The following is a 113,864-nucleotide window of genomic DNA, read 5'->3' as shown; positions in this document are numbered from 1 at the left end:
AGATCCAGCGCGGCAATGCCCGCGGCGCAAGCCACCGGATGTGCGGAGTAGGTATAGCCATGGGGGAATTCCACGGCGTACTCGGGGGTCGGCTGCGCCATGAACGTCTGGTAGATCTCGCTGCGCGCGATCACGGCCCCCATGGGAATCGCGCCATTGGTGAGCTGCTTGGCCACGCACATCAGGTCGGGGATCACATCGAAGGTTGTCGCTCCGAACAAGCTTCCGGTGCGCCCGAAGCCAGTGATCACTTCGTCGAAGATCAACAGAATGTTGTGTTGGTCGCAGATCTCGCGCAGCCGCTTGAGATAGCCCTTCGGCGGAGGCAATACCCCGGCCGAGCCGGCCATGGGTTCGACGATCACCGCGCCGATGTTGGAGGCGTCATGAAGCTCGATAAGCCGAAGCAGGTCATCCGCCAGCGCCACGCCACCCTCTTGCGGGAGGCCGCGAGAATAGGCATTGGCCGCCAGTAGCGTATGAGGCAGATGGTCGACATCCAGCAACTGGCCGAATAGCTTACGGTTGCCGTTCACACCGCCAAGGCTGGTACCGGCGATGTTCACCCCGTGATAGCCACGGGCACGGCCGATGAGCTTGGTCTTGGTGGCCTGGCCTTTAAGGCGCCAGTAAGCACGTACCATCTTCACGGCTGTATCGGCGCACTCGGAACCCGAGTTCGTATAGAACACATGGTTGAGATCGCCCGGGGTCAACTCGACGATTTTTTCGGCCAGCTGGAAAGACAGCGGATGGCCATATTGGAACGCTGGAGAATAGTCCAGCACTCCTAGCTGGCGTGCCACCGCTTCCTGGATTTCCTTGCGCGTATGGCCAGCGCCGCAGGTCCACAAACCGGACAGGCTGTCATACACCTGACGCCCACGGTCGTCGGTCAGGTAACGTCCCTGAGCCGCCACGATCAGCCGTGGGTCGCGCTGGAAGTTCCGGTTGGCCGTATAGGGCATCCAATGCGCGTCCAGTTTGAGCTGGCTCGCCAGTCCCACGGGTGCATTCTCCGGCATGTTCATCTGAGGCCTCTCTTGTATGACAGCGGGTTGCTGGATTGCCGCTAAGTTCGCATGGGGATAAAGTCGGTAAAACCTGGTTTTTCCTATCTTCAAGAAGAGCGCCGCTAAACAATGAGCCGCCGTGACCCTGTTGCCCAAGTCAGCGATTTCGATATCCGGTTGTTGCGCATCTTTCGCAGCGTCGTGGAATGCGGCGGCTTTTCCGCAGCCGAGAACGTCCTTGGCATAGGCCGCTCCGCGATCAGCCAGCAAATGAGTGATCTGGAACAGCGCCTAGGCCTGCGGCTGTGCCAACGAGGCCGGGCCGGCTTTTCCTTGACGGAAGAAGGTCGCCAGGTCTATCAATCCGCGCTGCAGTTGCTCGGAGCACTGGAAAACTTTCGTACGGAAGTCAACGGGCTGCACCAGCATCTGCGGGGCGAGTTGAATATCGGGCTGACGGACAATCTCGTCACCCTCCCCCATATGCGCATTACCCACGCCCTGGCTCAACTTAAGGAGCGCGGCCCGGAGGTACGGGTCAATATCCGGATGATCGCGCCCAGCCAGGTGGAACAGGGTGTGCTCGACGGGAGCCTGCATGTGGGTGTGGTGCCCCAAGCCAGCGCCCTGCCCGGGCTGGAATATCAGCCGCTATACAGTGAGCGCTCTTCACTGTACTGCGCGGTCGGCCATCCACTGTTCTATGTCGATGATGCTACCCTTGACGACCACAGGCTCAACGCCCAGGAAGCCATAGCACCAACCTTCCGCCTGCCGGGAGAGATCCAGGCCCACTATCAAGCGCTCAAGTGCAGCGCCAGCGCCTCGGACCGGGAAGGTATGGCTTTCCTCATACTCACGGGCCGATATATCGGCTACTTGCCTGATCATTATGCTCATACCTGGGTACAGGAAGGCCGTCTGCGTGCCCTCAAGGCGCGCCAACGCTTCTATGATCTGAGTCTATCGTGGGTCACCCGCAAGGGGCGACGTCCGCATCTGGTGCTCGAAAGCTTCCTCGAACAGTTGGCTGCGACTCGTTGAACGCTTACGGCCCTCTTCGAACCCGAGCCGACGAGTACACGCACCGAGCCAAAGTACATACAGGCTTGTTTGTTACTCATGTGTGCGCTATCAACGCAGCTCTGTGCCGCATCGATCATCTCGGAAAAGCCATGCCCTTGCCCGCCCCCATCCACTTCGCCCAGCCGAACGGCAAAGCTGCCGACCGCATTCGTCACAAAAATGAAAGGGCCACCCTTCGGATTGTCGAAGATGAATCAGCCAGCCGGATTTGCCGAGGCACAGATAAAGGTCGATCGACCCGCACCGATTTCGGCACAGCGGCGGACAATCTGGCTCGTATCATAAAGACTGGTTGCGGTATCGCCCCAGCCGTCACCGCGGAGGGCGCGCGGTGAGCCTTTCTACATTGGAAGCGCTTTGGGTGTTCAGCGAGGAAATCCGCAAAAGCCGGTTCCGCGCCATTGCGGGCCCCATTGATAGCCCGGATCAAGCCCAAGCCTTTCTGCGCGCCCATGCGGATCTCCAGGCGACCCACAACTGCTGGGCGTGGAAGCTGGGTCTGCAATATCGCAGCAGCGATGATGGCGAGCCCGGCGGTACGGCGGGGCGGCCCATCCTGGCCGCGATCGAAACCCAAGGGTACGACCGGGTCATGGTCATCGTTACGCGCTGGTATGGCGGCATCCAGCTAGGTACTGGCGGGCTGGCACGAGCATACGGAGGGTGCGCCAACAAGTGCCTGCAACAGGCACCCAAGCTTCCCCTCGTAGTGCGGACGCCGGCCCGATGTAACTGTGCGTTCAATGAACTGGCTCTGGTGCGCCTGCGCGTGGCCGAGGCCGGCGGAGAAATCATTGGCGAACGCTTCGATGCCAATGGCGTGGACCTGGAGCTGGCCTTGCCTCCATCCGGTTTCAGTCAACTCGCCGATCAGCTTGCACAATTGAGTCGTGGACGAATCACTCTACTGGCCGCTTGAATTGTGCACATTCGGTGTGTGCCCGCTTGTGGATAAGCTTTGGGCATGTGCCTGGGACCCAGCAACGGCAAGGGCTGCCCACCACTGATCGAATTTTAACCAGTCCTTGCCGGGACTCAGCCGCGGCGAATGGAGCCTGATGCGCCCCTGGGTTTCACACATTTTGTGTGAGCGGGCCTGTGGATAACCCGTGGGCGAAGCGTCCCAGCCCAACTGGCGCGCGGCTTGGAAGCGACTGATCATTTTCTGACCAGGCTCGATGGCATGTCTTTCCCGGTTCGGTAGACTGTCATTGGCATTCACAAAGGAGCCTCTCGATGACAACCACTAGACGAGCATTGGTGATCGGCGCTAACCGGGGGCTGGGGCTTGGACTGGTCCAACAGCTCAATCAAGAGGGTTGGCAAGTAGCAGCCACCACACGAGGCGAGCCCCCCGTAGCGCTGAAGCAGGCTGCCAGCACTCTTTACGCCCTTGAGATGAATGATCTGGGTAGCATCGAGGCCCTGGCTGGACAGTTGGCTGGCCAGCGATTCGACCTCGTGTTCGTGAATGCTGGCGTAATGGGCCCTACCCGGGATCTGGACGCGGCAACCGCCGAGGATATCAGCCAACTCTTTACTACCAACGTGCTCTCGCCGATTCGCCTCGCACAACGGCTGGTCAGCCTGGTGCAGAAAAACACGGGCGTGCTGGCATTCATGAGTTCGACACTGGGCACCGTGGCTTCGCCAGACGCTCCTGAGATTCCTCTCTACAAAGCAAGCAAAGCTGCGCTCAACTCCATGGTCAATACCTTCGCCTCGACACTGCCCCAGCCACGACCGACCATCCTATGCATGCACCCTGGCTGGGTGCGCACCGACATGGGCGGCCCGAATGCCGAAATCGATGTGGTCACGAGCGCACAGGGAATGGTACGCCAAGTGACTGAATTCGCAGGTCGCGGCGGCTTGCACTTCATCGACTACCGCGGCCGCCAGTTGCCCTGGTGAGGCTATAGCCCTAGCAGGGAAAGCATGATGAAGGTAGCGAACAGTACAAAGTGCGTCATGCCTTCGATGGCGTTGGTTTGCCCGTCGTTGAGATTGATCGCGCACACCAACAGCGTAATCACGGCCATGACCGTCTGCACGGGGGTCATGGCCATCTGCAGGGGCTGCCCCATGTAAATGGCCATCGCTTCCATTACCGGAACAGTCAGGATGACCGTCGACAGCGAAGCACCCAGGGCAATGTTCACCACAGACTGCATTCGGTTCGCCAAGGCGGCGCGCAAGGCCGTGAGGATCTCCGGCGAGGCGGAGATGGCCGCCACCAGGATGGCGGACAGCACCGGCGGGGCGCCGCTACCCTCCAGGCCAACATCCATGGCCTTGGACATGACTTCAGCCAGGGCTCCGATCACCACCACGCCCAATACCAGCACGCCTATGGACAGTGTCGTACTCACTGGTGCTTCGTGGGCCTCGCTAGGCTCGCTGCGACGCTTCTTCTCCGGGTAGCTGTAGCTGAAGAAATAGCTGTGCGGCCCGACCTGCATGCGCAGGAAAAGACTGTACAACACCAGCATCGCGCCTATGGTGAATGCCGAGTACAGAGCCCAGCGCCCTTCGGGAATGAACTCGGGAACCACCATCGATACGCCCATGGCGGTGAGAATCATCACGCTATAGGTGCGCGCCGAGTCGTCGTTGTAGCTCTGCTCGCCATGCTTGAGCCCCCCCATCAGCGCCGCCAGGCCAAGAATCCCATTGATGTCCAGCATTACCGCCGAGTAGATCGTGTCCCGGACCAGGGTTGGTGAGGGGGCGTTACTGATCATGATGGCAAGGATGACCACCTCCACCAGCACAGCGGACAAGGTGAGGATCATGGTGCCGTAGGGGTCACCGACCTTTTCCGCCAGCAGCTCGGCGTGATGGGCTACCCGCATCGAGGCCAGGATAATGGCCACTACCAACAAAACAGCGCAGATCAACGCCCTCGCCTGCCCGCCATGCACCATCAGCGGTTCCAGAGGGTAGGCCGCGACGGCCGCCACCAGCGCCAGTAGCAGGTACTTTTCTTCGACTATCCGCTTGATCATGCGCCTCTTTCTCACTGCGGGGGTGAGTAGTACTGACTCCGCCAACGCCCCGATGGTTTCGCCGCGACATTCGCGACCGTGCGCCCGCGGCAGGTCCGGGGTAAAATGCCCTACGCTGATTTGAGAGATTTCCCCATGTACGACTGGCTCAACGCCCTTCCCAAGGCCGAATTGCACCTGCATCTGGAAGGCTCCCTGGAGCCGGAGTTGCTGTTCGCCCTGGCCGAACGCAATCGCATCGCTCTTCCTTGGGCGGATGTCGACGCGCTGCGCGCCGCCTATGCCTTCAACAACCTTCAGGAGTTTCTGGACCTCTACTACCAGGGCGCCAATGTGCTGCGTACCGAGCAGGACTTCTACGACCTGACTTGGGCCTACCTGGAGCGCTGCAAGGCACAGAACGTTATCCATACCGAACCGTTCTTCGACCCGCAAACCCACACCGATCGCGGCATTGCCTTCGAAGTGGTCCTCAACGGCATCACCAGCGCGCTCAAGGATGGCCAGGCGAAGCTTGGGGTCAGCAGCGGGCTGATCCTGAGTTTCCTGCGCCATCTGAGCGAAGAAGCAGCCGAGCGGACCCTGGACCAGGCGCTGCCCTTCCGGGACGCCTTCGTGGCCGTGGGCCTGGACAGCTCCGAGATGGGACATCCGCCGAGCAAGTTCAAGCGGGTGTTCGACCGAGCCCGGAGCGAAGGTTTTCTCACCGTCGCCCACGCGGGCGAGGAAGGGCCGCCTGAATACATCTGGGAAGCGCTGGACCTGCTGAAGATCCAGCGTATCGACCATGGGGTTCGCGCCATCGAGGACGAGCGCCTCATGCAACGCATCATCGACGAGCAGATTCCGCTCACGGTCTGCCCTCTGTCCAATACCAAGCTTTGCGTCTTCGATGACATGGCCGAGCACAACATTCTCGACATGCTGGAGCGCGGAGTGAAAGTGACCGTCAACTCAGATGACCCTGCTTATTTTGGCGGTTATGTGACCGAGAACTTCCATGCCCTGCATACCCATCTGGGCATGACGGAGGATCAAGCCCGCCGCCTTGCCCAGAACAGCCTCGACGCCCGCCTGGTGAAGTAGGTTAAGGTACCCGGCCCGTTCACCGGGCCGGAGAGCCACCGGGGCAACGGCCTTCGTCGCTTTCTGACGACGCAGTGCCGAGCCGGCCGATCTCCCGCTGGCCACTACGGGTAAGTCGCAACGCGTTGCTGTCATCGAGCCGTTTCACCCAACCTTTCTGGAAGAACAGCTGCAGCAGGCTGGCCCCCAAAGCCCCACCCAGGTGGGGCTGGCCATCGCACCAGTCGCAGCAGCGAGTAACGGTCAGGCACCCGCGTTGCACGAAGGCCTGGACATAAATACCGCTGCGGGCAAGGCCCAGCACGCCACAAGGCGTAAGCATCGCGCCGGTGTCGAGTGCTTCCATCCAGCCTACGTCGATGAAACGACGGTACAGGTCGCTCGCCACTTCACCGCCAAGATGATCCTTGCATACCCTGGCCTTGCGCTGCGGCCCCTCGGGCAACGCCCAGCGGTGAATGGCGGACGCCTCGGCAATCTTGGCCGGGCCGGGTACGCAAGCCAGTGCCTCGACGGCCATGCCCACCTCCGGCGCTGCCAGGCGGAAGAACCGCTTTCGCCCTCTGGCCTCACGCTTGAGCAAGCCCGCCGCGGACAGCTTCGATAGATGCGCGCTGGCTGAAGAGGGAGTCAGCCCCGCCAGGCTGGCCAGTTCATCGGCGCCACGAGTGGCGCCGTCGATCAAGGCCCACAACATGGCACTTCGCTTGGGATCTGCCAGGAGCGTGGCGATTCGGCTGATACGAGGTACGTACTCCATGTTCATCTACTCCCTGTAAGTGGGCCGATGACGGCCGGGCATTAGCGGATCCACGTCATTATAAGCACGGCGGTAAGGGGAGAAATTGCCGAGGGAAGCCAGTGCCAGGCTTGCACGCCATGGTTGGCCCGAACAGCGGCACGCTGGAACCCGGAAGGAGAAGTGAGAGCGCTGGTCAGTTCCAGATGAAACGGGGACTAACGAGCGCCGGGGTGATATTGGTTAGGGAAACGCCTGACTACGTCTGGTAAAAAGCCTTACGTGCAAGGTCGGCCTTGACGGCATGACCGAGCTTAGCGCGCGCCGCCTAGGCGCTGGGTGAACAGCGCCGCCGCCACGCTCAACGCGGCGCAACCGGCAATGACCACGCTCATGGGCACTGCGGTGCCGTTGGCCAAGGCCCCTACCAGGCTGGAGGAAACCGCGGCGATCACGAACTGAAGAAAGCCCAGCATTGCCGAAGCGCTACCGGCGCGTGGGCCCTGCCCAGCCATGGCACAGGCCGAGGCGTTGGGAATGATCGCGCCGAGGCTCGCGATGCACACGAACAATGGCATCAACAGGGGCCACAACTGCGCAGGCTGCAGGGCAGTAACCGCCAGCAGCACAACCGCGGCGGCGAGGTAAACCCAGACCATCCGTCGCAATAGGTTTTGCGGGCCTACCCGGCTCAGCAGGCGCGCGTTGACCTGAGCCACCAGAATGAACCCCGCGGCGTTAGCGCCAAATACCCAGCCGAAATGCTCCGCCGGCACGCCGTAGAGCTTGATCACCACGAAAGGCGAACCGGCGATATAGGCGAACATCCCGGCCATCGCCACGCCGCCGGTCAATGCATGCCCCACGAAGCGACCCTCGCGCAGCAACCTACCGTACTGGGTCAGAGCCCCACTGAGCGGCAGGCGCGGCCGATCGGCAGGCAGGCTCTCTGGCAGGCCAAAGTAAACAGCCAGGCCGCAACAGGCGCTGAACAGCGTCAGCACCAGGAAAATGGATTGCCACCCGGTGGTATTTACCAGGAAACCACCCAATACCGGCGCGAGGATAGGCGCCAGCCCCATGACCAGCATCAGTTGGGAAAAGACCTTGGCCGCGCCTACGGTGTCGCAGCTGTCGGTTACGATCGCCCGTGAAAGCACCATGCCGGCGCACCCACCCAGGGCCTGGAGGAAGCGCAGCATCACCAGGGCCTCCAGTGAAGGCGCCAGGGCGCAACCCAATGAAGCCAGGGAGAACACCCCGACCCCCACCAGCAGCGGAAGCCGTCGGCCGAACCTGTCGGCAATGGGGCCATAGATAAGCTGACCGAAGGAAAGCCCCAGGAAATAGGCCGCCAAGGTGCTCTGGATGCGGTTTTCGTCCGTACCGAACTCTGCAGCCATGGCGGAAAAGCCCGGGAGATAGAAGTCGATGGCCAGCGGGCCAAAGGCGCTGAGCGCGCCAAGGATCAAGATGATTCTAAGGTTCATGAGAAAATCGATAGCAAGCTTGGCTTCGTAGTGTAGCGCGCCGCCGCCGGAATTTTCCGAAATCCCCTTCGTCATCAGCCCAGTGGCTTGGGTTCTCCCGCCGGCTGAGCACTGTAGCCGCTATCCTGGATTGCCCGTAACAGACGCTCAACCGGCAATGCGCTGTCTATGCCTACGCGCTGGCCGGGCAGATCGACTTCTACCCGGGCATCGGCATCCAGTTCGCGAATGGCTTGACCGACAGCGCCTACACAATGCTGGCAGGTCATGCCCTGAACACTGAAATATTGCATATGAAAATCTCCTGAGAAGAGCTGACCAAGCATTCACCTTGCCACAACGGCAAGGTCAAGTTTTTCGTTCACCTGCCGGGCTGGTAATTCCTCCACGCCTCCGCCAAGCTTGCAGCAAGTCGTCATTGCCCAGGAGAAGCCGCCATGCGCCGGCCGCTGTTACTCGCTCTCGCCCTGCTCGGTATCCTGCCCGTGGCGCCTGCATCGGCCGAAGGTCCTCAAGGGTACGGCGTACTGATCATTTCCCGGGAACGGCTGGAAGTGGGCACCCCTTGCGAGATCGGCCTCTACATGCAAGACCAGCTTGTAGGCCGGCTGTTCCCGGAACAGAGCGTGTCATACAACCTGCCGCCTGGCCCTTTGGTCGTCCGCCTGCAGATCCTTCCTGGGCAGGCCCCAGGCTGCAATCCGGGAATCGTCGGCGAGCAACGCTCCGCCACCCTTACGCTCCAGGCCGGCGACATCCTCAAGTACCGTATCGCCACAGGCCCACAGGGCTTGTACCTCAAGCCGGCTCCCCTGGACTACGCCCCTTGACCTTGCCATAGGGTCAAGCTTGAGGCTTCATGCTTCCCAAGGAGGCATGAACCATGGCAACACCGGCAACCTTTGAGCTTTCTGTCGATGGCATGACCTGCGCCAGCTGTGCCGGGCGTGTGGAGCGCGCCCTGGGCAAGGTCCCGGGGGTGGCGCAGGCAAGGGTGAACCTAGCCAGCGAGCGCGCTCAGGTCCAGGCGCGAGCGGGGCTATCGGCGACGCAGTTGATAGAGGCGGTGGAAAAGGCGGGCTATCAGGCCCGGCTGACCGGGGACCCGCTGGCGCAGTCACGCGCCGAACAGCGGGCCCGCCGTCGCGAACACGCCTGGCTCGGCCTGGCGTTCATTTTCGCAGCGCCCTTGGTATTCCCCATGCTGCTGTCACCTGTCGGCGTGCAATGGGCTTTGCCAGCCTGGGCGCAGTTCGCCCTGGCTACGCCTGTTCAATGCCTGGCGGGTGCTCGCTTCTATGTCGCGGCCTGGAAAGCCCTGCGGGCCCGCGCCGCCAACATGGACCTTCTGGTAGCGGTTGGCACCAGCGCGGCCTTTGGGCTGAGCCTGTTTCTCTGGCTACGGTCCGAGCCTGGCCACCCACCTCATCTGTATTTCGAGACGTCCGCGGTAGTGATCGCCCTTGTTTTGCTCGGCAAAGCCATGGAGGGGCGGGCCAAGCGCCAGGCTGCCGGTGCCATTCGTGCCTTGGAAGCGCTTCGGCCACTTACCGCGCAACGTCTGGAAAATGGAATCGCGCGTGAGGTGCCTGTTGCGTATTTGAAAGTCGGGGACCTTCTGCGAGTCCGTCCAGGCGAGCGAGTCGCCGCCGACGGCCGGATCCTGGAAGGCGAAAGTCATCTGGATGAGTCGCTGCTGACCGGCGAAGCGCTTCCAGTCGCCAAAGGCACCGGAGACAAAGTCAGCGGTGGCACGCTCAATGGCGAAACCGCTTTGGTCGTGGAAATCACCGCGACGGGTGCCCAGACGTTTTTGGAAGGCATCATTCGTCTGGTGGAGACAGCACAGGCCGCCAAGGCGCCGGTTCAGCATGCAGTCGATCGCATCAGCGAGCTCTTCGTCCCCTTCATCCTGCTGCTGGCGCTGGCGACCGGCCTGGGCTGGTATTGGCTGCAAGGCTCGCTGGAGCAGGCGCTGGTCACCGCTGTCAGCGTTCTGGTGATCGCCTGTCCCTGTGCCCTGGGCCTGGCCACCCCCGCCGCCATCCTGGCCGGGACAGGTGTCGCGGCTCGCCATGGAGTGCTGATCAAGGACATCCGAGGCATTGAGATCGCCCACCGGCTCGGCCATGTGATCTTCGACAAGACTGGCACCCTGACCCAGGGAACACCTGAGCTGGTTGAAATACTTCCACTGGGTGGCGAGCGGGCCCCGGTATTGGCCGATGCCGCTGCGCTGGGCGCAGGAAGCCAGCATCCACTGGCACAAGCCATTGGGCGCGCCTGCGCCAGAGAGGGGGTTGGTCTCCCTGCGGCGGTGGGGCTATCAGTGCTGCCAGGGCGCGGCATCGCCGGTGAGGTCGAAGGCCGGCGCCTGTTACTGGGCAGTAGTCGGCTGCTCCAGGAGCACGGCCTGGAAACCCGGGAGCTGAACGCCGTCGCCCAGGCCTGGGAAGCCCAGGGGCGGACATTTTCCTGGCTGGTCCAGCTCGCCCCTGTCCCCGGCGTGCTGGGCGCCCTGGCTTTCGCCGACCAGGTTCGACCCGAGGCGGCCGCCGCGGTCCGGTTACTGCAACAAAAAGGGATAACCTGCCATTTGCTTACCGGCGACAACGCTGGCAGCGCGGCGCAAGTCGCCAGCTCGGTAGGCATCACGGAAGTACAAGCGCGCCTGCTGCCAGGCGACAAGGCCCAGCGGGTCGCCGCGTTGTCTGCCCAGGCGCCGGTGGCGATGGTCGGCGACGGCATCAACGATGCGCCTGCCCTCGCCGCCGCCAGCATTGGCATTGCCATGGGCGGGGCCAGTGACGTCGCCGCCCAGGCTGGAACCATGGTCCTGGCGCGTGCCGACCTTAGGCTGGTGCCCGCCAGCCTCGCGCTGGCCAGCAGGATACGCCGCAAGATCCACCAGAACCTGTTCTGGGCCTTCGCTTATAACCTGGTGGGGCTGCCTCTGGCCGTTTCTGGAATGCTCAGCCCGATGTTCGCTGGCGCTGCCATGGCTGTGTCCAGCGTCTGCGTAGTCACCAACGCCTTGCTGCTGGCCCGCTGGACCCCTGATTTCGACCCTTTGGAGTAATCCATGCCCGCCTTCCCGATGAACATCGGCCAAGCCGCCGACCGTAGCGGGCTGACGCCCAAGATGATTCGGCATTATGAGCAAACGGGCCTGCTGCCTCCTGCTGTGCGAAGCAACAGCGGCTACCGGCTGTATGGGGAAGACGCCCTGGAAACGCTCGGTTTCATAAAGCGAGCCCGTGACCTGGGCTTCAGCCTGGATGAGGTCAGAGAACTACTGGCGCTCAGGCGTGACCCTGACCGGGCCAGCGCCGACGTTCAGGCTCTGGCCCGACAGCATGTACAGGCACTGGACGAGCGCATCGAGCGGTTGCTTGCTCTACGTGAAAGCCTGCAACGGCTTGTAGACCACTGCCAGGGCAACGCTGCGCCTGAGTGCGCCATTCTGGATGAACTGGCCTCGGCCAAGCCTTGAGCCGCAGGCCGCGGGCATGTTTAGGGCAATCAGCGCAGCCAGGGAGGGGTAGGCTCCTCGGGGGAATCGGAAGGATTATCCTGTTGTGCACGCAGGGCCTGGCGCCTGGCTTCTTCGCGCTTGGCGGCCTCGATTTCCCGCATGACCCCGCCCACGTCGGCGGCGACTTCGGCCTCCTTGTAGGTACCCGTAAGCGCCGTCTCGGCCGTGAGCTTCCCAGCCTTGTACAGTTCCCACATTTCCTTGGCGTAGCGGGTGCCCTTGAGTTCCGGCGCGAAGCGGCCGAAATACTGGGCCATGTTGTTCACATCGCGCTCAAGCATGCTGAACGCATGGTTATTGGCGGCCGCGTCCACCGCCTGCGGCAGATCGATGATCACCGGCCCGTCCGGCCCCAGGAGCACGTTGAATTCCGAGAGGTCTCCATGTACCAGCCCCGCGCATAGCATCAGCACGATCTGCCGGATGACGAAGGCATGGTATTCGCGCGCCTGTGCGGCATCGAGCTCTACGTCGTTCAAGCGCGGAGCGGCGCCGCCCTGGCCATCGTCGACCATTTCCATGAGCAATACGCCGTCGACGAAATCAAAGGGTTGAGGTACCCGTACACCGGCGCTGGCCAAGCGGAACAGGGCACTGACCTCCGCGTTCTGCCAGGCCTCCTCGGCTTCCTTGCGCCCGTAGCGGGTGCCCTTGGCCATTGCCCGCGCCTGCCGGCTGTTGCGGGTCTTGCGGCCTTCCTGGTATTCCGCCGCCTGGCGGAAGCTACGCTTGTTCGCTTCCTTGTAAACCTTGGCGCAGCGCAATTGGGTGCCGCACCGCACCACGTACACCGCCGCTTCCTTGCCGCTCATCAGCGGGCGAAGCACTTCGTCGACCAGACCATCTTCGATCAGGGGTTCTAGGCGTTTTGGCGTCTTCATCGGTTGCTCAAGGGTCCTTATTAACCGAACAGCAGAGGATTGGGCGAACGTGGAGTTCCCGCGCCGGATGCTCGCCCAGCAGCGTGACGAATGCAAACGCCTGGCCGGATTTAATCCTAAAACGGGGCTTAGCGTGCCTGAAACACCTCTCCAGGCGTGCTCGCGAACAGTCGCTTGAATGCGGCAATGAAGGCAGAGGTTGAATCATAGCCGCTGGCCAGGGCCGCCTGGGTAACGCTGCTTCCTTCCTGCAACGCGCTGAGCGAAGCCAGCAAGCGAACGCGCTGGCGCCATTTGCGGAAGGTCATTCCGGTCTCCCGGGTGAAGAGCCGCGCCAGGGTCTTTTCCGACACGTTCAGTGACCGGGCCCATTGCGTCAAGCCCTGGGCAAGATCCGGCTGAGCGATCAACGCCTCGCATAGCGTCAACAGCCCCGAATGGCGAGGCAAGGGTACGCAAAACGCCACTTCCGACAGCCCGAGCAGTTGATCCAGCAGCACTGCGGTAAGTCGAGCTTCGGCGCTATCGCCCAGCGGGTACTCCGGCTCGAAGGCAGAAAACGCCAGGATCAGTTCACGTGTCAGCGCAGTGACCTCCAGCACGCGACATAACGCGGCCGAAGGCCCGGCTACGCTTGGGTCCACATACAGGCTGCGCATCTGTGCCTGGGTGCTGGTATGGACCCAGTGCTCCACGCCAGCGGGAATCCATACGCCCCATTGAGGCGGGGCGAAATAACTGCCCTGATCGGTATGCACGGAAAGCACGCCACTGATGGCGTAGGAAAACTGCACCCAAGGGTGGCTATGCCGGGGCGTCCAGGAGCCGACGCCCAACTGTTCGGCGCGGGCGTAGACCGGACGAGGCAACGCCTTCAGGGCTGGGATGGAACGGGCCGGCGGTCGCTGTCCGTTTGGCGTCATCAGCTGCCTTTTTGTCGCAAGACGGTTAGAAGCGCACAGGTTAACGTGGATGCCTCGAAGTCGTCATCGCCTGTGGTCTTATGCCTGTGCTCAAACATGTCAGAAAACTTGTTACCGATTGGTTCCTGGGCGGGATGGTCCTGGCCACTATCCTGGCTTGGCAGTTTCCTCGCTATGGCGCCAGTGGTGGCCCGCTGCACCTGGACAGCGTCATCAATATCGGTGTGTTCCTGGTGTTCTTTCTGCATGGCGCCAACCTGTCCGGTGAACAGATTGGCCGAGGGCTACGCAACTGGCGTCTGCACCTGATGGTACAAGGCACTACCTTCGTTCTTTTCCCACTGCTCTGGCTGATAGCGCGCTACCTGGGCGCCGGTGCCCTGCCCCCCATGCTGATGCTGGGGTTCCTTTACCTCTGCGCTCTGCCGTCGACCATTTCCTCCTCCGTCGCCCTTACCGGGAGCGCCACAGGCAACGTACCAGGGGCTATTCTCAATGCCAGCCTGTCCAGCGTGCTCGGCATCTTCATCACCCCCTGGCTGGTGAGCCTGGAAGTAGGTACCGGCCAAGACGGCATCGACCTGGGCCCTACCCTGCTCAACCTGAGCTTGATGCTTCTCGCCCCGCTGGTGCTCGGGCAAGTAGCCCGCCGTTGGGTCGGTTCCTTCTTCGCTCGACACAAGCGCTACACCAACATCCTGGACAAGAGCGTCATCCTGTTGCTGGTCTATGCCGCGTTCTGTAACTCCATGCAATCCGGTCTCTGGGAACAGCAAAGTGGCAACGTGCTGCTCGCTGCGTTTCTGGGCAGCGCCTTGCTCCTGGCAGTGGTCCTGTTGCTCACCACCCGGATTACGCGCTGGGCAGGCTTCGACCATGGTGACGAAGTGGCCGGCGTATTCTGCGCGAGCAAGAAATCCCTGGCGGCCGGGGCGCCCATGGCCACGCTGATTTTCGGCCAGCATCCCGCCCTTGGCCTGATCCTGCTCCCGATCATGATCTACCACCCCCTACAATTGGTGGTGTGCTCGGTCATGGCCGAGCATTACAACCAGCGCGCCGCCGCCCGCATGGCACAAGCCCCAGTCGCCGCGCCTACGCCCTGAGCACGCGACCAACGGCACCGGCAGCCAGGCAACGTTGTACGTCCAAGGCTCTTTGGGGCGTAATGATCCGCCGCCTGTGCACAAACGTTCTAGCGCCGAGGGCCTGGCCATGGATTACTGTCTCCAGCCGCCGAATGTCATGCCCATCATGAATAACTGGATACACCTGCTGCGAGACCCTCATACCGGCATCGAAACCCTGCATGCGCATTTTCAGGGGCATGCCCATGCCTATGACCCGCATTGGCATGACACCTATCTGATCGGCTTCACCGAGCAGGGTGTGCAGCGCTTCAATAGCCGCCGCGCCCGTCATGACAGCACTCCGGGCAAGGTATTCATGCTCGAGCCTGGAGACATCCACGACGGCGACGCCCCCAGCCCGGACGGTTTTACCTACCGCATGCTTTACCTGCAGCCCGACTGGCTGGAACAGGCCCTGGCGGGTCTTTACCGCGACGGCCCAGGCAGGCCCTTGCCTGGAATAGGCACAGTGCTCAACGATGATCCCGAACTGGCCAGGGCGACGGTGCTGGCGTTCAATGCCCTGCACCAGCACGAAGTGCAGCTGGTGCGCGACATGGCCCTCGATGGGCTGCTGGCCCGCTTGAGCCATCATTTGCGTTGGCACCGCCCGCAGGAAACCAACCCCTGCGCCCCGTTGATCGCTCGCCGTGCCCGGGACTTTTTGGTAGCGCATCTGCACCAGGATGTAGGCCTGGAAAGCCTGGCACAGGCCTGCGGCACGGACCGCTTCCGCTTGACCCGTGCATTCAAGGCAGCCTACGGCCTGGCGCCCCACGCCTGGCTGATTCAGTTGCGGCTCAGCCGTGCCCGCCAATTGCTGGCCTTGGGCATCCCGCCTCTGGACGTTGCCCATGACTTGGGCTTCGCCGACCAGAGCCACTTGGGGCGATGGTTTCGCCGGGCCTACGGCATCAGCCCGGGTGCCTATCGCCAACAGGCGAATGGTGACTTACGGCAGCCTTGCACAAGCCTTCAAGACCCTCCCGGGCAGGCCTGAACACAATTGGCGCCCAGCCTTCAGCCAAGGGTCAGCCCATGCTTGCATTCGTTCTGTTCGCCTTCGTTGCCTCCATCACCCCCGGCCCCACCAACCTTATCGTGCTCAGTACCAGTGCTCAGCGAGGGTGGCGCCCATGCGTGCCCATTATCTTCGGCGCCGGTGCCGGCGCGGCCCTGCTGGTATGGGCAGTCGGCACCGGCGCCGGCAGCGCCTTGCTGCTGCTTCCTCGGCTGCGCCCGGCCCTGACCGTGCTGGGCCTGGGCTGGATGCTCTGGCTGGCCTGGCGGATTTTCACCGCGCCGGTGACGCCAATCGAAAAGAACCCGGCCAAGGCCGACCGCCCCATGGGCTGGCTTGGCGCGGTATTGCTGCAGTGGGTCAACCCCAAATCGTGGATCATGGCGCTGGCGGTAATCAGTGTGTTCATGGCCGAAGGGCAACCCTTGGGCCAGCTCACCCTGGCGTTTTTCCTGGTAGCCTTGCCTTGCCTGGGAGCCTGGGCACTGCTGGGCCGAGGCGCCGCCCGCTGGCTCGACCGCCCGCGGCAGATGCGTTGGTTCAATCGGGTTCTGGCCCTGCTGCTGGTGATTTCATCGGCCGGCGCCCTGCTGCACCCTTGATTCCCCGCCTGCGTCCGTCGAAGCTATGGGCCTCTAGGAGAGGCCCATGAATCTGCAAGAACTCACCGAGCGGCTGCACCGCATCCGCGACGATAACGATTGGCAGCGTTACCACAGCCCCAAGAACCTGACCATGGCGGCCAGCGTGGAAATGGCTGAGCTGGTGGAAATCTTCCAATGGCTGACCGAAGCCGAATCGCGCCGGCTCGCGCCGGAGCAGCTGGCCCATGCGGGCCAGGAAATCGGCGATGTGGTGCTGTACCTGCTGTTGCTCTGCAGCGAGCTGGGCCTGGACATGAACACCGTAGTCAGCGCCAAGCTGGCTGATAGCGAACGGCGCTTCGCCCGATGAAAGACCGTCATTTCGATGCTCTGGCGGCGCGCTTCGCCAACAAGATCTACGGAGGCGCCAAGGGGGCGATACGCCTGGCGGTGCTCCAGGCCGACCTTCAGGAAGCCTTGCCCACGCGCCCTCTGCGCGTGCTGGACGTGGGCGCCGGGCTTGGCCACATGGGTGCCTGGCTCGCCGCTCAGGGCCATGAGGTAACCCTCGCTGAGCCGGCCGCCCCGATGCTGGCCGCTGCCCAGGAACGTTTCGCCGAAGCCGGGTTGGCCGGCACCTTTATCCAGGCCAGCTGGCAGGAGCTCAGCGAAACGCCAGGCGAACCCTACGACTTGGTCATCTGTCATGCGGTGCTGGAGTGGCTGGCCGAGCCGGCCGCGATCTTCCCCGCGCTAGCGCGCTGGGTGGCGCCTGAAGGCTGGTTGTCGCTGGCCTTCTACAACCGTGACGCCCTGGTGTACCGGAACCTGCTCAAGGGACACTTGCGCAAGCTCCGAAGCCAGCACCTGGCGGGCGAGAAGCAAAGCCTCACGCCCCAGACGCCGCTCGACCCACGAGAGCTGGAAGGGCACCTCAACCATTACTGGCAGGTCGAAAGCCGCAGTGGGGTACGGGTTTTCCATGACTACATGCCTGTGGAATTCCAGTCCAAGGCCCGGATCGAAGATCTGGTCGCGATGGAACTCGAATACCGACGCCATCCAGCCTTCGCCGGGCTGGGCCGCTATCTGCATTGGATCTGCCGGCCCCTCTAGGGCCGCTTGGAGAGGATGATGCGAGGCCGCTTCCACGCTGTTCTATGTTGCCTTGCCCTGGTCAGTTGCCAAGGCCCCAACCCTTATGTGGCCAGCTCACTGCCCTTGCCGCCCGCGCCTGCCTCGGCCAGCCAGGGCATCGACATGAGCGCCTATCCGGCAGCTCCGAGGGATTATGGGCGCTACCGCAGCTGGGCCTGGGTAAACGGCCAGTTGCCCACAGGCACCGCCGCCTTGCCGCCTGAAACCATCGCCGAAGCGGTGAGCGCGGCCATGGACCAACGGGGCCTGCGCCCTGCCCGCTCCACCGCGCCAGACTTGCGGCTGGCTGCTGAACTGCGCACCGAACGCCGCCTGCGGCAGGTCCAGGACAGCTACGACCCCTATTACGGCCCCGGCTATCGGCCTTATGGGCCTTATGGCTATTACGCAGGTCCACCTAGGGTGCGCACCTACGAGGTCCAGGTACTGGTAGTACGGCTGCACCTGTTCGATGCCGCTACGGGCCAGGAGGTATGGTCCGCCGCGGCTGACACCAGTGCCCAAGGCAGCCAGGGTGAACAGGCGGATGCCTTGCGCGCGGCCCTGGATAACGCCCTGGCTACCTACCCCCCACGTTGATCAGGAGGTCCCCATGCGTGCACGCCTACTCATCGGTTGCCTGGCCCTTGCGCTGGCCGGTTGCCAAAGCAGCAATGTCAACCGCGACTTCGATGCCAGCCGCGACTTCGCCGCCTACCGTAGCTGGAGCTGGCAAGAGCCGGCACTGCAATATCGCCCGGACGATCCTCGCATCCGCAGCGACCTGACCGAGCAGCGTCTGCGCCAGGCGGTAGCCGATGCCCTGGACCAGCGCGGCCTGCGCCCGGCCAAGGGCGGCGCGGCGGATCTGAAAGTGCAGGCCTGGCTGATCGTGGACAACCGCCACGAGCAGATCACTACCAGCTATGGCGGCCCCTGGGGCCCAGGTTGGGGCGGTCCCTGGATGGGCCCGGGATGGAACGAAACCCGCAACCTGGACTACCGCGTGGCCACTTTGCAGCTGGACCTGCTCGACGGCCGCGACGGCAAGCTGATCTGGCGCGCCAGCGAGGAGCGCATAATGACTGATCAGGGGGCAGCGCCGGCTGAGCGTACCCAGGCTCTGCGCCAGGCGGTATACCGCCTGTTGGAGCAATATCCACCGCGCTGAACCTTTCATCCCGGGCTTGCCTCCATAGCACATAGGCCAGCTTGACGTAGCTCAGGATCAGGGCTGGACTTGCAGAAGAAGTGCGGGCTGCCGGAAGGAGTTCCGGCATGGAAGTGGCGCTGAAGGGAAGAGCTCTACGGATGCAATGCCTGGTATTACTGATCTGGTTCACCCTGTGTGCCGAACAACATGTGCGGCAACGGCAGATTGCGGACAGCCTCACCCTGGGAGGTGGCTGCTTCGCCCTGTGGTACCTGTTCACTACCGGCCATACCTGGCTGGGCGCAAGCGCCAGCGAGGGGGCCTTTGCCCTGGCCTTGAGCATGCTGCTGACGCTACCGGCCTACTGGCTGGGCCGGCTTACCGAAGCGGAAGTCAAGCTGCTCGGGACCTTGGCCCTGGCCACGGACCGGATGCACTGGCTAGGTACCTTGGGCACTGCCCTGGTCGCTGGCGTGCTCTGGCTCATGCTGGGGCAACGTGTGTGGGCCCACCTGGACAGAAAAATCCGGCTGCGCCTGGCCAACCTGGCCCCTGACCCTGCCTTGGCTCCGCCCTTGGCGCCCTTTCTCCTCATGGGCTTCCTTGCTGCCTTGACCTGGGTACGCTGACACTTCCGGGAGCGCGGGCAGGAAAGCGAGGCGGCAGGGGAACCACCGCCTCGCCTGGCTGACCAAAGCCACGCACCCGGCGTATGCCGGCCATTAGGATGACAGCATGCAGGTAGAAGGCTTTTTCGAATGGCTGGGCCAGGCGCTCGGCGCGGTGATCCGCTTTATTGTGGACGGCCTGGACTGGCTGTTCGGGACCTTGGCCCACGCTGGGGGCAATTTCGTCGAGGGCCTGTCGCGTACCCTGGGCATGGACACTTCCCTGATCAGCATCCTCGCGCTGGTGGTGGGCCTGCTTCTGCTATACGCGGCGGTCAGGGCATTCATGCGAGCCTCCATTGTGCTGGGCGTCATCTGGGCGCTGCTGGGCCTTTGGCTCTTGAGCTGGATCATTCACTGAAACGCCGCGGGCGGGCTGCACACCGGTCGTAGAGTTGGGCTAAGGTAGCGCTCCTCCCCCCGGATGCGTGCCGCGCTGGATTCACCATGACCCCTTGGCTACAAGACTGGCGTGACCGCCCAACTCACCGTCGGGTGTGGGCCCTGGCCGCCCCGATGATCCTCTCCAATGTGTCGGTGCCGCTGGTAGCCTTGGTCGACAGCGCCGTCATTGGACACTTGCCCCACGCCCATCAACTGGGCGCCGTGGCGGTGGGAGCCAGCCTGTACAGTCTGCTAGCCTGGGCCCTGGGTTTTTTGCGCATGGGCGCAACGGGTTTCACCGCACAGGCGGCCGGGCGTGGCGACGGCGATGGCCTGCGCCAGGTGCTGGCTCAAGGGCTGCTGCTGGCCCTGGGATTCAGCCTGCTGGCATGGCTTATCGCAATGCCGTTCAGCCGCCTGGCATTGGGCTGGATGCAACCCAGCGCCGAACTGGAAAGCAGCACGCTCGCCTTCTTTCATACCCGCCTGCTGGGCTTGCCGGCTGCCCTGGGCAGCTTCGCACTGGTTGGCTGGTTTCTCGGAGTGCAGAACGCCCGCGCGCCACTGGCCATGTTATTGCTCACCAACGCCGTGAATATCCTGCTCAACCTCTGGTTCGTGGTGGGGCTGGACTGGGGCGTGCTGGGTTCGGCCAGGGCTTCGGTCATCGCCGAGTGGCTATCCCTTTGCCTGGGCCTGGCCCTGGCAAGGCCGGCGCTGAAGGCTCAGCCTGGCCGTATTCCCTGGACGCGCCTGCGCCGCTGGGCCGGCTGGCGCCCGCTGCTTGGCGTGAACCGAGACATCTTCCTGCGCAGCCTGGCGCTACAGGCGGCATTCTTCCTGATCACTGTACAGGGCACTCGCCTAGGTGATTCCACAGTCGCCGCCAATGCCTTGCTGCTCAACGGGCTGTTGCTGACCGCTCATGCGCTCGACGGCCTGGCCCACGCCGTGGAAGCCCTGTGCGGTCATGCTCTGGGCGCGCGCGATCGCCTGGCCCTACGCCGCTGCCTGGTAATAGCCGCAGGCTGGTCGCTGCTGGCAAGCCTGGCCTTCGTACTGTTCTTCAGCACTTTTGGCGAGCTGTTCATCGAACTGCAGACGGACATTCCCAGCGTACGAGCGACAGCCGCCGCCTTCCTTCCGTACCTGGCGGTATTACCCTTGATTGCGGTCTGGAGCTACCTGCTGGACGGGCTGTTCATCGGCGCCACCCGTGCCCGGGACATGCGCAACGCCATGATGTTGAGCCTGGCACTGGCGCTGCCGTTAGCCTGGCTTAGCCGTGGCTGGGGCAACCATGGTTTGTGGCTGAGTTTCTTGTGGTTCATGGCGCTCAGGGCGTTCACCCTGGGCGCCATTGCCGTACGCCTGGCTCGCGGCGACCGCTGGTTCGGTCAGGAGGCCAGGTAGGAGGAGCGGGTCAACCCCAGACGCAGCGCGTCGAGGAAGGTGGTGCGCTCACGTGGGGAGATCTTGGCGCTGGCGACCTTGTCCCGGTAGTGCGTCATCAGCTCCTCGGGCGAGAGGTGAACGTAGCGCAGCATGTCCTCGATGGTGTCGTGGGTTTCGATGCCGGCGTGGTACACGCTTCCGCTTTCGGTCTGGTAGATGTTCACCGAGTCCGTGTCACCGAACAGGTTGTGCATGTCGCCGAGAATTTCCTGGTAGGCGCCCACCAGGAACACGCCGAGCATGTAGTCCTCGCCACGCGCCACCGGATGCACCGGCAGGCTGGTTTCGATGCTCTGCTCGTCCACGTACTGCTTGATCTTGCCGTCGGAGTCGCAGGTCAGGTCTTGCAGCACGGCGCGACGCACAGGCTCTTCGTCCAGGCGTTGCAGCGGCAGGATCGGCAGCACCTGGCCAATGGCCCAGGTATCGGGAAGGCTCTGGAACACCGAGAAATTGCAGATGTACTTGTCGGCCAGCTTGTCGTTGAGTTCGTCGAGGATGGCGCGGTGGCTGCGCTGGCGGGCCTTCAAGGCATTGTGCAGCTTGCGGCACACCGCGAAGTAGCACTGCTCGGCCAAGGCCTTCTGCGCCAGGGTGACCTTGCCATCAGCGTACTGGCTGGCGATGTCGCCGATATAGTGAGTGGCGCGCCAGTAGATCTCGGTGACCATTTCCGGGTCCGTGGGCCCGAGCAGGTCGGCCAGCCACTGCAGGGTTTCCGGCAGGCTGTCGCGGTCCGGCAGCTCAGGGATCTCGTCGTTGTGCCGCTCCACGTCGGTGACCTGTACCACCAGCATGGCATGGTGGGCAGTCAGGGAACGGCCGCTTTCCGAGAAGATATGCGGGTGCGGCAGGTTCTGCGCATTGCAGAATTCCTTGAGCATACCCACCACCACGCCAGCGTAGTCGTCCATGTCATAGTTGATGGAACTGGCATTGCGCGAATGGGTACCGTCGTAGTCCACACCCAGGCCGCCGCCCACGTCGATGTGGTCCACCGGCAATCCCAGGTTGCGCAATTCGCCGTAATAGCGGATGGCTTCCTTGAAGCCGTGCTGGTAGTCGGCCAGGTTGGCGATCTGCGACCCCATGTGGAAGTGCAGCAGGCGGATGCCCTGCTCCAGGCCAGCCTCGCGGAAACGCTCGACCACCGAAATCAACTGCGCGGCGGACAAGCCGAACTTGGATTTTTCGCCCCCCGTATCGGCCCACTTGCTCGACGCCAGGGACGACAAGCGTACCCGCAGGCCGATCTGCGGCTTGACCTTGACCTCGGCGGCCTCCTCGATCACCAACTGGACCTCGGATTCCTTCTCGATGACGATAAAGACGTTGTGGCCGAGCTTCTGGCCAATCAGGGCCAGGCGAATGAACTCGCGGTCCTTGTAGCCATTGCAGACGATGGTGCCGCCCTTGGGCGCCAAAGCCAGGACAGCCATCAGCTCGGGCTTGGAACCGGCCTCCAGGCCGATGGATACGTTCTTGGTGGCGATGATGTTTTCCACCACCGCCTCCTGCTGGTTCACCTTGATCGGGTACAGGGCGGTGTAGCGATTCTGGTATTCGAGGCGGGCGATGTTGGCGTCGAAGGCGCCGGTCAGCTGACGCACACGATGCTGCAGGATATCCGGGAAACGCACGAGCAAGGGCAGCGAAAGGCCGCTCTTGCGCAGTTGCTGCACCTGCTCGTACAAGTCGATAGGCGCGCTGTCCGGGCCGTTGGGGCGAACCTCCACGCGGCCGGCTTCATTGATGGCGAAATACCCCGCGCCCCAATGCCTGATTCCATAAACGCCGCGGCTGTCCGCAACGGTCCATTGGCTGCCATCGTCTTTGCGAGTGCGTCGTACGGACATCGAGGTCCCCTGTGATAGGCCCACCCAGCGGAGTCAGCCCCGCCGGTTGATGGAAAAAAGTGGTAGCGGCACCTGGCGGGTAGACCCCGTCACCAGCGCCGAGTTTAGAAAGAAGCCGGTCAGCCGCCGGACTTCTTGACTTTGAATCCCCGCCGGGTCAGTTCGCCAAGCAGCAGCTCGACGTGATCACCCTGGATTTCAATTACGCCGTCTTTCAAGGCACCGCCCGTGCCGCAGCGACGCTTGAGCTCGGTTGCCAGGGCCTTGAGGTCGTCCAGGGGCAGCGGCACGCCTGTGACGGTAGTCACGGTCTTGCCTCCCCGCCCCTTGCTTTCCCGACGCACCCTGGCGACACCGTCACCCGCAGGCAGCACGGCCTGGCCACACACGCACTCGGCAACTGGCTTGCCGCAGTCAGGGCAATGCCGGCCACTGTCGGTGGAATACACCAGACCGCCAAGGGAGGCAAAGGAAGAAGCTTTCTTGGCCATGGGCAAGCCTCTGGGAGAGCGAAAAGGCCGCGCAGTTTAACGGCAAAACCATGACATGCTAAGGGTTGCGCAAGGCCATTTCGCAGAAAATCTCGATCGTGGGCCAACGGTGCACGAGCGCGCCGCTGGGCGCTAAAGGATCAACCCAGGAAACGCGGGAAATAGCGCCTCAAGGCTTCAACCGAATCGGGGCACCAAGGCTCCGCCTTATAGCGCGCCGCCACCGCTTCAGGCGTAAGGAAACAGGCCTGGGCGATCTCTTCGGGCTGCAGACGCAGTGGGCCATCATAAACGGCGGAAAACACACCGCACCAGAGGCGATTGCCCGGTGCGTCGAATAGAAAGCGCCCATGTTCGCGCAGCTCGACGCCGCTCACGCCCAACTCTTCCTCGAGCTCTCGCTTGGCCGACAGGCTGTAGCTCTCGTGCGCCTGAACCATGCCACCCGCCGCCGCGTCCCAATGGCCTGGGTAGACGGCCTTGCTTAGCGTGCGCTGCTGTACGCAGAGGCGCCCCTGGCTGTCGAACACGAAGATGAAGGTTCCCCGCCCGATCAGCCCACGCTCACGCAAGGTAGCCCGAGGCAGCGCGCCGAGCAGGCGATCATGCTCGTCGACCCAGGCGATGGATTCGCGATCCGAAGCGGCCCGATGCGCCGCCTCGGCCGCCGAGAAAAGCCCTTGGCTCATCCCTGGGACAACAGCTGACGCAGGTCCAGCACGGCGGCATTGGCGCGGGAAATGTAATTGGCCATCACCAGCGAATGGTTGGCGAACACGCCGAAACCGCTGCCATTGAGTACCACAGGGCTCCACAACGGCTCCTGGGAGGCTTCCAGTTCGCGAATGATTTGCCGCACACTGACCGTGGCATTTTTCTTCGCCAGCACGTCCGCGAAGTCCACCTCGATGGCCCGCAGCAGGTGGGACAAGGCCCAGGCTTCACCGCGCGCCTCGTAGAAGACGTTGTCGATCTGCAACCAGGGCGTTTCCACAAACTGCTCTTCCAATTGCGGCGCGCTACCTGGAGTGAAGGTTTCGGTTTTCACGGTGGTGTCCAGCTTGACCCGGCCAACGCTGGCCGACAACCGCTGCGACAGGGAGCCCAGGCGCGTGGACACGTCGCCCAGCCAGTTGTTCAGGTTGTCCGCCCGCGCATAGAAGAACGCGCCTGGGTTGGGATCGGTCAGGCGGCGCTGGTAGTTGCTTAGCGACTTGAGCCCTTCCTGGAATTCCGACTCGCTCGAAGGCAGCACCCAGGACTTGTTATCGAAGTTGAAGCGCGGCTCGGCGCGGGCCAGGTCACCGTCCTCCGTGGACTGCGACTGGGACCGGGCGAAGTCCTTGCGCAAGGCGCGGCTCAGGTCGCGTACCTGCACCAGCACGCCGTATTCCCAGCTGGGCGTGTTATCCAGCCATAGGCCGGGCGGGAAGCGATCGTTTGAGAGGTAGCCGCCGGGCTTATCCAGCAAGGTGCTGGCCACCCGCTTGAGGGTTTCGACCGTAGTGTAGCCAACCACCATCTGGCGCCCGTCCCGCTGGACCGCGGCCTGGGCGTTCTGCTGCACCGAGAACAGGTCTGGCTCACGGCTCCAGTAGATGCCGAGCACGAGGGTCACCAGCAGATAGATGGCGACCACGCAGATCAAGGCACGGCTCACCAGCAAGCTCTTCCAGTAGCCCCGCCTGGCCGGTGCGGCACTGGTATCGGCAGGCGCCGCTCCAGGCGTTCCAGGGGTATCGGTGCGTTTCTTCCAGTCGAGCATCAGGCTGTCCTTTCAACTTTCGAGTCATCGGTTCGACCGCGCCGGCTCGCTAACGTGCCCGGTCAGGCCTACCCACCGGCGGCACCCTCGCCCCGGCACCGATCACTATAAAGGACCCGGGCCGGCGCCGCGACGCCAGGTACGCCCCTGACCAGGCAATTCGCGCTCCTGACTTGTCATATCAATGGCGGCGGTTTTACGACGTAGCGCACATTACGGACGGTCAATCGCTGATAGCATAGAGCTATTACCTTATTGAATCCCGTACATGAACCCGTCAGACGAGGCCAGCGAGCAGCAGGTACGCCTGCATTTCGCGCAACGTGTCGTGCACCAGGCACGCGATGTCCTGGAATTATGGCAGCGCGTCCAGTATCAGCCATGGACAGGCAGCGTACAGGAACGCATGGAGGATACCCTGCTGCGCTGGCAACGTTTCGCCGAGCGCTATCAAGACCGGGAACACCTTGAACTGGCCCAGCAGGCCCAGGCGGCGCTCGGTTCTCTTACCTTCCATGAAGGCCGCCTGGACAGCCCAGCGCTGGGACGGATGAATGCAGTGATGCGGAAACTGGCCAGTAGCGGATTACGTAGCCGCGATCGTCCTGAAGAGTTGGCTTGCCTGCCTACGCCCAGGCATTCAGTCGCGCTGCTGCTCAACGATGTCCAGGCGAGCCGGGAGCTGGCGCGACAATTGGAGTGCTTCGGCTGCGCCGCCGAGCCCATGGCCGATGTGGCCGCGCTGCAGTCCGCAATGGTGGAACACCCGCCGGCAGCCATCATGATCGACGTGGATTTCCATGGCGCGGGCACAGGCCTGCTGCTTGCGCAGTCTTTGCGCGCGGGCCTGGGCGACGGCACACCGCTGATCATGCACAGTCGAGGCGAAGCCGATACGCCCACGCGCCTGGCCGCGGTCCAGGCTGGCGCCAAGGCGTTCCTGGCCGGTCCACTGGAAGCCTGGACAGTACTCGAAACCCTGGAGCCGTTGCTCAATGACGAACCCTGGCAGCCCATCCGGGTACTGATCATCGACGATTCCCGGGCCCAGGCCATGCATACCGAGCGTATGCTCAGCAGTGTGGGCATGGTCACCCGCTGCCTGAGCGACCCGCTCCAGACCATGGCCGAGCTGGCCGACTTCCAGCCCGAGCTGATCATCCTCGACATGTACATGCCCGGCTGCACGGGTACCGAACTGGCCCGCACCATCCGCCAGAACGAGCGCTACGTCAGCGTACCCATTCTCTACCTATCCGCCGAAGGAAACGTCGACAAGCAGCTCGATGCCCTGAGCGAGGCCGGTGACGACTTCCTTACCAAGCCGGTGCGCTCACGCCAGCTGGTGACCCTGGTGCGCAACCGAGCCAAGCGGGCCCGCAGCCTGCGCAGCCGGATGGTCCGCGATGGCCTCACTGGCCTGTACAACCACACCCATATCCTGCGCGAACTGGAGGACTGTTGCCTACGCGCCCAGCGTGACGGCGGCGCCCTGACCTTCGCCATGCTGGATCTCGATCACTTCAAGCGCATCAATGACCGCTTCGGCCATCCCACGGGCGACCGGGTGATCAAGAGCCTTTCGCTGTTCCTGAAGCAGCGGTTGCGCCGCAGCGACCTTATCGGCCGGTACGGTGGCGAAGAGTTCGCCATTGTATTGCCGGATACTACGGCCGAAGCCGCCGTCCAGGTGCTAGAAGACATCCGCGCGCGCTTCGCGGCCATTCGCCACCCGGCTCATCCCATGCCTTTCGGCTGCACCTTCAGCGCAGGCGTGGCAAGGCTCGGGCCGGGCATGCGAGCGAATACACTCACCTCCCGCGCCGATGCCGCCCTGTACCTTGCCAAGCAGGCCGGGCGTAACCGCATCGTTCAGGCGCCTGAGCCCGACCTTTTCTGAGTTTCATCCCAAGGCGGTCGGCGGGGGCGCCACCGATGGTTATGATGGGCGGTCGATCCGTTGTAACGAGACACCCATGCGCCAGTTGATCCTGACTCTATTGTTGGTCTTTGCCCTACCCGCCTCTGCGGGGCTTCTCGATGACCGTCCAAGCACCGTACTCGGAGGCGCCGTCACCAGTGGGCAGTTCCTGCCCGTGCGCGAAGCCTTCCGCTTGAGCCAGCTGGAAGGCTCGCCAGAAAAGATCCGCCTGCGCTTCGTGGCCGCCGAGGGTTACTACCTCTATCGTCAGCGGCTGCAATTCCATACCGAGCCCACCGGCATTCCTCTGGGCCCGCCGGACCTGCCTGCCGGTGAACGCAAGCATGACGAATACTTCGGCGACGTGGAGGTGTATCACAACATCCTGGACGTGGAGCTCCCACGCCCGCCGCAGACCAACCAGGCATTCACCCTGGTGGTGACCTATCAAGGGTGTGCCGACAAAGGGCTTTGCTACCCCCCGGAAACCGAGCGACTGGCTATCCCGGCCTTGCCTGGCGCGCAAGCTGCCCCTGTTGGAACCGCGCCTGTCAGCGGGTGGCGCTGGCAGGACCTGGCCCTGTTCTTCCTCGCAGGTCTGGGGCTGACCTTCACTCCCTGCGTGCTGCCGATGTTGCCGATCCTGTCTGGTGTGGTACTGCGTGGCCAGGTCGGTGGCTGGCGCGGGCTGAGCCTGTCCCTGGCCTACGTCATCCCCATGGCGGCCTGTTTCGCCGTGCTGGGGGCGCTGATGGGGTTGTTCGGCGCCAGCCTCAACCTGCAGGCGCGCCTGCAGTCGGCCTGGGTGCTGGGGCCCTTCGCCTTGTTCTTCGCGGTATTCGCCCTGGCCATGTTCGGCGTCTTCGAGCTCAAGCTTCCTGGCGCGCTGTCCGAACGCCTGGATCGCCTCGCCAGCCGTACCCAGGGCGGCTCGCTGCTCGGGGCGGCGGCGCTTGGAGTGCTTTCCAGCTTGCTGGTTTCGCCTTGCGTATCAGCGCCCCTGGCGGGCGCCCTGCTCTATATCAGCGCCAGCGGGGACGCACTTGGCGGTGGCCTGAAACTGCTCGCTCTTGGCCTGGGCATGGGCGCTCCCCTGGTAGTGGTCGGCACAGGGCGCGCGGCCTGGCTGCCTCGTAGCGGACCCTGGCTGGTAACGGTCAAGAATGCGATTGGCGTGCTTCTGCTGGGGTTGGCCATCGCGCTACTGAGCCGAGTGCTGCCGCCGGCCCTCACCCTGCTGCTGGTCGGTATCCTGGCTGCGGGAACAGGACTTTTCCTTGGCGCGGTGGACTTCTCCCCTAGCAAAACGCCGCGCGAGCGCCTGAGCCAGGTCGCCGGCTTGCTCTGCCTGAGCTATGGGCTGGCGTGCTGGGTTGGCGCCTTCTCCGGCGCGGGCAACCCCTTGCAACCTCTGGAACGCACCACGACGGCTCCGGTTGCGCCGCAGACCGACGACTGGCAAACGGTGCGCCAGGTGGCGGAACTCAAGCGAGCCCTCGCCGATGCCGCGCAGGCCGGCCAGCCAGTGATCCTGGACTGGTATGCCGATTGGTGCATCAGTTGCAAGGTGATAGAGCGGGAGGTACTGAACCAGCCGCAAGCCATCGCGCAGCTGGCCACTTACCGCAAGCTTCGCTTCGACATTACCGCCGGCACCTCGGAGCAGCGCAGCCTGCTGGATGAGTACAAGCTGTTCGGCCCACCCGTGATCCAGTTCTTCGACGCTTCAGGTAGTGAATCCAAGGCTTCCCGGATCGTAGGCGAAGTCGACCTCAAGGGCTTCCTTGGCCGCTTGCCGGGTAAAAAGACATGAGGCGATGACCAAAACAACCGAAGCGGTCAGATAGTTGCCGGGATTCTCGCCCAACGTGCTGGCAGCGTCGTCAAACTGGACAGCGCTTGTACAGTTGGGCATAGTCGCCCCCCATGTCACAACAAGAACCTGAAAAAGGGTCGGCCAACGGCGCCCATGCCGGTTGCTCGCTCCGTACAGCTTCCGCCCATGCAAGCGTCAAGTTCTGCCTGGAACGTGACGCGGCAAGGTCGCGGAGCATCCCACACCCTGATGCGCCGTATATCGATGCGCGATCAAGGACATACGTTATCGCCCCGCCCCCTGTACTGCGTGCGCGGGGGCTTGCGCACCTTAGCGCCACGTGTGCCGCCTCGGCTTCGAGCCGTTCGGCCCACCTGACCCTTTTGCCTTAAAACCCCTGACCCATGCGGGAGTTGAAGTTCATGGATATTCGTAAAGTCAAGAAACTGATCGAGCTGCTGAAAGAGTCCGGTATCGACGAGCTGGAAATCAAGGAAGGCGAGGAATCCGTTCGGATCAGCCGTCACAGCAAAGCGCCCGCGCAACAGTTCTATGCTGCTCCCGCCGCTGCCCCGGCCCCGGCGCCAGCCCCTGCCGCAGCCGCCGCTGCCCCTGCAGCGGAAGCGCCCGCCGCGCCCAAGCTCAACGGTACGGTTGTGCGCTCGCCCATGGTCGGCACCTTCTACCGCAAGCCATCGCCGACTTCGCCGAACTTCGCTGAAGTCGGTCAGACCGTGAAGAAGGGCGACACCCTCTGCATCGTCGAAGCCATGAAGATGATGAACCACATCGAAGCCGAAACCAGCGGTGTGATCGAGTCCATTCTGGTGGAAGACGGGCAGCCGGTTGAGTTCGACCAGCCGTTGTTCACCATCGTTTGAACCGCGGAGAGTCTCCGATGTTGGAAAAAGTATTGATCGCCAACCGCGGCGAGATCGCCTTGCGGATCCTGCGCGCCTGCAAGGAGCTCGGGATCAAGACCGTCGCGGTGTATTCCACCGCCGACCGTGAGCTGATGCATCTGGGCCTGGCCGACGAATCGGTCTGCATCGGGCCGGCGCCCGCGGCCAAGTCCTACCTGCACATCCCGGCGATCATCGCCGCCGCCGAGGTGACGGGCGCTACCGCCATTCACCCAGGGTATGGCTTCCTGGCCGAGAACGCCGACTTCGCCGAACAGGTTGAAAAATCCGGTTTCGCTTTCATTGGCCCGAAAGCAGACACCATTCGCCTGATGGGTGACAAGGTATCGGCAAAGGACGCCATGAAACGCGCTGGCGTGCCTACGGTACCGGGCTCGGACGGTCCTCTGCCGGAAGACGAAGCCGAAGCCCTGCGCATCGGTCGCGAGGTAGGCTACCCGGTGATCATCAAGGCTGCCGGCGGTGGCGGTGGTCGTGGCATGCGCGTGGTGTACAAGGAAGAGGACCTCATCTCCTCGGCCAAGCTCACCCGCACCGAGGCCGCCTCGGCCTTCGGCAACCCCATGGTGTACCTGGAGAAGTTCCTCACCAACCCACGCCACGTGGAAGTGCAGGTGCTCTCCGATGGCCAGGGCAGTGCCGTGCACCTGGGAGACCGCGATTGTTCGCTGCAGCGCCGCCACCAGAAGGTACTGGAAGAAGCGCCGGCACCGGGCATCGATGAAAAGGCCCGCCAGGAAGTTCTGGCGCGCTGCGTGGATGCGTGCATCGAGATCGGCTACCGCGGTGCCGGTACGTTCGAATTCCTGTACGAGGACGGCCGGTTCTACTTCATCGAGATGAACACCCGGGTCCAGGTCGAACACCCCGTTTCCGAAATGGTGACGGGTATCGATATCGTGAAGGAAATGCTCAGCATCGCCGCTGGCAACAAACTGTCCTTCACCCAGGACGACGTGGTCATCCGCGGCCACTCGCTGGAATGCCGGATCAACGCTGAAGATCCGCGCACCTTCATTCCAAGCCCAGGCACGGTCAAGCACTTCCACGCCCCAGGCGGCAATGGCGTGCGGGTGGACTCGCACCTGTACAGCGGCTATGCCGTACCGCCGAACTATGATTCGTTGATCGGCAAGCTCATCACTTACGGCAAGGATCGCGACGAAGCCATGGCGCGCATGCGCAATGCCCTGGACGAAATCGTGGTGGATGGCATCAAGACCAACATCCCGCTGCATCGCGACCTCACCCGCGATGAAAGCTTCTGCAAGGGGGGCGTGAACATTCATTACCTCGAGCACAAGCTGGCCGAGGAAAAGGCCAAGTAATCCCCTGGCCTGCCCCGTTGCCCCGGGGCAGGCCAGGTGACGCCGCAAAGGGTTGTCTGCGCTTCGTGGTCGCCAGGGAGTGCATCCGACTTCCATGGCAATTCCCCCCCGCCTCACCCGTGCCCCAGCACCGTAGCAAGCGTGCGCTCCACTCGAGCACGGGACGCTTATCCAGCTACCAAAATAGGGTCGCCCGGCTACGCTGGATATCCCAACCCCGGCCCGGTGCAGTACACTGCCCCGCTTTACCCGCCCGCGCCCTGGCGTGGCACGCCCCAAAGGAACAGAACATGCCCTGGCTTCAAGTTCGCCTGGCCATCGGCCCTGAGCAGGCCGAAACCTATGAAGATGCGCTGCTGGACATCGGCGCCGTTTCGGTCACCTTCATGGACGCCGAGGACCAGCCGATTTTCGAGCCGGACCTGAACACTACACCGCTGTGGGCTCATACCCATCTGCTGGCGCTGTTCGAAGCCGACACCGACCCTGATGCGGTTTTTGCCCACCTGCGCCTGCTGACCAGCGACACCCTGCCCGAGCATCAGGCCGAGGTCATCGAGGACCAGGACTGGGAGCGCAGTTGGATGGACAACTTCCAGCCGATGCGCTTCGGCCAGCGCCTGTGGATAGTGCCCAGTTGGCACGCCGCGCCGGAGGCCGACGCGGTGAATCTGTTGCTTGATCCGGGGCTGGCCTTCGGCACTGGCACCCACCCTACAACGGCGCTGTGCCTGGAGTGGCTCGATGGCCAGGCGCTGACCAACCAGCGAGTACTGGATTTCGGCTGCGGTTCAGGCATCCTGGCCATCGCGGCTCTGTTGCTGGGAGCGGAGTCGGCAGTGGGTACGGATATCGACGTGCAAGCGCTGGAAGCCTCGCGCGATAACGCTGGGCGCAATGGCATTGCTGAAAACCGCCTGGCCTTGTACCTGCCCGAAGCCTTGCCCGAAGAGCCGGCGGACGTACTGGTGGCCAATATTCTCGCCGGCCCGCTGGTCAACCTGGCGCCACGCCTGGCCAGCCTGGTCCGCCCCGGCGGGCTGTTCGCTCTTTCCGGCATCCTGGCCGAGCAAGGCGATGAGGTCGCCGCCGCTTACGCCGGTGCCTTCGAGCTCGACCCTATCGTCGAACGCGATGGCTGGGTCAGGATCAGCGGGCGCCGCCGGGCATAGCCCGCGCCGCCGCCGATGCTTAAGATGGACGCCTGGAACCGGACCCGCGCATGACCCAAAGCTTCGTTACCCAGTGCCCCCATTGCCACACCAGCTTCAAGGTGAGCCACAATCAGCTCAGCGTGGCGCGCGGTGCCGTGCGTTGCGGCGCCTGCAAGCAAGTGTTCAATGCCGCCCGCCAGTTGCTCGAGCAAAGCACTGGACAAGGCGGCGCGCCGTCCATTACGACGCCTTTGAAGGCCCCGACCCTGCCCGATCCGGACGCCTGGCAGCGTGAGCAGGCGCAGTTCGAACAGCTGGACCTGGACCGCGAACTGGCGCGGCTGGAGCGCCGTCCGGCTTCATCGCCGACAACCAACGCGCCGGAGCGAGCGTTCAGCGCGCAGCGGGACAACGGCGACGACTGGCTCGACGAACCCTTTGGCAGCCCCGACGAGCACGATGAGATAGACACGCTCGATGCTGAACACGAAGATCGGCACGAGCCGCGCCTCGGCTCACCGAGCGAGGCCCTGGATGACGATGACGACACGCCGCATGCGCCCTTCTCGCCGCTGCCGTCCCGCGCGCAGAGCCAGGTGAACCCAGGCCGGTTGGCCGCGCTGCGCCAGGCCCCTGTCTCGGGCATGGAAGCGATTCAAGCCGCGCCCCTGGATCAAGAGCCTGCCCGCAGCGAACCCCGCCTGCGCGAGGAGCCTCTGCTCGACCTTCAGGAAGACCCTCTGCGACTGGAATGGGAAAAGCCCCGCGCGTCCTGGGGCCAGCGCCTGATCTGGGGTGGTCTTGCCTTGCTGGCAGCCGTTGCGCTGGTCGCCCAGTACGTGGTGTTCCATTTCGATGAGCTTGCCCGACAGGAAAGCTACCGCCCCTGGTTCGTCAGCCTGTGTCCCGCCCTGGGATGCACCGTACCGTCGCGAGTAGACATCCACCTCATCCGCAGCAGCAACCTGGTGGTGCGCAGCCACCCCACCTTTGCCGGGGCGTTGGTGGTGGATGCGATCATCTATAACCGCGCGCCCTTCAGCCAGCCGTTTCCACTCTTGGAGCTGCGCTTCGCGGATATCAACAACAAGCTGATCGCCAGTCGGCGCTTCAAGCCGTCGGAATACCTCAACGGAGACCTGGCGGGGCAAAGCGAAATGCCGCCACAGATCCCGATCCACATCGCTCTCGATATTCTCGACCCGGGCAAGCGCGCCGTGAACTACAGTTTGTCCTTTCATTCACCGGAGTGAAACCGGTTATCCGATCGCTCCGCTCGAAGCCTGGAGCTGTTCAGATTTTATCCAGTTTGACCTTTATCCGGTCATCCAGAGCGAGTATCATGCGATCCCTTTTTCGAACTCCAGGCTTCGTACGAATCCGGCCTCATCACGGGTAACCCACCTATGTCGGCGGTACGCATCGGCCCCTATACACTCAGCAACGGCTTGGTTCTCGCGCCCATGGCGGGCGTGACCGACCAACCCTTTCGCCAGCTTTGCCGGCGCCTGGGCGCGGGGCTCGTGGTTTCCGAGATGGTCACCGCGGACATGTCCTTGTGGAACAGTCGCAAGTCACGCTTGCGGCGCATCCATGACGGCGACCCCGAGCCGCGCTCGGTACAGATCGCCGGTGGCGATGCCCAGATGCTGGCCGCCGCGGCGAAGGCCAACGTGGAGGCAGGGGCCCAGATCATCGATATCAACATGGGTTGTCCGGCGAAAAAGGTATGCAACAAGGCGGCTGGTTCCGCTCTGTTGCGCGACGAGAAGCTGGTGGCGGAAATCCTGCAGGCCGTGGTGGCCGCGGTGGATGTACCGGTCACCCTGAAGATACGCACCGGTTGGGACCGTGAGAACCGCAACGGCCTGGCTGTGGCCAGGATCGCCGAGGGCTCGGGTATCAGCGCCCTGGCGGTTCACGGCCGGACCCGGGCAGACCTGTACACCGGCGAGGCCGAGTACGACACTATCGCTGCCATCAAGCAGGCGGTGTCGATTCCGGTTTTCGCCAACGGTGACATCACCTCCCCTGGCAAAGCGCTTCAGGTGCTTGGCCATACCGGCGCCGACGGCCTGCTGATCGGCCGCGCCGCCCAGGGGCGGCCGTGGATCTTCCGGGAGATCGAGCACTATCTGCGCACCGGCGAGCTTCTGCCGGCGCCAGAGCTGGAGGAAGTGGAACGAATCCTGCTGGAACATCTGGCCGCCCTGCATGCGTTCTATGGCGATGTGATGGGCGTTCGGATCGCCCGCAAGCATGTGGGCTGGTACCTGGCGACACTGCCGGGCGCCCGGGAATTCCGCGGCAGCTTCAATTGTTTGGAAGATACGGCAGCGCAGTGCGCCAAGATTCGCGAGTTCTTCCGCGAACGCTACGAGAGCCTTGTCACAAAGGACGGAGAAGGGGTGGCCGCATGACGATGATGACCGAGACATTAGTGAGTGGAACAACGCCCGTGAGCGACAACGCCAACCTCAAGCAGCACCTGAACGCCCCTTCCGAAGAGGGCCAGACACTACGCGGGAGTGTCGAGAAGGCGCTGCATAATTACTTCGCCCACCTCGAAGGCGCCTCTGTCACGGACGTGTACAACCTGGTGCTGTCCGAAGTCGAGGCCCCGCTGCTGGAAACCGTCATGAACTACGTCAAGGGCAACCAGACCAAGGCCAGCGAGATGCTGGGGCTGAACCGGGGCACCCTGCGCAAGAAGCTCAAGCAGTACGATCTGCTCTGAGGCCACCGAAATTCCGAAAAGGCGACTGCTTGCAGCTCGCCTTTTTTGCTCACCGCTCTGAATGGAAACCGAAATGACCGACCAGACCACCCGCCTGCCGATCCGCCGTGCCCTGATCAGCGTGTCCGACAAGACCGGCATCCTGGAGTTTGCCCGTGACCTGGAAGCCCTGGGCGTGGAAATCCTTTCCACCGGCGGCACCTTCAAGCTGCTGCGTGACAACGGCGTGGCCGCTGTCGAGGTAGCTGACTACACCGGCTTCCCGGAAATGATGGACGGCCGGGTAAAGACCCTGCACCCGAAGATCCACGGCGGGATCCTGGGGCGCCGTGGTGTGGACGACGCCGTCATGGCCGAGCATGACATTCGCGCCATCGACCTGGTGGCGGTCAATCTGTATCCCTTCGAAGCGACCGTTGCCAAGCCCGGCTGCGACCTGGCGACGGCCATCGAGAACATCGACATCGGCGGCCCGACCATGGTTCGTTCCGCCGCCAAGAACCACAAGCATGTGGCCATTGTGGTCAACGCCAGCGATTACGCCTCGGTCATCGATGGCCTCAAGGCGGGTGGCCTGACCTACGCCCAGCGCTTCGATCTGATGCTCAAGGCCTTCGAGCACACCGCGGCTTATGACGGCATGATCGCCAACTATTTCGGCGGTATCGATCAAACCGCCGAGACCTTGTCCACCGAGGCCCGCGACAGCTTCCCACGCACCTTCAACAGTCAGTTCATCAAGGCCCAGGGCATGCGCTACGGCGAGAACCCGCACCAGAGCGCGGCTTTCTACGTCGAAGCCAAGCCCGCCGAGGCCAGCATCGCCACCGCTGTGCAGTTGCAGGGCAAGGAACTGTCCTACAACAACGTGGCCGACACCGACGCCGCCCTGGAGTGCGTCAAGAGCTTCACCAAGCCGGCGTGCGTGATCGTCAAGCATGCCAACCCCTGTGGCGTGGCGGTCTGCCCGGATGCCGAAGGCGGCATTCGCCAGGCCTACGAGCTGGCGTACGCTACTGACAGCGAGTCGGCGTTCGGCGGCATCATCGCCTTCAACCGCGAGCTCGATGGCGAAACCGCCAAGGCCATCGTCGAGCGTCAGTTCGTCGAGGTCATCATTGCGCCAAGCGTGAGCGCCGAAGCCCGTGCCGTGGTGGCCGCCAAGGCGAACGTGCGTCTGCTGGCCTGCGGCCAATGGCCGGCCGAGCGCGCCGCTGCCTGGGACTTCAAGCGCGTCAACGGCGGCCTGCTGGTGCAGAGCCGCGACAACGGCATGATCGGCGCCGACGATCTGAAGATCGTCACCCGCCGCGCCCCTACCGAGCAGGAAGTGCATGACCTGATCTTCGCCTGGAAAGTGGCCAAGTTCGTGAAATCCAATGCCATCGTCTATGCGCGCAATCGCCAGACCGTTGGCGTTGGCGCTGGCCAGATGAGCCGGGTGAATTCGGCTCGTATCGCCGCCATCAAGGCCGAGCATGCCGGGTTGGCGGTGGAAGGGGCCGTCATGGCGTCCGACGCCTTCTTCCCCTTCCGGGACGGTATCGACAATGCCGCCAAGGCGGGGATTCGGGCCGTCATCCAACCTGGTGGCTCAATGCGTGATGCCGAGGTGATCGCGGCCGCTGATGAAGCGGGGATTGCGATGGTGTTCACTGGCATGCGCCATTTCCGCCACTAAACGGCCGCGCTGCCGCGGGCATTTGCGGCGTTGGCGCACTGTTGCGAGATGCTCGTTGCCATCAGGCACTGCGCGTTCGCGACAGCCCGCCGCCTTGCATCTGCCCACGGCATCGCGCCCTTCACGGAGTCGCCTGTAGGCGCGGGCAGGGCCCGCAAGCCTGAAAGGCACCGACGTTCGAATTCGAGGTTTTGACATGAAGGTTTTGATCATCGGCAGCGGCGGGCGCGAGCATGCCCTGGCCTGGAAAGTAGCCCAGGACCCACGCGTGCAAAAGGTATTCGTGGCGCCTGGCAATGCCGGTACCGCGACCGAGGCCAAATGCGAGAACGTCGCCATCGACGTATTGGACCTCGAGCGACTGGCGGACTTCGCCGCGCAGAACGTGCAACTGACCATCGTCGGCCCGGAAGCCCCTCTGGTCGCCGGCGTGGTGGACCTGTTCCGCGAGCGCGGCCTGGACTGTTTCGGGCCTACCGCGGGCGCGGCCCAGCTGGAAGGCTCCAAGGCGTTCACCAAGGACTTCCTCGCCCGCCACGCCATACCCACCGCCGCCTACCAGAACTTCACCGAGATCGAGCCGGCCCTGGCCTACCTGCAAAAGCAAGGCGCGCCCATCGTGATCAAGGCCGACGGCCTGGCCGCGGGTAAAGGCGTGATCGTGGCCATGACCCTGGGAGAAGCCGAAGCCGCCGTGCGTGACATGCTCGCCGGCAATGCCTTCGGCAACGCCGGGTCGCGGGTGGTGATCGAAGAATTCCTCGAGGGCGAGGAAGCCAGCTTCATCGTGATGGTGGACGGCCAGAACGTGCTGCCGATGGCCACCAGCCAGGACCACAAGCGGGTAGGCGATGGCGATAGCGGCCCGAACACGGGCGGCATGGGCGCATATTCGCCTGCGCCCGTGGTCACCGACGAGGTGCACCAGCGAGTGATGGAGCAGGTGATCTGGCCAACGGTACGGGGCATGGCCGCCGAGGGTAACACCTATACGGGCTTCCTCTACGCGGGGCTGATGATCGACGGCCAGGGCAACCCCAAGGTGATCGAGTTCAATTGCCGCTTCGGCGACCCTGAAACCCAGCCGGTCATGCTGCGCTTGCAGTCCAGCCTGGTGCTGCTGGTGGAGGCCGCCCTGGCCAAGGCACTGAACAAGATCGAAGCCCAGTGGGATCCGCGGCCTAGCCTGGGCGTCGTGCTCGCGGCGGGCGGCTACCCGGGCGACTATGCCAAGGGTGATGTAATCCAGGGCCTTGACGCGGCGGCTGCGCTTCCTGGCAAGGTGTTCCACGCCGGTACCGCGCTGGTCGACGGCCAGGTCATCACGGCTGGCGGCCGGGTGCTCTGCGCCACCGCTTTGGGCGAATCCGTGGGAGCAGCGCAGCGCCAGGCCTACGAACTGGCTGCGAAAATCGACTGGAAAGGCGGCTTCTACCGCCATGACATCGGCTATCGCGCCATTGCCCGCGAGCGCGCAGAAGGCTGACCGATAGCGCCGCCCCTTGCGCGCGAGCGCCGGGGGCAGGCGCGCTATCCGACACCCCGCCAACCTGTCCGGCGCTGGGGCGGTTATACTCAGTCCATGCTTATCCAGGACAGGGACTTCCCCGTGCACCGGCTCAGGACTGCCTTACTCATTATCGTCGGGCTGCTGTTCGTTTGCCTGCGGCCTGCGTTTGCCGACCAGGGCAGTGGCTGGTCGGTACTGGTCGACGACCAGGCCGGCCTGCAGGTCAGCGACGTTCGCTCCGAGCGTTACCAAAGCCAGTTCGCGCCCGTCGAGCTGCACGAGCTCAATGCCGCCCCCGCGCACAGTGCCCTCTGGCTGCATTACAAGCTGATGCCTTCAGCCCATGAACAGGTTATCCGCCTGTTCGCGCCGGACTTGTCCAAGTTCGACCTCTTCGTTTTCACCGACGACCAGCAACTTCTGCACACCCGTACCGGCTACGACGGTCCAGGCAGCGTGCCGCCGCCACGCAGCGGTGACCTGCTGGTGCCCATACCGCTGAGCCAGGCTCCGGTGGACCTTTACCTACGCCTGGTTTCCGAGCATCAGGTCCGCCCTGGCGTAAGCCTGGAGCCCGCCATCCAGGTAGCCTCCAGGCAGGGGCAGACGCTGCTGTTCGGCTTGCTGCTTGGCTGCATGATCATGCTCATCCTGCACAATTTCGCTCGTTATGCACTGAGCCATTCGGCCAGTAGCCTATGGCTGGGCGCCTGCCAGGCCATGATCCTGGCGAGCGCGATGATTCTGGTGAATCTGGGCAGCCCCTGGCCTATTCCATGGAGCCCGGCGCGCACGCCTGCCGCCTATTTCGCCATGCTCCTGGGCGCGGAATTCGCCCTGGTGTATACGCTGCGCTTTTTCGCGGCCAGGCCCTCCCCTCGCCTGCAACGCATGGTGATCGGCCTGATCGGTTTGATTGCGCTATGCGGCCTGCTGCTGCTGTTCGTCGACACCCTGCCCTTGAATCTGGTCGCCTACGCCGCCGTGGCGGTAACCTGCCTGTGCATGCTGCTGGTGTCAGCCAGCCACTGGTACCGAGGCTACGCGCCCGCCCGGCTGTTCACCCTGGCCATGTCGCTGTGCAGCTTCGGTTTCCTGGTGGTGCTTCCGGCACTGCTGGTGCTTACCCGAACCCCGGTCCAGTGGCTGATCTTCGGCATGCTGGGGTGCGCGGTCTGCGGGGGAGCCATTCTCAACCTGGCACTGACCACGCGCCTGCGCCGCATCAGCGAAGACCGCTACAGCGCAAGCCGCGACCTGGCTGCCAGCACCGCGGAAACCAATGCCAAGGCCGAATTCCTGGCCAAGCTCAGCCATGAAATCCGCACCCCGATGAACGGCGTGCTCGGCATGACGGAGCTGCTGCTGGGCACTCCTTTGTCGGTCAAGCAGCGCGACTATGTCCAGACCATCCATAGCGCTGGCAACGAGCTGCTGACCCTGATCAACGAGATCCTCGACATTTCCAAGATCGAATCCGGGCAGATCGAGCTCGATGATGTGCAGTTCGATCTCAACGCATTGATCGAGGAATGCCTGAACATCTATCGGGCCCGAGCCGAACAGCAGAACGTGGAGCTGATCAGCTTCACCCAGCCGCAGGTGCCCAGGGTCATCAGCGGCGACCCGATGCGCTTGCGCCAGGCGTTGCTGGCCATGCTGGACAACGCCCTGAAGAAAGCGGCCGGCGGCGAGGTATTGCTTGCCGCCGCCCTGGACCAACGCAGCGGCCCGCCCCGCCTGCGCATCGCCGTGCAGGACAGCGGCGAAGCCTTGCCAGCGCCGGAACGCGATGTCTTGCTGCATAGCGAGTTGCGCAGCCAGGATTTGCTGACGACCAACAAACCAGCCAGCGGTCACCTGGGACTGCTGATCGCCCGGCAGTTGATCACCCTGATGGGCGGTGAGTTTGGCATCAAGAGTGGGGCCGAACAGGGCAATACCTTCTGGCTGACCGTACCGCTGGACCCGCAACGCATGGAGCAGAACATCCAGGACCTGGACAGCAGCCTCAGGGACGCTCGCGTGCTGGTGGTCGACGACAACGATACCTGTCGCAAGGTGCTGGTACAGCAGTGCAGCGCCTGGGGCCTGAACGTGAGCGCCGCCTCTTCTGGCAAGGAAGCCCTGGCGCTGCTCAGGACCAAGGCTCACCTGCGCGACTATTTCGACGTCGTCCTGCTGGACCAGAACATGCCGGGCATGACCGGCATGCAGCTTGCCGCCAAGATCAAGGAAGACCCAAGCCTGAACCACGACATCCTGATCATCATGCTCACCGGTATCAGCAATGCCCCCAGCAAGGTGATCGCCCGCAACGCCGGGATCAAGCGCATCCTGGCCAAGCCTGTGGCCGGTTATGCGCTACGCACGACCCTGGCCGATGAACTGGCTCACCGCGCCCAGGCTGAAGCCAGGCCACCCTTGCTACCAGGTGCCCAGGCTATCTGGGAGCCGCCCGCCGTGCCTGCTGATTTCCGCATACTGGTGGCCGAAGACAACAGTATTTCCACCAAGGTGATCCGTGGCATGCTGGGCAAGCTCAACCTGCACCCGGATACGGCCAGCAATGGCGAAGAAGCCTTGCGGGCCATGAAGGCGCAGCGCTACGACCTGGTGCTGATGGACTGTGAAATGCCGATCCTCGATGGCTTCACCGCTACCCAGCAGCTGCGGGCCTGGGAACTCGGCGCTCGCCGCCGACGCACCCCGGTGGTGGCCCTGACCGCTCACATCCTGAGCGAGCACAAGGAGCGCGCGCGCATGGCCGGCATGGACGGGCACATGGCCAAGCCGATCGAAATGTCCCAGTTGCGTGAACTGATCGACCACTGGGTGGCCCAGCGCGACAGCAATCGCAGCGAAGTCGAGCCTAGCTGATTCCACGAGCCAGGCCATGCCGCGGCCTGGCCCGCGCTGGTAGACTTCGCCGAAGCCGCCAGCGAGGTCCGTCATGTTGCATCAGTTGTTCAGCGTCTACCTGAAAATGCTTGTGCTCTACAGCCCGTTCTTTGTGCTGTCCTGCTTCATCGGTCTTTCCCGAGGCTACTCACTCAAGGAGCGCAAACGGCTGGCCTGGCGTGTTGCCCTGGGCGTGCTGGTAGCCAGTCTGTTGCTGTACCTGTTCGGTCGGGTGATTTTCTCGGTGTTCGGGATCACCGCCGACGCGTTTCGCATCGGCGCCGGCAGTGTCCTGTTCATCTCCGCCCTGGGCATGGCTCAAGGCAAATCGGCGGTGCAGACCGACAATGTGCAGCAAGATGTCACCATCGTACCCTTGACCATTCCTCTGACCGTTGGCCCCGGTACCATCGGCGCGCTTCTGGTAATGGGCGTGAGCCAGCCCCATTGGGACGACAAGCTGCTCGCCATTGTCGGCATTGCGCTGGCGTCACTTACTGTAGGTATCGTCCTTTATCTCTCCAACCGGATCGAAGCCTTGCTCGGTGACCAGGGCCTGCAGATCGTCAGCCGCCTGATGGGGCTATTCGTCTGCGCCCTGGCTGCCCAGATCATCTTCACGGGCGTACGCGGCTACCTCTTGCCCGGCTGATCCACCAGCAGGCGCATGTAGCGCTCATCCTCCCACGGCTTGGCGAAGCGCGCCTCGATCTTCGGCAGCCAGGCAGTCTCGAACGCGCGGATACCGAAACGCACCACACCGAGCCGGCAACTGATCAAGGGTGGCGGCGCCTCTCGCGTGAAACACCCCGGGCTGGCGTCACGCATGTCGAGCTCTTCGTGGTAGAGCAGCATGTCCAGCACCGGGGTACCGTTGTCCAATCGCGCACGCGCGCACGGCATGATCTGGAACATCCCGTGATGATGGCGGCGGGCGTAGCGTTCGAAGAGCAACAACCCAGGCCGGTTTTGCAATAAAGCCTCAATGCCCATGGCGGCCACCTGCCGAAACCGCGGGCCATTGAGGGCCAGGGCTTCCACGGCAGTATCGAACAGTCGCTGGCGGCTGCGCGAAGGGGTATAGGGCTGCGGCGGCCGCGCATCCCAGCCCAGCCAGCGTAATTGCCGGCAGAAATGGTCGAACCAGTCGCCGGCGGGATTACCCGGGTAAGCATCCCAGGCCGCCTGCTGGGCGAAGCGCAAGGCATGAATCACCGACATCCGCTCGCGTTCGCTGATGTCCGTACCGAAGGACAATAGGCCTGGGCCAAGCACCGCCGAATCACTGAGCATGATCGACCTCCTGTCATCGATGGGCCAGGGTCGGCCGCGACCCTGGCCGGCGTCCTAGGCCTTGAGCAGATCCAGATAGGTCTTTATGTTTTCCTCGGCGCGATGTCCAAGGGCCTGGGCGACCCCTTCGCGGCTTCGAGCGAACATGGCAGGCGCCATGGTCAACACCATGGACGCCTGATGCAGCCGGGCCTTATCGCTGCTCCAGTCCAACAGCAGCATGTCATGGTCATGGTGTTCGGTGGCGGCATCCACCACGCCCATGGCCAGGATGATCTCGCCCTCCGGGTCCCTGGCACAGGAGGCTACACCCATGATCGCGCCGGTGTCCGTGCGTGAGCTGTTCTTGTAAAGCTCGATCGCGTCGCCCTGGCGAGGCAGCCTGTCGAGAGTTTCACCCGCCAGCGCGCTCAACACAGCGCCTACTTGGGTACTGGCCACGGCATGCCTGACGGCGGTTTCCAGCACGCTGAGCAAGACATTATGGAGCTTGACCGTTTGTGAGCTTTCGTTACATGCGCCGTAGCGGGCGGTCAGTGTCAACCAGCCAGTGTCGGCCATCACTGACAAGAGTCGGTTGAACCAGGCCTCGGCCTGGGTCTTCTTGTCGAAGCTTTTATTGGCCACCAGCGTTGCCAACTGAAAGGTATTGCGGACATCTTCTCGCTCTTGAGCCGCGAGCCCCTTGCCGAAGCCGAGCAAGTTGCTGCCCATGACCACAGCCTGTTGCAGGCTGATGTCCTTGGTATCGATCTTCATGATCCCTGTCCTTTTGGTATGCCGCTGGCTCCGTCATGGAGCCAGCGAGGCGTACCCTAAGGCCGGGTAGCCGTCAAGTCAGGCCAGAACCGCTTCCGTCCCAGGCGCCCGCGGGTACCAGCGGGGTGTGTAAACCCAGGGTTCCCCGCCTTCCCGAGCGATCGTGCGAGTCGTCGACGACCCCACTAGCACCATGGTGCGCATGTCGACCATCTCCGGGGTAAGCTCGCCCAAGGTCACCACGCGCAGCCGCTCCGCTGGGCGGGCGATGTCGCGCCCCAGTACCACCGGTGTATCCGGCCCGCGGTGTCGCCGTACGATATCCAGGGCCTGGCCCAGCTGCCAAGGCCGTGAGCGGGATATAGGGTTATAGAAGGCCATGGCCAGGTCGGCCTGGCCGGCCAGGTCCAGGCGGGCCTCGATGGTCGACCATGGCTTGAGGTTGTCGGAGAGCGATATCACGCAGAAGTCATGGCCCAGCGGCGCCCCAGCCCGTGCCGCGGCAGCCAGGGAAGCGGAAACGCCCGGCAGGATGGCCAGGTCTACCCCATGCCAGGCGGGGTCGTCGCTGCCATCAAGCGCTTCGAACACCGCTGACGCCATGGCAAACACGCCAGGGTCCCCAGAAGACACCACCACCACATCACGCCCCTGGCTGGCCAGCTCGAAGGCATGCCGGGCGCGCTGGAGCTCTTCTCGATTGTCAGTGCAGTGCAGCACCTGTTCCGGGCGGAAAGGCCCGGCCATGTTGACGTAGGTTTCATAGCCCAATACATCCTGGGCGCGCGTGAGCTCGGCTTGCACCGCCGGTACCATCAGGGCGCGAGCGCCCGGACCAAGCCCCACCACCGCAAGCCGCCCGCGACGCAGCCCCAGCTCATCGGCCCGCAGTGGGCTGTCACTGACCGCCAGGCTGATACCGTCTCGTTGCAGGTGATCAGCCTCAGGCAAGGCCTGCAACAGCGCGGCCTGGGGATCGTCCAGCTCGCAGAAGCGCAACTGAACACCCAGGGCCGCGGCCGCGGCCGCGAATGCAGGCGAGGCCATCGCCCGCCGCGGCGCCAGCAGCACCGCAAGGGCGGCTGGCGCCAGCGCGGCGGCGGCCAGGGCCTCCAGCACCCGGGCGGGCAAGTCTTCGCCAGCCGCGCCCACCGCTACCGCCACGCTGCGTGGATGGATCAGCAGCTCTCCTTCAGCCTTCGCCTGGTGGGGGCTTACCCGTACCGCCAGGTCGGCATCAACGGCCAGCGGCAGGTTGGCCTCGGCCAGCCAGGGCGCGGCGCCCTCGATGCGCAGGGAACGGCCAGCCAGCATGTCGGCCACGAAGTGCTTGCCCTGCTCCAGGTCCGCCAATACATAGCCTTCGGGAGGGCTGAGCAGGCAGGTGCCGAACCGCAATTCCCCACTGGTGGTGATGGCTGGTGCTACCTCCAGGGCCAGGCCGATGGTCCGGGCCATCCCGTTGACTCCGCCGAGGCCGCCCAGCAATGGCACCACCGCGCTGCCGTCCTCGGCCACTGCCAGTACGGCCGGTTCCAGGCCTTTTTCCTCCAAAACCGGAGCCAGGCCACGAATGATGATGCCCGCCGCGCACAATGCGATGATCGGATGCCCTTCCTGATACAGGCCTCGCAGGGTGTCACCGAAGCCGTGGTAGGTATGGTCCGCGCCATCGGCCCTGCCGGCCAGGCCCCAGACCTGGGCATCGGGAAGACAGTGCTGGATTCGCCTGGCCGTTGGCAGGGCCGAAGCGCCGAGCACCAGGATCACCGGATACACCGGACTCATCCCTGCCACCGTTGGCCCGGGACCACGATCAGGGAAAAATAGGGCGATGACATGGGGTCTACCTCGGCCAGGGGCACGATCTTCTGGTTGGCCATGGTGGCTCGCTCCACATAGAGGGCACGTTCACCCAGGCCCAGATCGCACAGTACCTGGCGAACCTTGGGCAGGTTGCGCCCCAGTTTCATGATCACAGCTGCCTCGGCGTCAGCCAGGCGGCGCTTGAGTTCTTCGGCCGGCAGCACGCCGGACAGCACGGAAAGACTCTGGTTGCGGTACACCAGAGGCGCGCCAAGCACGGCGGCCCCACCGAGCATGGAACACACGCCCGGAACCACTTCCGTCGGGTAGCGTTGCGCCAGACGGTCATGTAGGTACATGTATGACCCGTAGAACATGGGGTCGCCTTCGCAGATGACCGCCACATCCCGGCCCGCTTCCAGATGGGCCGCCACCTCCATGCTGGCCTGGTCGTAGAAGTCGGCGATCACCTGCTCATAGGACAAGGGCGCCGGCAGGGCTTCGGTCGTGACCGGATAGACCAGGGGCAGCAGCGTCTGGGCCGGCTGCAAGTGGGCCTCGATGATACCGAAGGCATTGCCTTTCTTGCCCTTGGCCACGAAATAGGCCACTACTGGCGCTTCTCGCAACAGGCGCAGAGCCTTCACGGTGATCAGCTCAGGGTCCCCTGGGCCCACGCCCAGGCCGAACAGGCGTCCGGCGGCCATCATTCCACCTCCGTGGCAAGGGCATTGACCGCGGCCGCCGCCATGGCGCTACCGCCCCGACGGCCATTGACGACCACGAAGGGCACTCCACGGCTATCGGCCGCCAGCATGGCCTTGGATTCGGCCGCCCCCACGAAACCTACCGGGAAGCCAAGGATCAAGGCCGGCCGCGGTGCGCCGGCATCGAGCATCTCCAACAGGTAGAACAATGCGGTGGGCGCATTGCCGATCACCACCACGCTGCCCTCCAGGTACGGTCGCCACAACTCCAGGGCGACCGCCGAGCGCGTGTTGCCCTGGCGCTGGGCCAGGCCTGGCACTCGTTCGTCCTTGAGAGTGCAGATCACCGCGTTGTTCGCGGGCAAGCGTGCCCGGGTCACACCCTCGGCGACCATGTGAGCATCGCACAGGATAGGCGCCCCGGCAGCCAAGGCACGGCGACCAGCCGTGCCCGCCCCGGGCGAGAATTGCAGGTCTTGCACCACGTCCACCATGCCACAGGCATGAATCACTCGCACCGCCAGCTTTTCCAGGTCCGGCGGAACCTGGCTCAGGTCCGCCTCGGCGCGAATGGTCGCGAACGACTGGCGGTAGATCGCCTGGCCATCGCGTATGTAGTCAATCATCGAATGCGCTCCGTGGGCAGGCGGCCAACTGAGCCGCTGCCTCGTGCAAAGTAAGGTCGCGCCCGGCGACTCGGCCGAAGCCTGACGCCATGGGTTCGCGGAAAAAGAGATCGTAGTGTCCAGGCCGTACCGCCAGCAGGGTGACGGGTGCGACGCTGGCCTGTGCGCAGGACCGGCCGCAGCCGCTCAGGTGTACTGACAGCGGCCGGCCCAGCGCAGCGGCCAAGGCCAGGGCATCGGCCTTGGTGTCGGCCAGGCCCCTGGCGCAGCCGACCGAGCCGGTGCACGCCACCAGGCTGGCCAGGGGCTCGCCAGGATCGGCCAGCAGGCCAAGCTCGCGTGCCTTGGCCTGGACCGCTGTAGCGCGGGCCTGGGCGACTCCAGGTATCAATAGCCCTTGCCAGGGCGTAAGTCGAAGCTCGCCGATGCCTTCGGCCTGAGCAAGGCGCGCCAGGCCCAGCAACCTGACGGCGGTGAGACGCCCCAGCGGCGGAGCGACCCCGACCGCCACGCGATCGGGTTGCTGTTGAGCATGCAGCCCCAGTGGCAAGGGTCGTGACCGCGCCGTCACCGGAACGAGGCCCTCCCGCCGCAGGGGAACATCCAGCCCCTCGAGCAAGGCGGAAACCGGGACGGTTTGCAGCAACTCTCGCATGCGCCCCGGAGCTGGCCCAGCCAGCGCAAGAAAGCGATCCAGCACGCCCAACACCAGGGCCGCCGCATGCTCGACCGGCACAGCGGCCACCGGGCAAGTGCCAGCAATCGCATTGGCCAGGCCCAGCCCCATGTACAGGCGGCCCTCGAACCAGAGAGGTGACAACCAGACGTCATGGGCATGGCGCAGCTCGGCGAGCCTCTCCCCTGCGTCCACCTGCATGGCGAACTTCGGGGAAAGTTGGTGATAGCGCGGCTGCTGTTCCAGCGCCTCGAGCAAGGCCTTCGCCAAAGGCCGGGGATCCAGGGCCGCGTTTGGGTCAAGCCCCGCCATGGGGCTTAGCATCAGGTTGCGCACATCGTCGGCTGCCGGGGCCGCCGGCCCAAGCCCTGCCGCCATGAGGCTGGCGACCAGCGGGCCTTCGGCCGCGGGGGCGATACCGCGCAATTGCAGGTTGGCGCGGTTGGTCAGTTCCACCATGCCACTGCCATGGCGCATGGCGGCCTCGGCCACCTGGGTGGCAGCCGCGGCGCTCAGTGCTCCGCCGGCAAGCTTCACGCGGCACAGGCCGCCATCACGGGCAGCGACTATACGCAGCAACCCCGGGCAGGCCGAGGCGCGTGGCAAGGAAGCAGGCGGTGTGGCCGGCAATGGCTCGTTCAAAAGATCACCCGGCAATCGTCAAAAGGCACTTCTGAGCAGAAGTGCGCGGTATTATGCCTGCTTTGACCGAGGGCATGAAAATCCTGCCCGTCGGATGATCGTGAGGAACCTTCATGTTGCCCTGGCTGACCATCGTCGGTATCGGCGAAGACGGCTACCCGGGCCTGGGCAAACAGGCGCGGCGCGCACTACTGGATACCGGGCTGATCATAGGCGCGCCGCGTCAACTTGCACTGCTGCCGCCCTGCCTGAGCGCCAAACGCCTGCTCTGGCCTCGCCCTTTCAGCCTGGCCCCGGTACTGGAGCGGCGCGGCCAGCCCCTGTGTGTACTCGCCAGCGGCGACCCCATGTTCCACGGCGTCGGCGCCAGCCTGGCCCGGCAGCTTCCGGCCGGCGAGTTCCGGGTTCTGCCGGCGCCATCCTCGGTCACCCTGGCCGCGGCGCGCCTGGGATGGGCCTTGGCGGAAACGGAGGTGCTGTCGCTGGTCGCGCGTCCCCTGGCCTTGCTCAATGGCTACCTTTGCCACGGCCAGCGCCTGCTTGTACTGAGCAACGACGGTCACACCCCGAGGCTGCTGGCGGCCCATTTGGTGGCCGCCGGCTTTGGCCCTAGCCAGATGCATGTACTGGAACACCTTGGCGGCCCCAGCGAACATCATGAACAGGCCAGGGCCGACGCCTGGCCGAACCATGTGGCGGCCGATCTGAACCTGATCGGCCTTGACCTGCGGGCGGCCCCAGGCGCCTCAGGCCTGGCCTCGGCGCCCGGCTTGCCGGACGACGCCTTCGCTCACGATGGCCAGTTGACCAAGCGTGACGTGCGCGCCCTGACCCTGGGCCGCCTGGCGCCTCGGCCGGGCCAGTTGCTTTGGGATGTAGGCGCGGGCTGCGGCTCCATCGGCATCGAGTGGATGCGGGCGCATCCGCGCTGCCAGGCCATTGCCATCGAAGCCGACAGCCGCCGCCAAGGGTTGATCGAGCGCAACCGCGATACCTTGGGCGTCCCTGGTCTACGCCTCGTGCCCGGCCGGGCGCCAGATGCGCTGCAAGGGTTGCCTGAGCCAGACGCGGTCTTCATCGGCGGCGGTGTCACCGTCGAAGGCGTATTGGAACGCTGCTGGGCGGCGCTCAAACCAGGCGGCAGACTGGTCGCCAATGCCGTGACCCTGGAAAGCGAAATGGCCCTGTTCAATTGGCAAGCGCAACATGGCGGCGAGCTGCTTCGCGTCCAGATCGCCCATGCGCGCCCACTGGGCAACTTCCAGACCTGGCGGCAGGCATTGCCCATCACCCTGCTCGACGCGATCAAGCCCGGCCATGCGTGAAGAAACCGCGGAACAGCCCAGGCCGCTACGCAGCGGCCTGACCACCGGCACCTGCGCCACCGCCACCACTCTGGCGGCCGCCACCCTGTTGCTCACCGGGGCCAGCCATGACGCGGTGTCGGTCACCCTCCCGAAGGGGCGCGTGGTCAGCCTGCGCCTGGAGTACTGCCGCCGAAGCGGCGACGGCGCTGGCGAGGCAGGTACCCTCAAGGACGCCGGAGATGATCCGGATGTTACCCATGGCGCCCTGGTCCATGCCCGGGTGCGCCTGATCGACACCCCTGGCGTTGTCTTCATGGCCGGGGAAGGCGTGGGGACCGTGACCCGCCCGGGCCTGGCGCTGGCAGTGGGCGAGCCGGCGATCAACCCGGTGCCCCGACAGATGATGGCCGAGCATCTGGCTAGCCTGGCGGCCAACGAGGGCTACGCAGGCGGCTTCGAGGTGACCATTGGCGTAAGGGACGGCGGGATCCTTGCCCTCAAGACCATGAACCCCCGGCTTGGCATCCTTGGCGGGCTCTCTATCCTGGGCACGAGCGGCATCGTTCGGCCTTTCTCCTGCGCGGCCTATATCGCCTCGATTCATCAGGGCATCGACGTGGCCTACACCAATGGCTATACCCACATCGCGGCCTGCACCGGCAATGCCAGCGAGGACACCATCCGCCGTCTCTACGGCCTGCCGGACATCGCCTTGATCGAGATGGGGGATTTCGCCGGCGCAGTGCTCAAGCATCTGCGCAAGGTGCCCATGGCGCGGCTGAGCCTGTGCGGCGGCTTCGGCAAGATAAGCAAGCTTGCCGCCGGGCACATGGACCTGCACAGCCGCCATTCGTCCATCGACTTGCCACAGTTGGCCCGGTGGGCGGCAGAGCATGGCGCCACGCCGGCGTTGCAGGCGGCCATGCGCAACGCCAACACCAGCCAGCAGGCGCTGGCACTGGCCCATGCCGACGGCGTGCCGCTGGGCGACGTGGTCTGTAGCCATGCCCAGGCCTTCGCCGGGCGCACGGTGCCAGCGGAGCTGTCGGTGGAGGTCATCGCCATCGACCGCCAGGGGGGCGTAGTCGGCCGCGCCGGGGGGTGCTGGTGATGCGAGTGCTTCTGCTCGGCGGAGTCAGCGAAAGCCTGCGTATCGCTCGACGGCTGGGGCCTGAGCATCTGTATAGCCTGGCCGGCCTGGGGCGGGTACCCACGGACCTGTCCTGCTCGGTCAAGGTAGGTGGGTACGGCGGCGTCGAAGGCCTGGCCGGCTTCTTGCGTGAGCAGGCCATCACCCTGGTAGTGGACGCCACCCATCCCTATGCGGCGCGGATGAGCCGCAACGCGGTCGCGGCCTGCGCGGCTACCGGGGTACCCTGCTGGGCCCTGCGCCGGCCCGGTTGGCTGCCGCAACCTGGCGACCGTTGGCGCGCGGTCAGAGACTGGAGCGAACTGATCGCGGCCCTCGACGGCTTCACTCGCCCCTTCTTTACGCTGGGTAGAGAGCCCTTGGAGCATCTTGACGAGATCCCGTCTGATCAATATTGGACCCTACGCTGCCTGGACCCCCACCCGGGCAACGAGCGTTGCCGGGTAATCGGCGCCAGAGGGCCTTTTGCCTTGGAGGATGAACGCGCGCTTTTCCAGGCAGAGGGGTTCGATGTACTCGTGAGCAAGAACAGCGGCGGCGGCGCCACCGAGCCCAAGCTACAGGTCGCCCGTGAGCTTGGCCTTCCCGTGCTGATGCTCGCCAGGCCGGAACTACCGAAGGCAGACCGTGAGTTCGATACCACCGCCACCTTGCTGGCTGCACTGGCTGAACAGGGAGCGCTCGCCGCCCTTTGACGCCTGGCTTTTGTAGATCCATCGCGGTTCTGGCTAAATACCGCTTCTGTTTCTCTTTTCACGGACCTGACCCCATGCCCTCGCTCTGGCGCGCACTGCTTCCCCTTTGTGGCCTGGTCTTCTCCTTCCTTGCCCCCTTCTCGCAGGCTGATGACTATCAAGTCGTCGCGCTGCGGGTCGCGACGCCCTGGTCCCAGGCGCTGCCTCCCAATGCCCCGACGGTAGCCGTCTATTTCACAGTGCGTAACCAGGGTGTGGCGGACGACCGCCTGCTGGGTGTGGAGACACCAATCGCCGCCGAGGCGCAAATGCACCAGCATGTAGGGGCTGATGGCATGATGAAAATGGAGCGAGTGGACAGCGTCATCGTTCCTGCCGGCGGCCAGGCCCGCTTCGCGCCCATGGGTAACCATGTGATGCTGCTCGGCCTGCAAGATCGGTCCAGCCTGGTAGAGGGCGGCAGCTTCCCGCTCACTCTCCGCTTCCAGCACGCCGGTGACCTGCAGGTTCAAGTACAGGTGCTGGCCATGCCTCCCAGCGATAACGGCTCGCGCTAGGTGCGCCTGCGCAGGCAACGGTCGCACGGCGCGGGGCTGTGGGTCAGCCTGTTCGCCGTGCTGATGATCTTCATCGGCCCCCTGGTGCCCCAGGCCATGCCCATGAATCATCCAGCCAGGATGCCAGGCCACGACATGGCTGAGCATTCCGGCATGACCGTGGCCGAAGACCATTGTCAGGTATCCGCCAGCTCCAGCACGGACACCCAGCTCCACGGCTTATGGGAACGCTGCGGCTATTGCAGCCTGTTCTGCCATTGCCCTGCCCTACCCCAGACCCTTGGCTTCAGCACCCATACCGTGCCGGCCGGGACGCTGCGGCTGTTGGTCCAGGTGCGCCAGGGGCATGGCCTGCGCCCCGTTTTCCCCGGCGCCCGTACTCGCGCGCCACCCGCCGTTCCACTTGCTTGACCTTCAACATGTGCATCCGCCCATTCGCGGCGCCAGGTGAACGCGGGCTCCTGCCCACGGTTCCGGCAGCCGATACGGGCCGCACGGCTGATCGCTTATCTCGTGGAGTTCGTCATGCGTGTTTCTTTCTATAACCTGGCCTGGCGCTGGCATTTCTATGCCGGCCTGCTGGTAGCCCCGGTAATGATCATTCTGGCCGTCACTGGCATCATCTATCTGTTCAAGCCACAACTGGACCCCCTGCTTTACCCGCAACTGATGCGCGTGCAGGCCCAGGCTCAGCCCTTGCCGGCCGACGCCTTGCTGGCCCAGGTTCGGGATGCCTATCCGCATGCCAGCATCGATCAATACCTGCCCCCGGCCACGGTCGACAGCAGCGCTCAGTTCATCCTCGCCCAGGACGGCCGCAGCCTGAGCCTGTTCCTCGACCCCTACAGCGGCGCGTTGCTGGGCACCCAGGATGCCTTCTACAACCTGCAGGCCATGGCCCGTGCTCTGCACGGGGAGCTGCTGATCGGCAAGGTGGGCGACGCCATCGTGGAGCTGGCGGCGGGATGGGGCGTGGTGCTGGTCATCTCCGGGCTTTACCTCTGGTGGCCGCGGGGCAAAGGCACAGGTGGTGTGCTCTGGCCCCGCCTGGCCAGCCGTGGGCGTCTGTTCTGGCGCGACCTGCATGCCGTGGTCGGCTTCTGGGGCTCGCTGGGCCTGCTGTTCATGTTGCTGACCGGCATGACTTGGACGGGTATCTGGGGCAAGCAGTACGCCGAGCTGTGGAACCGCTTTCCGACCGGCATGTTCAGCGAGGTGCCATTGTCGGATGTGAAAGCGCGCAGCCTGAACCAGGCTGAGCGGCAGACCGTTCCGTGGGCGGTGGAAACCATGCCCATGCCAATGAGTGGTGGCGCTCACGCCGAGCACATGGGCCATGGGGCGCCAGCCAGCGGGCCGGCGGCGCCACAGGTGAGCCTGCAGACAGTGGTGGACACGGCCGAGCGGGCCGGCGTGCATCCTGGCTATAGCGTGACCTTTCCAAAAACCGATACCGGTGTCTATACCGTAGCGGTGTTCGCCGATGACCCGCGTAACGATGCCACCCTGCACATTGACCAGTACACCGGCCGCGTCCTGGCGGACGTGCGCTACGCCCAGTATGGCCCCGCCGCCCGGGCCACCGAGCTCTCGGTGATGCTGCACGAAGGCAAGATGTTCGGCCTGGCCAATCAGCTGGTGGTGCTGCTGATCTGCGTGATGGTGCTGCTAGGGTCGGTCAGCGGCCTGGTGATCTGGTGGAAACGTCGGCCCGCCAGAGGGCTAGGCGTGCCCCCCCTGCGTCATGATCTTCCGCTGTGGAAAACCGCCGTGGCGGTCATGGCCGTGATTGGCGTGCTGTTCCCTCTGGTCGGCGCCTCGCTGCTCCTGGTCGCGGTACTGGAATATGCCGTGCTGCGTTGGTGGCGCAAACCTATCGCGGCGGCTTGAACCAGGCGCTGTAGGACCTTGCGCGAAACAGCCCCAGTTGGCGGACGGATCGGCCTGTTCGCCAACGGGCTCGCATTCTCCAGACGTTCTTTGCGTTCGGCACTACAAAGGCGCACAGCGTCGCACCATGCCCAGCCCTGGGCCCCACCCTGGCGCACTCGCCGCGCTCAGCGAACTGTCAACCTTCACATCCCTGGGCCGTTGCGCCTGTCAGGCACACGCCTTGCAAAGACCCGTTCAGGAGCACGCCACGCCTAAAACCAAAAGACCAGAGCACTGGAGATAGCACATGAAGCGCCGCAGTTTGCTAAAGGCTTTTACCCTCTCGGCTTCCGTAGCCGCGATGGGCTTGACCTGGACTGTCCAGGCCGCGGAAACCATCAAGGTCGGCATTCTGCATTCGCTGTCGGGGACCATGGCGATTTCCGAAACCTCGCTCAAAGACATGGCCTTGATGACCATCGATGAGATCAACAAGGCCGGCGGGGTGAACGGCAAGCAGCTTGAGCCGGTGGTAGTGGATCCGGCGTCCAACTGGCCGCTGTTCGCCGAGAAGGGTCGGCAACTGCTTACCCAGGACAAGGTAGCGGTGGTCTTCGGCTGCTGGACCTCGGTATCGCGCAAATCGGTGCTGCCGGTGTTCGAAGAGCTCAATGGCCTGCTGTTCTATCCCGTCCAGTACGAGGGCGAAGAGATGAGCCCCAACGTGTTCTACACCGGGGCGGCGCCCAACCAGCAAGCGATTCCCGCCGTGGAATACCTGATGAGCGAAGACGGGGGCGCGGCCAAGCGCTTCTTCCTGCTGGGCACGGACTACGTCTATCCGCGCACCACCAACAAGATCCTGCGGGCCTTCCTGCATTCCAAGGGCGTCGCCGACAAGGACATCGAGGAGGTGTACACCCCCTTTGGTCATAGCGACTATCAAACCATCGTGGCCAATATCAAGAAGTTCGCCGCTGGCGGCAAGACGGCGGTGATTTCCACGGTCAATGGCGACTCCAATGTTCCCTTCTACAAAGAGTTGGCCAACCAGGGGCTGGAAGCCACGGAGGTCCCCGTGGTGGCCTTCTCCGTGGGCGAAGAGGAACTGCGCGGCATCGATACCAAGCCGCTGGTAGGCAACCTTGCCGCCTGGAACTATTTCGAATCCGTCGAGAACGATGTGAACAAGAAGTTCGTGGCCGACTGGAAAGCCTATGCCAAGGCCCACAACCTGCCCAACGCCGGTACCGTGGTCACCAACGATCCCATGGAAGCCACCTACGTCGGCATCCACATGTGGGCGCAGGCAGCGGAAAAAGCCAAGTCCACGGATGTAGACAAGGTTCGCGAAGCCATGGCCGGGCAAACCTTCAAGGCGCCGTCCGGCTTTACCCTGACCATGGACAAGACCAACCACCACCTGCACAAGCCCGTGATGATCGGCGAGATCCAGGACAATGGTCAGTTCAACGTGGTGTGGCAGACCAAGGAACCCATTCGCGCCCAGCCTTGGAGCCCCTACATCCCGGGCAACGACAAGAAGCCGGACCACCCCGTCAAGAGCAACTGATCCACAGCCCAAGGCGTCACGGCCCTGCCTCCCGCAGACGCCGTGGCGCAAGGAAAAGCCTGATGCGTATCTACCCCGTGCTGTTGCTGCTCGCCACGCTGCTGCCGTTGCCCGCCCTGGCCAGCGATGCGGGCGATTTCGTTGGCGCCGACACTTCAGGCCAGGCCAGGCTGCTGGAAACCTGGGCCGCGCAACCCGTGCCCGGGCGCTTGCCGCTGTTGCAGGCGCTGCAGGATGGCCGCCTGGCCGCCGATAGCGATAAGCACCCCTTCATTGACAATCAGGGAGCGCTGGAAGGTATGGACACCCCGACCCCGAGCGACCCGCCCCGCAAGCTGCGTTTGAACAACCGTCTGCGTGGGCTGCTGAACAATGCCCTGGCCAGCCACCAGCTATTGTCCGCCGATGACAATCAGCGCCTGGCCGCAGCCCAGCAACTGCAGCGCAGCGCATTGCCTGCCCAGCTGGGCGCGCTGCGGCACCAATACGAAAGCGAGCCCTCCGCACCCGTGAAGGCGGCCCTCGGCCTGGCGCTGGCGAACCTGCAGCTGACCGACCCGGATGCTCAGGTTCGGCTGCAAGCCGTACGGCTGCTGGGTGACAGTGGCGACCCCGCTGCCCGGGGCCGCTTGCAAGGCCTGCTGGAGCCTGGCGCAGAAGCCGACCCCGGCGTACGTACCGCTGCTCAAACCGGCCTGGTACAGGTGGAGCGGCAATTACGGATCGGCGAACTGCTGGGTCAGGCGTTCAGCGGCCTGTCCCTGGGCTCGATCCTGCTCCTGGCCGCCCTCGGCCTGGCAATCACCTTCGGCCTGCTGGGCGTGATCAACATGGCCCATGGCGAAATGCTGATGCTCGGCGCCTATACCACCTATGGCGTGCAGACGCTGTTCCAACATCACGCCCCGGCCGCCCTGGCCTGGTATCCCTTGCTGGCCCTGCCGGTGGCCTTCCTGGTCACCGCCGCCATCGGCATGGCTCTGGAACGCACCGTGATTCGCCACCTCTATGGTCGGCCGCTGGAAACCCTGCTGGCGACCTGGGGCATCAGCCTGATCCTCATCCAACTGATTCGCGTGCTGTTCGGCGCGCAGAACGTCGAGGTGGCCAACCCCGGGTGGCTCTCCGGAGGGGTTCAGGTACTGCCCAACCTGGTATTGCCTTACAACCGTCTGGTCATCATCGGCTTCTCGCTGTTCGTGGTGGGCCTGACCTGGCTACTGCTGAACAAGACTCGCCTTGGCCTGAACGTACGCGCCGTGACCCAGAACCGGGCCATGGCCGCCTGCTGCGGCGTACCGACCGGCCGGGTGGACATGCTCGCCTTCGGCCTGGGCTCCGGCATCGCCGGTCTGGGCGGCGTCGCCCTGAGCCAGATTGGCAATGTCGGGCCCGACCTGGGCCAGAGCTACATCATCGATTCGTTCCTGGTGGTGGTGCTTGGCGGGGTCGGACAACTGGCCGGGAGCATTTGCGCGGCCTTCGGCCTGGGCATCGCCAACAGGTGCTGGAACCCCAGATCGGCGCAGTGTTGGGCAAGATTCTCATCCTGGCGCTGATCATCCTGTTTATCCAGAAACGCCCACAAGGGCTATTCGCACTCAAGGGCCGGGTGATCGACTGATGAACCAACCTCTGATGCTCGCCGTGGCCCGCAAGGCCGGGCCACGCGTGTCCTGGGCCGTCGGCGTCTCGCTGCTGCTGGTATTGCTGGCGCTGCCACTAATGTCTTTGCTGCCGGAGGACCACCCGCTGCAGGTATCGGCCTATACCTTGACCCTGGTGGGCAAGATCCTGTGCTATGCCATAGTCGCCCTTGCCCTGGACCTGGTCTGGGGCTATGCAGGGCTGCTTTCCCTGGGGCATGGGCTGTTCTTTGCCTTGGGCGGCTACGCCATGGGCATGTACCTGATGCGCCAAGCCGCCGGCGATGGCCTGCCGGCCTTCATGACATTCCTTTCCTGGAGCGAGTTGCCCTGGTATTGGGCAGGCACCGAGCACTTCCTCTGGGCCTTGTGCCTGGTGGTGCTGGCGCCCGGCTTGCTGGCCCTAGTGTTCGGCTTCTTCGCGTTCCGCTCGCGGATCAAGGGTGTGTATTTCTCCATCATGACCCAGGCCCTGACGTTCGCCGGCATGCTTCTGTTCTTCCGCAACGAAACCGGCTTCGGCGGCAACAACGGCTTTACCAACTTCCGCACCTTGCTGGGTTTCTCCATTACCAGCCAGGGCACTCGGGCAGTGCTGTTCCTGCTGACCGTGGCGCTGCTGCTGGCCAGCCTATGGCTGGGCTGGCGCCTGGCACGCAGCAAGTTCGGTCGGGTGCTTACCGCGCTGAGGGACGCGGAGAACCGCCTGATGTTCTGCGGTTACGACCCACGCGGTTTCAAGCTGTTCGTCTGGGTATTGAGCGCGGTGCTGTGCGGCCTGGCCGGCGCCCTCTACGTGCCTCAGGTAGGCATCATCAACCCGAGCGAGATGTCACCCACCAACTCCATCGAGGCGGCGGTATGGGTAGCCCTGGGCGGGCGCGGCAGCCTGATCGGCCCGCTGCTGGGCGCAGGCCTGGTCAACGGCATGAAGAGCTGGTTCACCGTGGCCTTTCCTGAATACTGGCTGTTCTTCCTGGGGGCCCTGTTCATCCTTGTCACCCTTTACCTGCCCAAGGGCGTGATCGGCCTGCTCAGAAAGCGAGATGACGCATGAGAACCCTTCCCACCCCAGCCTTCATGCTTGAGCCTGCCCTGGACCCGCACCCCAACCGTGATGCCGGCACCAGCCGCGACGCCCTGGGTCTGGGGGCTGCGGCGGCTACCGGGCTGGATACCCGGCACGGCACCATCCTCACCCTGGAAGACATCAGCGTCAGCTTCGATGGCTTCAAGGCGCTCAATAGCCTGAACCTGTACATTGGGGTCGGCGAGCTACGTTGCATCATCGGCCCCAACGGAGCGGGCAAGACCACCTTGATGGATGTGATCACGGGCAAGACCCGCCCCACGGCGGGGCGGGCCTGGTTCGGAGAAACCCTGGACCTGACCCGCCTGAGCGAAGTACAGATCGCCCAAGCCGGCATAGGTCGCAAGTTCCAGAAGCCGACCGTGTTCGAAGCCTTGACCGTATTCGAGAACCTGGAGCTGGCGCAGAAAACCCATAAGTCCGTCTGGGCAAGCCTGCGCGCGCGGCTGAGCGGCGAGCAACGCGACCAGATCGAACATACGCTGCAGATGATCCGCCTGACCGCCTCGGTCAACCGGCCCGCCGGATTGCTGTCCCATGGGCAGAAGCAGTTCCTGGAAATCGGCATGCTGCTGATGCAGGACCCGCAACTGCTGTTGCTCGACGAACCGGTGGCGGGCATGACCGATGCCGAAACCGAATTCACCGCCGAACTGTTCAAGGGCTTGGCCGGCCAACGTTCCCTGATGGTGGTCGAGCATGACATGGGCTTCGTGGGCAGCATCGCTGACCAGGTCACCGTGCTTCACCAGGGCAGCGTACTGGCCGAGGGTACCTTGGAAGAGGTGCAGGCTGATGAGCGCGTGATCGAGGTGTACCTGGGGCGTTGAGCGCGCCAGTCAACTGCCGGTTCATCCATAAGGACAACCCATGCTGCAAGTTTCCGAGCTTCACCAGTATTACGGCGGCAGTCATATCCTGCGCGGGCTGTCATTCCAGGCGCGCATCGGCGAGGTCACCTGCCTGCTGGGCCGCAATGGCGTGGGCAAGACCACCCTGCTGCGCTGCCTGATGGGCTTGCTACCGGCCAAGGAAGGCAGCGTGCATTGGGAAGGCCAGGCCATTACCCCCTTCAAGCCGCACCAGCGAGTGCAAGCCGGCATCGCCTACGTACCCCAGGGCCGGGAGATCTTCCCGCGCCTGACCGTGGAGGAAAACCTGCTGATGGGGCTGTCCCGCTTCCCGGCAGGCCAGGCGCGGGCGGTCCCGGCATTCATTTACGAACTCTTCCCGGTATTGCTGGACATGAAGCACCGCCGTGGCGGCGACCTGTCTGGCGGCCAGCAACAGCAGTTGGCCATCGGCCGCGCCCTGGCCAGCCAACCGCGCCTGCTTATTCTCGATGAGCCTACTGAAGGCATTCAGCCCTCGGTCATCAAGGAAATCGGCGCGGTCATCCGGCGGCTGGCCGCGCGAGGCGACATGGCCATTCTGCTGGTGGAGCAGTTCTATGATTTCGCCGCCGAGCTGGCGGATCAGTACCTTGTCATGTCCCGAGGCGAGATCGTGGCCCAGGGCAGCGGGTCGGAGATGGAAGCCAATGGCGTCCGCGGTTTGGTGACGATCTAAGCCCACGCCCATGAACCTGCCTGCCAACCCCAGCCTGTTCGTTCCCCAGTGGAACGCCGAACTCGACCTGGCCTACGCCCGGGTCGGCGATACCACACGGCCTACGCGGCGCCGTCACCATGGCCCCCTGCGGGTGCAGAAACACCTCTACCCCGAGGGGCCCGAGGTGTGCCAGCACATCATCGTTCACCCCCCGGCCGGCATCGCTGGGGGCGACCGTCTGACCCTGGCGGCCCAGGCCGGTCCGGGCGCCTGGGCACAGCTCACCAGCCCGGGGGCTGCCAAGTGGTACCGTGCCGAGGTGCCAGCGCGGCAAAGTCTCGAGCTGAGCGTGGCGCCAGGCGCTACCCTGGAGTGGCTGCCGCAGGAAACCCTGGTGTTCAGCGGCGCCCAGGCGCACCTGGACGCCCGCATCGACCTGCATGGAGATGCCCGCCTGTGCTACTGGGACGTGGTCGCGCTGGGACGGCCCGCCAGTGGCGAAGCCTTCACTTCAGGGTATTTCCAGGCAACGCTGGATATCCGCCGCGACGGCGAGCTGATCTGGCATGAGCGCCAGCGCCTGTCGGGGGGCGATCGGCTGCTCCACTCCCCCATAGGCTTGCGCGGACAGCCCGTGTTCGCCACCCTGATCATCACCGGCCAGGCCGACCCGGCCTGCCTGGAAGCCTGTCGCGCGCTACCTTGCCGAGGCCAGGGTGATCTTACCCAACTGCCCGGCCTGGTCATCGCCCGCTGCCTGACCGGCGAGGCCCTGGATGCACGCGACTGGCTGATCCGCCTCTGGCGCCTGCTGCGCCCACAACTTCTAGGCCGGGACGCGGTTCCTCCGCGGATCTGGACCACCTGACCGAGGTAACGCTCATGGACCTGACGCCCCGAGAGAAAGACAAACTGCTTATCTTCACCGCTGGCCTGGTAGCCGAACGGCGCCTGGCCCGCGGCCTGAAGCTGAATTACCCCGAGGCCATCGCCTACATCAGCGCCGCCTTGCTCGAGGGCGCGCGCGATGGCCGGACCGTGGCCGACCTGATGCACTTCGGTACCACGCTACTGACCCGAGACCAGGTGATGGAGGGCATTGCCGAGATGATTCCGGAAATCCAGGTCGAAGCCACCTTCCCCGACGGGACCAAGCTGGTCACCGTGCATCAGCCCATTGCCTGAGAGCCGACAATGACCATTGAAATTCGCGACGCCTCGCCAGCGGACCTGCCTGGCATCCTGGAGATCTACAACGACGCGGTAGCCAATACCACGGCGATCTGGAACGAACAATCCGTGGACCTGGCCAACCGTCAGGCCTGGTACGACCTACGCCAACAGCAGCGTTATCCGATCCTCGTCGCGGTCAGCGAAGACCAGGTATTGGGCTACGCGTCCTTCGGTGACTGGCGGCCATTCGAAGGCTTCCGCCACACGGTGGAAAACTCGGTGTATGTACGCGATGGCCAGCGTGGCCTCGGGCTCGGGGCGAAACTGCTCGCTCCCTTGCTCGAGCGCGCCCGCGCCTGCGACAAGCATGTGGTGGTAGCGGCCATCGAAAGCGGCAACCAGTCCTCGATACGTTTGCACCAGCGTCAGGGCTTCGAGATTACCGGCCAGATGCCCCAGGTGGGTGTGAAATTCGGCCGCTGGCTGGACCTGACCTTCATGCAATGCACTCTCAATCCCGGTGCCCGCCCGCCTCAGGAGTAGCCCATGAACCCTGCCCAGTTGCGCCGCGTCACGCTCGAGAGTTTTGCCCATTACCGGCCCGGCCTGGTGGAGCTGCTGCTCGACGCGGTGGCCGACGGTGCCTCTATCGGTTTCCTGAACGACCTGGACAGCGCGGCGGCCACGGATTACTTCAATTCGCTGTCTGTCGAGATCAACCAGGGTGACCGCTTGCTCTGGGTGGTGGTGAAGAACGAAGCAGTGGTCGCCAGCGTCCAGCTGGCGCTGTGCCAGAAGCCCAACGGGCGCAATCGTGCCGAAGTCCAGAAACTGCTGGTGCGCACCGATTGCCGGCGCCATGGCCTGGGCAGTCAATTGATGACAGCGCTGGAAAGCGAGGCTCGCCACCTCAAGCGGGGACTGCTGTTCCTCGATACCGAAACCGGCTCGCCGGCCGAGGACTTCTATCAAGGGCTCGGCTACCAGCGCGCTGGCCAGATCCCCGACTACGCCTGTTCTCCGGAGGGCACTTACCGCCCCACTTCGCTCTATTTCAAGCTCCTGCAAGGACCACGCTCATGATTCCTGGCCAATACCGCATCGAGGCGGGCGAGATTGAACTCAATGCGGGCCGTCGTACCCTCAGCTTGCGAGTCGCCAACCAAGGCGACCGTCCCATCCAGGTAGGCTCGCATTTCCACTTCTTCGAAACCAACGACGCGCTGGCCTTCGACCGTGATGCCAGCCGCGGCATGCGCCTGAACATTCCCGCCGGCACCGCCGTACGTTTCGAACCCGGGCAAAGCCGGGAAGTCGAGCTGGTGGAGCTGGCCGGCCTGCGCCGGGTATACGGCTTTGCCGCACGGGTGATGGGCAACCTTTGAGCGGCAAGCTGCAAGCGACGAACTTATTAAAACTTGAAGCTTGAGGCTTGAAGCTTCCGGCTTGCGGCCCGAAGGTCGCCTCCAAGGAGCGATGATGAAGATAAGCAAACAAGCCTATGCCGACATGTTCGGCCCCACCGTGGGCGACCGGGTGCGCCTGGCCGATACCGAGCTGTGGATCGAGGTCGAAAAGGACTTCACCGTCTATGGCGAGGAAGTGAAGTTCGGCGGGGGCAAGGTCATTCGCGATGGCATGGGCCAGGGGCAGCTCCTGGCAGCCGAGGTGGCTGACACGGTGATCACCAATGCCCTGGTGCTGGACCATTGGGGCATCGTCAAGGCGGACGTGGCGCTGAAGAACGGCCGCATTGCCGCTATCGGAAAGGCCGGCAACCCGGATATCCAGCCGGGGGTTACCATCGCCTTGGGCGCCAGTACCGAAGTGATCGCCGGGGAAGGCATGATTCTCACCGCGGGCGGGATCGATACCCACATTCACTTCATCTGCCCGCAACAGATCGAGGAAGCCCTGATGAGCGGGGTGACCACCATGATCGGTGGCGGCACCGGTCCGGCGACCGGTACCAATGCCACCACCTGCACGCCGGGCGCTTGGCATATGGCGCGGATGCTCCAGGCCGCGGACGCCTTTCCCATGAACCTGGGCTTCACCGGCAAGGGCAACGCCAGCTTGCCTGGCCCTTTGATCGAGCAGGTAGAAGCCGGGGCGATCGGCCTGAAGTTGCATGAAGACTGGGGCACCACGCCAGCGGCCATCGACAACTGCCTTGCCGTGGCCGACCAGTACGACGTGCAGGTGGCGATCCATACCGATACCTTGAATGAATCCGGCTTCGTGGAAACTACCCTGGGCGCGTTCAAAGGCCGCACCATCCATACCTACCACACCGAAGGCGCCGGAGGCGGCCATGCGCCCGACATCATCAAGGCGTGTGGGCTACCCAATGTCTTGCCCAGTTCCACCAACCCGACCCGGCCTTTCACGCGCAACACCATCGATGAACACCTTGACATGCTGATGGTGTGCCATCACCTGGACCCGAGCATCGCCGAGGACGTGGCCTTCGCCGAAAGCCGCATTCGCCGGGAAACCATCGCCGCCGAAGACATTCTCCATGACCTGGGCGCTTTTTCGATGATCAGCTCCGACAGCCAGGCCATGGGGCGGGTTGGGGAGGTGATCACCCGCACCTGGCAAACCGCTGACAAGATGCGCAGGCAACGCGGCCCGCTGCCGGAGGACAGCGACCGCAACGACAATTTCCGTGCGCGCCGCTACATTGCCAAATACACCATCAACCCGGCCATCACCCACGGCATCAGCCACGAAGTGGGCTCCATCGAAGTGGGCAAGCTGGCGGATCTGGTGCTATGGCGTCCGGCATTCTTCGGAGTCAAGCCCAGCCTGATTCTCAAGGGAGGCGCCATTGCCGCGAGCCTGATGGGCGATGCCAATGCCTCCATTCCCACGCCACAGCCGGTGCATTACCGGCCCATGTTCGCCAGCTACGGCGGCGCCCGCCACGCCACCAGCCTGACCTTCATCAGCCAGGCCGCCCTCGCCGCTGGCATACCCGAACGGCTGGGCCTGAAGAAAGCCATAGGGGTGGTCAAAGGTTGCCGCGGCGTCGCCAAGGCGGACCTGATACACAATAGCTACCAGCCTGTGATCGACGTCGACCCCCAGACCTACCAGGTCAAGGCCGACGGGGTACTGCTATGGTGCGAGCCGGCCGATGAACTGCCCATGGCGCAACGGTATTTCCTGTTCTAGTGGCCCCGTAGCAGCCCGCCTTGGCGGCGACCGGGCATCACGCGGTGCTAGACCCTGTCGCGCGCAAGCGCGGCTGCTACGGCGATATCGGCCCACCCGTAGCGCCCGCCTTGGCGGCGACCAGGTATGACGCGGTGTAACCGGGTGTGATGAAGTGTCAGTCCTGATCGCGGCCAAGGCCGGCTTACAGGCCAGCGCGCGGGTCGAAGGCCGCCCGGTGGGCCAGTTTGTCCCAGAGCTCCCGGGTGGCATCGTTGCTCGGCGGCATCACCACCTTGAGCATTACCAACAGGTCTCCCCGGCCGCCGCCCTTGATCGGCAAGCCATTGTCCTTCACTCGCAGGCGTTGGCCGTTCTGGCTGTCCGGGCGAACGGTGAGGTTGATTCGCCCGCCAAGGGTCGGTACCTGTACCTTCGCTCCCAGTGCCAGCTCCCAAGGAGCCACCGGCACTTCCACCACCAGGTCATGGCCTTCGACCGTGAAGCGAGGGTGCGGCGCGAAGCGAATGGTCATGTACAGGTCCCCAGGTTCGCCGCCGGCATGGCCGGGGCCGCCCTGACCCTTGAGGCGCACCCGCTCGCCATCGGTTACCCCGGCCGGAATCCGAACATTCAGGGTTTTGGTTGCGTTGCCCGTGGGGTGCCCGGCAGCGTTGTACTGAGGTACACGGAAACTGACTTGCTTGGAGTCACCCGAAAGGAGCTCCTCAAGGAACAGCGCCAGTTCCAGTTCCACGTCCTTGCCGCGCCGGCTCGTATTGCGCGCTGACCCCCGCGCGCTGCCGAATGGGTTGCCGGCCCGGCTCTGGTTGCCGAAGATGGCACTGAAGAAGTCGGAAAAATCTCCGCTTTCCTGGCCAAAGCCACCCCCGCCATAACCCGGCGGCGCTTGGAAGGGACGGCCATGCACACCGTACTTGCGCAGTTCATCGTACTCGGCACGCTTCTCGGCGCTGCTCAGCACATCGTAGGCCTCGGACGCTTCCTTGAACTGGGCCTCCGCGTTCGGCTCCTTGCTCACATCAGGGTGGTACTTGCGGGCAAGCTTGCGGTAAGCGGCCTTGATGGTCTTCTCGTCCGCCCCTGGCTCTACCCCAAGTACCTTGTAGTAGTCTTTGAAATCCATCTGTAGGTACCACCTGAAAAGAGAAAAACGCGAGGCCGCCCCTGTATGAAGACACTGTCGGTCATGACGCAGCCAGGAGCAAATGTTCGCGTGGTAATGCCTTCTAGATTGGGGCCACAGGCATGCTTTCAAGTGAGGCGGTGGAAAAATCCGCCACCCTGCTCTTCGGTTCGGTCGCGCCCTGGCATACACTGCGCGGCCGTTTTTTCTCCAGGGCCGATACATGACCACCGCTCCCTTCGCTCGCGCCTGCGGCATCGACTTCGGTACGTCCAATTCCACCGTGGGCTGGTACCGTCCCGGCGAGCAAACCCTGCTGCCGCTGGAGGATGGCAAGATCACCCTGCCCTCGGTGGTGTTCTTCAATGCCGAAGAGCGCCGGCCCGTCTATGGCCGCCTTGCCTTGAAAGAATATCTGGACGGCTACGAAGGACGCCTGATGCGATCCTTGAAAAGCCTGCTCGGTTCCCGCCTGATCAAACATGACACCAGCGTGCTTGGCAGCGCCCTGCCATTCAAGGACCTGCTGGGCCTGTTCATCGCTCAGCTCAAACAGCGGGCCGAGGACGCGGGCGGCCGTGCTTTCGACCAGGTGGTGCTAGGCCGGCCCGTCTTCTTCGTGGACGACGATGCCATCGCGGACCAGGAAGCCGAAGACACGCTCGCGGCGGTGGCGCGCAAGCTTGGGTTCAAGGACGTCTCCTTCCAGTACGAGCCCATTGCCGCCGCGTTCGACTACGAGGCAGGCATCGAGCGGGAAGAGCTGGTTCTGATCGTCGACATCGGCGGCGGTACATCGGACTTTTCCCTGGTACGCCTGGCACCGGAGCGTCGTGCCCTCACCGAGCGAGAGCAGGACATCCTGGCCACCGGCGGCGTGCACGTAGGCGGTACCGACTTCGACAAGCACCTGAGCCTGCAAGGCGTCATGCCCCTGTTTGGCTACGGCAGCCGGATGAAAAGCCAGGCGTTGATGCCTACCAGCTATCACCTGAGCCTGGCGACCTGGCACACGATCAACTCGGTGTACTCGCAAAAATCCCAGCTGGCCTTGGCCAATATGCGCTACGACATAGAAGACACCCTCGGCATCGACAGGCTGTTCCGCCTGATCGAGCAGCGGGCCGGCCACTGGCTGGCCATGGAAGTCGAGGAAACCAAGATCCAGCTGACCGATGCGCCAAGCCGTCTATTGGACCTGGGCCGTATCGAGCCCGGCCTGAGCGTGGACCTGACCCGCGCGTTATTCGAAAGCGCCATCGAAGGCTTGCTGCAGCGGGTACACGCCAGTGTCAACGAAACCTTGGCGCGCGCCGGCATTCGTGAAAATCAGGTCGATACGGTGTTCTTCACCGGCGGCTCCAGCGGCATTCCCGCCCTTCGGGACAGCGTGGCGGCCATGCTGCCCAATGCTCGCCACGTTGAGGGCAATCGCTTCGGCAGCATTGGCAGCGGGTTGGCGATCGAGGCCTGGCGCCGCTACGGATAACGGCAGGCACAACCTACACCAGCGCTGCCTCACGCAGTTCGCTTTTCAGGTACGCATAGTAGATCGGCCCGGCGACCACGCCGGGCAGGCCGAACGCTGCCTCGAACACCAGCATGGCTAGCAGCAGTTCCCAGGATTTGGCCCTGATCTGCCCGCCCACGATACGGGCATTGAGGAAGTACTCCACCTTGTGGATAAGAATCAGGTAACCCAGGGCCCCCACGGCGACCCACACTGACAGTGACAGACCAACGATGGTGATCAGCGTGTTGGACATAAGATTGCCGATCACCGGCAACAGGCCCAGCAGGAAGGTCAACACGATCAAGGTCTTGGTCAGTGGCAGCTTTATCCCCAGCAGGGGCAGCACCACGGCCAGGAAAACCCCGGTAAAGGCAGTGTTGAGCAGGGAGATCTTGATCTGGGCGAACACGATATTGCGGAACGCTTGCACCAATAGGGTCAGACGCTGATAGAGCGCCGCGGCCAAGGGCTGGCGGGCAGTCTCGTCCGACGCGCGTTGCAGCGCAATGATGGCGCCCAGCACCATGCCGATCAGCAGGGTCACGAAGGTGTGCACCGCATCCTTGCCCATCAGTTGCAGGTCGCTGACATGCTTGCCTAGCCAGGCGCCGATGGCCACCCGGAACTCGGCCGCGCTGGCGGGCAGGTAGGCGTCGATCGCCGGAGGCAGTTGTCCCCGGGCACGGTCTACCACCGTCATGAACTTGTCCAGGCTCGCGCCGGGGTTTTCAACTTCATGCAAGACCAGGCTGAACGCGCCGAAGAAAATCAGCGCCAACGCGCTGACCACCAGGGTGCCCAGCAGGGCCACCGCCACCCAGCGCGCCCGCGGCCCGGCGATCAGTCGTTGCAGCTGCGGGGTGAGCATGTTCACCAGTTCGAACACCAGCAGGCCCGCGAGCAGGCTCGGCAACAGGCGCAGCGGCAGAACCATCAGCAAGCCGCCGATAACCAGCACCCAGCTGGCAATCAATACATGACGAGAAGAAAACGTGGGCATACGGCCTCGAACAAACCACCCGGGAGGAAGGGCAGTCTGCCAGTGAACCGCGTCGGCCACCAGCCCGAACCGAGGCGGTTGTACAAGGGCCGCCATTTGCATCGGAAAGTCGAACTCTTGCACACAAGCGAAGCTCCAAAACCGTAGCCAGTTCGGCTTTCCCTGGAGCGATACCATGTTCAAGCAAACCCTGACCGCTGCATGCGTGCTCGCTGTGCTTGCCGGTTGCCAGACTACCCCGGAAAACCCGGTGGACTTCGTCACCTACCGCAACGAGCCTTTGGTCAAGCAAGTCGAGAAAGGCATGACCATGCAGCAAGTGCGCACCATCGCCGGCCCGCCTTCCACTGTCATCGAAGGAACCGCTGGCTCGGCCAACGGCACCTGCAACAATTACATCCTCAACCATGATGGTCACCAGCAGGCCTACTACGTCAGCTTCGACAGCGCTGGCCTGGTGGATACCAAAGGTTTCATGACTTGCGAGCAGCGCAAGCAGAACGAACAGGCCAAATGACGCCCCAAGGCGGTACCGGGCCAGGCCTCAGCCCAACCCGCCGCCTGCTTCCTACCGAGCTCGCCCGGCGCCTGGCGTCAGCATAGAGCGAGCCGGATCACCGTGATCCCTGGAGAGACCCATGCTCAATCTTCAATTGACCGACAAGACCGTGCTTCGAGAACGCGCCCGCCAAAACGTGGATAACGGCGCGGTGACCGAAGGCTATACCGCTGACCGCGAAGAAATCATTCGCTTGCTCAACGAGTCCCTGGCTACCGAGCTGGTCTGCACGCTGCGCTACAAGCGCCACTACTTCATGGCTACCGGCCTCAAGGCCAGCGTGGCAGCGGACGAGTTTCTTGAACACGCCCAGCAGGAAGCGGAGCACGCCGACCGCTTGGCCGAACGTATCGTGCAACTGGGTGGCGAACCCGAATTCAATCCGGACCGCTTGTCCGCCTTGTCCCATGCCGAGTACAAGGCCGGCGCCAACCTGAAGGAAATGGTCTACGAGGATCTGGTGGCCGAGCGGATCGCAATCGATGCCTACCGGGAGATCGTGCAGTACATCGGCGAGAAAGATCCCACCACCCGGCGCATCTTCGAAGACATTCTGGCGCAGGAAGAAGAGCACGCCGACGACATGGCGGACATCCTCGGCGACTTGACCTGACCTGATCCGGAGACAGCCTTCGCTGGAAGGCTGGTCTGCCGGAGCCGGCTTTGGAAAGCCTGCCATTCGGCAGCTTCGCTACCTCCCACAGCCTCTGCGGGACCCAGCGCCAGCTGGGGAATGGCCTTGAATAGGCCCCTCATTCGGCAGCTTCGCTGCCTCCTACATGCACCTGCACTGCTACCTTACGGTCGCCGGCACCTTGCCTTGCTTCATCTGCTCCAGCAACGGCCGGCACTGGTTGGGTTCTTCTCCGCTCGGGGCGACCAAGGCGAGCAGGCCGGCAGCCGGTGCGACCACAGCGCCCAATGCGACCATGCCGGCACCACGCAACAACAGGGGCACGGCCTGCACCCCCGCGCTGGGGCTGCCGAAGGTGCCACGTACATAAAGCGGCGAACGTAGCGAGAACAGGCGGAAGCCTTTGGACTCCGGTGTAATCTTGAAGTCCATGCGCTCGGTCTTGAAGTTGGCATCACCGTCGATGTAGATGACCGCGTTTTCCGTGTCGAACACGAACAGGTTGGTACTGGCCAACCCGTCTTTTACGCCGATGTCTGCCGCCGCGCAGTTGATCCTTACTTCCTTGTCGCCGAAGATCTTACCCATCACATAGTTGCCTACGTTCAACCCGGCGATTTCCATCAGGTCGCGGCTGACCGCCCCGTCATTGACCAGCATCTTGAGGTTGCCATTGGCGGTGCCCAGCAAGGCGGCGACGGAATTGCCCGTGCCGACCAGTTGCGCATCGCCATTGAGTTCTCCGAAGCTGGTGCGCATGGGCTCGAACGTGGGGAACAGCTGCTTGAGCTTGAAACCACGCGCGCTGAGCCGCGCCTGGCCTTGCAGAGGCTCGACCTGGCCATTGAGGCGAATGTTGGAATCAAGCTGACCGCCAGCGACGCCGAAACGCAGCGGGTCCAGATGCAGGCGACCATTGTCGAGCACCACATGGGTATAGAGATCCGACACGGGCAAGCTTTCGGTCTTCACGATTCGCTTGCCGGTGAACTCGACGTCGGCATCCATTGCGCGCCAGCGGTCCGTCTTGAACGCTTCCACGGGCAATACCTTGCCGGCCGGCTGCTGGCTGTCCGCGCCTCGGGCCTTTTGTTCGGCATTGGAGTCCGCACCGATCAGGGGCGCCAGGTCACTGAACAGCAACTGGTTGGAAACAAGCTTGCCGCTCAGCTTTGGCCGGGGCTGGCTGGCAACGAAGGCCAGGTCTCCATGGATGTCGCTGTCACCGATGCGGCCATTGAAGTTGTCATAGTGAAAGCTTGCCCCCGAGGGCTCATGCAACCGGGCAACCAGATGGCCGTCTGTACTGTAGGGCGGCGAGTCGGGCAAGGTGACGCCCGTCAGTGGATAAAGGTTGCCCAGGCTGGTACCGGAAAGCTTCAGGTGCAGGTCCAGGGCGCCCAGGTTGCGTGGATCGGTCAAGGTACCGACCACGGATGCCTGAGTATCGCCAGCGCTGGCGTCGACCTGGACCGGGAAGGGTTGCCGAGCGTCCTGCAGCGCCAACAAGCCGCCTATCTTGCCCGTCCCGCGAACCGGCAGGCCCTTGTATCGCCCTTCAGCCTTGAAGCCGAACGCGTAATCCTGGGCGCTGTTACCGGCCTCGTCCAGTGCCTTGGCCGCCTCGCTTTGCCCAGCCAGGGCCTTGAAGGGAATGGGCTGGCCAAGCGGGTCGATCAGTACCTGTACCTGGGTATCCAGGGTTGCGTCGTTGAAACCGACCCGTCCTTTGTCGAACCCGATCGCGCCGATATCCAGCACCCAGCTCGACGGCTCGGCGGTGTCATCCTTGGGCCCCAGGTCGAAATCCCAGTTGGCGCGACCGTCTTTCAGGCGCTCCAGGTCGGCACTGGGCTCGGTCAGGTTGATACGAGGGATTACGATATGTTGCGCCAGCAGCGGCAGCGGTGAAAGGCGGAACTCTACGCGCTTGAGGCCAGCCATCCGCGGCTCTTTGGACCACGCCGGATTACCCAGGGTGATGTCGTCAGCAATGAAATGTGGCCAGGGCACCCAGGCATGCCAGCCGCCTTCGTCCGGCTGACGAGCCCAAGCCACCGCCAGGTTGCCATTGATCGCGAACGGGCGATGCAATGCCTCGGACACCTTTTCATTAAGGGTGGGCTTGACCCGATTCCAGTCAAAGGTGGCGATGACCACGACCAAGACAACAATCAAGGCCAGCAGTACGCCGAGAATCCAGGCGGTAATGCGAAGCGGGCGAGACATGCGGGCTCTCCATACAGCGACTATCCCTGGGCGTGAATGCGCGATCGATAGTCAAAAGGTGTGACTACAACGAGACGGCGGAGGTTTCCCTTTCCCGTTCGGCTTGCGGCTGATACCCAGCTTCCACTACTGGCAGTCAAATCTAACCCACTGATCGGCTTAGAGTTTTCCATCATCACTCTGATCGATTTTCATCATGCAGAGGATCGACTTCCGCCTCGGGATACAGCGCGTAGCATGGGCCCCGTAGACAGATTTTCATCCCTTCAAGGAGCCTCTCATGAAACGCCAACTCTTCGCCGCCGCGCTGTCCCTTGCTACTTTCAGTGCCTTTGCCTTGCCCGTGACGGACCAGGATCTGGCCACCCAGGCCAAGCCCACCGCCGCCGTCACTGTAAGCCACCGCTTCACTGTCGCCCAGGATGGCGCCGACCGTAACCTGAACACCGTTGCCCAGGATGGTGCTGACCGTAACCTGAACACCGTTGCCCAGGATGGCGCAGACCGCAATCTGAACACCGTTGCCCAGGATGGTGCTGACCGCAATCTGAATACCGTCGCCCAGGATGGCGCAGACCGCAATCTGAACACCGTCGCCCAGGATGGTGCTGACCGCAATCTGAACACCGTTGCCCAAGATGGCGCAGACCGCAGTCCGAACACCGTTGTCCAGGATGGCGCAGACCGCAGTCCGAACACTGTGGCCTGACTGCTCGGTAGTCCCGATAGGCCCGCTTCCGGCGGGCTCGGGTGCCACTTGCACTTCAACTGTGCACACCCTCTCTAGACGCCCCATTTTGAACCCCGTCCCGCTCCATCCTAGACCCAGCCGCTCCCCGGTTTTCCACCGCGCGTTCAAGTTGGCAAGCCCCTTGCTCTAGCTTGCTTCCAGTCCTGAGCTGGAAGCCTATCGATGCTTGTCATTCATCACCGTCTGGACCCGCGTCCCACTTGGGATGCAGAGCTTCATCTGACCTTTGAGGCGCGCAGTAAAAGCCGCCTGCGCTGCTATAGCGCCGCTGGCGAGGACGTCGGCCTGTTCCTTGAGCGCGGTCAGCCTCCCTTGCGCGATGAAGATTTCCTGCTGGCCGAAGACGGTCGCGTAGTGAAGGTATGCGCACGATCAGAGCGGCTGCTGCATGTGACCTGCGGCTCGGCTCTCGAGCTGACCCGTGCCGCCTATCACTTGGGCAACCGCCATGTTGCCTTGCAGGTAGGCGAAGGCTGGCTGCGCCTGCTCGAGGACCATGTGCTCCAGGCCATGCTCGAACAACTGGGTGCCAGCGTGAGCGCGATCGAAGCGCCCTTCCAGCCGGAGCACGGGGCCTACGGTGGCGGCCATCACCATTCCCATCATGGTGAGGAAGCATTCAACTATGCGCCTCGCCTGCACCAGTTTGGCGCCAGGCGGTGAGCCCTGCCTGGGCCTTGCTGCGCCTGGCCAGCCCCCAGCTGCCTATTGGCGGCTATAGCTATTCCCAAGGCCTGGAGATGGCGGTGGAAGCCGGCTGGGTCTGTAGCCGGGACAGTGCGGCGGTATGGTTGACGGATCAGCTCGAGCTCAACCTGGCACGCTTCGAGGCGCCCTTGCTTCTGGCCCATTGCAATGCCGCCGCGGCTGAAGACTGGCACGTGCTGCGTGACCATTGGGAAGCGCACCGCGCCAGCCGGGAAACCCGCGAATTCCAGCTCGAGAGCCGACAGATGGGCTACTCCCTTAAACAGCTGCTGCTGGGGCTGGAGGAGCTGGACCGTCCTGCCCGAGCGTTCCTGCTGGCAATCGATGAGCCGCACCTGGCCCTGGGCTGGGCGCTGACGGCCCGGGCCTGGCGCATCAGCCCATCCGACGCGCTTACCGCCTGGCTGTGGAGCTGGCTGGAAAACCAGTTGGCCGTATTGATGAAAACCTTGCCCCTTGGCCAACAGGCCGCGCAACGGCTGACCAGTGATCTGCTGCCGGCACTCGACAGAGCCCAGCGCATCGCCTGCGACATCGACCCAGCCCAGGTAGGCGGCGCGCCGTTCGGCCTGGCCCTGGCCAGCATGGCCCACGAGCGGCAGTACAGCCGCCTGTTTCGATCCTAGGAGAACCCATGAACAGCCAACCCCTGAGAGTCGGCATCGGCGGCCCTGTCGGTTCCGGCAAGACCGCCCTTACCCTCGCCTTGTGCCTGGCGCTGCGCGAGCGCTATAACCTGGCGGTGGTCACCAATGACATCTACACCCGGGAAGACGCCGACTTCCTGGTGCGCAACCAGGCCTTGGCACCGGAGCGGATCATCGGCGTGGAAACCGGAGGCTGCCCTCATACCGCCATCCGGGAAGACGCCTCGATCAACCTGGAAGCTGTGGATCAGCTCAATCGTCGCTTCCCTGGGCTTGATCTCATCCTGGTGGAATCCGGCGGCGATAACCTCTCAGCCACCTTCAGTCCTGAGTTGTCGGACCTCACCCTGTATGTGATCGACGTCTCGGCCGGGGACAAGCTCCCGCGCAAGGGTGGACCGGGTATCTGCAAGTCCGACCTGCTGGTAATCAACAAGATCGACCTGGCCGAGCAGGTCGGAGCTTCCCTAGAAAGCATGGACCGCGATACACGCAAGATGCGTGGGGAGAAGCCTTTCGTGTTCAGCAACCAGAAAACCGGCCATGGCCTGGACCAGATCATTGCCTTCATCGAACGCCAAGGCCTGCTTACCGCGGCCTGAACCCTAAGGAAAGCCTATGAACCGCTTGAAATTGCTCGCCTCCCTTGTGCTGATGGGCATGCCTGCCTGGGCCTTCGCCCATCCTGGGCACAGTGGAGGACTACTGGCTGGCGCCAGCCACCCGTTAGGCGGGCTGGACCATCTGCTGGCCATGATCGCTATCGGCCTCTGGGCCGCCCAACAGGCTGGCAGCGCCCGCTGGGCCCTTCCTTGCACCTTCCTGACGGCCATGTTGGTCGGCGGTGGCCTGGGCTTTGCCGGCATCGCCCTGCCCGGCCTGGAAACGGGCATTGCCGCCTCGGTGCTGGCCCTGGGGCTGGCCGTTGCCCTGGCGCTGCGCCCGGCGCTTGCGCTGGCGATCCTGATTACCGCCGCTTTCGCACTCTGCCACGGCATGGCCCATGGGCTGGAATTGCCGGCCATGGCCAGCGCCTGGTCTTATGCCGTCGGTTTCATCGCGGCTACGGCCTTGCTCCACGGCTTCGGCTACGCCCTGGCCCGCTGGTTGCCGCAGGCAGTCGCGCCCCTGGTGCGTCTGGCAGGCTTAGGCGCGGCCATCGCCGGGGGGTACCTTCTGATGGCCTAAGAGGCTAGCCGCCACGGCCGCGCGGCCAGGCCAGCCCAGCGGTTTTCTGCTAGAGTGGCGGCCATTTTTCTCGCCCCATGAAGCCGTCCATGCCCGCGTCCCGCTTGAATTCTGAGCTCGCCGAAACCTACGCCACGGTGTGGCGCCACTTCCTCGATGGCATCGTGCCCCTCTGGGAAGGGCCTGGCTGGAACCACGCGCTGGAATTGCCCTACGAAGCACTGGATGACCAGCACCGACCGCTGCCTGTCCAGCGCTACCGGGCCATGGCCTGTGCCCGGCAGCTATTCGTGTTTACCTGCCTGGGTGACAGGCCTGGAGCGGCGACGCGAGCGGCCACGCTATTCGCCTCGTTGAACAGATACTTCGCCGATCCGCTCCACGGAGGCTGGTATTACAGTGTCGATGCACAGGGCGCCCCGCTGGACACGGAAAAAGACCTCTACACCCATGCCTTCATCCTGTTCGCCTGCGCTCACTATCTGCGCCAGTCGGCCAGTGCCGAGCCGGCATTACGGGCAGCCCTGGCGGCGGTAGCGCGCTTCGCCAGCCCCGGCGGGCTGTATGAGGCGCGCCTGGGTCGGGACTGGGCGTGCCTGGGCCAAGGCCCCTTGCAAAATCCTTTGATGCACCTGGCCGAAGCCTTTCTCGCCACTTTCGAAACGCGCCCCGAGCCTTCCACCGAAGCGGCTCTGCGAACGTTGTGCGATGCCATGCATGAGCACTTCTTCGATGCCGCTCATGGCGTATTGCTGGAAAAGCCTCGAGATGCCTCGCAGAACTGGTACGAGCCGGGCCATCAGTTCGAGTGGTACTACCTGTTGGCGTCTTCAGCCCTGCTGAGCGGGCATGCCTTGACCGCGGACATGGCCCAGGCGCTGGCGCGCTCCGAACAGCAGGGTTTGAGCGAGGGCGCGGTATGCGCTTCCCTGGCTCCGGACGGCCAGGTAGTCGATGGCACGCGACGGATCTGGGCCCAGGCCGAACATCTGCGCGCGCTCAGCCTGCTACCTGAGCGCGCCGCCGACCTGACGGCTGGGCTGCGTCGCTTCCAGGCCGCTTTCCTGCGGCCCAGCGGCTGGTATGAATGCCGCGATGCCAAGGGCCAGGTGAGCCGGCACGATATGCCATCCACCACCCCTTACCACCTCTATACTTGCTTCGCGGCGCTTGCCGAGGCCCTCAAGGCTTAACCCTGGCGGTGGACCGCGAAGCCCGCCCATGATTGGTTGACCGGCATCAGTTCCAGGCGGTTGATGTTGATGTGGGCGGGCTGGGTGAGAATCCAGAAGATGGTATCGGCGATATCCTGGGGCTGGATCGGGTCTGCGCCGGCATAAGTGGCGTCATAGCGCGCCTTGTCTCCACCGAAGCGCACCAGGGAGAACTCGCTTTCACACATGCCGGGTTCCAGGTCCGTCACACGCACGCCGGTGCCCTGGAGATCGTTGCGCAGGTTCAAGGAAAACTGTTTAACGAACGCCTTGGTTCCGCCATACACATGGCTACCGGGATAGGGATAGCTGCCGGCCACGGACCCCAGGTTCACGATACCGGCACCCTTGCCATGCGCGATCAGCTTGGGCAGCAACAACCGGGTGGTATACAGCAGGCCCTTGATATTGGTATCGACCATGGTGTCCCAATCATCCAGGTCGCACTTGGGTGCCGGATCGGTACCCAAGGCCAGGCCCGCGTTGTTGACGAGGGCGGTAATGCTGGCAAACCGCTCAGGCAGCCCTCCGATCGCCGCTTCCATGGCCTTGCGATCACGCACGTCCACGGCCAGGGCAAGCACATCCACTTTCGCGCGTAGCTCCTCGGCCAGCGCATTGAGGCGTTCTTCGCGACGGCCCGTGATGATCAACGACCAGCCGGCCTCGGCGAAGCGCCGCGCGCAGGCTTCGCCGAAACCCGAAGTGGCACCGGTAATGAAGACAGTGGAGGTCATGCGCTACTCCTGTGGATAGGTAAGAGAAAGATGAAGCATGCCCGCCCTATGGGGCACACACAATCACGGAACGGGAATTTACGCCAAAACCGGGCAAAGCTAGAACCAAGCGGTGCCAAGGCGATACGCCATAGCTGGTCCTCTCGCTTTTCAATGAGCGTTTCCAAAGGTTTCGCACAGACTTATCCACAGCCCTTTAGTAGTTTGGCACTGGACTGTCAAGACTTGACATTTACCCGCCCAAGCAAGCCAGAAATACCTGATCAAAATTTGACCACCCGGCTGGAGGCCTTACGCCGCGCGGGATGCACCATTGTGCCACCAACTTATTCACAGGCTGATCCACTCAAGCTGGGGGTTAATCGCGAATGGGGATAAGTATGCTGACTTGCGGCTATATGTCGCCTTCCATAGCCGGCTCGAAAATGTTTTCCACATTTTCGACCGGCTGGTACTGCGCGCCTGCTGATCAGTGTCCGCCCAGATAGGCGTTGCGTACTTCGTCGTTGGCCAGCAGCTCCTGACCGGTTCCACTCATGCGGATCTGCCCGTTGACCATGACATAGGCACGGTCTGAAAGCTTCAACGCATGGTTGGCATTCTGCTCTACCAAGAAGATCGTCATGCCCTCCTGTGCCAGCTCCCGCAGGGTCGCGAAGATCTGCTTGACAACGATGGGCGCCAGGCCCAACGAGGGTTCGTCCAGTAGCAACAGGCGTGGTCTGCTCATCAGCGCCCGGGCGATGGCAAGCATCTGCTGCTCGCCTCCTGACATGGTCATCGCCCGCTGGTTACGGCGCTCCTTGAGCCGAGGGAAGAGCGCAAACATCCTCTGCATATCCTCGTCAGCGTGCTTGTCGCCAATGGGGATGGTACCCATCATCAGATTTTCCTCCACGGACATGTCAGGGAACACTCGACGTCCCTCCGGGGACTGCGCGATACCATTGGAGGCAATGTAATAGGACGATTTCTGACTGATATCCGTGCCCTGGTAAAGAATCTGTCCCTTGGCAACCCGTGGCTGCCCGAAGATGGACATCAACAGGGTGGATTTGCCGGCGCCGTTGGCGCCGATCAGACTCACGGTTTCCCCCGGGTCGATATGCAAGGAAACGTCCTTCAAAGCCTGGATAGGCCCGTAGTACACGTCGATGCCCTTGAGTTCCAGAATGGGCGCGGTCATGCGAGTTCCTCCTCATCCGCACCGAGGTAGGCAGCGATCACCTTGGGGTCGTTGCGAATCTGCTCAGGCTTGCCCGCGGCGATCACGTTGCCGTGGTCCAGTACCACGATGTCATCGGAAATGCTCATCACCATGCCCATGTCATGCTCAATCAACACCACGGTCATGTCGTGATGGTCACGCAAATGGCGAATCATGCCGCTCAGGGCCTCGGTTTCCTGCGGGTTGAGGCCCGCGGCCGGTTCGTCCAGGCAGATAACCTGCGGGCGGGTGCACATGGCCCTGGCGATCTCCAGGCGGCGCTGCTGCCCATAGGAAAGCTCGCCGGCCAACCGGTTGGCGCAGTCCACCAAGTCCACCACTTCCAGCCAGTAGAAGGCCGTGTCCATGGCTTTGGCTTCGGCTCGACGGTAGCCAGGCGTATTGAAGATACCCGCCAGCAGGTTGCGGTTCACCCACATGTGCTGCGCCACCAGCAGGTTTTCCACCACCGACATTTCCTTGAACAGCCGAATGTTCTGGAAGGTACGCGCCAGGCCTGCCCTGTTCACCAGATGAGTGCCGCCGAACATCTTGTAATAGAGCCGACTGCAGAAGCGGCTCGGGGCAACGAAGTCCGAAGCCTTGAAGGGCTCGCCCAGCAACTTGATCACTTCCACGCTGCCATGGCGGGCATTGAGCTGGATGCGGCCGCCGCTGGCTTTGTAGAAACCGGTAAGGCAATTGAACACTGTGGTTTTGCCAGCCCCATTGGGGCCGATCAGAGCGAAGATGGAGTTTCTTCGAACCTGCAGGTTCACATCGCTGAGCGCCTTGATGCCGCCGAACTGCATCATCAGGTGTTCTACAGAAAGAATGATGTCGTCGCTCATGGTGCGACTCCTTTACGCGGCGCCACCCCAGTGCGGCTGATTCGGATAAGGCCACGTGGCCGCCAGATCATCATCAATACCATCAGGATGCCGAACAGCAGCACCCGGTATTCGGCGAAGCTGCGTAGCAGTTCCGGCGTTACCGTCAGCACGAAGGCGGCGATCACCACGCCTACCGTCGAGCCCATGCCACCAAGCACCACGATAGCCAGGATCAGCGCCGACTCGAAGAAGGTGAAGGAGGTGGGGTTCACGAAGCCCTGGTAGCTGGCGAAGAACACCCCTGCCAGGCCCGCGGTGGAAGCACCCAGGGTAAAGGCTGAAAGCTTGACCAGCACATGGTTCAGGCCCATGGCGCGACAGGCGATTTCATCTTCACGCAGGGCTTCCCATGCCCGCCCTATCGGCATGCGGGTCAGTCGGTGCTTGATATAGAGCACCAGCATTACCACGATGAACAGCACGGCGTAGATGAAGAGGAATTTCAGGTCCGGGTTGTAGGCGAAGCCGAAGTATTCATGGATGGGCACGCCACCATCCTTGGCCCGACGACCGAATTCCAGGCCGAAGATCGTGGGAGAAGGGACTGGCACCCCGTTGGGGCCGCCGGTGAAGGACAGCCAGTTGTTGAGCACCAGGCGGATGATTTCACCGAAACCCAGGGTCACGATAGCCAGATAGTCACCGTGCATGCGCAGCACCGGGAAACCCAGGATACAGCCTGCCAGGGCCGCGGCGATGGCGGCCAGGGGCAAGGCAGACCAGAACCCCAGCCCCAGGTACTGGTAGCCCAAGGCCAGGCCGTAGGCGCCTATGGCATAGAAGGCTACATAACCCAGGTCCAGCAGCCCGGCCAGCCCTACCACGATGTTCAGTCCCAGCCCCAACAGCACATAGATCAGGCCGAGAATCACCACGGTGAGCATGTATTTGTTGGCAAAGACGGGGAACACCAGCGCGATCACGATCAGCAGCGGAATGATCCAGCGCAGGCGCGATTTGTAATCCGGTGCCAGTACGTGGACACCACCGCCTGCGCCTTCGAAGCCATCCAGCATCCGTCGGCCTTGAGAGGACTGCAGGAACACACTGAGCAGGAAGCGGCCGGCCATTACCACGCCCACCAGGACCGCGGTGCGCTGGGGCTGCAGGTTGAAGCCGTAACCGTCCAGGACAATCCCCACTATGGGGCCGAAGACGATCAGCGCCAGCAGTCCGGCCACGATAGTATCGATCAGACACTTCTTGAGGTTCATCGGTTTAGCGATTGCAGAAGACATGGTCACACCTTCGCCACGAGTGGGCGACCGAGCAGGCCTTGGGGACGGAAGATCAGGATCAGCACCAGCAGGGCGAAGCTGAAGACATCCTTGTAGTCGGAATTGACCAGGCCGGAGAACTGCGACTCCGCCACGCCCAGGATCAGCCCGCCCAACATGGCGCCAGGCAGGGAACCGATACCGCCGAGCACCGCCGCGGTGAAGGCCTTAATGCCGATGATGAAGCCGGCGTAGAAGTCGAAGGTGCCGTAGTTCATGGTCACCAACACGCCCGCCAAGGCGGCCATGGCCGCGCCTATGATGAAGACATAGGAAATCACCCGGTCCGTGTTGATGCCCAGGATGGAGGCCATCTTGCGGTCCTGCTGGGTGGCCCGGCACATGCGGCCCAGCTTGGTGTACTTGATGATATAGGTCAGCACGGCCATGCCGATGAAGGCGGCCACGATGATGAAGGCCTTGGTGTAGCTCAGCTGCACGAACCCGCTACCGACATGCAGGCGCCAGCCGCCCTCGAGCAGGGTTGGCACCCCCTGTTGCCGCGAGCCCTGGCTGAGTTGTACGTAGTTCTGCAGGATCAGGGATATCCCGATGGCACTGATCAGCGGGGCCAGGCGGGTAGAGTTACGCAAAGGCTTGTAGGCCACGCGCTCGATGACGAAACCGTACGCCCCGGTCACCACGATGGTGAAGACCAGGGTGCCCAGAATCAGGAAAGGGAAAGACTCGATGCCGAAGAAGGACAGTACCGCCAGGCCGATAGCCGCAAGGTAGCAGGACACCATGTACACATCGCCATGGGCGAAGTTGATCATCCCGATGATGCCGTAGACCATCGTATAGCCGATAGCGATCAGCCCGTAGACTGAACCCAGGGTCAGCCCGTTGACCATTTGTTGCAGGAAGATACCGTCCATCATGCACTCTCGTGAACGTGTGGGAGCACCAGCTATTCCGCCGGGCAGGAGGGCTCGGTCAGGCAGGCCGGTCGTGTCGCGCAGGCAGGTGATGCAGAGCGGGGGCTTCCCGGGTTAGCTGAGGGCCCCCGCTGCCAGGCTTATTTTTGTTTTTCGAGCTGCTTGTACTTGCCGTCCGGGCCCCACTGGTACACAACGTAGTCGGAGACTTTCAGGTCGCCTTTGCTGTCCCAGGTTTTCTCACCCATCACGGTCTTGACCGGGTTGGCCTTGAGCCACTCGGCAGCGGCTTCGCCCTCGTTTTTCTTGGCGCCATTGAGGCCGGCTGCGATGGCCTGGAGCGAAGCATAGGCATACAGGGTGTAGCCTTCCGGCTCGTAGCCGCTCTTGCGGAACTGGTCGACCACGGCCTTGGAATCAGGCAGCAGACGCGGGTCCGCCCCGAAGGTCATGTAGACGCCATCCACGTACTGAGCGCCGCCAGCGGTAGTCACCAGCTCGTCGGTGACGATGCCGTCGTCGGACACGAATTTCACATCCTTCAGGCCCTGCTCGCGCATCTGGCGCACCAGTGGGCCGGCTTCCGGGTGCAGCCCGCCGAAGAACACCACCTCGGCGCCGGTGCTGCGGATCTTGGTCACCAGGGCGCTGAAATCTTTCTCGCCCCGGGTAAGGCCCTCTTCCAGCACGGGGGTCACGCCGCGCTTTTTCAGCTGAGCGGAAGTCGCATCGGCCAGGCCCTTGCCGTAGGTATCCTTGTCGTTGATGACCGCGACCTTCTTGGCCTTGAGCATGTCGACGATATAGTCACCGGCTACGATGCCTTGCTGGTCGTCACGGCCACACATGCGCAGCACGGTCTTGAGCCCACGCTCGGTCACCGCCGGGTTGGTGGAGCCAGGGGTGATCGAGATTACGCCGGCCTCGTCATACACTTCCGAGGCGGGAATGGTGTTGGATGAACAGAAATGCCCTACTACTCCGACGACCTTGTCCTGGTCCACCAAACGGTTGGCCACCGCCACGGCCTGCTTGGGTTCACAGGCATCGTCCCCAGCCACCAGCACGATCTTCTCGCCATTGACGCCTCCGGCGGCATTGATCGCGTCGGCCGCGGCCTGAGCGCCCTTCATGTACTGCTCGCCGAACGAAGCGTTGGCGCCGGTCATCGGGCCGGCCACGCCGATCTTGACGTCAGCCTGGGCATAGCAGGCGACGCCCATGGCAGTAGAAACCGCCAGGGCCAGAAAGCCTTTCTTGAAGAACGTCTGCGACATGAGGTGGTGCTCCTGAGCTTTTTTGGTTTGGCACAGCGATATCTGTGTACTGCTCTTTTAGCTCCAAGCTCAGAGCAAGCGGCGTGCCACCAAATTAAGCGACGTGCTTCCATGATCGATCCTCATATGATCACCCGGCAAAAGCGAAGCGACAGCGCGGGACGTGCAACCCTCTAACGCAGGCTCGGTAATACCAAAAACTTAAAAAGGAGCAACCCGTATGAGCGAAACGGGCAACCATGACCGCCTGCTCGGGGCAACCACCCCGTAACAGTGAACGTAACGGAAGTGCACAACAGCGGTGCGCGCCCGCTACGACGCGCACCACATGCGTCACCGCCTAGCGCGTTGCGTTCGAATGGCCTTGCCCTGCATCGTGACCAGGTGCTGCGCCACTATTTGACAGAACCGGCGTTGCTTCCCTTACTTTTCTCCCCGGTCGTTGTCAGAACGGCACTGGTTGACCTGGAGCTCTACATGATCGATTCATCCCTGGCATCATCTCGCGACGGGCGCGTGATCCAGTCACTGCTGGACACGGACCTCTACAAGTTGTCGATGATGCAGGCGGTACTGCACAACTATCCCAATACCGATGTGGAGTGGGAGTTCCGCTGCCGCAATGGGGAAGACCTCAGGCCCTGGCTTGGCGAACTGCGCCGAGAGCTTGAGTGCTTGTGCGAGTTGGGGCTGACGGACGAGGACATGGCCTTCCTGGAAAACGTCAGTTTCATGAAACCGGATTTCCTGCGTTTTCTTGGCCTGTTCCGGTTCAACCTGCGCTACGTACAGATGGGCATAGAAAACGATGAGCTCTATATCCGTCTGAAGGGCCCATGGCTCCATGTCATTCTTTTCGAAGTACCGCTACTGGCGCTTGTCAGCGAAGTACGCAATCGCAACCTGTATGCCGACATTTCCTTGGGGCAAGCACGCGACCAGCTCTACCGCAAGTTCGACTGGCTGCGTGCCAATGCCAGCGAAGACGAACTGGCGGGCCTGCAGGTCGCCGACTTCGGTACCCGCCGCCGCTTCTCCTACGCTGTGCAGGAAGAAATCGTGCGAGTCCTCAAGGCCGACTTTCCCGCGCGCTTCGTCGGTACAAGCAATGTGCACCTGGCGCGAAAATATGATCTCAAGCCTTTGGGTACCATGGCCCATGAGTGGGTCATGGCTCATCAGCAACTCGGCCCCCGGCTGATCGACAGCCAGATCGCCGCGCTCGATTGCTGGGTCAGGGAATACCGCGGCCTGCTGGGCATCGCCCTGACCGACACCATTACCATGGATGCTTTCCTGCGCGATTTCGATCTGTATTTCGCCAAGCTGTTCGATGGTCTGCGCCACGATTCCGGCGACCCAGTCATCTGGGCTGAAAAAGCCATCGCTCATTACCGTAAGCTTGGGATCGACCCCATGACCAAGACCCTGGTGTTCTCGGACAGCCTCAATCTCCCCCGTGCCCTGGAGCTGTATCGGGTGCTGCGGGGACGTATCAATGTCAGCTTCGGCATTGGCACCAACCTGACCTGCGACATCCCTGGGGTCGCGCCCATGAGCATGGTGCTGAAAATGACCAGCTGCAATGGGCAACCCGTGGCGAAAATCTCTGACGAGGCTGCCAAGACCCAATGCCGTGACCCGAATTTCGTGTCCTATCTACGCCACGTATTCAAGGTGTAGGCACCAGCGCAACGGGTGATGGACAAGCGTAGCCATGGCTTAAGCTCGCGACTGGCGCCAAGCCCATTCGCCAGTTCGCTACCCGAAGTGCGCCAACATGATCGCTGGCATTCAATCCACGACCTTGAGCACCCCTTGCATCATCGCGGTATGCCCAGGGAAGCTGCAGAAGAAGCTGTAGCTCTCGCCTGGGCTCAGCTTCGAAGCATCGAAGGTGATGGTGTCCCGATCACCGGCACCGATCAGCCGGGTATGGGCAATGATACGTTCATCGCCTGGCTTGAGGTAACCCTCGTCGAGGCCTGCGCTCATCCCGTCGCTGGCCACGTCGCGCATGTCGGCCGCCTTGCTCAAGACCCAGTTATGCCCCATCACCTGCACCGGAAGGCCGCCGGAGTGGGTCAGCGTAAGCGTGAAGGCCTTGCAGCTTTTGCTCACTGTCATTTCTTTCTGGTCGAACATCATCTGGTCGGTGGAGTCCACCGTGGCCTCGCAGGAGGCGGCCAGGACAGGCGCGGCCAACACCGCCAGCAGGCTGGCAACTACAGTTTTGAACAGCATGGGAACACTCCGGATGATGGGCCGACAGTTTGCCTATCGTGCCCATGGACAGATTCAACGAGCTCATCTTGCCTGCCGGGCGTAGCCTTCACAACATTACGGAAGGAGATACCCATGCGCTTCAACAGTTTTTTCAGCAGCCTTCTAGCGGCCTATGCCTGCGGCGCCAGCGGCGCGATCGCGGAAGCGAACTCCGCCTCGCGCCGCTAGCCTGCCTTCGCCACAGGCACACTCGGCGGCGACATCTATGTAGCACCTTAGCGTTACCATGCCCGGTCCAATGCAGGCTCCACCCAAGGGAGCCCCAGCATGAACCGAGCACGCATCCGCCTTGTTACCCTGTTTTCCCACTGGCGCGACCAGCCGTTGCTGGAAATGGAAGCGGCAATTGGTCATCTGGCCAATCGCAACCAGCTTAGCGCTCAGCAGCTTCGCCAAGAAAAGGCGGTGGTCACGACCTTCGAGCTGGACGAACGAGGGCGGCCACAGGCCATCCGACGAGATATGGCCTTGCCGGGGCTGCTACAGCGTCATCTCGGCGTGAAGGCGCAAGGCCCCATAAACGTCACGCCAATCCTTGGTGCGTTTCGGCTCGAGCGCGAGCGTCGCCTGCGCCAGCAACTCTACCGCGCGCGTGAGAGCGTCGGCGACCTGCTGCAACCCATGGAGCTACGCCGGCTCAAGAGCCTGCCCATGCTGGCGAGCCCGGCCGGCGCTGTCGCCCGGTTGCTGCGCCAGGCCAGCGCCCGGACGGATCTGGACATTGAAAACCATCCCGCCACTGCGCTGGCTCGAGCCCTCCCGACCCGCGCCGCCCAAGCGGTACTCAACGAGTTGCATGTCTGCCTGGGCTGGACCGGACCTGCCAGGGGCCCCCGGGTTCAACTGCAGGACCTGGCATTACTGACGCTGGTGCTGCCGTGGGCCCTGGACCCGGACGCGGACGCGCGCGGTTTCGACTTCTACGCGAGCGCTCACAGCGGTGCGGCTATCAGTGATCTACTGGCGGCCATGGGTCGCCATCTCATACCTAGGTTGCCCGGCTGCCCGCCAAGATGCTTGGGCTTGGTGCGCTACCTCTTGGCTGACAGCACCCCGCCTGTCCTGAACCTGCTCGGCCTGCCGCCTGACCTGGCCTGGACCAGCAGCTTTACCTGGATATCGCTCTGCCAAGGCGTCAATCTGGCTGAGGCCATCGCTCCTGGTAGCAGTGGCCTGTTGTCGGTCAGTGAAGCCTTGGCCCTGCCCGCACAGATCAACGAGCGCTCTCCAAGCGCCCCGACTTCACAGGCCTTGGTGGCGGCCCTGGCATCGCCCCTGGCGCAGTGGAACATTGCCTGGCAACGGATCGCCCGGCTCCAGACGCGGCAAAGCCTAGCGCGAGCACTTGACAGATACCTCAATCATTTCGATGCCCTTGAGCGCGCGCGCGCGGCGTTATCTCGCCCCATGCCGCAAAAGAGAGCAATGGTATCGGCCGAGCTTGAAGCGCGTGGCATTGCCCCGGATATGCGTTTCGTGGAGCCCAGGGACCGGATGCGCCAGAGCCTGCTCGCCCACGGTGGTGTATCCGCCCAGGCAGCCTTCGCCAGCGGGCTGGCGGCCTGGCCAGAACCAGCCTTGGTGCCGGCTCTGGTACGTGGTCATGATGGACGTTTGCATGAGCCGGCATGCAACGCTGTGGATATACCCAATCTGGCGACCGGCTTCGAACAGGCATTCGACCAATGGAAGCAAGGGATTGCCGTGGCCACCAACACACTGACGCAGCGGTTGCTCGCAGACCTGCCCGTAAGCGATCAGCTGCGCCTGGATGAACACCGGGTCACTTTGTGCCAACTGGCGCAGCGCACGTCATCGGGCGACACTCTGATCGCGCCCTATGGTTTCGTCCTCCATGTGGTTGCTCCTCAAGGCACCTGGTACTACGAGTTGATCCCCTCGGCCGGCTGGTGTCGGCTGCATGCCAATGTCCAGCCACCCTTGCCTTTGCCAGGGCACATCGAGGAAATCGGATCGCTGCCGTTCGATGCTAGCGCCTTTTCCACTGGAGGCCTGCCAGGCGTTGGCAGTCACTGTCATGGCTGGCTCACGCCCGTGGTGTCCATTCCTCCAAGCCATGATCCAGGCTTGCGTCTGTTTCGCAACAATCGCCTGATTGCCCATCATTGTGCGAAAACCATCGCAGCCCACCTGGAAACCCTGCGTAGCGGAGCCCGCGCCGATGAGGAAGGCGAAGCAACCATTGGATTGCCCGCTGAGCTCAAGACCCTGGTGCCCTTCTGGAGCGCGACCGAAACGATACGCCAGGGCCTCGATGAAAAACGAAGCTGGCTGGTGGTATTGGGCCTCTTCAACCTTGCCGCCGATGCCTTGACCCTTGGGACCTATGGACGCCTGAGCGCGCTGGGCCTTCGCTTCGTTACCCTGGCGCTGCGCCAAGGCCCGCGCGCCGCTGCGGTTCGCGCCCTGACGCCTCGCTTGCGTAGCGCAGGCAGGGATGCGTTCGACACCCTTCTGTTCAGTGCGCTGACCGAGGAGCCGGCAACCTCCGGGGTTAGCCTGATGGTGCCCCTGCGCAGGGCCCATGGAGGAACATTGCGTCGGTTAGTCCGACAGTTATCGGGGCTTTCGCCTACCCCGCGCGTCCTGTCGGACTCTTCCCTGGGCCCGTTTTCACAACCAACCGTCTACCTCAAGCGCTTGGCCGATGACATACCCGTCACTGCGACGGCCGAAGGCTTCGAGGCCGGAAGGTTGATAGCGCCGCGCCTGGTTGACCATCAAACGCTTTTGACCTACGGCCCGATCCTGGACGTGATCGACGATACCGGTCGCCTGGGTCGCCTGCCCCTTGAGCTTCCGGTCATCACGCTGGACGCCCGCCATTACATTCCCGACCCTGCCCCGTCTCTACCAAAGCGCTGGATTGGCTGGGGCGAGGAAACGTGGCTGGAGTGTTCAGGGCGTCACTATCGACTACACACAGGAATGGATTCGCGACCAGTGCGCTTCGAACAGGCCGAACCACCCTTCGCCCGCCCCGAACTGGAGCATCCGCGGTGTCGTGCGCGGCGCGTCCTGCCACCCCTGGCATGCGCGGCGCCACGAGAAAGGCGCACACAAGGTTATACCGAGCTGACCGCTAGCCATGAAATAGCCGGAGGCGCTGTGGATTGGTTCGATCAGCGCAAGATCATTCCCGACGGTGAGGGCCGCTTCGTTGACCAGCGACGGCTGATGCAGGGCGGTCCTGATGCCGATCGGGTCGTCGAGCGTCTGGGGTGGGCCCGCTATCAGGATCAACTTCGAGCCCGCATCGTGACTGGCAATGCGCTATTCAAGCGCATCGAAGTGCTGGACGGCCTGGTCGCCGACGTGGCCGACCGGCGCCTTCTTTCGGCCGTGGAGCTGCAGGCGCAAGATGGGCAACGCCATCTGGTGACCTGTGTAGACGATGGCATTTACTACCATGGTTTGGTATCGGCTGGCGACGATACCATTGTGCTGAACAAGCTGTCCGAGCAGGCCACTCTTGAGCAAGAAGACATGAGCCTGGAGCAGGAGCTCAAGTACCTGTTCAACGGCTGTTGGGACGCGAATTGGCACATCCGCCAACGAGGTTCTGCCGTAGTAGAGCAGCAACTGCGTCAGATCGAAGCCGCCATGGCAGCAGGAGGCATTGAAGTCGAGCAATTGATGACCCGCCGCTTCCGCCTGCAGACCACCCCCGCTCAAGCTGCCCTGTTCGCTACCTACCCCAGGCGCGGCTTCGTCCAACAGACCCGCAGGTTCGTGGCCTCCGATTACACGCACCCGTTGACCGCGCAAACCTCCCTCGCCGTGCGCGAACGAATCGCCACTCACCTCAGCTGGCTGGCCGACACACCCGGCATTCTCAATGCCGAGACCGTGCTGGAGCACAGCGCGGTCGATGGCCTTGCGCCTAAAGGAAAGAACATTGCATTCCTGTTCGTGACCTACCGAGACGGACGTCCAGAGGAGGTGTACTACAGCGCGTCCGGCGCCGCCTCGCAGCGCAGAGACCTTCCCTTGGCCAGGCGCTTGCGTGAACGCATGGCAGCCGGGGCCAGCGATGACCGAACCTGGATCGCCGAGGATGGGACGCGCTATATCAACTGTCGTGGCGAAGGTGGCCAGCCGGGCGAGGAAGCCCTGCTGCATCTGCCAGACCTCTCCCGGCCCGACAACCTGAACTCAGGGGACATCAATGACCGCCGACTTGATTCGGAACGGAACATCTTCGCCTATCTGGAACGTAGGCCGCTGCCGATAGGGGAGATTGCCGAGGCAAACCTGTTCACCCGTTTTCCAACCTGTGACAGCTGCACCAGCCTGATCAACCAGTACCGCGATAGATTTCCGGAAGGACGCTTCCAGGTCTACGAGGGCCCCCGGCCCGCCGCCTCCGCTGGAGAGGCGAGCGGGGGTGGTACTTAGCGCGGCAGAACAGGCTGCCGAGGCTTGCGCTTGCCCTTGGCATTGTTGCCCTTGCTGGCGCGGGCAGCCTGGTCTCGACGCGCCTGGGCGGCGGCCTTGGCCTCTTCGCGCTTGTCCCAGGGCTTGCTGCCGTCGCTACCGCGCGGGGGCAGGCCAGTGTGCTGGGTGAGAATGCGCTGTTCCCGCCCTACCTTGTGGCTTCCCGCCGGGGTGGAATTCTTGCGCCGGGCACTGACGTAGGTATCCGTTTCAGGCTGGTGCGCCGGGATCAGCTGATGCTTCCCAGGGCCGATCAGGTCGGCGCGCCCCATGCGCTCCAGGGCCTCGCGCAGCATGGGCCAGCCCTTGGGGTCGTGGTAGCGCAGGAAGGCCTTGTGCAGGCGTCGCTGAGCCTCGCTCTTGACGATGGTCACTCCGGGGCTCTTGTAGGTCACCTTGCGCAAGGGGTTCTTGCCGGAATGGTACATGGCCGTGGCCGATGCCATGGGTGAGGGATAGAACGCCTGAACCTGGTCGGCCCGGAAGCCGTTGCCCTTGAGCCAGAGCGCCAGGTTCATCATGTCTTCGTCGGTGGTGCCCGGGTGCGCCGCGATGAAGTACGGGATCAGGTACTGCTCCTTGCCCGCCTCCTTCGAATACTTCTCGAACATGCGCTTGAAGCGGTCATAAGTGCCGATCCCCGGCTTCATCATCTGGTTGAGCGGCCCTTCCTCGGTATGCTCCGGGGCGATCTTCAAGTACCCGCCAACATGGTGAGTAACCAGCTCCCGGACATACTCCGGCGACTCTACCGCCAGGTCGTAACGCAAGCCCGACGCAATGAGGATCTTTTTCACACCCGGCAGCGCCCGCGCGCTGCGGTAAAGCTGGATCAACGCCGAGTGGTCGGTGTTCAGGTTCGGGCAGATCCCGGGGAACACGCATGACGGCTTGCGGCAGGCCGACTCGATTTCGGGGCTCTTGCAGGCAATCCGGTACATATTGGCAGTAGGGCCCCCCAGGTCGGAAATGACCCCTGTGAAGCCAGGTACCTTGTCGCGGATCTCTTCGATTTCCCGAATGATCGACTCTTCGGAACGGTTCTGGATGATCCGACCTTCATGCTCGGTGATCGAGCAGAAGGTGCAGCCGCCAAAGCAGCCGCGCATGATGTTCACCGAGAAACGAATCATTTCGTAGGCCGGGATACGCTCCTTGCCATAGACCGGGTGCGGCACGCGCGCATAGGGCATGCCGAACACGTAGTCCATTTCCTCGGTGGTCATGGGAATGGGCGGTGGGTTGAACCACACATCCACATCGCCGTGCTTCTGTACCAAGGCGCGGGCATTGCCGGGGTTGGTCTCCAGATGCAATACGCGGTTGGCATGGGCATAGAGCACCGGATCGTTGCGCACCTTCTCGAACGAGGGCAGGCGGATCACTGTCTTGTCCCGGGTCATGCGTGGGCTTTCGAGGATCTGCACCACCTTTGCCTCGGCCGGGTCTTCCTCCGGGCCTTTGGCCTGCTCGATGGCACAGGCCTGGGTATCCTGCGTGTTCACATAGGGGTTGATGATCTTGTCGATCTTGCCTGGGCGGTCGATACGGGTGGAATCCACTTCGAACCAGCCCTGAGGCGTATCTCGGCGAATGAATGCAGTACCACGAATATCCGTGATGCTGTCCACGGGCTCGCCCGCGGCCAGCCGTTGCGCCACCTCGACCACCGCGCGCTCGGCGTTGCCGTAAAGCAGAATGTCGGCACAGGCATCTATCAGGATGGAATGGCGAACCTTGTCCTGCCAGTAGTCATAGTGGGCGATCCGCCGCAGCGAGGCCTCGATGCCGCCCAGCACGATCGGCACATGGCGGTAGGCTTCCTTGCAGCGCTGGCTATACACGAGGCTGGCACGGTCCGGCCGCTTGCCGGCCAGCCCACCAGGGGTATAGGCGTCGTCCGAGCGGACCTTCTTGTCCGCGGTGTAGCGGTTGATCATCGAGTCCATGTTGCCGGCGGCCACGCCGAAGAACAGGTTCGGCTCGCCCAGCTTCATGAAGTCGTCTTTGGAGGTCCAGTCCGGCTGGGCAATGATACCCACGCGAAAGCCCTGGGCTTCGAGCAACCGGCCGATGATCGCCATGCCAAAGGAAGGATGGTCTACATAGGCATCGCCCGTGACAATGATGATGTCGCAGGAATCCCAACCCAGCTGATCCATTTCTTCCCGGCTCATGGGCAGGAAAGGCGCTGGTCCGAAGCATTCGGCCCAGTACTTTGGATAGTCGAATAACGGCTTGGCTGCGTGCATGGCGATGACCGATGTTATGACAAATTGATCCGCGTGAATTCGCGGGCGCGGAGAATAGCACAAAAAATGACCAAATCCGACGACTCTTGTCGGATATAGGCCCGATTGCGGTTCCTGGGGGAATAGGCGAGCGAAGGTCAGGCAAGGCGAAAACAGGCCGAGCCTTTTTTCAACGCAGCATCACCGAGCGCAGGCTATTTCCTCCTTACTCGTCGTCGAACTGGTAGCTGCCCGGCGCCAGGTTCTCGAACCTCGTATACTTCCCGATGAAGGCAAGGCGAACCGTACCGATCGGGCCGTTACGCTGCTTGCCGATAATGATCTCGGCAATCCCCTTGTGCTCGGTTTCCGGATGATAGACCTCATCCCGATACACGAACATGATCACGTCGGCGTCCTGTTCGATAGCGCCGGATTCACGCAGGTCGGAGTTCACCGGACGCTTGTTCGGGCGCTGCTCCAGGGAGCGGTTGAGCTGTGACAAGGCAATGACCGGGCAGTTGAATTCCTTGGCCAGGGCCTTGAGCGAGCGGGAGATCTCGGAGATCTCGTTGGTGCGGTTGTCGCCGCTGGACCCTGGGATCTGCATCAGCTGCAGGTAGTCGATCATGATCATGGCGATTTCGCCATGCTCACGCACGATCCGCCGGGTGCGGGCGCGCATTTCCGAGGGGCTGATGCCCGCCGTGTCGTCGATGAACAGCTTGCGGTCGTTGAGCAGGTTCACCGCCGAGGTCAACCGAGGCCAATCATCGTCGTCCAGCCGGCCGGTACGGACCTTGGTCTGGTCGATCCGGCCCAGGGACGAAAGCATACGCATCACCAGCGAGTCTCCTGGCATTTCCAGGGAGTACACCAGCACGACCTTGTCGCTGCGCAGAACTGCGTTCTCCACCAGGTTCATGGCGAAGGTCGTCTTGCCCATGGACGGACGGCCCGCCACGATCACCAGGTCCGCCGGTTGCAGGCCACTGGTCTTGTCGTCCAGGTCCGCATAGCCGGTAGACAATCCAGTGATCGCCTGGTCGGTGTTGAACAGGGTATCGATACGGTCGATGGCCTTGGTCAACAGGTCGTTGACGCCTACCGGGCCGCCGGTCTTGGGGCGTGCTTCAGCGATCTGGAAGATCTGCCGTTCGGCCTCGTCTAGAATCTCCGAGGCATTGCGCCCCTGCGGGTTGAAGGCGCTGTCAGCGATGTCGTTGCTGATACTGATCAACTGGCGCAGGGTAGCGCGCTCACGCACGATCTGTGCGTAAGCCTTGATATTGGCCACCGAGGGGATGTTCTTGGCCAGTTCGCCAAGATAGGCCAGGCCGCCTACCTGACTGCTCTGCCCTTCCTTGTCCAGTTGCTCGTGCAGGGTGACCACGTCGAACGGAAGGTTCTGGTCAGCCAGCCGAGCGATGGCACGGAAGATGAGGCGATGGTCATGGCGATAGAAGTCACCATCCGAAACCTGGTCCAGCACACGCTCCCAGGCATTGTTATCCAGCATCAAGCCACCGAGCACGGCTTGTTCAGCCTCGATGGAATGAGGCGGCACCTTGAGCGCGGCGGTTTGCAGGTCGTATTGCTCGGGCGTTGAAATCTCGTTCATAACCACTGGAATCTGTAGTGTCACGGATCAAAGACAAAGGGCACGACCTGCCAAGGCAGGGCCGTGCCCCCTATCGAGCGGACGGCTGGCGCAGGGCCAGCCAGTCGCTTAGGCAGCTACCACCACAACGCGAACGGTAGCTTCGACGTCGCTGTGCAGGTGCACGGCAACATCGTATTCACCGACGTTACGGATGGTGCCGTTCGGCAGACGAACTTCGGACTTGGCCACTTCCACGCCGGAGGCGGTCAGGGCGTCAGCGATGTCGTGAGTACCGATCGAACCGAACAGCTTGCCTTCATCGCCAGCGGTGGCGGTGATGGTGACTTCCAGCTCGGCCAGTTGAGCGGCGCGGCTTTCAGCGGAAGCTTTCTTGTCGGCAGCTGCTTTTTCCAGCTCGGCGCGGCGGGCTTCGAACGCAGCCAGGTTGGCTTCGGTCGCGGCGGTAGCCTTGCCTTGCGGGAGCAGGTAGTTACGACCGTAACCAGCCTTTACGTTTACCTTGTCGCCCAGGTTGCCCAGGTTGGCGATTTTTTCCAGCAGGATCAGTTCCATTTGGTATTAACCTCTTAACTTTAACCTTCACCGTTCGCGGAACCCTGGTCGCTTCCCTTTTCAGGGGCCAGGCGGCCGCGAAAATCAATCAGGCTGTCGACCATGGCCATGACCACGAGCAACGGATAGGCCAGCTGTATGAACAGCAGGAACGTGACGTACAACCCCACCAGCCAGAAGCGCCCGAGCTTGCCGCGAGCGGCCAGCCCATGCACCAGGGCGAAACCGGCGAACATCAGCGGCACGCTGCAGATGGGCGTCAACATCGCCACCTGAGGGCCGAAGTGCGGCCCCACCAACATGCACGCCAGCAGCGCCAGCGCCACGGCACCGGGGATTCGCGTGGCGCGAAACTCACGCCCGAAACCGCCGGGGTTGAACAACACGGCCTGCCAGTAACGCCCCAGCATCAGGGCCAACAGGCTGACGGCCTGCAGCAGGGCTGCTATCAAACCGATGAGCACCGGCGCTATCAGCGCCTCCAGGTGGGCTTGTTCTTCCAGCGAAAGCCGCTGGTAGATATCCCCGAGCAGGTTGGGCAGATGTTTGTTCATCGCCACCGCCAGCTGGTTCAGCGCCTCGCCAAAGGCGACGCCCAGTACCACGCCGTACACCACACCCAGGGCCACGCTCGCCAACAGCACCCTGCTCCAGGGCCAGCCCGCGCGCAAAAACACCGCGAGCCCCAGCGAGCCCAGCAACACCATCAAGGTGCGCGGTTCGCCGAAATACCACCAGACCAACGCCGGCAGTACTCCCCAGGCCAGGACGCCCATGGCGTCGTTCAGCCCCCGTCGCAGGAGCACAAGGCAACCCGCAGCGGCACTCATCCAGAACAACAGCGGCAATGCCGCACATCCAGCCACCACCAGGGCGGCCTGCATACGACCCCGCATGATGAAATCAGCCAAGGCACGCATGCGCTCTATCCTTTACTGCCAGTCGACGAAGCCCGGTATCAGCGGCCGTGGCTGTCGGTGTAAGGCAGCAGGGCCAGGAAGCGGGCGCGCTTGATAGCGGTGGCCAGCTGACGCTGATAACGAGCCTTGGTACCCGTGATACGGCTAGGAACGATCTTGCCGGTTTCGGAGACGTAAGCTTTCAGGGTGTTGAGATCTTTGTAGTCGATCTCTTTTACGTTTTCTGCGGTGAAGCGGCAGAATTTACGACGACGGAAGAAACGTGCCATTTAACAGGCTCCTCTAAAGATCCGTGGATTACTCGTCAGCGTTATCGCTGCTGTCGCTGTTGTCGCTGTCTTCGCCGTCGGCGCTTTCAGCTTGCTCAGGACGGTCACGACGCTCACGGCGCTCGCTGCGGTTTTCTTCAGCCTTGAGCATTTCGGACGGGCCGGTGACAGCTTCGTCGCGACGGATCACAAGGTTACGGAGAACGGCATCGTTGTAACGGAAGCTGTCTTCCAGCTCGGCCAGGGCCTTGCCGGTGCACTCCACGTTCAGCATCACGTAGTGAGCCTTGTGAACGTTGTTGATGGCGTAGGCCAGCTGGCGACGGCCCCAGTCTTCCAGGCGGTGGATCTTGCCACCGTCTTCTTCGATCAGCTTGGTGTAACGCTCGACCATGCCGCCGACTTGCTCGCTCTGATCCGGGTGGACCAGGAAGATGATTTCGTAATGACGCATGAATGCTCCTTACGGGTTGTAGCCTGCCGGGAAACCGGTCAGACAAGGAGTGAATAATTACGGGTGCATTGCCTGGATGGGCATCGAGAACCTGCCGTCCGGGCAAGGGGCGCAATTGTAGAGAAGGGCCTGAATGAGCGCAAGGCAATTGGCGAATATTTGACCAGCCGGCGATTAGGCATGCCTTCCACACCCAGCGCCAACTGACCACCGATTCACTTGAGTCAATCAGCCCTTGCGCTGGCGCACGGCTTCGAACAGGCACACGCCCGTGGCTACCGATACATTCAGGCTGCTGACGCTGCCGGCCATGGGCAGTTTCACCAAGTGATCGCAATGCTCGCGGGTCAAGCGGCGCATGCCCTTGCCTTCGGCGCCCATCACCAGCACCAGCGGGCCGGTGAGGTCCTGCTGGTAGATCTCTTTCTCCGCCTCGCCAGCGGTTCCGACGATCCACAAGCCGCGCTGCTGGAGTTTCTCCAGGCTGCGGGCCAGGTTGGTCACCGCTACCAACGGAATCACCTCGGCGGCGCCACAGGCCACTTTGCGCACCACCGGGGTAAGGGTGGCGGCCTTGTCCTTGGGGATGATCACGGCCAGCGCGCCCGCGGCATCCGCGGTGCGCAGGCAGGCGCCAAGGTTGTGCGGGTCAGTGACGCCATCGAGTACCAGCAGCAGCGGATGACCCTCGTGACGGTCGAGCAGCTCGTCGAGCATGGCTTCGCCCCAGACCTGGCTAGGACTCACTTCCGCCACCACGCCCTGGTGCACGCCTTCGACCCAGGCGTCGAGCTCCTTGCGCTCGGCGGCACCCACCGCCACCCGGTGCTGGCCGGCCAGCTCGAGCAGAGTTTGCAGGCGGGGTTCACTGCGCCCCTCCGACAGCCAGATCTGCTTGACCCGGCGCGGGTGATGCCGCAGCAACGCTTCCACGGCATGAACACCGTAGATCTTTTCCAACTGACTCATGATTTGGCCTTGGTCTTGCGCGAGCCTGCCTTGGAAGGCCCCTTGCGATGCTTGGTGGGCTTGTCGGCGCCCGCCTTCGCCGGGCTGTGTCGCGCCTCGCTCATCAGCGCTTTCTTCATTTCCCGGCTTTTGCGTACTTCCGCATTGTTGGCCGCCGCATGGGAGGCGCGGTAGGCATCGTCCACGGCAGGATCCTTGCCAGCCTTGCGCTTGCGCGGCTGCGCGGGTTCAGCCACCGGCACGCTGGCGGGTGCCGGCGCGGCGCCGGCCTTGGCGGACCTGCGACCAGCGCTGCCCCCGGCGCGAGCGCCAGGCTTTTCGGCCTGCTTGTCTGCCAGTTCGAAGTCGATCTTGCGCTCATCCAGGTCAACGCGCATGACCCGGACCTGCACGCTGTCGCCCAGGCGGAAGCTACGGCCGGTACGCTCGCCGGTGAGCCGATGATGGACCTGGTCGTAGTGGTAGTAATCACCGGGCAGCGCGGTGACGTGCACCAGGCCTTCGATGTAGATATCGGTCAGCTCCACGAAGATGCCGAAGCCGGTCGTGGCCGTGATCACACCCGGGAATACCTCGCCTACCCGGTCTTTCATGAACTCGCACTTGAGCCAGTTGACCACGTCACGGGTGGCCTCGTCGGCCCGGCGCTCGGTCATCGAGCACTGTTCGCCAAGCTGGTCCAGCGCGGCCTCGTCATAAGGGTAGATGCGAGCCTTGGGCATAGGCGCCGCGCCGGCGCGCACCACATGGGGCGTTTCACGCTTGGAGCGGATCACGCTGCGGATGGCCCGATGCACGAGCAGGTCCGGATAGCGGCGAATCGGCGAGGTGAAGTGGGTATAGGCCGGGTAATTCAAGCCGAAGTGGCCTTGGTTCTCGGACGTATACACCGCCTGGCTCAATGAGCGCAGCATCACCGTCTGGATAAGCTGGAAGTCCGGGCGATCCTTGATGCCTTCGAGCAAAGCCTGGTAGTCCTTGGGCGATGGGCCGTCCTTGCCTTTATGCAGGGACAACCCCAGCTCGCCGAGGAAGGTACGCAGCTTCTCCAGGCGCTCTGGCGGCGGGCCGTCGTGAACGCGATAAAGCGCGGGAATCTCATGCTTTTGCAGGAACTCGGCGGTGGCCACGTTGGCCGCCAGCATGCATTCCTCGATCAGCTTGTGGGCATCGTTGCGAGTCGTCGGGCGAATTTCGGCGATCTTGCGCTCGCTACCGAAGATGATACGGGTTTCCTGGGTTTCGAAGTCGATGGCGCCACGGGCATGACGGCCCGCCAGCAACACCTGGTAAAGCGCATACAGCTGCTTGAGATGCGGCAGCACTTCGCCGTACTCACCGCGCAGGGCCTTGGCCTCGGCGGTACGCGAGTGTTCCAGCATGGTGCTGACCTTGTTGTAGGTCAGGCGCGCATGTGAGTGGATCACCGCCTCGTAAAACTTGTAGTCGACCATCTGTCCTGACTTGGAGATGGTCATCTCGCAGACCATGGCCAGGCGGTCGACGTGGGGGTTCAAGGAACACAGCCCGTTGGACAGCTCCTCGGGCAGCATGGGGATCACCCGCTCCGGGAAATACACCGAGTTGCCCCGCACCTGGGCCTCGTCATCCAGTGCCGAACCGATCTTCACATAGCTGGACACATCGGCAATGGCCACATACAGCCGCCAGCCCCCGGAAAACATCTTGATGCGACCTTTCGGCTCGCAATACACCGCATCGTCGAAATCGCGGGCATCCTCACCGTCGATGGTCACGAAAGGCAGGTGGCGCAAATCCACCCGGTTGGCCTTGTGCTTCTCTTCCACCTCCGGCTTGAGCCGCGCGGCTTCCTTCTCCACCGCTTCCGGCCATACATGGGGAATGTCGTAGCTGCGCAGCGCCACGTCGATTTCCATCCCGGGGGCCATGTAGTTGCCGAGCACCTCTACCACGTCGCCCTGGGGCTGGAAGCGCGCGGTGGGCCAGTGGGTGATCCTGATTTCCACGAACTGGCCGATGCGGGCGCCGCCATTGCGGCCCGGGGTCACCAGCACTTCCTGCTGGACCTTGGGGTTGTCGGCCTGTACGAAGCCGATGCCGCCTTCCTCGAAGTAGCGGCCCACGATGGTTTCATGGGCACGGCTGACCACTTCGACCAGGGCGCCTTCGCGGCGGCCACGGCGATCCAGGCCGGAAACCCGGGCCAAGGCACGATCGCCATCGAAGACCAGACGCATCTGCGCCGGGCTCAGGAAAAGATCGTCGCTGCCGTCATCGGGAATGAGGAAGCCGAAGCCGTCGCGGTGACCACTGACCCGGCCGGCGATCAGGTCCAGCTTGTCCACCGGCGCGTAGGTGCCCCGCCGCGTATAGATAAGCTGGGCGTCGCGCTCCATGGCACGCAACCGGCGGCGCAGGGCTTCAATCTGGTCCTCAGTCTCCAGGCCGAATTCCTCCACCAGCTCCTCGCGGCTCGCAGGGGAACCGCGCTCGCCGAGGTGGTGCAGAATCAGTTCACGGCTAGGGATGGGGTTTTCGTATTTTTCCGCTTCACGAGCGGCCTCGGGATCGAGGGACTGCCAATCGGCCATTAGAGAGTGTTCACCTTGTGTGATATGCAAGTTAGTTTGGCATACCCCCGGGAAAACCGGAAATTCCAGCCTTTGGCAATCAAGAGACGACGAACCGGAATTTTTTTGCTTTCAGGGGTTTACACCTTATGGTGACGACCGTATAGTGCGCGCCATCGACGACGCAAGTGGTCGATATGCCCAGATGGTGAAATTGGTAGACACGCCAGCTTCAGGTGTTGGTGGCCTTACGGCCGTGGAAGTTCGAGTCTTCTTCTGGGCACCATATTCAGACACGAGCCTACCTGAGTCCTCGTGATTCCAAAAGCCCGCGAAAGCGGGCTTTTGCGTTAGAGCCAAAACTGGACTGCTGCCTTTCTTTCCAATAAGGGCTTTACAGTGCATTGGCGCTGCCGTATAGTGCGCGCCATCGAAGACGCCAGTCCTCGATATGCCCAGGTGGTGAAATTGGTAGACACGCCAGCTTCAGGTGTTGGTGGCTTTACGGCCGTGGAAGTTCGAGTCTTCTCCTGGGCACCATATTCAAGCGTTATCGCTGTAAAAAAAGCCCGCCCAGATGCGGGCTTTTTTGTGGGCATGGGAAACAGCAAGCCCCCTCATGTCCGCATCTGAGAAGCGATCTCCTTTATACTCGCCATCATTTTCGTAACGAGGAGATACGCCCGGATGTCAACGCGCATTGCTTTCCTGCGTTTGTGTGCCTTGCCAACCCTGGCGCTGGCCCTATGCCTGGGTACTGCCCAAGCCGCGGATGCCCCTACCCTGACGCTGTACAACGGCCAGCATAAAGAACTGGGCGAGGCCATTGCCAAGGCCTTCGAAGCCAGTACCGGCATTCACGTGAATGTGCGCAAGGGCAGCAGCAACCAGTTGGCTAGCCAGATCATGGAGGAAGGCGATCGCTCGCCCGCTGACGTGATCTACAGCGAAGAGTCGCCGCCGCTCAATGCCCTGGGTGAAAAAGGCTTCCTGGCCGTGACTGACAAGGCGACCCTGGACGCCTTGCCACCGGAATACGTGGCTCAGGATGGCACCTGGATCGGCATCACCGCGCGGGTACGGGTCGTGGCCTACAACCCCAGCCTGGTCGATGAAAAGGACCTCCCGCCTACGGTCATGGATTTCGCCCAGCCCCAATGGAACGGCAAGATCGGCTTCGTTCCCACCAGTGGCGCCTTCCAGGAACAAGCCGTGGCCGTGTTGCGGCTCAAGGGCGAAGAAGCCGCCGAAGAGTGGCTGACCGGCCTGAAGGCCTACGGCAAGACCTACGCCAATAACATGGTGGCTATCAAGGCCGTCGAAAATGGCGAAATCGCCGCTGTGCTGGTGAACAACTATTACTGGTACGCCTTGAAGAAAGAAAAGGGCGACCTGAAATCGCGCCTGTACTACTTCAAGAACAAAGACCCCGGCGCCCTGGTGAGCATTTCCAGCGCGGCCGTGGTCAAGGCCAGCAAGCATCCCCAGCAAGCCCAGCAACTGCTGGCCTGGATGACCAGCGAGGAAGGCCAGCGGGTGATCACCCGGGCACAGGCTGAATACCCGCTGCGCAAGGGCATGGTTTCTGACCAGGGCCTCAAGCCCTTCGAAGAGCTGGAGGCGCCGGATATCACGCCAGCGCAGATCGGCAATGCTGAAGAAGCCCTGGATCTCGAACGCGACGTCGGCCTGAACTGATGACCGCCCAGGCACCGCTTCCCTCGCCAACCCGGGCTGGGCGAAACATCCCGGTAAAAAGGCCTTCCGCCTGGCTGGTGGCACCGGTGCTCCTGCTGGTGGGGCTGAGCCTGCTACCGTTGGCCTATGTCAGCATCCGCGCCGCCGAGGCTGGCTGGCACGACATCAGCCGCCTGCTGCTGCGGCCGTATGTCTACAACCTGCTGGTCAACACCCTCGTGTTACTGGCCGGGGTAACGGTGGCATGCGCGATAGCGGGTACGTTGCTCGCATGGCTGCTGGAACGCACCAACCTCTGGGGCCGCCGCGCGTGGGGGGTAATCCTCTGCCTGCCCTTTGCGGTGCCGTCGTTCGTTTCCAGCTTCACCTGGGTTTCGCTGAGCTCGGGGTTCGAGGGGCTGGGCGGTGCCATCCTGGTAATGAGCCTGTCCAAATACCCTCTGGTGTTCTTGCCCGTGGCAGCCACCCTGCGCAACCTCGACCATTCCCTGGAAGAGTCCGGGCGACTGCTCGGGGCCACGCGAAGAGAGCTGTTCTTCCGAGTGACCTTGCCGCTGTTGTGGCCGGCCATCCTCGCCGGCAGCCTGTTGATCGCCCTCCATATGCTGGTGGAATTCGGCGCCCTGGCGATCCTTAATGTGCGCACTTTCACCACGGCCATTTACCAGCAATTCGAGCTTGAATTCAGCAATGCCAATGCAGCCATGCTGTCGGCCGTGCTGCTGGTGCTATGCATGGGCTTTCTCTGGCTTGAATTGAAGGCACGCGGCCGTGCGCGCCATGTCCGGACCGGCCAGGGTGTAGCTCGCCGCGCCGCGCCGCTGCGCCTGCCTGCCTGGTGCATTCCTCTGGCCCAAGGTTTTTGCCTGGCCCTGGCCATTCTCGGCAGCGGCGTTCCCTTGGTGATGCTGGGCTACTGGTTGGTACAGGGCACCTCGGCGGCCTTCCCGGCGCTTGCCATCGGCAAGGCCATGCTGTCCTCACTGGGGCTCTCCCTGGCCGGCGCCGCCGTGTGCCTGGCGCTGGCGTTGCCCGTGGGGCTGCTGGTCGTGCGCTATCGTGGCCCCCTGGCACTTTGGGCTGAGCGCCTGCCTTACTTGCTGCATGCCTTGCCGGGGCTGGTAATCGCCCTGACCCTGGTCTACTTCGCGCTGCACTTCGTGCCCGCGCTCTACCAGACCACGCTGCTATTGATCATCGCTTACGCCCTGCTCTTCCTGCCCCTGGCCCAGGGTCCCGTGCGTACGGCCTTGACCAAGGCCGCGCCCCAGCTGGAAGAAGCCGCTCGCACGCTGGGCGCCGGCGCGTTGGCGGCATTCTGCAAAGTAACCCTGCCAATCATTTTCCCGGCCTTGGCGGCCGCCTTTGCCCTGGTATTCCTCGATGCCATGAAAGAGCTGACTGCCACACTGCTGCTCAGCCCCACCGGAACTACCACCCTGGCAACGGAGGTATGGTCACATACCTCCAACATGGAATTCGCCGCCGCCGCGCCCTTCGCCGCGCTGCTCATCCTGGTGTCCGGCCTGCCGGTCTACCTGCTGACGACACGCATGTACCTCAAGCGCGGCCAGGGCTAGGCGCGGAACTGCCCCAGGCTGCGACGCAGCTGCCCGGCCAGGCGATCGAGCACCTTGCTGCTGGCCGTCGTTTCCAGAACCACCTGGGCGGATTCTTCCGCCTGGGCATGGATGACTTCCACGCGCCCTTTCACTGCCTGGGCGCCCTGAGCCTGATGCTGGGCCGCGCGGGTGGCCAGGTCGATGGCAGCATGCACCTGCTCTACCGAGGCCTGCACCCGCTGCTGCAGCTGGGCGGCGTCGCGTAGCACCAACAGCCCTTCGCTGGCTTGCCTGCCGGCCTGGCCGATGGCGGTCACCGCCTCGCGGGCGCCCGCCTGCAGCGCGCCAATGTGCGCCTGGATGTCTCCCGTCGAACTTTGCGTCTTGCTGGCCAACGCTCGCACTTCGTCCGCTACCACTGCGAAGCCGCGCCCGGTTTCGCCTGCCCGCGCCGCTTCGATGGCCGCATTGAGCGCCAACAGGTTCGTTTGCTCGGCGATGCCATGGATCACTGTAAGCACGACTTCGATTTGCTGGCTTTGCTCAGCCAGCCGCTCGATGACTTCAGCACCCGTCTGCACCTGCCCGGCTAGCGTCTCGATCAGTTGCCCTACCTGGGTGGAGGCCCTGGTATTGGCCTCGGTAGCCTGGCGAATCTCAGCGACCTGGCGCAACGCGGCCTGCATGGCCACGCTCTCGGCCTCGGCTTCATCAGCCATGCGCGCCAAGGCCTGCAGGCTGGCCGCCACCTCGTCGCGCTGGCGCTCAGCCGCGGCATCAGCCCCTTGGCTACGTTGGGTCATGGCGCCGATTTCCTGTCCCGTACGCTGGGCCACTTCCCCAGCCTCGCGCACGATAGGTTGCAACTTGGCGACGAAACGGTTGACCGCACCGGCCATATCGCCGATTTCATCCTTGCTGTCCAAGGCAACCCGTTTGGTCAGGTCGCCTTCCCCGGCCGCCAGATCATCCAAAGCGGCGATCAGCAATCGTAGCTTGCTCACTACCCTATGCCCGAGCACCACCGCCAGCACGAGCAGAACGCCCAGGGCCACTACCGTCAGTCCAAGACCGATCCGCCAGCGCAGCACCCCTGCGGCCTCGCTGACCGCCTGGTGCGTATTGGCCTGCATGGCCTGGGCAGCGCCCTGGGCGCTTTGCAAACGGTCGCGCAGTACCTTGGAGCTCTCGGTCGCCGCCGCGGCGACGCTGTCCCCTACCAGCTGGTCGCCGCTGGCGATCAGGTCCTTGAAGCGTTTGTCCAGGGCGGCCAGTTGCGCGTCTACACCGGCGGTGGACACCCCCATGCGAACCTTGCCGATCTCCGCGCCATTGGGCGCGATGGAAGCCTCGACGTAATAGACGGCGGGATCATTGCGTGCCGCGTCCAGAACCTTCTCCAGCGGGCGTTCGCCCTGCCCCTTGGCAATCAGCGCCTGATTGATCGGGTTGTCCCGATTGAGGTAGCGGGTCAAGTGCTGACCGCTGGCATCGTCGTAGATAACGAACAGCACCGTGGGATTACGCTGGGCACGGCGCGCGAATTCTGAAAGGGTGGGAATATCGTTGTCCCAGATGGCCCGCGGCGCCACCGAGGCCAACAGCTCGGCCATGTCATTGGCTGATTCCTTGAGGCTTTGTTCCAGGCTGGCCCGCACCTGCTTCTGCTCGTCGCCAAGCCGACTGGATAGCCCGGCGGCCAGGCGCTGGCGCGTGCTGGCAGAGAGTTTCTCCAGGCTGGCGCCAAGGTCCTGCTCAGCCTGCTCCAACTCATCGCCGAGACGCTTCCCGTCAGCACCCAGGCGCGCGCCCAGGTCTGCCTCCAAGGCAGTCACCGTGCTCCGTGTCAGGGCCACGGCTACCAACACTTGCACCAGAAGCGCTATGCCGAGTGCAATAAAGACGGGACGCAGCAAACGGCTGCGTAACAGCGAAAGGATGGCAGACACGGGAAGTCCTCGAATAGCGTGCCATTAAAACTCTGGCACCTGTGTTATTCGATGTTTCCAGCAAAGCCCGTGCCGGGCAACGGACGAAAACGAAAAAGGGCCCGGTAAAGGGCCCTTTGCGTCAAGCACGATGGTTTCAGGCGAAGGGGTGACGCAGCACGATGGTTTCGTTGCGATCCGGGCCCGTCGAAATAATGTCGATCGGGGCACCCACCAACGCCTCGACGCGCTTGATATAGGCACGAGCATTGGCAGGCAGTTCTTCGAGGGTCTTGGCGCCAACCGTGGATTCGGTCCAGCCTGGAACATCTTCGTAGACTGGCTTGAGCCCAAGGTAGCTGTCAGCGTCGGTGGGTGCATCGATGACGGCGCCGTCGGCGTTCTCGTAACCCACACAGATCCGGATGGTTTCCAGGCCGTCGAGTACATCGAGCTTGGTCAGGCATAGCCCGGAGATGCTGTTGATCTCGATGGCGCGACGCAGGATGACGGCATCGAACCAGCCACAACGGCGAGCGCGCCCGGTAGTGGCACCAAACTCATGCCCCTGCTTGGCCAGGTGAGCACCAACCTCGTCGAACAGTTCAGTGGGGAACGGTCCGGAACCGACGCGGGTGGTGTATGCCTTGGTGATCCCCAGGATGTAGTCCAGGTACATCGGGCCGAAACCGGAACCGGTGGCAATGCCTCCGGCGGTGGTGTTCGAGCTGGTAACGTAGGGGTAGGTGCCATGGTCGATGTCCAGCAGCGAACCCTGGGCCCCTTCGAACATGATGTCCTTGTCTGCCTTGCGCAGCGCGTGCAGCTCGGCGGTGACGTCCTGCATCATCGGCTCAAGCTGGTCGGCATAGGCCATGCACTCGTCCAGGGTCTTCTGGAAATCGATGGCCGGTTCCTTGTAGTAATTGACCAGCACAAAGTTGTGGTAGTCCAGCAATTCGCCCAGCTTGGCGGCGAAACGCTCACGGTGGAACAGGTCGCCGACCCGCAGGCCACGACGCGCCACCTTGTCTTCGTAGGCTGGGCCGATGCCGCGGCCGGTGGTGCCGATCTTCTGTTCACCACGGGCTTTTTCACGGGCCTGGTCCAGCGCCACGTGATAGGACAGGATCAGCGGGCAGGCCGGGCTGATGCGCAGGCGATCACGCACTGGAACGCCCTTTTCTTCCAGCTTGGCGATTTCACGCATCAAGGCGTCAGGGGCAACGACCACGCCGTTGCCGATCAGGCATTTGACGCCTTCGCGCAGGATGCCCGAGGGTATCAGGTGCAGCACGGTCTTCTCGCCGTTGATCACCAGCGTATGACCAGCATTGTGGCCACCCTGGTAACGGACGACCGCGGCGGCATGTTCGGTGAGCAGATCGACGATCTTGCCTTTGCCCTCATCACCCCACTGGGTGCCCAGGACCACGACATTCTTACCCATAACACTTGTCCTCATTGGCGCAAACTTGGTGCCGGCCGAAGCCGGCGTGAACTCAGGAAATCAGCGGTGCCACTTGCCAGCTACCGCCCTGCAGAATGAGTTGGCGATCGCAGCCCGCCTCGGCCGCCGCCGCGCTCGCCTGGCCAGGCAAGGCCTGGACCACGCGTTGGCCTTCGCCACGTAACCGGCAGGCCAGCTGCCAGAGCGCGGCATCGGCGCTGTCCGGCATCCAGATGCCGCCACTGGGCAGCTCCACTTCCGCCTGGCCCAGGGTCACGAGGGTCTTCAGGTCGGTAGAGAAGCCGGTGGCCGGACGCGCGCGACCGAAATCGGCGCCGAAGTCATCATAGCGGCCACCCTGGGCAATGGACTGACCGACACCTGGAACGAAGGCGGCGAATACCACGCCGGTGTGGTAGTGGTAGCCACGCAATTCGCCCAGGTCGAAGTACATGGGCAAGCCTGGAAAACGCGCGGACAGGCGCTCGGCCAGCTCCAGCAGCTCATCCAGCGCGGCCAGGACGGGCGCGGGGGCGCCACCGAGTATTTCCCGAGCCTGCCCTAGCACGGAGCGGTCGCCGGAAAGGTTGACCAGCGCACGAAGCATCCGGGCCGGGCCTGCGCTCACGCCTGCGGTGAGCTCGAACACCTCGTCGGTGGCCTTGCGCTGCAGAGCATCGAACAGGCGTTGCTCGGTATCGCCGGACAATCCCGCGGCGCGGGCCAGTCCTCGGTAGATACCGACGTGACCGAGATCCATGTGAACCTGAGGCACTTGCCAAAGCTCGAGCATGGCCAGCATCAGGCTGATCACTTCCAGGTCGCTGCCAATGCTGGCATCGCCGTATAGCTCCGCGCCCAGCTGGATAGGACTGCGCGACGTGGAGAGCGCGCGGGGATTGGCATGCAGGACACTACCGGCATAGCAAAGGCGACTCGGCCCTTCGCGCTGCAACGAATGGGCGTCGATACGGGCGACCTGGGGGGTGATGTCGGCACGGAAGCCCATCTGGCGTCCGGACAACGGATCGACAACCTTGAAAGTACGCAGGTCCAGGTCCTGGGAGGCTCCCACCAAGAGCGATTCCAAGTACTCGATATGCGGCGTTACGACGAATTCGTAGCCCCAGCGCTGGAACAGATCCAGTACCTGACGCCGCGCAACCTCGATGCGCGTGGCCTCAGGTGGCAATACTTCCTCGATACCATCTGGCAGCAGCCAGCGGTCTACCGTCGCCATTACCCCTTCCCCTTTGTTCCGGGCGGCGCGCCTCGCGGCCCGCCTTTGAGTGAAGCAGATACTGCCGCGCAGGCGCGAAAACCATAGCGCATGGGCGCCACGGGGCAGTGTCCTCGAAAAACCTTGTGGCCTGCCGGTCAGCGACCTCGCAGACGCAAAAAAGCCGGGAATTTCCCGGCTGCCGCATCATACACCGGATTGGCGCGAGGTTCACCCCGCCAGGCAATGACCTGCCCAGCGGAGCTCAGCTCACGGCTTGACGCGTTCCATGTAGCGGAAGAACTCGCTGGAAGGGTCGAGCACCATCACGTCGCCCTTGCTGGAGAAGCCTTCCTTGTATGCCTGCAGGCTGCGATAGAACCCATAGAATTCCGGGTCCTGGCTGTAGGCCTTGGCATAGATGGCCGCCGCTTGAGCGTCGCCGTCACCGCGTACTTCCTCGGATTCGCGATAGGCCTCGGCCAGCAGCACACGCCGCTGGCGATCAGCGTCGGCGCGGATGCCCTCGGCCAGCTCGTTACCCTTGGCGCGGTGCTCGCGGGCTTCGCGTTCACGCTCGGTGCTCATGCGCTCGAACACGCTGCGGTTGACTTCCTTGGGCAGGTCGATGGCCTTGACCCGCACATCCACCACTTCGATACCCAGTTCCTGATCCGCCATGCGGTTGAGCGAGGCGGTGATGTCGGCCATGAGCGCATCGCGCTCCCCGGACACCACTTCATGCAGGGTACGCTTGCCGAACTGGTCCCGCAGGCCCGATTCCAGGCGACGCGCCAGGCGCTCGTCGGCGGTGGCCTTCATGCCGGCGGTGGAGGTGTAGAAGCGATCCGCGTCCTTGACTCGCCACTTGGCGTAGGCATCCACCATCACGGCTTTCTTTTCCAGGGTGAGGAAGCGCTGGGTAGGGGCATCCAGGGTCATCAGCCGCGCATCGAAGCGGCGGACCTGGTTCATGTAGGGAACCTTCATGTGCAGGCCAGGCTGCACATTCGCCTCCACCACGCGACCGAACCGCAGCAGCACGGCACGCTCGGTTTGCGAGACGATATAGAAGCTGTTCCACAAGACCACAGCGACCACCACGCCGATCACGAGCGCGATTACAGATCTGTTGCTCATCAGCGGCTCTCCCTCGTACGCAATTCACGCTGCTGCTGTTGCAGGTCCGCCGCGCTGCGACCGGCGGCGTCCAACGCTGGCGCCGCAGAAGGCTGCGCTGGCGATGCCGACCGGCCCTTGTCCATCAGCTTGTCCAGCGGCAGGTAGAGCATGTTGTTCTGCCCCTTGCCGGAAACCAGCACCTTGCTGGTGTTGCTGTACACTTCCTGCATCGTTTCCAGGTACAGACGCTCGCGAGTGACGTCCGGTGCCTTGCGGTACTCGGCCAGCAGCTTGCTGAAGCGGTCCGCCTCACCCTTGGCGCGGGAAACGACTTCATCCCGGTAGCCATTGGCGTCCTCGATGATTCGCTGCGCCTGGCCACGGGCCTCGGGCACCACGCCATTGGCGTAGGTTTCCGCCTGGTTGCGGGCGCGCTGTTCGTCCTCGCGGGCCCGGATCACGTCGTCGAAGGCTTCCTGCACCTCGCGAGGCGCGGCGGCGCTCTGCACGTTGACCTGGGTCACGCTGATGCCGGTGCCATAGGTGTCGAGGAAGCGCTGCAGGCGCTCCTTGATTTCCCCGGCCATTTGCACCCGGCCCTCGGTGAGCACCTGGTCCATGGCGGTGGAGCCCACCACATGGCGCAGCGCGCTGTCGGTGGCGTGCTGGAGGCTGATCTCCGGCTGATCCACGTTGAGCACGAAATCCTTGAGGTTGGTGATCTTGTACTGGACGGTAAGCGGCACTTCGACGATGTTCTCGTCCTCGGTGAGCATCTGGCCCTGCTTGCTGTACGCTCGCTCGCGAGTCACGTTCTCGAGGAACTTGCGGTCGAAGGGCGGGAAATAGATGTTCAGGCCCGGCCCTACGGTTTCGTGGTATTTGCCGAAACGCAGGATGACCGCCTGCTCCTGTTCGTCAACCACATAGACCGCGCTGTACAGCCAGATGGCGGCCAGCACGGCCAGGCCGATGCCCAGCAAGCCCAGCCCGCCGCCCTTGGAGCCCGCAGGCTCGCCGCCGCGGCGCTTGCCACCACCGAACAGGCCATTGAGGCTTTCTTGCAGCTTGCGGAAGGCTTCGTCCAGATCCGGTGGCCCCTTGCGATCGCCACCACGGCGGCCGCCCCACGGATCCTGGTTGTTCGAGTTGCCACCCGGCTCATTCCAAGCCATAGCGCTCTCCATCAGATAAAGCTAAGACGCGCCCACGGCGCGTCGGCCAATGCTACAGAATGCCGCCCTTCCCGACCAAACCAACCCGGAAAGCTTTTATTGCAAAGTGTGTTCTCGAATGAACTCTTCTGGCGCCAGGCCTTCCCGGCTGACCAGTCGGTTGAGTTCTACCCGAGGCAAGCGAACTTCCAGCAGGCTCGCGCCGCTTTCATCGTGAGTTTCACCCTGCACCGCGTTCGCGGAGAACAACTGAGCGCGCAAGCGTCCAAGCCCCTGCGGCAAGCGCAGCGTGGCCACGAAAAGATCTTCGCCGAGCAGCTCGGCCACCGCCTTGCCGACCAGTTCCAGGCCCTGCCCTTCCCGGGCCGACACCCAGACGCGCTGCGGTTTGCCATCCTCGCCGCGCTGGATATGCGGCTCCACGCCTTCGAGCAGGTCGAGCTTGTTATAGACCTCCAGGATAGGCAAGCCCTCGGCGCCGATCTCGGTCAGCACTGCCATTACCTGCTCCACCTGGGCCATGCGTTCCGGCTCGTGGGCGTCGATGACATGCAGCAGCAGGTCGGAACTGGCCGACTCTTCCAGGGTAGCGCGAAAGGCCTCGACCAGCTTGTGCGGAAGGTGACGAATGAAGCCCACGGTATCGGCCAGCACGATCGGCCCGATATCTCCAAGCTCCAGCCGCCGTAGCGTCGGGTCGAGGGTAGCGAACAGCTGGTCGGCCGCGTAGACGTCGGATGCGGTGATCGCGTTGAACAGGGTGGACTTGCCGGCGTTGGTGTAGCCCACCAGGGAGACCGAGGGAATGTCGGCGCGCTTGCGGCCACGCCGGGCCTGCTCGCGTTGGCTGCGGACCTTCTCCAGTCGTGCCTTGATCTGGCGAAGGCGTACACGCAGCAGGCGGCGGTCGGTTTCCAGCTGGGTTTCACCCGGGCCGCGCAGGCCGATACCCCCTTTCTGCCGCTCCAGGTGCGTCCAGCCCCGCACCAGTCGCGTGCTCATGTGCTCCAACTGGGCCAGCTCCACCTGGAGCTTGCCTTCGTGGGTACGGGCGCGTTGGGCGAAGATGTCGAGGATCAGCCCCGTGCGGTCGAGCACGCGGCATTCGAAGGCGCGCTCGAGGTTGCGCTCCTGGCTGGGCGTGAGGGTGTGATTGAAGATCACCAGGTCGGCTTCGCCGGTTTTCACCTGGTCGCGAAGCTCTTCGACCTTGCCGGTACCGATCAGGTACTTGGCGGTCGGCTGATGTCGGGAAACGCTGATGAAAGCGACCGTCTGGGCGCCGGCCGAGGTCGCCAGCTCCTGAAACTCCTGCGGGTCTTCGCGCGCCTCAGGGTCTTGTCCATCCAGATGAACGAGAATGGCCCGTTCACCACCACCATGGCGCTCGAAGAACAAAGCAGGCTCCTATCAGGCGTTTCCAGGCTCGGCGTCATTGTGCTCGGCATCGCCAGCGCTGGGCAGGCGAATGGCGCGTACAGGAACGACGGTAGAGATAGCGTGTTTGTAGACCATCTGGCTGACGGTGTTCTTGAGCAGGATCACGAACTGGTCGAAGGATTCGATGGTGCCCTGCAATTTGATACCGTTGACCAGATAAATCGAAACCGCGACTTTTTCTTTACGCAAAGTGTTCAGGTAAGGGTCTTGTAGCGAATGCCCTTTTGACATGTGCCGCACTCCTTTAAGGATCAATAATAAAACTGCTAAAAATAGTAGCTGACCGGCTTTCCCCCAAGGATAGACGGCAACGCAAGACTCAGCTCAATATGGAGATCGAGCCAAGGTATTTCAAGGACTGCGTCAGATTGTCGCGAGCCAGGCTGTCGAGCCAGTGGAGGTCCTGCCAGCCGCGCAACCAGGTGAACTGCCGCTTGGCCAGCTGGCGAGTCGCGATGATGCCGCGCTCTTTCATTTCAGCGGCGGTAAGCCCGCCATCCAGATGCTCCCACACTTGCCGGTACCCTACCGCCCTGATCGAGGGCAGGCCGGGATGCAAGTCTTCCCTGTCACGCAATCGTCTGACCTCGTCCACGAAGCCCTGTTCAAGCATTTGTTCAAAGCGCTGGGCGATACGCGAATGCAACAGCGATCGCTGCGCCGGCGCGATGGCCAGGCTGGCGACAGTATAGGGCAATTGCGGCTGCGCCGATGCGCCTGCGAGGCCCTTTTCCGCAATTTGCCGCGCGCGCAGGTCGGTCATGCTGACGCCGCCGGCCCGGTAGACTTCCAGGGCACGGATGATGCGCTGGGGATCATTGGGATGGATGCGCGCCGCGGACACCGGATCGACTTGCGCCAGCTCGGCATGCAAGGCGCCGAGCCCCTCGCTGGCAAGCTGTGCTTCCAGGGCCTGGCGCACGGCGGGATCGGCGCTGGGCATGTCTGCCAGGCCATCGAGCAGCGCCCGGAAATACAGCATGGTCCCACCTACCAACAGCGGGATGCGGCCCCGGGCGGTGCTTTGCGCCATGGCCTGAAGCGCGTCGCGGCGAAAGTCCGCGGCCGAGTAGCTGTCGGCGGGGTCGAGAATGTCTACCAGCTGGTGAGGGAAGGCTTCCAGCAACGCCTTTGACGGCTTGGCCGTACCGATGTCCATGCCTCGATAGACCAGTGCCGAATCGACGCTGATCAGATCGCAAGGCAGTACTCTCGCCAGTTCAAGGGCCAGGTCTGTCTTGCCGGAAGCCGTCGGCCCCATCAGGAAGATGGCCGGGGGCAGGCTAGTCATGTCAGCGCCCCCGCAGGAACAGTTTGTCGAGCTCATCCACGCCCAGTTGGGTCCAGGTGGGCCGGCCATGATTGCATTGTCCGCTGCGCTCGGTGGTTTCCATGTCGCGCAGCAAGGCGTTCATCTCGGCGATCGCCAGGCGCCGATTGGCGCGCACCGCGCCGTGGCAGGCCATGGTGCCGAGCAGCTCGTTCAAGTGCGCCTGGATGCGATCGCTGGTGCCGTATTCCATCAGGTCAGCCAACACGTCGGCCACCAGGCGGTTGGCCTCCGCCTGCTTGAGCAAGGCCGGGATCTGACGGATCGCCAGGGTTTCCGGGCCCAGGCGCTGCAGCTCGAACCCCAGGCGGGAAAACCACTGGGCATGCTCTTCGGCGCAGTCGGCTTCACGCTGGCTCAGCGCCAGGGTCTCCGGTACCAGCAGCGGTTGCCCGCTGAGCCCTTCGCTGGCCATGGCGACCTTGAGGCGTTCGTACATGATGCGCTCATGGGCGGCATGCATGTCGACCAGCACCAGCCCATGGGCATTCTCAGCCAGGATATAGATACCCTTGAGTTGCGCCAGGGCAAAGCCCAGGGGTGGAACCTCGCCCTCCTCGGCGGGCAGCGTCGCGCCGGTGGATGCCGCCTCGGGCAAGGGGGCGAAGAAGGCCCGGTAGACGCCCCCCGCCTCCGCCAGCGGCACAGCGGCGGCACGACGCTCGACGCTGGCAGCGTAGTTGCCATTGCCACCCGTGCCCGACGCGGTGCCAAGGTATGACCGGGGCTGGAAAACTTCCTGCTGGACCGAGACCGGCCGAGCCGCCAAGGCTATTTCACCCTGGGGGCCGAATTCGCCGGCCACCGCGCCGGACGGCCGCGCCACTGGGGTCACGGCCACGGGCGCGGCAAGCTGGTCTTGCGGCCGTACCTCGGCCAGGCTCCGGTGCAGAGTGCCATAGAGGAAGTCATGCACCATTCGCCCATCGCGGAAGCGCACCTCATGCTTGGTGGGGTGCACGTTCACATCCACCACCGCGGGGTCGACTTCAAGGAACAGCACAAAGGTAGGGTGGCGTCCGTTGAACAGTACATCCCGGTACGCCTGGCGAACGGCATGGGCGACCAGCTTGTCGCGTACCGCCCGGCCATTGACGAAGAAATACTGCATGTCAGCCTGGCTGCGCGAGAAGGTCGGCAGCCCCACCCACCCCCACAGGCGCAGGCCGCTGCGTTCCACTTCCACCGGCAGCGCCTGCTCGAGGAAGCCCGGCCCGCAGATGGCGCCAACCCGACGGGCACGCATGGACTCGTCGTGGGCTTCGTGCAGGCTCAGCACGCTTTTGCCGTTGTGGCGCAGATGGAAAGCGACGTCGAACCGGGCCAGCGCAAGACGGCGGATCACCTCCTGAAGGTGATCGAACTCGGTTTTCTCGCTCTTGAGAAACTTGCGCCGGGCCGGCGTGTTGAAAAACAGGTCGCGCACTTCCACCGAGGTGCCCACGGGATGGGCGGCCGGCTGAACCCGCGGGGCCATGTCACGGCCCTCGGTTTCCACTTGCCAGGCCTCGCTGGCATCTGCCGTGCGCGAGGTCAGCACCAGGCGCGCCACGGAGCTGATGGAGGCAAGGGCCTCGCCGCGAAAGCCCAGGCTCATGACCCGCTCCAGGTCCTCCAGGTCGCGAATCTTGCTGGTGGCATGACGCGCCAGGGCCAGGGGCAGGTCTTCGCTACGGATGCCCGAACCGTCGTCGCGCACCTTGAGCAGCTTCACACCGCCTTGCTCGACTTCCACATCGATACGCCGGGCCCCGGAATCCAGGCTGTTTTCCAGCAGTTCCTTGATGACCGAAGCCGGCCGCTCTACCACCTCGCCAGCGGCGATCTGGTTGGCCAGGCGAGGGCTGAGCAGCTCGATGCGCGCGGCCTCGGTCATGGTTGCGCCGCCAATGCAGCCGAAGGAATGGTCAGCAGCTGACCTATTTTCAGGGCATCGCTTTTCAAGTCATTGGCACTGCGCAGCGCGCTTACCGACACCTGGTAGCGGGTCGCGATCATCGGCAGGGTTTCGCCGCTGCGGACCGTATGCTGGCTTTCCGAACGCGCCAGCTTGCCCGAATCTCGCAGCCAGGCGATGTAGGTACCCGGCGGCGGATTTTGCTCGAAGAATTGCCGTACCCCGGCCCGAATGGAACGCGCCAGCGCTTGCTGGTGAGACGTGGAGCGCAGCTTGCTCGATTCGCCGGCATTGGAAATGAAGCCGGTTTCCACCAGGATGGACGGGATGTCAGGCGACTTGAGCACCATGAATGCGGCCTGCTCGACCCGGTTCTTGTGCAAGGTGGTGACCCGGCCGATATTGCTGAGCACTTTCTGGCCCACGTTAAGGCTTGAACTCAGGGAGGCGGTCATGGACAGGTCCAGCAACACCCCGGCGAGCATCCGGTCCTTGTCGTCGAGGCTGACGTTGCCCGCGCCGCCGATCAGGTCGGAGCGGTTTTCACTGTCGGCCAGCCAGCGCGCTGTCTCGGAAGTGGCGCCACGCTCGGACAAGGCAAATACCGAGGCGCCATAGGCTGCTGTCGAGGGCGCGGCGTCGGCATGAATGGAAATGAACAGGTCCGCCCCTTTCTTGCGGGCGATCTCCGTACGCTGGCGCAACGGAATGAAGTAATCGCCGGTACGGGTCAGCTCAGCGCGGAAGCCTTTCTCCTGGTTGATCTGCCGCTGCAGTTCCTTGGCGATCTGCAGCACCACGTCTTTTTCATGTTCGCCCTTGGAGCCGGACGCGCCTGGGTCTTCCCCGCCGTGACCGGCGTCGATGGCAATGATGATGTCACGCTTGCCGTTGGGCACCGGCGCCAGCTTGATCTCGGGTTTGGCCGGTGTTACCGGTAGCGCGGGCGTGGTGGCGATGGTAGGCGGCGGCGCGGGCGGTTCGGCGTCCGAAGGCTGGTCGTAGAGGTCCACCACCAGGCGGTTGCCATATTGCTGATTGGGCGCCAGGGTGAAGCTCTTGGGCGTCAGCGGCTTTTTCAGGTCCACCACCACCCGCAGGTCGGTGGGGGTGCGCTGGGCCGTGCGCACGCTGGTGATTGGCGTATTGGCCGTGGAGACTTTCAATGGCGCGTCCAGGGCAGCGCCATTGATATCGATCACCAGGCGATC

103 protein-coding genes, 2 tRNA genes and 2 pseudogenes (2 of these 107 cut by a window edge) are annotated in these 113,864 nt (G+C 63.3%); 61 read left to right on the top strand and 46 right to left on the bottom strand.

Going from position 1 to position 113,864, the window contains the following annotated elements; translation table 11 throughout:
* Positions 1–1,031: the 5' portion of an aspartate aminotransferase family protein gene (locus tag ACP691_RS15290; RefSeq protein WP_426150243.1), read on the bottom strand. Its footprint begins 316 nt before the window's first position; 1,031 of the gene's 1,347 nt are visible here — the first part of the coding sequence; it begins with the start codon at positions 1,029–1,031; its stop codon lies off the left edge, out of view.
* Between the two features lie 111 nt (positions 1,032–1,142).
* On the opposite strand from ACP691_RS15290, the gene ACP691_RS15285 reads away from it, so the two are divergent.
* From ACP691_RS15285 to ACP691_RS15275, 3 genes are all read left to right on the top strand, one after another.
* Positions 1,143–2,057: a LysR family transcriptional regulator gene (locus ACP691_RS15285; RefSeq protein ID WP_426150245.1), complete on the top strand. Its 915-nt coding sequence runs from the start codon at positions 1,143–1,145 to the stop codon at positions 2,055–2,057.
* Between the two features lie 373 nt (positions 2,058–2,430).
* A complete protein-coding gene (locus ACP691_RS15280; RefSeq protein WP_426150247.1) occupies positions 2,431–3,018 on the top strand; it encodes an IMPACT family protein in 588 nt (195 codons plus the stop codon).
* A gap of 317 nt (positions 3,019–3,335) precedes the next feature.
* Positions 3,336–4,013: an SDR family oxidoreductase gene (locus ACP691_RS15275; RefSeq protein ID WP_426150249.1), complete on the top strand. Its 678-nt coding sequence runs from the start codon at positions 3,336–3,338 to the stop codon at positions 4,011–4,013.
* A 2-nt stretch (positions 4,014–4,015) separates the two neighbouring features.
* Here ACP691_RS15275 and ACP691_RS15270 read toward each other — a convergent pair whose 3' ends face one another.
* The gene (locus tag ACP691_RS15270) at positions 4,016–5,107 is read right to left on the bottom strand and encodes a calcium:proton antiporter (RefSeq protein ID WP_426150251.1); all 1,092 of its coding nucleotides are present in this window, start codon (positions 5,105–5,107) and stop codon (positions 4,016–4,018) included.
* Between the two features lie 135 nt (positions 5,108–5,242).
* Here ACP691_RS15270 and ACP691_RS15265 point away from each other — a divergent pair, with 135 nt between their 5' ends.
* Positions 5,243–6,193 (top strand): adenosine deaminase, encoded by a 951-nt coding sequence (locus tag ACP691_RS15265; RefSeq protein WP_426151087.1) that lies wholly within the window; start codon positions 5,243–5,245, stop codon positions 6,191–6,193.
* A 19-nt stretch (positions 6,194–6,212) separates the two neighbouring features.
* On the opposite strand, the gene ACP691_RS15260 is transcribed toward ACP691_RS15265, so the two are convergent.
* The 3 genes from ACP691_RS15260 to ACP691_RS15250 all read right to left on the bottom strand — a co-directional run bounded on the left by ACP691_RS15260 (position 6,213) and on the right by ACP691_RS15250 (position 8,715).
* Positions 6,213–6,953, bottom strand: a complete 741-nt coding sequence (locus tag ACP691_RS15260) for an ArsR/SmtB family transcription factor (protein ID WP_426150253.1) — start codon at positions 6,951–6,953, stop codon at positions 6,213–6,215.
* A gap of 293 nt (positions 6,954–7,246) precedes the next feature.
* The gene (locus tag ACP691_RS15255; protein ID WP_426150255.1) at positions 7,247–8,422 is read right to left on the bottom strand and encodes a multidrug effflux MFS transporter; all 1,176 of its coding nucleotides are present in this window, start codon (positions 8,420–8,422) and stop codon (positions 7,247–7,249) included.
* Between the two features lie 74 nt (positions 8,423–8,496).
* Complete coding sequence (locus ACP691_RS15250) at positions 8,497–8,715, bottom strand: heavy-metal-associated domain-containing protein (RefSeq protein ID WP_040259922.1); 219 nt, start codon at positions 8,713–8,715, stop codon at positions 8,497–8,499.
* A 144-nt stretch (positions 8,716–8,859) separates the two neighbouring features.
* On the opposite strand from ACP691_RS15250, the gene ACP691_RS15245 reads away from it, so the two are divergent.
* Genes ACP691_RS15245 through cueR form a run of 3 tightly spaced genes read left to right on the top strand, consistent with a single transcriptional unit; the run spans position 8,860 to position 11,915 of the window.
* A complete protein-coding gene (locus ACP691_RS15245; protein ID WP_426150257.1) occupies positions 8,860–9,252 on the top strand; it encodes a hypothetical protein in 393 nt (130 codons plus the stop codon).
* Between the two features lie 53 nt (positions 9,253–9,305).
* On the top strand, positions 9,306–11,501 hold the full coding sequence (locus ACP691_RS15240) for a heavy metal translocating P-type ATPase (RefSeq protein WP_426150259.1): 2,196 nt from the start codon (positions 9,306–9,308) through the stop codon (positions 11,499–11,501).
* A gap of 18 nt (positions 11,502–11,519) precedes the next feature.
* Positions 11,520–11,915: a Cu(I)-responsive transcriptional regulator gene (cueR, locus tag ACP691_RS15235; RefSeq protein WP_426151089.1), complete on the top strand. Its 396-nt coding sequence runs from the start codon at positions 11,520–11,522 to the stop codon at positions 11,913–11,915.
* A 29-nt stretch (positions 11,916–11,944) separates the two neighbouring features.
* Here the strand turns inward: cueR and ACP691_RS15230 are convergent, their stop codons facing one another.
* Both ACP691_RS15230 and ACP691_RS15225 read right to left on the bottom strand, forming a co-directional pair.
* Complete coding sequence (locus ACP691_RS15230; RefSeq protein WP_426150261.1) at positions 11,945–12,838, bottom strand: PA4780 family RIO1-like protein kinase; 894 nt, start codon at positions 12,836–12,838, stop codon at positions 11,945–11,947.
* A 128-nt stretch (positions 12,839–12,966) separates the two neighbouring features.
* Complete coding sequence (locus ACP691_RS15225) at positions 12,967–13,761, bottom strand: AraC family transcriptional regulator (protein ID WP_426150263.1); 795 nt, start codon at positions 13,759–13,761, stop codon at positions 12,967–12,969.
* Positions 13,762–13,841: 80 nt separating this feature from the next.
* Here ACP691_RS15225 and ACP691_RS15220 point away from each other — a divergent pair, with 80 nt between their 5' ends.
* From ACP691_RS15220 to ACP691_RS15175, 10 genes are all read left to right on the top strand, one after another.
* Complete coding sequence (locus ACP691_RS15220) at positions 13,842–14,867, top strand: bile acid:sodium symporter family protein (protein ID WP_426150265.1); 1,026 nt, start codon at positions 13,842–13,844, stop codon at positions 14,865–14,867.
* A gap of 148 nt (positions 14,868–15,015) precedes the next feature.
* On the top strand, positions 15,016–15,891 hold the full coding sequence (locus ACP691_RS15215) for an AraC family transcriptional regulator (protein ID WP_426151091.1): 876 nt from the start codon (positions 15,016–15,018) through the stop codon (positions 15,889–15,891).
* A gap of 38 nt (positions 15,892–15,929) precedes the next feature.
* Positions 15,930–16,514, top strand: coding sequence for a LysE family translocator (locus ACP691_RS15210; RefSeq protein WP_426150267.1), 585 nt, complete (start codon positions 15,930–15,932; stop codon positions 16,512–16,514).
* A 46-nt stretch (positions 16,515–16,560) separates the two neighbouring features.
* Positions 16,561–16,866 (top strand): MazG-like family protein, encoded by a 306-nt coding sequence (locus ACP691_RS15205; protein WP_426150269.1) that lies wholly within the window; start codon positions 16,561–16,563, stop codon positions 16,864–16,866.
* A complete protein-coding gene (locus ACP691_RS15200) occupies positions 16,863–17,612 on the top strand; it encodes a methyltransferase domain-containing protein (protein ID WP_426150271.1) in 750 nt (249 codons plus the stop codon). Before ACP691_RS15205 ends, ACP691_RS15200 begins: the two co-directional genes overlap by 4 nt.
* Positions 17,613–17,630: 18 nt before the next feature.
* On the top strand, positions 17,631–18,233 hold the full coding sequence (locus tag ACP691_RS15195) for a DUF4136 domain-containing protein (protein ID WP_426150273.1): 603 nt from the start codon (positions 17,631–17,633) through the stop codon (positions 18,231–18,233).
* A gap of 13 nt (positions 18,234–18,246) precedes the next feature.
* A complete protein-coding gene (locus tag ACP691_RS15190; protein ID WP_426150275.1) occupies positions 18,247–18,804 on the top strand; it encodes a DUF4136 domain-containing protein in 558 nt (185 codons plus the stop codon).
* A 107-nt stretch (positions 18,805–18,911) separates the two neighbouring features.
* On the top strand, positions 18,912–19,415 hold the full coding sequence (locus ACP691_RS15185; RefSeq protein WP_426150277.1) for a prepilin peptidase: 504 nt from the start codon (positions 18,912–18,914) through the stop codon (positions 19,413–19,415).
* 106 nt (positions 19,416–19,521) lie between these two features.
* Positions 19,522–19,815, top strand: a complete 294-nt coding sequence (locus ACP691_RS15180) for a hypothetical protein (RefSeq protein ID WP_426150279.1) — start codon at positions 19,522–19,524, stop codon at positions 19,813–19,815.
* An 86-nt stretch (positions 19,816–19,901) separates the two neighbouring features.
* On the top strand, positions 19,902–21,251 hold the full coding sequence (locus ACP691_RS15175; RefSeq protein WP_426150281.1) for an MATE family efflux transporter: 1,350 nt from the start codon (positions 19,902–19,904) through the stop codon (positions 21,249–21,251).
* Here the strand turns inward: ACP691_RS15175 and speA are convergent.
* The 4 genes from speA to ACP691_RS15155 all read right to left on the bottom strand — a co-directional run bounded on the left by speA (position 21,236) and on the right by ACP691_RS15155 (position 25,405).
* Entirely contained in the window at positions 21,236–23,149 is a 1,914-nt protein-coding gene (gene speA, locus ACP691_RS15170) for an arginine decarboxylase (RefSeq protein WP_040259939.1), read from the bottom strand. The two genes, ACP691_RS15175 and speA, sit on opposite strands and share 16 nt — an antisense overlap.
* 119 nt (positions 23,150–23,268) lie before the next feature.
* On the bottom strand, positions 23,269–23,640 hold the full coding sequence (locus ACP691_RS15165) for a translation initiation factor Sui1 (protein ID WP_040259940.1): 372 nt from the start codon (positions 23,638–23,640) through the stop codon (positions 23,269–23,271).
* A gap of 140 nt (positions 23,641–23,780) precedes the next feature.
* The gene (locus ACP691_RS15160) at positions 23,781–24,329 is read right to left on the bottom strand and encodes an NUDIX hydrolase (RefSeq protein ID WP_426150283.1); all 549 of its coding nucleotides are present in this window, start codon (positions 24,327–24,329) and stop codon (positions 23,781–23,783) included.
* Positions 24,326–25,405 (bottom strand): DUF2333 family protein, encoded by a 1,080-nt coding sequence (locus ACP691_RS15155; RefSeq protein WP_426150285.1) that lies wholly within the window; start codon positions 25,403–25,405, stop codon positions 24,326–24,328. Before ACP691_RS15155 ends, ACP691_RS15160 begins: the two co-directional genes overlap by 4 nt.
* A gap of 268 nt (positions 25,406–25,673) precedes the next feature.
* Between ACP691_RS15155 and ACP691_RS15150 the strand changes: the two genes are divergently transcribed.
* The 12 genes from ACP691_RS15150 (at position 25,674) to ACP691_RS15095 (ending at position 42,028) form a co-directional block, all read left to right on the top strand.
* On the top strand, positions 25,674–27,305 hold the full coding sequence (locus ACP691_RS15150) for a diguanylate cyclase (protein ID WP_426150287.1): 1,632 nt from the start codon (positions 25,674–25,676) through the stop codon (positions 27,303–27,305).
* A gap of 76 nt (positions 27,306–27,381) precedes the next feature.
* Positions 27,382–29,139, top strand: a complete 1,758-nt coding sequence (locus ACP691_RS15145) for a protein-disulfide reductase DsbD (protein ID WP_426150289.1) — start codon at positions 27,382–27,384, stop codon at positions 29,137–29,139.
* 425 nt (positions 29,140–29,564) lie between these two features.
* The gene (accB, locus tag ACP691_RS15140; RefSeq protein ID WP_426150291.1) at positions 29,565–30,023 is read left to right on the top strand and encodes an acetyl-CoA carboxylase biotin carboxyl carrier protein; all 459 of its coding nucleotides are present in this window, start codon (positions 29,565–29,567) and stop codon (positions 30,021–30,023) included.
* Positions 30,024–30,040: 17 nt separating this feature from the next.
* Positions 30,041–31,393 (top strand): acetyl-CoA carboxylase biotin carboxylase subunit, encoded by a 1,353-nt coding sequence (gene accC / locus ACP691_RS15135; protein WP_426150293.1) that lies wholly within the window; start codon positions 30,041–30,043, stop codon positions 31,391–31,393.
* A 290-nt stretch (positions 31,394–31,683) separates the two neighbouring features.
* Positions 31,684–32,565 (top strand): 50S ribosomal protein L11 methyltransferase, encoded by an 882-nt coding sequence (gene prmA / locus ACP691_RS15130; RefSeq protein ID WP_426150295.1) that lies wholly within the window; start codon positions 31,684–31,686, stop codon positions 32,563–32,565.
* Between the two features lie 50 nt (positions 32,566–32,615).
* Entirely contained in the window at positions 32,616–33,800 is a 1,185-nt protein-coding gene (locus tag ACP691_RS15125) for a DUF3426 domain-containing protein (RefSeq protein WP_426150297.1), read from the top strand.
* 153 nt (positions 33,801–33,953) lie between these two features.
* Entirely contained in the window at positions 33,954–34,967 is a 1,014-nt protein-coding gene (gene dusB / locus ACP691_RS15120; RefSeq protein WP_426150299.1) for a tRNA dihydrouridine synthase DusB, read from the top strand.
* The gene (gene fis / locus ACP691_RS15115) at positions 34,964–35,284 is read left to right on the top strand and encodes a DNA-binding transcriptional regulator Fis (protein ID WP_040259956.1); all 321 of its coding nucleotides are present in this window, start codon (positions 34,964–34,966) and stop codon (positions 35,282–35,284) included. The genes dusB and fis overlap by 4 nt, the downstream gene beginning before the upstream one ends.
* Before the next feature lie 73 nt (positions 35,285–35,357).
* A complete protein-coding gene (purH, locus tag ACP691_RS15110; protein ID WP_426150300.1) occupies positions 35,358–36,965 on the top strand; it encodes a bifunctional phosphoribosylaminoimidazolecarboxamide formyltransferase/IMP cyclohydrolase in 1,608 nt (535 codons plus the stop codon).
* Between the two features lie 196 nt (positions 36,966–37,161).
* Positions 37,162–38,451, top strand: a complete 1,290-nt coding sequence (purD, locus tag ACP691_RS15105; RefSeq protein WP_426150302.1) for a phosphoribosylamine--glycine ligase — start codon at positions 37,162–37,164, stop codon at positions 38,449–38,451.
* Between the two features lie 123 nt (positions 38,452–38,574).
* A complete protein-coding gene (locus tag ACP691_RS15100) occupies positions 38,575–41,355 on the top strand; it encodes a response regulator (protein ID WP_426150304.1) in 2,781 nt (926 codons plus the stop codon).
* A 76-nt stretch (positions 41,356–41,431) separates the two neighbouring features.
* Positions 41,432–42,028 (top strand): MarC family protein, encoded by a 597-nt coding sequence (locus tag ACP691_RS15095; RefSeq protein ID WP_426151093.1) that lies wholly within the window; start codon positions 41,432–41,434, stop codon positions 42,026–42,028.
* Here the strand turns inward: ACP691_RS15095 and ACP691_RS15090 are convergent.
* From ACP691_RS15090 to cobG, 6 genes are all read right to left on the bottom strand, one after another.
* Positions 42,010–42,669 (bottom strand): hypothetical protein, encoded by a 660-nt coding sequence (locus ACP691_RS15090; protein WP_426150306.1) that lies wholly within the window; start codon positions 42,667–42,669, stop codon positions 42,010–42,012. The genes ACP691_RS15095 and ACP691_RS15090 overlap by 19 nt on opposite strands.
* Positions 42,670–42,723: 54 nt before the next feature.
* Complete coding sequence (locus tag ACP691_RS15085; RefSeq protein WP_426150308.1) at positions 42,724–43,428, bottom strand: hypothetical protein; 705 nt, start codon at positions 43,426–43,428, stop codon at positions 42,724–42,726.
* A gap of 78 nt (positions 43,429–43,506) precedes the next feature.
* Positions 43,507–45,216 (bottom strand): precorrin-3B C(17)-methyltransferase, encoded by a 1,710-nt coding sequence (gene cobJ, locus ACP691_RS15080; RefSeq protein WP_426150310.1) that lies wholly within the window; start codon positions 45,214–45,216, stop codon positions 43,507–43,509.
* Positions 45,213–45,944 (bottom strand): precorrin-2 C(20)-methyltransferase, encoded by a 732-nt coding sequence (locus ACP691_RS15075; protein ID WP_426150311.1) that lies wholly within the window; start codon positions 45,942–45,944, stop codon positions 45,213–45,215. Before ACP691_RS15075 ends, cobJ begins: the two co-directional genes overlap by 4 nt.
* A complete protein-coding gene (locus ACP691_RS15070; RefSeq protein WP_426150313.1) occupies positions 45,941–46,567 on the bottom strand; it encodes a precorrin-8X methylmutase in 627 nt (208 codons plus the stop codon). Before ACP691_RS15070 ends, ACP691_RS15075 begins: the two co-directional genes overlap by 4 nt.
* Positions 46,560–47,885 carry a precorrin-3B synthase gene (gene cobG / locus ACP691_RS15065; RefSeq protein WP_426150315.1) on the bottom strand — a complete coding sequence of 442 codons (1,326 nt, stop codon included), beginning with the start codon at positions 47,883–47,885 and terminating at the stop codon, positions 46,560–46,562. Before cobG ends, ACP691_RS15070 begins: the two co-directional genes overlap by 8 nt.
* 113 nt (positions 47,886–47,998) lie before the next feature.
* On the opposite strand from cobG, the gene cbiE reads away from it, so the two are divergent.
* From cbiE to ureC, 17 genes and pseudogenes are all read left to right on the top strand, one after another.
* Entirely contained in the window at positions 47,999–49,210 is a 1,212-nt protein-coding gene (gene cbiE / locus ACP691_RS15060) for a precorrin-6y C5,15-methyltransferase (decarboxylating) subunit CbiE (RefSeq protein ID WP_426150317.1), read from the top strand.
* On the top strand, positions 49,203–50,303 hold the full coding sequence (locus ACP691_RS15055) for a cobalt-precorrin-5B (C(1))-methyltransferase (RefSeq protein ID WP_426150318.1): 1,101 nt from the start codon (positions 49,203–49,205) through the stop codon (positions 50,301–50,303). Before cbiE ends, ACP691_RS15055 begins: the two co-directional genes overlap by 8 nt.
* Positions 50,300–51,037, top strand: a complete 738-nt coding sequence (locus ACP691_RS15050) for a cobalt-precorrin-6A reductase (protein ID WP_426150320.1) — start codon at positions 50,300–50,302, stop codon at positions 51,035–51,037. Before ACP691_RS15055 ends, ACP691_RS15050 begins: the two co-directional genes overlap by 4 nt.
* Positions 51,038–51,111: 74 nt before the next feature.
* The gene (locus ACP691_RS15045; RefSeq protein ID WP_426150322.1) at positions 51,112–51,594 is read left to right on the top strand and encodes a copper chaperone PCu(A)C; all 483 of its coding nucleotides are present in this window, start codon (positions 51,112–51,114) and stop codon (positions 51,592–51,594) included.
* Positions 51,595–52,005, top strand: a complete 411-nt coding sequence (locus ACP691_RS15040) for a DUF2946 domain-containing protein (RefSeq protein ID WP_426150324.1) — start codon at positions 51,595–51,597, stop codon at positions 52,003–52,005. It abuts the gene before it with no gap.
* Between the two features lie 114 nt (positions 52,006–52,119).
* Positions 52,120–53,484 carry a PepSY-associated TM helix domain-containing protein gene (locus ACP691_RS15035; RefSeq protein WP_426150326.1) on the top strand — a complete coding sequence of 455 codons (1,365 nt, stop codon included), beginning with the start codon at positions 52,120–52,122 and terminating at the stop codon, positions 53,482–53,484.
* 289 nt (positions 53,485–53,773) lie between these two features.
* Positions 53,774–55,039 carry an urea ABC transporter substrate-binding protein gene (gene urtA / locus ACP691_RS15030; RefSeq protein ID WP_426150328.1) on the top strand — a complete coding sequence of 422 codons (1,266 nt, stop codon included), beginning with the start codon at positions 53,774–53,776 and terminating at the stop codon, positions 55,037–55,039.
* A gap of 62 nt (positions 55,040–55,101) precedes the next feature.
* Positions 55,102–56,663: pseudogene (gene urtB, locus ACP691_RS15025) on the top strand (urea ABC transporter permease subunit UrtB).
* On the top strand, positions 56,663–57,742 hold the full coding sequence (gene urtC, locus ACP691_RS15020) for an urea ABC transporter permease subunit UrtC (protein WP_426150330.1): 1,080 nt from the start codon (positions 56,663–56,665) through the stop codon (positions 57,740–57,742). Before urtB ends, urtC begins: the two are co-directional and overlap by 1 nt.
* Entirely contained in the window at positions 57,739–58,605 is an 867-nt protein-coding gene (gene urtD / locus ACP691_RS15015; RefSeq protein ID WP_040259983.1) for an urea ABC transporter ATP-binding protein UrtD, read from the top strand. The genes urtC and urtD overlap by 4 nt, the downstream gene beginning before the upstream one ends.
* A 40-nt stretch (positions 58,606–58,645) precedes the next feature.
* Complete coding sequence (gene urtE / locus ACP691_RS15010) at positions 58,646–59,344, top strand: urea ABC transporter ATP-binding subunit UrtE (protein ID WP_426150332.1); 699 nt, start codon at positions 58,646–58,648, stop codon at positions 59,342–59,344.
* A 10-nt stretch (positions 59,345–59,354) separates the two neighbouring features.
* Positions 59,355–60,194, top strand: coding sequence for an urease accessory protein UreD (locus tag ACP691_RS15005; protein ID WP_426150334.1), 840 nt, complete (start codon positions 59,355–59,357; stop codon positions 60,192–60,194).
* Between the two features lie 14 nt (positions 60,195–60,208).
* On the top strand, positions 60,209–60,511 hold the full coding sequence (gene ureA, locus ACP691_RS15000) for an urease subunit gamma (protein WP_426150336.1): 303 nt from the start codon (positions 60,209–60,211) through the stop codon (positions 60,509–60,511).
* A gap of 9 nt (positions 60,512–60,520) precedes the next feature.
* A complete protein-coding gene (locus ACP691_RS14995) occupies positions 60,521–61,042 on the top strand; it encodes a GNAT family N-acetyltransferase (protein WP_426150338.1) in 522 nt (173 codons plus the stop codon).
* A 3-nt stretch (positions 61,043–61,045) separates the two neighbouring features.
* The gene (locus ACP691_RS14990; protein WP_426150340.1) at positions 61,046–61,582 is read left to right on the top strand and encodes a GNAT family N-acetyltransferase; all 537 of its coding nucleotides are present in this window, start codon (positions 61,046–61,048) and stop codon (positions 61,580–61,582) included.
* Complete coding sequence (locus ACP691_RS14985) at positions 61,579–61,884, top strand: urease subunit beta (protein WP_426150342.1); 306 nt, start codon at positions 61,579–61,581, stop codon at positions 61,882–61,884. Before ACP691_RS14990 ends, ACP691_RS14985 begins: the two co-directional genes overlap by 4 nt.
* Before the next feature lie 94 nt (positions 61,885–61,978).
* On the top strand, positions 61,979–63,679 hold the full coding sequence (gene ureC, locus ACP691_RS14980; protein ID WP_426150344.1) for an urease subunit alpha: 1,701 nt from the start codon (positions 61,979–61,981) through the stop codon (positions 63,677–63,679).
* Between the two features lie 184 nt (positions 63,680–63,863).
* On the opposite strand, the gene ACP691_RS14975 is transcribed toward ureC, so the two are convergent.
* Positions 63,864–64,805, bottom strand: a complete 942-nt coding sequence (locus ACP691_RS14975) for a DnaJ C-terminal domain-containing protein (RefSeq protein WP_426150346.1) — start codon at positions 64,803–64,805, stop codon at positions 63,864–63,866.
* A 223-nt stretch (positions 64,806–65,028) separates the two neighbouring features.
* Between ACP691_RS14975 and ACP691_RS14970 the strand changes: the two genes are divergently transcribed.
* Positions 65,029–66,294, top strand: a complete 1,266-nt coding sequence (locus tag ACP691_RS14970) for an Hsp70 family protein (protein ID WP_426150348.1) — start codon at positions 65,029–65,031, stop codon at positions 66,292–66,294.
* 13 nt (positions 66,295–66,307) lie between these two features.
* On the opposite strand, the gene ACP691_RS14965 is transcribed toward ACP691_RS14970, so the two are convergent.
* Entirely contained in the window at positions 66,308–67,318 is a 1,011-nt protein-coding gene (locus ACP691_RS14965; RefSeq protein ID WP_426150350.1) for an AI-2E family transporter, read from the bottom strand.
* 175 nt (positions 67,319–67,493) lie between these two features.
* On the opposite strand from ACP691_RS14965, the gene osmE reads away from it, so the two are divergent.
* Both osmE and ACP691_RS14955 read left to right on the top strand, forming a co-directional pair.
* Positions 67,494–67,835, top strand: a complete 342-nt coding sequence (gene osmE, locus ACP691_RS14960; protein ID WP_426150352.1) for an osmotically-inducible lipoprotein OsmE — start codon at positions 67,494–67,496, stop codon at positions 67,833–67,835.
* 121 nt (positions 67,836–67,956) lie between these two features.
* A complete protein-coding gene (locus tag ACP691_RS14955) occupies positions 67,957–68,490 on the top strand; it encodes a ferritin-like domain-containing protein (protein WP_040259997.1) in 534 nt (177 codons plus the stop codon).
* Positions 68,491–68,670: 180 nt separating this feature from the next.
* Here the strand turns inward: ACP691_RS14955 and ACP691_RS14950 are convergent, their stop codons facing one another.
* Positions 68,671–70,740 carry an AsmA family protein gene (locus ACP691_RS14950; protein WP_426150354.1) on the bottom strand — a complete coding sequence of 690 codons (2,070 nt, stop codon included), beginning with the start codon at positions 70,738–70,740 and terminating at the stop codon, positions 68,671–68,673.
* Between the two features lie 280 nt (positions 70,741–71,020).
* Here ACP691_RS14950 and ACP691_RS14945 point away from each other — a divergent pair, with 280 nt between their 5' ends.
* The 6 genes from ACP691_RS14945 (at position 71,021) to ACP691_RS14920 (ending at position 75,227) form a co-directional block, all read left to right on the top strand.
* Positions 71,021–71,449 (top strand): hypothetical protein, encoded by a 429-nt coding sequence (locus tag ACP691_RS14945; RefSeq protein ID WP_426150356.1) that lies wholly within the window; start codon positions 71,021–71,023, stop codon positions 71,447–71,449.
* A gap of 204 nt (positions 71,450–71,653) precedes the next feature.
* On the top strand, positions 71,654–72,154 hold the full coding sequence (gene ureE, locus ACP691_RS14940) for an urease accessory protein UreE (protein WP_040260001.1): 501 nt from the start codon (positions 71,654–71,656) through the stop codon (positions 72,152–72,154).
* Positions 72,151–72,825 (top strand): urease accessory protein UreF, encoded by a 675-nt coding sequence (locus ACP691_RS14935; RefSeq protein ID WP_426150358.1) that lies wholly within the window; start codon positions 72,151–72,153, stop codon positions 72,823–72,825. Before ureE ends, ACP691_RS14935 begins: the two co-directional genes overlap by 4 nt.
* 8 nt (positions 72,826–72,833) lie before the next feature.
* Positions 72,834–73,448 (top strand): urease accessory protein UreG, encoded by a 615-nt coding sequence (ureG, locus tag ACP691_RS14930; RefSeq protein WP_040260003.1) that lies wholly within the window; start codon positions 72,834–72,836, stop codon positions 73,446–73,448.
* Between the two features lie 16 nt (positions 73,449–73,464).
* On the top strand, positions 73,465–74,034 hold the full coding sequence (locus ACP691_RS14925) for a HupE/UreJ family protein (RefSeq protein WP_426150360.1): 570 nt from the start codon (positions 73,465–73,467) through the stop codon (positions 74,032–74,034).
* 89 nt (positions 74,035–74,123) lie between these two features.
* Complete coding sequence (locus ACP691_RS14920; protein WP_426150362.1) at positions 74,124–75,227, top strand: AGE family epimerase/isomerase; 1,104 nt, start codon at positions 74,124–74,126, stop codon at positions 75,225–75,227.
* Here the strand turns inward: ACP691_RS14920 and ACP691_RS14915 are convergent.
* The 6 genes from ACP691_RS14915 to ACP691_RS14890 form a co-directional block, all read right to left on the bottom strand.
* Positions 75,224–75,985 carry an SDR family oxidoreductase gene (locus ACP691_RS14915; protein ID WP_426150364.1) on the bottom strand — a complete coding sequence of 254 codons (762 nt, stop codon included), beginning with the start codon at positions 75,983–75,985 and terminating at the stop codon, positions 75,224–75,226. The two genes, ACP691_RS14920 and ACP691_RS14915, sit on opposite strands and share 4 nt — an antisense overlap.
* Before the next feature lie 469 nt (positions 75,986–76,454).
* Positions 76,455–77,171 carry an ABC transporter ATP-binding protein gene (locus tag ACP691_RS14910; RefSeq protein ID WP_426150366.1) on the bottom strand — a complete coding sequence of 239 codons (717 nt, stop codon included), beginning with the start codon at positions 77,169–77,171 and terminating at the stop codon, positions 76,455–76,457.
* Positions 77,168–78,043, bottom strand: a complete 876-nt coding sequence (locus ACP691_RS14905; protein ID WP_426150368.1) for an ATP-binding cassette domain-containing protein — start codon at positions 78,041–78,043, stop codon at positions 77,168–77,170. Before ACP691_RS14905 ends, ACP691_RS14910 begins: the two co-directional genes overlap by 4 nt.
* Complete coding sequence (gene livM, locus ACP691_RS14900; protein ID WP_426150369.1) at positions 78,040–79,323, bottom strand: high-affinity branched-chain amino acid ABC transporter permease LivM; 1,284 nt, start codon at positions 79,321–79,323, stop codon at positions 78,040–78,042. The genes ACP691_RS14905 and livM overlap by 4 nt, the downstream gene beginning before the upstream one ends.
* A gap of 2 nt (positions 79,324–79,325) precedes the next feature.
* Positions 79,326–80,240 carry an ABC transporter permease subunit gene (locus tag ACP691_RS14895; protein ID WP_040260522.1) on the bottom strand — a complete coding sequence of 305 codons (915 nt, stop codon included), beginning with the start codon at positions 80,238–80,240 and terminating at the stop codon, positions 79,326–79,328.
* A 140-nt stretch (positions 80,241–80,380) separates the two neighbouring features.
* Entirely contained in the window at positions 80,381–81,517 is a 1,137-nt protein-coding gene (locus tag ACP691_RS14890) for a branched-chain amino acid ABC transporter substrate-binding protein (protein ID WP_426150371.1), read from the bottom strand.
* A 477-nt stretch (positions 81,518–81,994) separates the two neighbouring features.
* Here ACP691_RS14890 and pncB point away from each other — a divergent pair, with 477 nt between their 5' ends.
* A complete protein-coding gene (pncB, locus tag ACP691_RS14885) occupies positions 81,995–83,200 on the top strand; it encodes a nicotinate phosphoribosyltransferase (RefSeq protein ID WP_426150374.1) in 1,206 nt (401 codons plus the stop codon).
* A 111-nt stretch (positions 83,201–83,311) separates the two neighbouring features.
* Here pncB and azu read toward each other — a convergent pair whose 3' ends face one another.
* Positions 83,312–83,761 (bottom strand): azurin, encoded by a 450-nt coding sequence (azu, locus tag ACP691_RS14880; RefSeq protein WP_426150376.1) that lies wholly within the window; start codon positions 83,759–83,761, stop codon positions 83,312–83,314.
* A gap of 309 nt (positions 83,762–84,070) precedes the next feature.
* Here azu and ACP691_RS14875 point away from each other — a divergent pair, with 309 nt between their 5' ends.
* On the top strand, positions 84,071–88,222 hold the full coding sequence (locus ACP691_RS14875) for a deaminase domain-containing protein (RefSeq protein WP_426150378.1): 4,152 nt from the start codon (positions 84,071–84,073) through the stop codon (positions 88,220–88,222).
* On the opposite strand, the gene ACP691_RS14870 is transcribed toward ACP691_RS14875, so the two are convergent.
* The 8 genes from ACP691_RS14870 to rnr all read right to left on the bottom strand — a co-directional run bounded on the left by ACP691_RS14870 (position 88,219) and on the right by rnr (position 97,853).
* Entirely contained in the window at positions 88,219–90,513 is a 2,295-nt protein-coding gene (locus ACP691_RS14870) for a YgiQ family radical SAM protein (RefSeq protein ID WP_426150380.1), read from the bottom strand. The two genes, ACP691_RS14875 and ACP691_RS14870, sit on opposite strands and share 4 nt — an antisense overlap.
* A 205-nt stretch (positions 90,514–90,718) precedes the next feature.
* Positions 90,719–92,113, bottom strand: a complete 1,395-nt coding sequence (gene dnaB, locus ACP691_RS14865; protein WP_040260017.1) for a replicative DNA helicase — start codon at positions 92,111–92,113, stop codon at positions 90,719–90,721.
* 108 nt (positions 92,114–92,221) lie between these two features.
* On the bottom strand, positions 92,222–92,668 hold the full coding sequence (gene rplI / locus ACP691_RS14860; RefSeq protein ID WP_040260018.1) for a 50S ribosomal protein L9: 447 nt from the start codon (positions 92,666–92,668) through the stop codon (positions 92,222–92,224).
* A gap of 20 nt (positions 92,669–92,688) precedes the next feature.
* A complete protein-coding gene (locus ACP691_RS14855; protein ID WP_426150382.1) occupies positions 92,689–93,588 on the bottom strand; it encodes a hypothetical protein in 900 nt (299 codons plus the stop codon).
* Positions 93,589–93,626: 38 nt separating this feature from the next.
* Positions 93,627–93,857: a 30S ribosomal protein S18 gene (gene rpsR / locus ACP691_RS14850; protein WP_040260021.1), complete on the bottom strand. Its 231-nt coding sequence runs from the start codon at positions 93,855–93,857 to the stop codon at positions 93,627–93,629.
* A 28-nt stretch (positions 93,858–93,885) separates the two neighbouring features.
* Positions 93,886–94,311: a 30S ribosomal protein S6 gene (gene rpsF, locus ACP691_RS14845; RefSeq protein ID WP_426150384.1), complete on the bottom strand. Its 426-nt coding sequence runs from the start codon at positions 94,309–94,311 to the stop codon at positions 93,886–93,888.
* Positions 94,312–94,539: 228 nt separating this feature from the next.
* Positions 94,540–95,280 (bottom strand): 23S rRNA (guanosine(2251)-2'-O)-methyltransferase RlmB, encoded by a 741-nt coding sequence (gene rlmB, locus ACP691_RS14840; protein ID WP_426150386.1) that lies wholly within the window; start codon positions 95,278–95,280, stop codon positions 94,540–94,542.
* On the bottom strand, positions 95,277–97,853 hold the full coding sequence (rnr, locus tag ACP691_RS14835; protein ID WP_426150388.1) for a ribonuclease R: 2,577 nt from the start codon (positions 97,851–97,853) through the stop codon (positions 95,277–95,279). The genes rlmB and rnr overlap by 4 nt, the downstream gene beginning before the upstream one ends.
* 178 nt (positions 97,854–98,031) lie before the next feature.
* On the opposite strand from rnr, the gene ACP691_RS14830 reads away from it, so the two are divergent.
* From ACP691_RS14830 to ACP691_RS14815, 4 genes are all read left to right on the top strand, one after another.
* A tRNA-Leu gene (locus ACP691_RS14830) sits at positions 98,032–98,118 on the top strand.
* Positions 98,119–98,285: 167 nt separating this feature from the next.
* Positions 98,286–98,372, top strand: a tRNA-Leu gene (locus tag ACP691_RS14825).
* Positions 98,373–98,519: 147 nt separating this feature from the next.
* Entirely contained in the window at positions 98,520–99,530 is a 1,011-nt protein-coding gene (locus tag ACP691_RS14820; protein ID WP_426150390.1) for an iron ABC transporter substrate-binding protein, read from the top strand.
* Complete coding sequence (locus ACP691_RS14815) at positions 99,530–101,110, top strand: ABC transporter permease (RefSeq protein WP_426150392.1); 1,581 nt, start codon at positions 99,530–99,532, stop codon at positions 101,108–101,110. Before ACP691_RS14820 ends, ACP691_RS14815 begins: the two co-directional genes overlap by 1 nt.
* Here the strand turns inward: ACP691_RS14815 and ACP691_RS14810 are convergent.
* The 11 genes and pseudogenes from ACP691_RS14810 to ACP691_RS14760 form a co-directional block, all read right to left on the bottom strand.
* Entirely contained in the window at positions 101,107–101,895 is a 789-nt protein-coding gene (locus ACP691_RS14810) for a methyl-accepting chemotaxis protein (RefSeq protein ID WP_426199727.1), read from the bottom strand. The two genes, ACP691_RS14815 and ACP691_RS14810, sit on opposite strands and share 4 nt — an antisense overlap.
* Before the next feature lie 69 nt (positions 101,896–101,964).
* A pseudogene (locus ACP691_RS14805) lies at positions 101,965–102,225 on the bottom strand (HAMP domain-containing protein); the annotation flags it as partial.
* 952 nt (positions 102,226–103,177) lie between these two features.
* Positions 103,178–104,470: an adenylosuccinate synthase gene (locus ACP691_RS14800; protein WP_426150394.1), complete on the bottom strand. Its 1,293-nt coding sequence runs from the start codon at positions 104,468–104,470 to the stop codon at positions 103,178–103,180.
* Between the two features lie 52 nt (positions 104,471–104,522).
* Entirely contained in the window at positions 104,523–105,710 is a 1,188-nt protein-coding gene (locus ACP691_RS14795) for an ATP phosphoribosyltransferase regulatory subunit (RefSeq protein WP_426150396.1), read from the bottom strand.
* Between the two features lie 249 nt (positions 105,711–105,959).
* Positions 105,960–106,829: a protease modulator HflC gene (gene hflC / locus ACP691_RS14790; protein WP_426150398.1), complete on the bottom strand. Its 870-nt coding sequence runs from the start codon at positions 106,827–106,829 to the stop codon at positions 105,960–105,962.
* The gene (gene hflK / locus ACP691_RS14785) at positions 106,829–107,986 is read right to left on the bottom strand and encodes an FtsH protease activity modulator HflK (RefSeq protein ID WP_426150400.1); all 1,158 of its coding nucleotides are present in this window, start codon (positions 107,984–107,986) and stop codon (positions 106,829–106,831) included. The genes hflC and hflK overlap by 1 nt, the downstream gene beginning before the upstream one ends.
* Positions 107,987–108,082: 96 nt before the next feature.
* A complete protein-coding gene (hflX, locus tag ACP691_RS14780) occupies positions 108,083–109,384 on the bottom strand; it encodes a ribosome rescue GTPase HflX (protein ID WP_426150402.1) in 1,302 nt (433 codons plus the stop codon).
* 12 nt (positions 109,385–109,396) lie between these two features.
* Entirely contained in the window at positions 109,397–109,657 is a 261-nt protein-coding gene (hfq, locus tag ACP691_RS14775) for an RNA chaperone Hfq (RefSeq protein WP_040260036.1), read from the bottom strand.
* An 88-nt stretch (positions 109,658–109,745) separates the two neighbouring features.
* Complete coding sequence (gene miaA, locus ACP691_RS14770) at positions 109,746–110,717, bottom strand: tRNA (adenosine(37)-N6)-dimethylallyltransferase MiaA (RefSeq protein WP_426150405.1); 972 nt, start codon at positions 110,715–110,717, stop codon at positions 109,746–109,748.
* Position 110,718: 1 nt separating this feature from the next.
* The gene (mutL, locus tag ACP691_RS14765) at positions 110,719–112,632 is read right to left on the bottom strand and encodes a DNA mismatch repair endonuclease MutL (protein ID WP_426150407.1); all 1,914 of its coding nucleotides are present in this window, start codon (positions 112,630–112,632) and stop codon (positions 110,719–110,721) included.
* Positions 112,629–113,864, bottom strand: the 3' portion of a protein-coding gene (locus ACP691_RS14760) for an N-acetylmuramoyl-L-alanine amidase (protein WP_426150409.1). The gene runs 177 nt beyond the window's last position; only the last 1,236 of its 1,413 coding nucleotides appear in the window; its start codon lies off the right edge, out of view — the gene reads right to left on this strand; the stop codon is at positions 112,629–112,631. The genes mutL and ACP691_RS14760 overlap by 4 nt, the downstream gene beginning before the upstream one ends.

It is taken from the genome of Pseudomonas sp. DC3200b2, from assembly GCF_049895785.1.
Taxonomy (GTDB): Bacteria; Pseudomonadota; Gammaproteobacteria; order Pseudomonadales; family Pseudomonadaceae; genus Aquipseudomonas; species Aquipseudomonas massiliensis.
This window is presented reverse-complemented; position numbering and strand designations above follow the sequence as displayed.

What these genes read in the sequence shown, in the direction of transcription:
- ACP691_RS15075 (WP_426150311.1), bottom strand. Translation starts at nt 45,944, where the DNA reads ATGATGGCCGCCGGACGCCTGTTCGGCCTGGGCGTGGGCCCAGGGGAC.
- ACP691_RS15035 (WP_426150326.1), top strand. Translation starts at nt 52,120, where the DNA reads ATGCGTGTTTCTTTCTATAACCTGGCCTGGCGCTGGCATTTCTATGCC.
- ureC (WP_426150344.1), top strand. Translation starts at nt 61,979, where the DNA reads ATGAAGATAAGCAAACAAGCCTATGCCGACATGTTCGGCCCCACCGTG.
- ACP691_RS14800 (WP_426150394.1), bottom strand. Translation starts at nt 104,470, where the DNA reads ATGGGTAAGAATGTCGTGGTCCTGGGCACCCAGTGGGGTGATGAGGGC.
- accB (WP_426150291.1), top strand. Translation starts at nt 29,565, where the DNA reads ATGGATATTCGTAAAGTCAAGAAACTGATCGAGCTGCTGAAAGAGTCC.
- ACP691_RS15165 (WP_040259940.1), bottom strand. Translation starts at nt 23,640, where the DNA reads ATGGCCAAGAAAGCTTCTTCCTTTGCCTCCCTTGGCGGTCTGGTGTAT.
- accC (WP_426150293.1), top strand. Translation starts at nt 30,041, where the DNA reads ATGTTGGAAAAAGTATTGATCGCCAACCGCGGCGAGATCGCCTTGCGG.
- ACP691_RS14920 (WP_426150362.1), top strand. Translation starts at nt 74,124, where the DNA reads ATGCCCGCGTCCCGCTTGAATTCTGAGCTCGCCGAAACCTACGCCACG.
- urtC (WP_426150330.1), top strand. Translation starts at nt 56,663, where the DNA reads ATGAACCAACCTCTGATGCTCGCCGTGGCCCGCAAGGCCGGGCCACGC.
- ACP691_RS15190 (WP_426150275.1), top strand. Translation starts at nt 18,247, where the DNA reads ATGCGTGCACGCCTACTCATCGGTTGCCTGGCCCTTGCGCTGGCCGGT.
- hfq (WP_040260036.1), bottom strand. Translation starts at nt 109,657, where the DNA reads ATGTCAAAAGGGCATTCGCTACAAGACCCTTACCTGAACACTTTGCGT.
- ACP691_RS15215 (WP_426151091.1), top strand. Translation starts at nt 15,016, where the DNA reads ATGAATAACTGGATACACCTGCTGCGAGACCCTCATACCGGCATCGAA.
- ACP691_RS14955 (WP_040259997.1), top strand. Translation starts at nt 67,957, where the DNA reads ATGCTCAATCTTCAATTGACCGACAAGACCGTGCTTCGAGAACGCGCC.
- miaA (WP_426150405.1), bottom strand. Translation starts at nt 110,717, where the DNA reads ATGACTAGCCTGCCCCCGGCCATCTTCCTGATGGGGCCGACGGCTTCC.
- ACP691_RS15210 (WP_426150267.1), top strand. Translation starts at nt 15,930, where the DNA reads ATGCTTGCATTCGTTCTGTTCGCCTTCGTTGCCTCCATCACCCCCGGC.
- rnr (WP_426150388.1), bottom strand. Translation starts at nt 97,853, where the DNA reads ATGGCCGATTGGCAGTCCCTCGATCCCGAGGCCGCTCGTGAAGCGGAA.
- ACP691_RS14915 (WP_426150364.1), bottom strand. Translation starts at nt 75,985, where the DNA reads ATGACCTCCACTGTCTTCATTACCGGTGCCACTTCGGGTTTCGGCGAA.
- ACP691_RS15260 (WP_426150253.1), bottom strand. Translation starts at nt 6,953, where the DNA reads ATGGAGTACGTACCTCGTATCAGCCGAATCGCCACGCTCCTGGCAGAT.
- rpsR (WP_040260021.1), bottom strand. Translation starts at nt 93,857, where the DNA reads ATGGCACGTTTCTTCCGTCGTCGTAAATTCTGCCGCTTCACCGCAGAA.
- ureA (WP_426150336.1), top strand. Translation starts at nt 60,209, where the DNA reads ATGGACCTGACGCCCCGAGAGAAAGACAAACTGCTTATCTTCACCGCT.
- azu (WP_426150376.1), bottom strand. Translation starts at nt 83,761, where the DNA reads ATGCTGTTCAAAACTGTAGTTGCCAGCCTGCTGGCGGTGTTGGCCGCG.
- ACP691_RS15240 (WP_426150259.1), top strand. Translation starts at nt 9,306, where the DNA reads ATGGCAACACCGGCAACCTTTGAGCTTTCTGTCGATGGCATGACCTGC.
- ACP691_RS14810 (WP_426199727.1), bottom strand. Translation starts at nt 101,895, where the DNA reads ATGACCCAACGTAGCCAAGGGGCTGATGCCGCGGCTGAGCGCCAGCGC.
- ACP691_RS14950 (WP_426150354.1), bottom strand. Translation starts at nt 70,740, where the DNA reads ATGTCTCGCCCGCTTCGCATTACCGCCTGGATTCTCGGCGTACTGCTG.
- ACP691_RS15285 (WP_426150245.1), top strand. Translation starts at nt 1,143, where the DNA reads ATGAGCCGCCGTGACCCTGTTGCCCAAGTCAGCGATTTCGATATCCGG.
- ACP691_RS14855 (WP_426150382.1), bottom strand. Translation starts at nt 93,588, where the DNA reads ATGCGTGCCTTGGCTGATTTCATCATGCGGGGTCGTATGCAGGCCGCC.
- ACP691_RS14795 (WP_426150396.1), bottom strand. Translation starts at nt 105,710, where the DNA reads ATGGCGACGGTAGACCGCTGGCTGCTGCCAGATGGTATCGAGGAAGTA.
- livM (WP_426150369.1), bottom strand. Translation starts at nt 79,323, where the DNA reads ATGTCTTCTGCAATCGCTAAACCGATGAACCTCAAGAAGTGTCTGATC.
- mutL (WP_426150407.1), bottom strand. Translation starts at nt 112,632, where the DNA reads ATGACCGAGGCCGCGCGCATCGAGCTGCTCAGCCCTCGCCTGGCCAAC.
- rpsF (WP_426150384.1), bottom strand. Translation starts at nt 94,311, where the DNA reads ATGCGTCATTACGAAATCATCTTCCTGGTCCACCCGGATCAGAGCGAG.
- ACP691_RS14890 (WP_426150371.1), bottom strand. Translation starts at nt 81,517, where the DNA reads ATGTCGCAGACGTTCTTCAAGAAAGGCTTTCTGGCCCTGGCGGTTTCT.
- purD (WP_426150302.1), top strand. Translation starts at nt 37,162, where the DNA reads ATGAAGGTTTTGATCATCGGCAGCGGCGGGCGCGAGCATGCCCTGGCC.
- urtD (WP_040259983.1), top strand. Translation starts at nt 57,739, where the DNA reads ATGAGAACCCTTCCCACCCCAGCCTTCATGCTTGAGCCTGCCCTGGAC.
- urtE (WP_426150332.1), top strand. Translation starts at nt 58,646, where the DNA reads ATGCTGCAAGTTTCCGAGCTTCACCAGTATTACGGCGGCAGTCATATC.
- ACP691_RS15245 (WP_426150257.1), top strand. Translation starts at nt 8,860, where the DNA reads ATGCGCCGGCCGCTGTTACTCGCTCTCGCCCTGCTCGGTATCCTGCCC.
- ACP691_RS15070 (WP_426150313.1), bottom strand. Translation starts at nt 46,567, where the DNA reads ATGATTGACTACATACGCGATGGCCAGGCGATCTACCGCCAGTCGTTC.
- urtA (WP_426150328.1), top strand. Translation starts at nt 53,774, where the DNA reads ATGAAGCGCCGCAGTTTGCTAAAGGCTTTTACCCTCTCGGCTTCCGTA.
- ACP691_RS14875 (WP_426150378.1), top strand. Translation starts at nt 84,071, where the DNA reads ATGAACCGAGCACGCATCCGCCTTGTTACCCTGTTTTCCCACTGGCGC.
- ACP691_RS15090 (WP_426150306.1), bottom strand. Translation starts at nt 42,669, where the DNA reads ATGCTCAGTGATTCGGCGGTGCTTGGCCCAGGCCTATTGTCCTTCGGT.
- ACP691_RS14985 (WP_426150342.1), top strand. Translation starts at nt 61,579, where the DNA reads ATGATTCCTGGCCAATACCGCATCGAGGCGGGCGAGATTGAACTCAAT.
- ACP691_RS14905 (WP_426150368.1), bottom strand. Translation starts at nt 78,043, where the DNA reads ATGAGCGACGACATCATTCTTTCTGTAGAACACCTGATGATGCAGTTC.
- rlmB (WP_426150386.1), bottom strand. Translation starts at nt 95,280, where the DNA reads ATGAGTCAGTTGGAAAAGATCTACGGTGTTCATGCCGTGGAAGCGTTG.
- ACP691_RS15225 (WP_426150263.1), bottom strand. Translation starts at nt 13,761, where the DNA reads ATGACGCCAAACGGACAGCGACCGCCGGCCCGTTCCATCCCAGCCCTG.
- dnaB (WP_040260017.1), bottom strand. Translation starts at nt 92,113, where the DNA reads ATGAACGAGATTTCAACGCCCGAGCAATACGACCTGCAAACCGCCGCG.
- ACP691_RS15055 (WP_426150318.1), top strand. Translation starts at nt 49,203, where the DNA reads ATGCGTGAAGAAACCGCGGAACAGCCCAGGCCGCTACGCAGCGGCCTG.
- speA (WP_040259939.1), bottom strand. Translation starts at nt 23,149, where the DNA reads ATGTCCGTACGACGCACTCGCAAAGACGATGGCAGCCAATGGACCGTT.
- ACP691_RS15160 (WP_426150283.1), bottom strand. Translation starts at nt 24,329, where the DNA reads ATGAGCCAAGGGCTTTTCTCGGCGGCCGAGGCGGCGCATCGGGCCGCT.
- ACP691_RS14990 (WP_426150340.1), top strand. Translation starts at nt 61,046, where the DNA reads ATGAACCCTGCCCAGTTGCGCCGCGTCACGCTCGAGAGTTTTGCCCAT.
- ACP691_RS15220 (WP_426150265.1), top strand. Translation starts at nt 13,842, where the DNA reads ATGCCTGTGCTCAAACATGTCAGAAAACTTGTTACCGATTGGTTCCTG.
- ACP691_RS15175 (WP_426150281.1), top strand. Translation starts at nt 19,902, where the DNA reads ATGACCCCTTGGCTACAAGACTGGCGTGACCGCCCAACTCACCGTCGG.
- ACP691_RS14975 (WP_426150346.1), bottom strand. Translation starts at nt 64,805, where the DNA reads ATGGATTTCAAAGACTACTACAAGGTACTTGGGGTAGAGCCAGGGGCG.
- ACP691_RS15230 (WP_426150261.1), bottom strand. Translation starts at nt 12,838, where the DNA reads ATGAAGACGCCAAAACGCCTAGAACCCCTGATCGAAGATGGTCTGGTC.
- ACP691_RS14965 (WP_426150350.1), bottom strand. Translation starts at nt 67,318, where the DNA reads ATGCCCACGTTTTCTTCTCGTCATGTATTGATTGCCAGCTGGGTGCTG.
- ACP691_RS15045 (WP_426150322.1), top strand. Translation starts at nt 51,112, where the DNA reads ATGCCCTCGCTCTGGCGCGCACTGCTTCCCCTTTGTGGCCTGGTCTTC.
- cobJ (WP_426150310.1), bottom strand. Translation starts at nt 45,216, where the DNA reads ATGAGTCCGGTGTATCCGGTGATCCTGGTGCTCGGCGCTTCGGCCCTG.
- purH (WP_426150300.1), top strand. Translation starts at nt 35,358, where the DNA reads ATGACCGACCAGACCACCCGCCTGCCGATCCGCCGTGCCCTGATCAGC.
- ACP691_RS15185 (WP_426150277.1), top strand. Translation starts at nt 18,912, where the DNA reads ATGGAAGTGGCGCTGAAGGGAAGAGCTCTACGGATGCAATGCCTGGTA.
- ACP691_RS15265 (WP_426151087.1), top strand. Translation starts at nt 5,243, where the DNA reads ATGTACGACTGGCTCAACGCCCTTCCCAAGGCCGAATTGCACCTGCAT.
- ACP691_RS14870 (WP_426150380.1), bottom strand. Translation starts at nt 90,513, where the DNA reads ATGCACGCAGCCAAGCCGTTATTCGACTATCCAAAGTACTGGGCCGAA.
- osmE (WP_426150352.1), top strand. Translation starts at nt 67,494, where the DNA reads ATGTTCAAGCAAACCCTGACCGCTGCATGCGTGCTCGCTGTGCTTGCC.
- ACP691_RS15195 (WP_426150273.1), top strand. Translation starts at nt 17,631, where the DNA reads ATGCGAGGCCGCTTCCACGCTGTTCTATGTTGCCTTGCCCTGGTCAGT.
- ACP691_RS15200 (WP_426150271.1), top strand. Translation starts at nt 16,863, where the DNA reads ATGAAAGACCGTCATTTCGATGCTCTGGCGGCGCGCTTCGCCAACAAG.
- ACP691_RS14895 (WP_040260522.1), bottom strand. Translation starts at nt 80,240, where the DNA reads ATGGACGGTATCTTCCTGCAACAAATGGTCAACGGGCTGACCCTGGGT.
- hflC (WP_426150398.1), bottom strand. Translation starts at nt 106,829, where the DNA reads ATGAGCAACAGATCTGTAATCGCGCTCGTGATCGGCGTGGTGGTCGCT.
- rplI (WP_040260018.1), bottom strand. Translation starts at nt 92,668, where the DNA reads ATGGAACTGATCCTGCTGGAAAAAATCGCCAACCTGGGCAACCTGGGC.
- ACP691_RS14820 (WP_426150390.1), top strand. Translation starts at nt 98,520, where the DNA reads ATGTCAACGCGCATTGCTTTCCTGCGTTTGTGTGCCTTGCCAACCCTG.
- ACP691_RS15145 (WP_426150289.1), top strand. Translation starts at nt 27,382, where the DNA reads ATGCGCCAGTTGATCCTGACTCTATTGTTGGTCTTTGCCCTACCCGCC.
- ACP691_RS15270 (WP_426150251.1), bottom strand. Translation starts at nt 5,107, where the DNA reads ATGATCAAGCGGATAGTCGAAGAAAAGTACCTGCTACTGGCGCTGGTG.
- ACP691_RS14925 (WP_426150360.1), top strand. Translation starts at nt 73,465, where the DNA reads ATGAACCGCTTGAAATTGCTCGCCTCCCTTGTGCTGATGGGCATGCCT.
- ureE (WP_040260001.1), top strand. Translation starts at nt 71,654, where the DNA reads ATGCTTGTCATTCATCACCGTCTGGACCCGCGTCCCACTTGGGATGCA.
- fis (WP_040259956.1), top strand. Translation starts at nt 34,964, where the DNA reads ATGACGATGATGACCGAGACATTAGTGAGTGGAACAACGCCCGTGAGC.
- hflK (WP_426150400.1), bottom strand. Translation starts at nt 107,986, where the DNA reads ATGGCTTGGAATGAGCCGGGTGGCAACTCGAACAACCAGGATCCGTGG.
- pncB (WP_426150374.1), top strand. Translation starts at nt 81,995, where the DNA reads ATGATCGATTCATCCCTGGCATCATCTCGCGACGGGCGCGTGATCCAG.
- ACP691_RS14945 (WP_426150356.1), top strand. Translation starts at nt 71,021, where the DNA reads ATGAAACGCCAACTCTTCGCCGCCGCGCTGTCCCTTGCTACTTTCAGT.
- ACP691_RS14815 (WP_426150392.1), top strand. Translation starts at nt 99,530, where the DNA reads ATGACCGCCCAGGCACCGCTTCCCTCGCCAACCCGGGCTGGGCGAAAC.
- cueR (WP_426151089.1), top strand. Translation starts at nt 11,520, where the DNA reads ATGAACATCGGCCAAGCCGCCGACCGTAGCGGGCTGACGCCCAAGATG.
- ACP691_RS15250 (WP_040259922.1), bottom strand. Translation starts at nt 8,715, where the DNA reads ATGCAATATTTCAGTGTTCAGGGCATGACCTGCCAGCATTGTGTAGGC.
- ACP691_RS14970 (WP_426150348.1), top strand. Translation starts at nt 65,029, where the DNA reads ATGACCACCGCTCCCTTCGCTCGCGCCTGCGGCATCGACTTCGGTACG.
- ACP691_RS15205 (WP_426150269.1), top strand. Translation starts at nt 16,561, where the DNA reads ATGAATCTGCAAGAACTCACCGAGCGGCTGCACCGCATCCGCGACGAT.
- ACP691_RS15180 (WP_426150279.1), top strand. Translation starts at nt 19,522, where the DNA reads ATGCAGGTAGAAGGCTTTTTCGAATGGCTGGGCCAGGCGCTCGGCGCG.
- ACP691_RS14910 (WP_426150366.1), bottom strand. Translation starts at nt 77,171, where the DNA reads ATGACCGCGCCCATTCTGGAACTCAAGGGCATCGACGTGTACTACGGG.
- ureG (WP_040260003.1), top strand. Translation starts at nt 72,834, where the DNA reads ATGAACAGCCAACCCCTGAGAGTCGGCATCGGCGGCCCTGTCGGTTCC.
- ACP691_RS14995 (WP_426150338.1), top strand. Translation starts at nt 60,521, where the DNA reads ATGACCATTGAAATTCGCGACGCCTCGCCAGCGGACCTGCCTGGCATC.
- ACP691_RS15125 (WP_426150297.1), top strand. Translation starts at nt 32,616, where the DNA reads ATGACCCAAAGCTTCGTTACCCAGTGCCCCCATTGCCACACCAGCTTC.
- dusB (WP_426150299.1), top strand. Translation starts at nt 33,954, where the DNA reads ATGTCGGCGGTACGCATCGGCCCCTATACACTCAGCAACGGCTTGGTT.
- ACP691_RS15275 (WP_426150249.1), top strand. Translation starts at nt 3,336, where the DNA reads ATGACAACCACTAGACGAGCATTGGTGATCGGCGCTAACCGGGGGCTG.
- ACP691_RS15155 (WP_426150285.1), bottom strand. Translation starts at nt 25,405, where the DNA reads ATGCTCGACTGGAAGAAACGCACCGATACCCCTGGAACGCCTGGAGCG.
- cbiE (WP_426150317.1), top strand. Translation starts at nt 47,999, where the DNA reads ATGTTGCCCTGGCTGACCATCGTCGGTATCGGCGAAGACGGCTACCCG.
- ACP691_RS15085 (WP_426150308.1), bottom strand. Translation starts at nt 43,428, where the DNA reads ATGAAGATCGATACCAAGGACATCAGCCTGCAACAGGCTGTGGTCATG.
- ACP691_RS15150 (WP_426150287.1), top strand. Translation starts at nt 25,674, where the DNA reads ATGAACCCGTCAGACGAGGCCAGCGAGCAGCAGGTACGCCTGCATTTC.
- ACP691_RS15255 (WP_426150255.1), bottom strand. Translation starts at nt 8,422, where the DNA reads ATGAACCTTAGAATCATCTTGATCCTTGGCGCGCTCAGCGCCTTTGGC.
- ACP691_RS15005 (WP_426150334.1), top strand. Translation starts at nt 59,355, where the DNA reads ATGAACCTGCCTGCCAACCCCAGCCTGTTCGTTCCCCAGTGGAACGCC.
- prmA (WP_426150295.1), top strand. Translation starts at nt 31,684, where the DNA reads ATGCCCTGGCTTCAAGTTCGCCTGGCCATCGGCCCTGAGCAGGCCGAA.